The sequence below is a fragment of the Pseudomonas sp. UYEF17 genome (genome assembly GCF_040546125.1).
Taxonomy (GTDB): Bacteria; Pseudomonadota; Gammaproteobacteria; order Pseudomonadales; family Pseudomonadaceae; genus Aquipseudomonas; species Aquipseudomonas putida_Z.
Genome location: NZ_JBEPNE010000003.1, coordinates 395,841 through 496,946, shown reverse-complemented (window position 1 = coordinate 496,946; position 101,106 = coordinate 395,841). Strand labels below are relative to the sequence as shown.

General features: G+C 62.9%; 98 protein-coding genes and 2 pseudogenes (1 of these 100 cut by a window edge). 54 read left to right on the top strand and 46 right to left on the bottom strand.

Translation table 11 applies throughout. The annotated features are described in order from the left end of the window. Positions 1-459: 459 nt before the first annotated feature. The 6 genes from recC (at position 460) to yfiB (ending at position 12,245) form a co-directional block, all read left to right on the top strand. Complete coding sequence (recC, locus tag ABIB24_RS07640) at positions 460-3,942, top strand: exodeoxyribonuclease V subunit gamma (protein WP_137162432.1); 3,483 nt, start codon at positions 460-462, stop codon at positions 3,940-3,942. Next, positions 3,939-7,616 (top strand): exodeoxyribonuclease V subunit beta, encoded by a 3,678-nt coding sequence (gene recB / locus ABIB24_RS07635; RefSeq protein WP_025340670.1) that lies wholly within the window; start codon positions 3,939-3,941, stop codon positions 7,614-7,616. Before recC ends, recB begins: the two co-directional genes overlap by 4 nt. Further along, positions 7,613-9,688 (top strand): exodeoxyribonuclease V subunit alpha, encoded by a 2,076-nt coding sequence (gene recD / locus ABIB24_RS07630; protein ID WP_025340669.1) that lies wholly within the window; start codon positions 7,613-7,615, stop codon positions 9,686-9,688. Before recB ends, recD begins: the two co-directional genes overlap by 4 nt. Positions 9,689-9,914: 226 nt before the next feature. After that, complete coding sequence (gene yfiR, locus ABIB24_RS07625) at positions 9,915-10,481, top strand: regulatory sequestration protein YfiR (protein WP_025340668.1); 567 nt, start codon at positions 9,915-9,917, stop codon at positions 10,479-10,481. Continuing rightward, positions 10,478-11,749: a diguanylate cyclase DgcN/YfiN gene (gene dgcN / locus ABIB24_RS07620; protein WP_354316271.1), complete on the top strand. Its 1,272-nt coding sequence runs from the start codon at positions 10,478-10,480 to the stop codon at positions 11,747-11,749. Before yfiR ends, dgcN begins: the two co-directional genes overlap by 4 nt. Positions 11,750-11,753: 4 nt before the next feature. Then, a complete protein-coding gene (yfiB, locus tag ABIB24_RS07615) occupies positions 11,754-12,245 on the top strand; it encodes an outer membrane lipoprotein YfiB (RefSeq protein ID WP_075046399.1) in 492 nt (163 codons plus the stop codon). Between the two features lie 280 nt (positions 12,246-12,525). Here the strand turns inward: yfiB and ABIB24_RS07610 are convergent. Further along, positions 12,526-12,663, bottom strand: a pseudogene (locus ABIB24_RS07610) (LysR family transcriptional regulator); the annotation flags it as partial. Between the two features lie 343 nt (positions 12,664-13,006). Here ABIB24_RS07610 and ABIB24_RS07605 point away from each other — a divergent pair. From ABIB24_RS07605 to ABIB24_RS07585, 5 genes are all read left to right on the top strand, one after another. Next, positions 13,007-14,056, top strand: coding sequence for a tyrosine-type recombinase/integrase (locus ABIB24_RS07605; RefSeq protein ID WP_354316274.1), 1,050 nt, complete (start codon positions 13,007-13,009; stop codon positions 14,054-14,056). Positions 14,057-14,694: 638 nt separating this feature from the next. Continuing rightward, positions 14,695-15,105 (top strand): hypothetical protein, encoded by a 411-nt coding sequence (locus ABIB24_RS07600; protein ID WP_354316269.1) that lies wholly within the window; start codon positions 14,695-14,697, stop codon positions 15,103-15,105. 293 nt (positions 15,106-15,398) lie between these two features. Continuing rightward, positions 15,399-15,620 (top strand): hypothetical protein, encoded by a 222-nt coding sequence (locus ABIB24_RS07595; RefSeq protein WP_354316268.1) that lies wholly within the window; start codon positions 15,399-15,401, stop codon positions 15,618-15,620. Positions 15,621-15,623: 3 nt separating this feature from the next. After that, positions 15,624-16,100 carry a hypothetical protein gene (locus ABIB24_RS07590; protein WP_354316267.1) on the top strand — a complete coding sequence of 159 codons (477 nt, stop codon included), beginning with the start codon at positions 15,624-15,626 and terminating at the stop codon, positions 16,098-16,100. Positions 16,101-16,700: 600 nt separating this feature from the next. Further along, complete coding sequence (locus ABIB24_RS07585) at positions 16,701-17,375, top strand: hypothetical protein (protein WP_354316266.1); 675 nt, start codon at positions 16,701-16,703, stop codon at positions 17,373-17,375. A gap of 520 nt (positions 17,376-17,895) precedes the next feature. On the opposite strand, the gene ABIB24_RS07580 is transcribed toward ABIB24_RS07585, so the two are convergent. Next, positions 17,896-18,318 (bottom strand): hypothetical protein, encoded by a 423-nt coding sequence (locus ABIB24_RS07580; protein ID WP_132842615.1) that lies wholly within the window; start codon positions 18,316-18,318, stop codon positions 17,896-17,898. 218 nt (positions 18,319-18,536) lie between these two features. Between ABIB24_RS07580 and ABIB24_RS07575 the strand changes: the two genes are divergently transcribed. Both ABIB24_RS07575 and ABIB24_RS07570 read left to right on the top strand, forming a co-directional pair. After that, positions 18,537-19,109: a recombinase family protein gene (locus tag ABIB24_RS07575; protein WP_354316265.1), complete on the top strand. Its 573-nt coding sequence runs from the start codon at positions 18,537-18,539 to the stop codon at positions 19,107-19,109. 328 nt (positions 19,110-19,437) lie between these two features. Next, a complete protein-coding gene (locus ABIB24_RS07570; protein ID WP_354316264.1) occupies positions 19,438-19,641 on the top strand; it encodes a hypothetical protein in 204 nt (67 codons plus the stop codon). Positions 19,642-19,741: 100 nt separating this feature from the next. Here ABIB24_RS07570 and ABIB24_RS07565 read toward each other — a convergent pair whose 3' ends face one another. The 3 genes from ABIB24_RS07565 to ABIB24_RS07555 form a co-directional block, all read right to left on the bottom strand. Further along, positions 19,742-20,839 (bottom strand): DUF4062 domain-containing protein, encoded by a 1,098-nt coding sequence (locus ABIB24_RS07565; protein ID WP_354316263.1) that lies wholly within the window; start codon positions 20,837-20,839, stop codon positions 19,742-19,744. Between the two features lie 80 nt (positions 20,840-20,919). Further along, a complete protein-coding gene (locus ABIB24_RS07560) occupies positions 20,920-21,756 on the bottom strand; it encodes an AbiJ-NTD4 domain-containing protein (RefSeq protein WP_354316262.1) in 837 nt (278 codons plus the stop codon). A 271-nt stretch (positions 21,757-22,027) separates the two neighbouring features. Continuing rightward, positions 22,028-22,978, bottom strand: a complete 951-nt coding sequence (locus tag ABIB24_RS07555; RefSeq protein WP_354316261.1) for a LysR family transcriptional regulator — start codon at positions 22,976-22,978, stop codon at positions 22,028-22,030. Between the two features lie 132 nt (positions 22,979-23,110). Here ABIB24_RS07555 and ABIB24_RS07550 point away from each other — a divergent pair, with 132 nt between their 5' ends. The 3 genes from ABIB24_RS07550 to ABIB24_RS07540 all read left to right on the top strand — a co-directional run bounded on the left by ABIB24_RS07550 (position 23,111) and on the right by ABIB24_RS07540 (position 26,492). Then, on the top strand, positions 23,111-24,637 hold the full coding sequence (locus tag ABIB24_RS07550; protein WP_354316260.1) for a CoA-acylating methylmalonate-semialdehyde dehydrogenase: 1,527 nt from the start codon (positions 23,111-23,113) through the stop codon (positions 24,635-24,637). 28 nt (positions 24,638-24,665) lie between these two features. Beyond that, positions 24,666-25,553 (top strand): 3-hydroxyisobutyrate dehydrogenase, encoded by an 888-nt coding sequence (gene mmsB, locus ABIB24_RS07545; protein WP_025340663.1) that lies wholly within the window; start codon positions 24,666-24,668, stop codon positions 25,551-25,553. 216 nt (positions 25,554-25,769) lie between these two features. Beyond that, entirely contained in the window at positions 25,770-26,492 is a 723-nt protein-coding gene (locus tag ABIB24_RS07540; RefSeq protein WP_274079090.1) for a CatB-related O-acetyltransferase, read from the top strand. A gap of 150 nt (positions 26,493-26,642) precedes the next feature. Here ABIB24_RS07540 and ABIB24_RS07535 read toward each other — a convergent pair whose 3' ends face one another. Continuing rightward, positions 26,643-26,987: a cupin domain-containing protein gene (locus ABIB24_RS07535; protein ID WP_003258412.1), complete on the bottom strand. Its 345-nt coding sequence runs from the start codon at positions 26,985-26,987 to the stop codon at positions 26,643-26,645. Positions 26,988-27,083: 96 nt separating this feature from the next. Further along, a complete protein-coding gene (gene dmeF, locus ABIB24_RS07530; protein WP_137162424.1) occupies positions 27,084-28,025 on the bottom strand; it encodes a CDF family Co(II)/Ni(II) efflux transporter DmeF in 942 nt (313 codons plus the stop codon). Positions 28,026-28,095: 70 nt separating this feature from the next. Between dmeF and ABIB24_RS07525 the strand changes: the two genes are divergently transcribed. Then, on the top strand, positions 28,096-28,371 hold the full coding sequence (locus ABIB24_RS07525; RefSeq protein ID WP_003258414.1) for a metal/formaldehyde-sensitive transcriptional repressor: 276 nt from the start codon (positions 28,096-28,098) through the stop codon (positions 28,369-28,371). 123 nt (positions 28,372-28,494) lie between these two features. Here ABIB24_RS07525 and ABIB24_RS07520 read toward each other — a convergent pair whose 3' ends face one another. From ABIB24_RS07520 to ABIB24_RS07490, 7 genes are all read right to left on the bottom strand, one after another. After that, entirely contained in the window at positions 28,495-29,427 is a 933-nt protein-coding gene (locus ABIB24_RS07520; RefSeq protein WP_137162423.1) for a phosphatidate cytidylyltransferase, read from the bottom strand. Between the two features lies 1 nt (position 29,428). Next, entirely contained in the window at positions 29,429-30,052 is a 624-nt protein-coding gene (locus tag ABIB24_RS07515; protein WP_025340660.1) for a lysophospholipid acyltransferase family protein, read from the bottom strand. A 10-nt stretch (positions 30,053-30,062) separates the two neighbouring features. Continuing rightward, positions 30,063-30,494 carry a hypothetical protein gene (locus ABIB24_RS07510; RefSeq protein ID WP_137162422.1) on the bottom strand — a complete coding sequence of 144 codons (432 nt, stop codon included), beginning with the start codon at positions 30,492-30,494 and terminating at the stop codon, positions 30,063-30,065. Then, a complete protein-coding gene (locus ABIB24_RS07505) occupies positions 30,491-31,939 on the bottom strand; it encodes a dual specificity protein phosphatase family protein (protein WP_354316259.1) in 1,449 nt (482 codons plus the stop codon). The genes ABIB24_RS07510 and ABIB24_RS07505 overlap by 4 nt, the downstream gene beginning before the upstream one ends. After that, on the bottom strand, positions 31,940-33,694 hold the full coding sequence (locus tag ABIB24_RS07500; protein WP_289514454.1) for a bifunctional alpha/beta hydrolase/class I SAM-dependent methyltransferase: 1,755 nt from the start codon (positions 33,692-33,694) through the stop codon (positions 31,940-31,942). Between the two features lie 30 nt (positions 33,695-33,724). After that, positions 33,725-34,330 (bottom strand): CDP-alcohol phosphatidyltransferase family protein, encoded by a 606-nt coding sequence (locus tag ABIB24_RS07495; protein ID WP_354316257.1) that lies wholly within the window; start codon positions 34,328-34,330, stop codon positions 33,725-33,727. Between the two features lie 249 nt (positions 34,331-34,579). Next, a complete protein-coding gene (locus ABIB24_RS07490) occupies positions 34,580-35,461 on the bottom strand; it encodes a LysR substrate-binding domain-containing protein (protein ID WP_274079094.1) in 882 nt (293 codons plus the stop codon). 77 nt (positions 35,462-35,538) lie between these two features. Between ABIB24_RS07490 and ABIB24_RS07485 the strand changes: the two genes are divergently transcribed. Beyond that, complete coding sequence (locus tag ABIB24_RS07485; RefSeq protein WP_137162419.1) at positions 35,539-36,303, top strand: sulfite exporter TauE/SafE family protein; 765 nt, start codon at positions 35,539-35,541, stop codon at positions 36,301-36,303. Here the strand turns inward: ABIB24_RS07485 and ABIB24_RS07480 are convergent. Further along, positions 36,293-36,607, bottom strand: coding sequence for a putative quinol monooxygenase (locus ABIB24_RS07480; RefSeq protein WP_003258316.1), 315 nt, complete (start codon positions 36,605-36,607; stop codon positions 36,293-36,295). The genes ABIB24_RS07485 and ABIB24_RS07480 overlap by 11 nt on opposite strands. Before the next feature lie 154 nt (positions 36,608-36,761). Between ABIB24_RS07480 and mdaB the strand changes: the two genes are divergently transcribed. The 3 genes from mdaB (at position 36,762) to ggt (ending at position 40,217) form a co-directional block, all read left to right on the top strand. Continuing rightward, the gene (gene mdaB, locus ABIB24_RS07475) at positions 36,762-37,352 is read left to right on the top strand and encodes an NADPH:quinone oxidoreductase MdaB (RefSeq protein WP_274079095.1); all 591 of its coding nucleotides are present in this window, start codon (positions 36,762-36,764) and stop codon (positions 37,350-37,352) included. A 183-nt stretch (positions 37,353-37,535) separates the two neighbouring features. Further along, entirely contained in the window at positions 37,536-38,432 is an 897-nt protein-coding gene (locus tag ABIB24_RS07470; RefSeq protein ID WP_061303631.1) for a LysR family transcriptional regulator, read from the top strand. Between the two features lie 117 nt (positions 38,433-38,549). Further along, the gene (gene ggt / locus ABIB24_RS07465) at positions 38,550-40,217 is read left to right on the top strand and encodes a gamma-glutamyltransferase (protein ID WP_025340650.1); all 1,668 of its coding nucleotides are present in this window, start codon (positions 38,550-38,552) and stop codon (positions 40,215-40,217) included. A 130-nt stretch (positions 40,218-40,347) separates the two neighbouring features. On the opposite strand, the gene ABIB24_RS26805 is transcribed toward ggt, so the two are convergent. The 3 genes and pseudogenes from ABIB24_RS26805 to ypfJ form a co-directional block, all read right to left on the bottom strand. Continuing rightward, positions 40,348-41,211, bottom strand: coding sequence for a methyl-accepting chemotaxis protein (locus ABIB24_RS26805; RefSeq protein ID WP_414058112.1), 864 nt, complete (start codon positions 41,209-41,211; stop codon positions 40,348-40,350). Further along, a pseudogene (locus ABIB24_RS26800) lies at positions 41,203-42,132 on the bottom strand (methyl-accepting chemotaxis protein); the annotation flags it as partial. The pseudogene ABIB24_RS26800 and the gene ABIB24_RS26805, both read right to left, overlap by 9 nt. A 469-nt stretch (positions 42,133-42,601) precedes the next feature. Continuing rightward, a complete protein-coding gene (gene ypfJ, locus ABIB24_RS07455) occupies positions 42,602-43,489 on the bottom strand; it encodes a KPN_02809 family neutral zinc metallopeptidase (protein ID WP_025340648.1) in 888 nt (295 codons plus the stop codon). A gap of 226 nt (positions 43,490-43,715) precedes the next feature. Between ypfJ and pcaH the strand changes: the two genes are divergently transcribed. Next, entirely contained in the window at positions 43,716-44,435 is a 720-nt protein-coding gene (gene pcaH, locus ABIB24_RS07450) for a protocatechuate 3,4-dioxygenase subunit beta (RefSeq protein WP_003251597.1), read from the top strand. A gap of 10 nt (positions 44,436-44,445) precedes the next feature. Beyond that, the gene (gene pcaG, locus ABIB24_RS07445; protein WP_015271805.1) at positions 44,446-45,051 is read left to right on the top strand and encodes a protocatechuate 3,4-dioxygenase subunit alpha; all 606 of its coding nucleotides are present in this window, start codon (positions 44,446-44,448) and stop codon (positions 45,049-45,051) included. Between the two features lie 43 nt (positions 45,052-45,094). On the opposite strand, the gene trmA is transcribed toward pcaG, so the two are convergent. The 3 genes from trmA to ABIB24_RS07430 form a co-directional block, all read right to left on the bottom strand. Then, the gene (gene trmA / locus ABIB24_RS07440; protein WP_354316254.1) at positions 45,095-46,180 is read right to left on the bottom strand and encodes a tRNA (uridine(54)-C5)-methyltransferase TrmA; all 1,086 of its coding nucleotides are present in this window, start codon (positions 46,178-46,180) and stop codon (positions 45,095-45,097) included. After that, positions 46,177-47,472 (bottom strand): NCS2 family permease, encoded by a 1,296-nt coding sequence (locus tag ABIB24_RS07435; RefSeq protein WP_015271803.1) that lies wholly within the window; start codon positions 47,470-47,472, stop codon positions 46,177-46,179. The genes trmA and ABIB24_RS07435 overlap by 4 nt, the downstream gene beginning before the upstream one ends. Before the next feature lie 280 nt (positions 47,473-47,752). After that, a complete protein-coding gene (locus ABIB24_RS07430) occupies positions 47,753-48,973 on the bottom strand; it encodes an MFS transporter (protein ID WP_137162414.1) in 1,221 nt (406 codons plus the stop codon). A gap of 344 nt (positions 48,974-49,317) precedes the next feature. Between ABIB24_RS07430 and ABIB24_RS07425 the strand changes: the two genes are divergently transcribed. The 3 genes from ABIB24_RS07425 to ABIB24_RS07415 are packed head-to-tail and all read left to right on the top strand — an operon-like array spanning position 49,318 to position 51,930. Next, positions 49,318-50,754, top strand: a complete 1,437-nt coding sequence (locus ABIB24_RS07425; RefSeq protein ID WP_025340645.1) for a cytochrome ubiquinol oxidase subunit I — start codon at positions 49,318-49,320, stop codon at positions 50,752-50,754. A 3-nt stretch (positions 50,755-50,757) separates the two neighbouring features. Beyond that, complete coding sequence (gene cydB, locus ABIB24_RS07420) at positions 50,758-51,765, top strand: cytochrome d ubiquinol oxidase subunit II (RefSeq protein WP_025340644.1); 1,008 nt, start codon at positions 50,758-50,760, stop codon at positions 51,763-51,765. A gap of 9 nt (positions 51,766-51,774) precedes the next feature. Then, the gene (locus ABIB24_RS07415; protein WP_008094148.1) at positions 51,775-51,930 is read left to right on the top strand and encodes a DUF2474 domain-containing protein; all 156 of its coding nucleotides are present in this window, start codon (positions 51,775-51,777) and stop codon (positions 51,928-51,930) included. Positions 51,931-52,061: 131 nt separating this feature from the next. Here the strand turns inward: ABIB24_RS07415 and ABIB24_RS07410 are convergent, their stop codons facing one another. Together ABIB24_RS07410 and ABIB24_RS07405 are read right to left on the bottom strand one after the other, a co-directional pair. Next, on the bottom strand, positions 52,062-53,186 hold the full coding sequence (locus ABIB24_RS07410) for a methyltransferase (protein WP_137162413.1): 1,125 nt from the start codon (positions 53,184-53,186) through the stop codon (positions 52,062-52,064). A 96-nt stretch (positions 53,187-53,282) separates the two neighbouring features. After that, the gene (locus ABIB24_RS07405) at positions 53,283-53,990 is read right to left on the bottom strand and encodes an autoinducer binding domain-containing protein (RefSeq protein ID WP_137162412.1); all 708 of its coding nucleotides are present in this window, start codon (positions 53,988-53,990) and stop codon (positions 53,283-53,285) included. A 212-nt stretch (positions 53,991-54,202) separates the two neighbouring features. On the opposite strand from ABIB24_RS07405, the gene ABIB24_RS07400 reads away from it, so the two are divergent. After that, entirely contained in the window at positions 54,203-54,979 is a 777-nt protein-coding gene (locus tag ABIB24_RS07400; RefSeq protein WP_286100569.1) for a ferredoxin--NADP reductase, read from the top strand. Between the two features lie 135 nt (positions 54,980-55,114). On the opposite strand, the gene mscL is transcribed toward ABIB24_RS07400, so the two are convergent. Further along, on the bottom strand, positions 55,115-55,534 hold the full coding sequence (gene mscL, locus ABIB24_RS07395) for a large-conductance mechanosensitive channel protein MscL (RefSeq protein ID WP_013974214.1): 420 nt from the start codon (positions 55,532-55,534) through the stop codon (positions 55,115-55,117). 177 nt (positions 55,535-55,711) lie between these two features. On the opposite strand from mscL, the gene radA reads away from it, so the two are divergent. Continuing rightward, complete coding sequence (gene radA, locus ABIB24_RS07390; RefSeq protein ID WP_003251626.1) at positions 55,712-57,082, top strand: DNA repair protein RadA; 1,371 nt, start codon at positions 55,712-55,714, stop codon at positions 57,080-57,082. 175 nt (positions 57,083-57,257) lie between these two features. On the opposite strand, the gene ABIB24_RS07385 is transcribed toward radA, so the two are convergent. Next, entirely contained in the window at positions 57,258-58,775 is a 1,518-nt protein-coding gene (locus ABIB24_RS07385) for a nucleobase:cation symporter-2 family protein (protein WP_025340639.1), read from the bottom strand. A gap of 263 nt (positions 58,776-59,038) precedes the next feature. Then, positions 59,039-59,401 carry a PilZ domain-containing protein gene (locus ABIB24_RS07380; RefSeq protein ID WP_137162409.1) on the bottom strand — a complete coding sequence of 121 codons (363 nt, stop codon included), beginning with the start codon at positions 59,399-59,401 and terminating at the stop codon, positions 59,039-59,041. Between the two features lie 178 nt (positions 59,402-59,579). On the opposite strand from ABIB24_RS07380, the gene ABIB24_RS07375 reads away from it, so the two are divergent. The 3 genes from ABIB24_RS07375 (at position 59,580) to yjiA (ending at position 63,020) form a co-directional block, all read left to right on the top strand. Further along, entirely contained in the window at positions 59,580-61,646 is a 2,067-nt protein-coding gene (locus ABIB24_RS07375; RefSeq protein ID WP_024087740.1) for a carbon starvation CstA family protein, read from the top strand. A gap of 13 nt (positions 61,647-61,659) precedes the next feature. Further along, positions 61,660-61,857: a YbdD/YjiX family protein gene (locus ABIB24_RS07370; protein ID WP_013974210.1), complete on the top strand. Its 198-nt coding sequence runs from the start codon at positions 61,660-61,662 to the stop codon at positions 61,855-61,857. A gap of 185 nt (positions 61,858-62,042) precedes the next feature. Beyond that, on the top strand, positions 62,043-63,020 hold the full coding sequence (gene yjiA / locus ABIB24_RS07365) for a GTPase (protein ID WP_015271793.1): 978 nt from the start codon (positions 62,043-62,045) through the stop codon (positions 63,018-63,020). Here the strand turns inward: yjiA and ABIB24_RS07360 are convergent. Beyond that, a complete protein-coding gene (locus ABIB24_RS07360; protein ID WP_274079100.1) occupies positions 62,980-64,467 on the bottom strand; it encodes a methylenetetrahydrofolate reductase C-terminal domain-containing protein in 1,488 nt (495 codons plus the stop codon). The genes yjiA and ABIB24_RS07360 overlap by 41 nt on opposite strands. Positions 64,468-64,781: 314 nt before the next feature. Between ABIB24_RS07360 and metE the strand changes: the two genes are divergently transcribed. Further along, positions 64,782-67,073, top strand: a complete 2,292-nt coding sequence (gene metE, locus ABIB24_RS07355) for a 5-methyltetrahydropteroyltriglutamate--homocysteine S-methyltransferase (RefSeq protein ID WP_274079101.1) — start codon at positions 64,782-64,784, stop codon at positions 67,071-67,073. A 136-nt stretch (positions 67,074-67,209) separates the two neighbouring features. On the opposite strand, the gene ABIB24_RS07350 is transcribed toward metE, so the two are convergent. Beyond that, complete coding sequence (locus ABIB24_RS07350; RefSeq protein WP_274079102.1) at positions 67,210-68,388, bottom strand: acetyl-CoA C-acetyltransferase; 1,179 nt, start codon at positions 68,386-68,388, stop codon at positions 67,210-67,212. 176 nt (positions 68,389-68,564) lie between these two features. Here ABIB24_RS07350 and ABIB24_RS07345 point away from each other — a divergent pair, with 176 nt between their 5' ends. Further along, positions 68,565-68,831, top strand: coding sequence for a PepSY domain-containing protein (locus ABIB24_RS07345; RefSeq protein ID WP_003260712.1), 267 nt, complete (start codon positions 68,565-68,567; stop codon positions 68,829-68,831). Beyond that, entirely contained in the window at positions 68,828-69,361 is a 534-nt protein-coding gene (locus tag ABIB24_RS07340) for a cytochrome b/b6 domain-containing protein (RefSeq protein WP_023661197.1), read from the top strand. The genes ABIB24_RS07345 and ABIB24_RS07340 overlap by 4 nt, the downstream gene beginning before the upstream one ends. A gap of 118 nt (positions 69,362-69,479) precedes the next feature. On the opposite strand, the gene ABIB24_RS07335 is transcribed toward ABIB24_RS07340, so the two are convergent. The 4 genes from ABIB24_RS07335 to ABIB24_RS07320 are packed head-to-tail and all read right to left on the bottom strand — an operon-like array spanning position 69,480 to position 73,614. Further along, positions 69,480-70,589: an agmatine deiminase family protein gene (locus tag ABIB24_RS07335; protein WP_274079103.1), complete on the bottom strand. Its 1,110-nt coding sequence runs from the start codon at positions 70,587-70,589 to the stop codon at positions 69,480-69,482. A gap of 3 nt (positions 70,590-70,592) precedes the next feature. Continuing rightward, entirely contained in the window at positions 70,593-71,678 is a 1,086-nt protein-coding gene (locus tag ABIB24_RS07330) for an extracellular solute-binding protein (RefSeq protein ID WP_137162405.1), read from the bottom strand. Positions 71,679-71,680: 2 nt separating this feature from the next. Beyond that, positions 71,681-72,577, bottom strand: a complete 897-nt coding sequence (gene aguB / locus ABIB24_RS07325; RefSeq protein ID WP_137162404.1) for an N-carbamoylputrescine amidase — start codon at positions 72,575-72,577, stop codon at positions 71,681-71,683. Further along, on the bottom strand, positions 72,574-73,614 hold the full coding sequence (locus ABIB24_RS07320) for an agmatine deiminase family protein (RefSeq protein WP_137162403.1): 1,041 nt from the start codon (positions 73,612-73,614) through the stop codon (positions 72,574-72,576). The genes aguB and ABIB24_RS07320 overlap by 4 nt, the downstream gene beginning before the upstream one ends. 135 nt (positions 73,615-73,749) lie before the next feature. On the opposite strand from ABIB24_RS07320, the gene ABIB24_RS07315 reads away from it, so the two are divergent. The 3 genes from ABIB24_RS07315 (at position 73,750) to ABIB24_RS07305 (ending at position 77,149) form a co-directional block, all read left to right on the top strand. Continuing rightward, positions 73,750-74,610, top strand: coding sequence for a LysR substrate-binding domain-containing protein (locus tag ABIB24_RS07315; protein WP_075046364.1), 861 nt, complete (start codon positions 73,750-73,752; stop codon positions 74,608-74,610). A gap of 251 nt (positions 74,611-74,861) precedes the next feature. Further along, positions 74,862-76,073: an enoyl-ACP reductase FabV gene (gene fabV / locus ABIB24_RS07310; RefSeq protein WP_274079104.1), complete on the top strand. Its 1,212-nt coding sequence runs from the start codon at positions 74,862-74,864 to the stop codon at positions 76,071-76,073. A gap of 167 nt (positions 76,074-76,240) precedes the next feature. Further along, positions 76,241-77,149 (top strand): alpha/beta hydrolase family protein, encoded by a 909-nt coding sequence (locus tag ABIB24_RS07305; protein WP_274079105.1) that lies wholly within the window; start codon positions 76,241-76,243, stop codon positions 77,147-77,149. Positions 77,150-77,273: 124 nt separating this feature from the next. Here ABIB24_RS07305 and ABIB24_RS07300 read toward each other — a convergent pair whose 3' ends face one another. The 4 genes from ABIB24_RS07300 to ABIB24_RS07285 are packed head-to-tail and all read right to left on the bottom strand — an operon-like array spanning position 77,274 to position 79,245. Beyond that, complete coding sequence (locus ABIB24_RS07300) at positions 77,274-77,615, bottom strand: HopJ type III effector protein (protein WP_274079106.1); 342 nt, start codon at positions 77,613-77,615, stop codon at positions 77,274-77,276. Then, positions 77,608-77,904 carry a DUF1244 domain-containing protein gene (locus ABIB24_RS07295; protein WP_003260708.1) on the bottom strand — a complete coding sequence of 99 codons (297 nt, stop codon included), beginning with the start codon at positions 77,902-77,904 and terminating at the stop codon, positions 77,608-77,610. The genes ABIB24_RS07300 and ABIB24_RS07295 overlap by 8 nt, the downstream gene beginning before the upstream one ends. 9 nt (positions 77,905-77,913) lie before the next feature. Further along, positions 77,914-78,651: a dihydromonapterin reductase gene (gene folM / locus ABIB24_RS07290; protein WP_274079107.1), complete on the bottom strand. Its 738-nt coding sequence runs from the start codon at positions 78,649-78,651 to the stop codon at positions 77,914-77,916. A gap of 33 nt (positions 78,652-78,684) precedes the next feature. Continuing rightward, entirely contained in the window at positions 78,685-79,245 is a 561-nt protein-coding gene (locus ABIB24_RS07285) for a putative antibiotic biosynthesis monooxygenase (RefSeq protein ID WP_015271784.1), read from the bottom strand. Positions 79,246-79,444: 199 nt separating this feature from the next. Between ABIB24_RS07285 and ABIB24_RS07280 the strand changes: the two genes are divergently transcribed. Next, positions 79,445-80,380 (top strand): MerR family transcriptional regulator, encoded by a 936-nt coding sequence (locus ABIB24_RS07280; protein WP_274079108.1) that lies wholly within the window; start codon positions 79,445-79,447, stop codon positions 80,378-80,380. Here the strand turns inward: ABIB24_RS07280 and ABIB24_RS07275 are convergent. Beyond that, positions 80,365-80,982, bottom strand: coding sequence for a hypothetical protein (locus tag ABIB24_RS07275; protein ID WP_075046358.1), 618 nt, complete (start codon positions 80,980-80,982; stop codon positions 80,365-80,367). The two genes, ABIB24_RS07280 and ABIB24_RS07275, sit on opposite strands and share 16 nt — an antisense overlap. Before the next feature lie 56 nt (positions 80,983-81,038). Continuing rightward, complete coding sequence (locus ABIB24_RS07270) at positions 81,039-81,467, bottom strand: PAS domain S-box protein (RefSeq protein WP_054572763.1); 429 nt, start codon at positions 81,465-81,467, stop codon at positions 81,039-81,041. 128 nt (positions 81,468-81,595) lie between these two features. On the opposite strand from ABIB24_RS07270, the gene ABIB24_RS07265 reads away from it, so the two are divergent. Then, the gene (locus ABIB24_RS07265; protein WP_025340620.1) at positions 81,596-82,051 is read left to right on the top strand and encodes a flavodoxin; all 456 of its coding nucleotides are present in this window, start codon (positions 81,596-81,598) and stop codon (positions 82,049-82,051) included. 147 nt (positions 82,052-82,198) lie between these two features. Here ABIB24_RS07265 and ABIB24_RS07260 read toward each other — a convergent pair whose 3' ends face one another. Then, positions 82,199-83,080: a LysR family transcriptional regulator gene (locus ABIB24_RS07260; RefSeq protein ID WP_137162398.1), complete on the bottom strand. Its 882-nt coding sequence runs from the start codon at positions 83,078-83,080 to the stop codon at positions 82,199-82,201. A gap of 96 nt (positions 83,081-83,176) precedes the next feature. On the opposite strand from ABIB24_RS07260, the gene ABIB24_RS07255 reads away from it, so the two are divergent. The 4 genes from ABIB24_RS07255 (at position 83,177) to ABIB24_RS07240 (ending at position 86,456) form a co-directional block, all read left to right on the top strand. Beyond that, the gene (locus ABIB24_RS07255) at positions 83,177-83,563 is read left to right on the top strand and encodes a CidA/LrgA family protein (RefSeq protein WP_075046354.1); all 387 of its coding nucleotides are present in this window, start codon (positions 83,177-83,179) and stop codon (positions 83,561-83,563) included. Beyond that, on the top strand, positions 83,553-84,239 hold the full coding sequence (locus ABIB24_RS07250) for an LrgB family protein (RefSeq protein ID WP_024087732.1): 687 nt from the start codon (positions 83,553-83,555) through the stop codon (positions 84,237-84,239). Before ABIB24_RS07255 ends, ABIB24_RS07250 begins: the two co-directional genes overlap by 11 nt. A gap of 176 nt (positions 84,240-84,415) precedes the next feature. Continuing rightward, positions 84,416-85,321 carry an alpha/beta fold hydrolase gene (locus ABIB24_RS07245; RefSeq protein ID WP_085593034.1) on the top strand — a complete coding sequence of 302 codons (906 nt, stop codon included), beginning with the start codon at positions 84,416-84,418 and terminating at the stop codon, positions 85,319-85,321. Positions 85,322-85,541: 220 nt separating this feature from the next. After that, positions 85,542-86,456, top strand: coding sequence for an SDR family oxidoreductase (locus tag ABIB24_RS07240; RefSeq protein ID WP_085664438.1), 915 nt, complete (start codon positions 85,542-85,544; stop codon positions 86,454-86,456). A gap of 353 nt (positions 86,457-86,809) precedes the next feature. Here the strand turns inward: ABIB24_RS07240 and ABIB24_RS07235 are convergent, their stop codons facing one another. Continuing rightward, a complete protein-coding gene (locus ABIB24_RS07235; RefSeq protein ID WP_025340615.1) occupies positions 86,810-87,592 on the bottom strand; it encodes an IclR family transcriptional regulator in 783 nt (260 codons plus the stop codon). Positions 87,593-87,766: 174 nt separating this feature from the next. On the opposite strand from ABIB24_RS07235, the gene hmgA reads away from it, so the two are divergent. The 3 genes from hmgA to maiA are packed head-to-tail and all read left to right on the top strand — an operon-like array spanning position 87,767 to position 91,009. Further along, positions 87,767-89,068, top strand: coding sequence for a homogentisate 1,2-dioxygenase (gene hmgA / locus ABIB24_RS07230; protein WP_274079109.1), 1,302 nt, complete (start codon positions 87,767-87,769; stop codon positions 89,066-89,068). 3 nt (positions 89,069-89,071) lie between these two features. Further along, positions 89,072-90,364, top strand: coding sequence for a fumarylacetoacetase (gene fahA, locus ABIB24_RS07225; protein WP_274079110.1), 1,293 nt, complete (start codon positions 89,072-89,074; stop codon positions 90,362-90,364). A 12-nt stretch (positions 90,365-90,376) separates the two neighbouring features. Next, positions 90,377-91,009 (top strand): maleylacetoacetate isomerase, encoded by a 633-nt coding sequence (gene maiA / locus ABIB24_RS07220; RefSeq protein WP_274079111.1) that lies wholly within the window; start codon positions 90,377-90,379, stop codon positions 91,007-91,009. Here maiA and ABIB24_RS07215 read toward each other — a convergent pair. Next, complete coding sequence (locus ABIB24_RS07215) at positions 91,003-91,809, bottom strand: SirB1 family protein (protein WP_137162395.1); 807 nt, start codon at positions 91,807-91,809, stop codon at positions 91,003-91,005. The two genes, maiA and ABIB24_RS07215, sit on opposite strands and share 7 nt — an antisense overlap. A 124-nt stretch (positions 91,810-91,933) precedes the next feature. Between ABIB24_RS07215 and ABIB24_RS07210 the strand changes: the two genes are divergently transcribed. Continuing rightward, positions 91,934-92,953 (top strand): Leu/Phe/Val dehydrogenase, encoded by a 1,020-nt coding sequence (locus ABIB24_RS07210; protein WP_274079112.1) that lies wholly within the window; start codon positions 91,934-91,936, stop codon positions 92,951-92,953. Positions 92,954-93,227: 274 nt separating this feature from the next. Here ABIB24_RS07210 and ABIB24_RS07205 read toward each other — a convergent pair whose 3' ends face one another. The 3 genes from ABIB24_RS07205 to ABIB24_RS07195 all read right to left on the bottom strand — a co-directional run bounded on the left by ABIB24_RS07205 (position 93,228) and on the right by ABIB24_RS07195 (position 94,263). Beyond that, positions 93,228-93,491, bottom strand: a complete 264-nt coding sequence (locus tag ABIB24_RS07205) for a YebG family protein (protein ID WP_003260692.1) — start codon at positions 93,489-93,491, stop codon at positions 93,228-93,230. 109 nt (positions 93,492-93,600) lie between these two features. Further along, complete coding sequence (locus ABIB24_RS07200) at positions 93,601-93,864, bottom strand: DUF3077 domain-containing protein (RefSeq protein WP_019473937.1); 264 nt, start codon at positions 93,862-93,864, stop codon at positions 93,601-93,603. A gap of 156 nt (positions 93,865-94,020) precedes the next feature. Continuing rightward, entirely contained in the window at positions 94,021-94,263 is a 243-nt protein-coding gene (locus ABIB24_RS07195; protein WP_274079113.1) for a hypothetical protein, read from the bottom strand. 449 nt (positions 94,264-94,712) lie between these two features. On the opposite strand from ABIB24_RS07195, the gene ABIB24_RS07190 reads away from it, so the two are divergent. Next, a complete protein-coding gene (locus tag ABIB24_RS07190) occupies positions 94,713-95,183 on the top strand; it encodes a phosphate-starvation-inducible protein PsiE (RefSeq protein WP_025340608.1) in 471 nt (156 codons plus the stop codon). A 3-nt stretch (positions 95,184-95,186) separates the two neighbouring features. On the opposite strand, the gene ABIB24_RS07185 is transcribed toward ABIB24_RS07190, so the two are convergent. Together ABIB24_RS07185 and ABIB24_RS07180 are read right to left on the bottom strand one after the other, a co-directional pair. Then, positions 95,187-95,477, bottom strand: coding sequence for a DUF3509 domain-containing protein (locus tag ABIB24_RS07185; protein WP_025340607.1), 291 nt, complete (start codon positions 95,475-95,477; stop codon positions 95,187-95,189). 120 nt (positions 95,478-95,597) lie between these two features. Then, a complete protein-coding gene (locus ABIB24_RS07180; RefSeq protein WP_170032556.1) occupies positions 95,598-95,945 on the bottom strand; it encodes an HPF/RaiA family ribosome-associated protein in 348 nt (115 codons plus the stop codon). A 232-nt stretch (positions 95,946-96,177) separates the two neighbouring features. On the opposite strand from ABIB24_RS07180, the gene ABIB24_RS07175 reads away from it, so the two are divergent. The 6 genes from ABIB24_RS07175 to ABIB24_RS07150 form a co-directional block, all read left to right on the top strand. Continuing rightward, positions 96,178-96,483 carry a DUF3649 domain-containing protein gene (locus tag ABIB24_RS07175; protein ID WP_274079114.1) on the top strand — a complete coding sequence of 102 codons (306 nt, stop codon included), beginning with the start codon at positions 96,178-96,180 and terminating at the stop codon, positions 96,481-96,483. After that, the gene (locus ABIB24_RS07170; RefSeq protein ID WP_274079115.1) at positions 96,480-98,057 is read left to right on the top strand and encodes a PepSY-associated TM helix domain-containing protein; all 1,578 of its coding nucleotides are present in this window, start codon (positions 96,480-96,482) and stop codon (positions 98,055-98,057) included. The genes ABIB24_RS07175 and ABIB24_RS07170 overlap by 4 nt, the downstream gene beginning before the upstream one ends. Beyond that, on the top strand, positions 98,057-98,383 hold the full coding sequence (locus ABIB24_RS07165) for a DUF3325 domain-containing protein (protein ID WP_075046307.1): 327 nt from the start codon (positions 98,057-98,059) through the stop codon (positions 98,381-98,383). The genes ABIB24_RS07170 and ABIB24_RS07165 overlap by 1 nt, the downstream gene beginning before the upstream one ends. A gap of 4 nt (positions 98,384-98,387) precedes the next feature. Beyond that, positions 98,388-98,963, top strand: a complete 576-nt coding sequence (locus tag ABIB24_RS07160; protein WP_274079116.1) for an RNA polymerase sigma factor — start codon at positions 98,388-98,390, stop codon at positions 98,961-98,963. Continuing rightward, on the top strand, positions 98,960-99,943 hold the full coding sequence (locus ABIB24_RS07155) for a FecR family protein (RefSeq protein WP_274079117.1): 984 nt from the start codon (positions 98,960-98,962) through the stop codon (positions 99,941-99,943). Before ABIB24_RS07160 ends, ABIB24_RS07155 begins: the two co-directional genes overlap by 4 nt. A gap of 218 nt (positions 99,944-100,161) precedes the next feature. Further along, positions 100,162-101,106, top strand: the 5' end (the start) of a protein-coding gene (locus tag ABIB24_RS07150; RefSeq protein WP_354316250.1) for a TonB-dependent siderophore receptor. Its footprint extends 1,443 nt past the window's final position; 945 of the gene's 2,388 nt are visible here — the first part of the coding sequence; the start codon lies at positions 100,162-100,164; the stop codon falls past the right edge of the window.

Here is a 101,106-nt window from a genome sequence, read left to right as displayed (position 1 = left end):
CAGCAGTGAAACGATGCATCGCCGATGGTAGTGTGGGGTTTCCCCATGTGAGAGTAGGTCATCGTCAAGATTCATTTCGCAAAACCCCTATCTGCGCATGCAGGTAGGGGTTTTGTCTTTCTGGCCCTATAAAATTCAGGCCTCACTCAAATCCCCCGACCCTACCTTGTGCGAATCCCCCGGCCTTGTGCGATCCCTGTAGGAGCGGCCTTGTGTCGCGATCGGGCGCGCAGCGGCCGTAAAGCCTGTATCCCGGGTCTCACAGGTAAACCGCGGCGCCTGGATTGCGGCCGCTGCGCGCCCGATCGCGACACAAGGCCGCTCCTACAAAGGTCGCGCAGGCCCGCTGTTATGTTGCCTCCCACAATTCAGACGGTTAATGGCACTACGCCATACTCTCCGTATGGTACCTACGTGATATCGTTTCCCTCATCCCCAGCGCCAGCCAGAGACCTCCCGATGCCCAATACCACTCACCTCCAACCCGGCTTCATGATCGTTCACGGCAACCGCCTCGACGACCTGCGCAGCCTGGTGGTGAGCTGGATGCGTCGCTACCCCTTGGCACCTCTGGAAAACGAAATCGCCCTGGTGCAAAGCAATGGCATCGCCCAATGGCTCAAACTTGCCCTTGCCGAAGACCCTCAGGACGATGACCAGGGTGGTTGCGGTATCGCCGCCGCCATCGACGTGCAACTGCCAGGCAGCTTCATGTGGCAGCTGTACCGCAGCGTGCTGGGCCGTGACGAAATTCCCGAAGTCTCCCTGCTCGACAAGGCACCGCTGACCTGGCGTCTGATGCGTCTGCTCCCGGCCTTGATCGAACGCCCGCATTTCGAGCCGTTGCGACGCTTCCTCACCGACGACAGCGACCTGCGCAAGCGCTATCAGCTCGCCGAGCGCCTGGCCGACCTGTTCGACCAGTATCAGGTTTACCGCGCCGACTGGCTCAAGGACTGGGCCGCTGGCGAGCACATCCTCAACACCGCTCGCGGTGAGCGCAAGGCGCTGCCCCCGGGCAACCGCTGGCAGGCCGAGTTGTGGCGTGCATTGCTGGAGGATGTTGGCGAGCAGGGCATGGCGCAGAGCCGTGCCGGCGTACATCAACGCTTCATCGAACGTATCAACAGCCTGGAGCAGGCACCTGCCGGTCTGCCGGCCCGGGTGATCGTATTCGGTATCTCCTCGCTGCCAGCCCAGGCCCTCGAGGCACTGGCCGGCCTGGCACGCTTCAGCCAGGTGCTGCTGTGCGTGCACAACCCCTGCCGCCACCACTGGGCCGATATCGTTGCCGACAAGGACCTGCTGCGCCACCAGTACAAGCGCCAGCAACGCAAGCAGGGCATGCCCTTGCAACTGGACGACCAGTCGCTGCACCAGCATGCCCACCCTTTGCTGGCCGCCTGGGGCAAACAAGGCCGCGACTACATCAACCTGCTCGACAGCTACGATGACCCCGGCAGTTACCAGGGCGTGTTCAGCGACGGTCGCATCGACCTGTTCAGTGACGGCTCGCCCACCACGCTGCTCAACCAGTTGCAGGACGACATCCTCGAACTGCGTCCGCTCGCAGAAACCCGCGAGCAGTGGCATCCAGTCGACCCGGCGAAGGACCGCTCGATCCGCTTCCACATCGCCCACAGCCCGCAACGTGAAGTGGAGATCCTCCACGATCAGTTACTGGCCCGGTTCAGCGCCGACCCAACCCTGCGCCCACGTGACGTAATCGTCATGCTGCCGGCCATCGATACCTACGCGCCGCATATTCGCGCCGTTTTCGGCCAGTTGCAGCGCAACGATCCGCGCTACATCCCGTTCACCCTGACCGACCAGGGCCAGCGTGGCCGCGAACCCTTGCTGATTGCCCTCGAACACCTGCTCAAGCTACCGGACAGCCGCTTCGCGGTCAGCGAAGTGCTCGACCTGCTGGATGTGCCGGCAGTCCGCGCCCGTTTCGGCATACGCGAAAACGACCTGCCCACGCTGCACCGCTGGATCGAGGGGGCTGGCATCCGCTGGGGCCTCAATGCCGAGCAGCGGGCCAGCCTGGGCTTGCCCGCCGGGCTGGAACAGAACAGCTGGCGGTTCGGCCTGCGGCGCATGCTGCTGGGTTATGCCGTAGGCGTGGGTGAGGCCTGTGACGGCATCGAACCCTACGATGAAATCGGTGGCCTGGATGCGGCACTGATCGGCCCGCTGGTCGCCTTGCTGGACGCCCTCGAAGTGGCCGGCCAGGCCCTGTCCGAGCCTGCCACTGTCAGCCAGTGGGGCGAGCGTCTGCATGCCTTGCTGCAAGTGTTTTTCCTGGCCGAGGGCGAGCACGACGAGTTCCTGCTGATGCAGTTGCAGGATCTGCGTGATAGCTGGCTTGAAGTGTGCGAGGCCGTCGGCCTGCAAGACCCATTGCCGCTGACCGTAGTGCGCGAAGCCTGGCTGTCGGGCCTCGACCAGGGCAAGTTGTCCCAGCGCTTCCTCGCCGGCTCGGTGAACTTCTGTACCCTCATGCCGATGCGCGCCATCCCGTTCCGGGTGGTCTGCCTGCTGGGCATGAACGATGGCGATTACCCCCGCGCTCAGCAGCCGCTGGACTTCGACCTGATGGCCAGCGACTACCGCCCCGGTGACCGCTCGCGCCGTGAGGATGACCGCTACCTGCTGCTCGAAGCATTGTTGTCGGCCCGCGACCAACTGTATGTCAGCTGGGTCGGGCGGAGCATCCGCGACAACAGCGAACGCCCGGCCTCGGTACTGATCGGCCAGTTGCGCGATCACCTTGCAGCCGGCTGGCAGCTGGCAGGCGCGGAGCAGGGGCAGCCAGCAGAACCGGGCGAGCAACTGCTGCACGCACTGACCCAGGAGCACCCGCTGCAACCGTTCAGCCCACGCTACTTCCAGAAGGGCAGCCCGCTGTTCAGCTTTGCCCACGAATGGCAGGTGTTGCACCAGCAGGGCCAGGAGGACCAGCAGTGCGACCCCGGCCTGCCGCCATACCATGACGATGAGGCCTTGAGCCTGACCCAGCTGAATGACTTCCTGCGCCACCCGGTGCGGCACTTCTTCAGCCAGCGTCTGAAAGTCTACTTCGAAGCGCTGGAAGCACCGACCCCGGACGAGGAACCCTTCGTCCTCGATACCCTGCAACGGTACGGCGCCAGTGAAAGCCTGCTGGGTGCAGCACTGGCCGAGCCGGACAATGCCGAACAGGCCCTGCAGGCCCAGGCCCGGCGCTTGCAGGCCTGTGGCGTGCTGCCACTGGCCGGCTTCGGCGAACTGCTGCAGCGCGAGCTGATCGAGCCCCTGCCAGACCTGCTGCAACGCCACCGCCAGCTATTGCAACGCTGGCCGCAGCTGGTCGAGGGGGCATTGCCAGTGCATTTCGAGCACGGCCAGCATCGTCTCGAAGGCTGGCTGGGGCGGCTGTTCCAGGCGGATGACCAGAGCCTGCTCAGCATCACCACCGTACCCAACACCATCAGTGCCGGGCGTAACGCCCTCAAGTGGCACCGCCTGATCGCGCCCTGGGTCACGCACCTGGCGGCCTGCGCGGCGGGCTACCCCTATAACAGCGCGCTGGTAGCCAGCGACCTGACCCTGCTGCTTGCGCCACTGCCGCAAGCGCAGGCGGCGCAATTGCTGGGCGACCTGCTGGTAGCCCGTCAGGCGGCGATGAATGCGCCGTTGCCGGTCGCTGCCAAGACCGCGTTCGCCTGGCTGGCCCAGGACGATAGCGACAAAGCCCTGGCTGCTGCTGCCCGCGCCTACGAAGGCGACGAGCGCACCAGCTTCGGCGAGCGCAGTGAAAGCATCGCCCTGGCCCGGCAGTTCCGCGACTTTGCCGCGCTCACCGCTGATGAAACCTTCGAAGGCTGGTGCGAAGCCTTGTACCGCCCATTGTTCAACGCCCCGTGGCAGACCCTGGGCAACCCGGAGAAAGGCGCATGACCCAGGACCGTCCCCTGGCACTGAGTTTCCCCCTGCACGGTAGCCAGCTGATCGAGGCCAGCGCCGGCACGGGCAAGACCTTCACCATTTCGGCGCTGTACCTGCGCCTGATCCTCGGTCACGGTGGCGAGCAGGGCTTCGACCGCGAGCTGCTACCACCGCAGATACTCGTGGTGACCTTCACCGACGCCGCCACCAAAGAGCTGCGCGAACGTATCCGCGCCCGCCTGGCCGAAGCTGCGCGGTTCTTCCGTGGCGAGCTGGATGCGGCCGACCCGCTGCTGCACCAGCTGCGTGACGACTACCCGGAAGAAACCTGGCCACGCTGTGCCGGGCGCCTGGAAATCGCCGTGCAGTGGATGGACGAGGCAGCGGTATCGACCATCCACGGCTGGTGCCAGCGCATGCTGCGCGAACATGCCTTCGACAGCGGCAGCCTGTTTACCCAGACCCTGGAAACCGACCACAGCGAACTGCTGGGCCAGGTCATGCGCGACTACTGGCGGCGCTTCTGCTACGGCATGCAAGGCGACGCGCTGGCCTGGGTGCGTGGCCACTGGGGCAGCCCCGACGCCTTGCTGCCGCGGATCCGCCCACTGTTCGGTCGCGTGCGCGCCCAGCACGACGGGCCCGAGCCGGCGGCACTGATCCAGGCATCGCTGCAGCAGCGTGGCGAGCAGTTGGCCCGGCTAAAGGCGCCTTGGGCGCAATGGGCCGAGGAGTTGCGCCAGATCTGCCGTGATGCACTGGCCGCCAAACAAGTCGATGGCCGCAAGATGCAGGCCCGTTACTTCGAGCCCTGGTTCGATAAGCTCTGCGCCTGGGCCGCAGCCGAACAACTGGTGGAGCTCGACCTGGGCACCGGCTTTACCCGCCTGACCCCGGCGGGCATGGCCGAAGCCTGGAAGGGCGAGCCACCCGAGCACCCGGCCCTCAATGCCATGCAGAGCTTGCAGCAACAGCTCCAAGCCCTGGACAGCCCGGATGCCCCATTGCTCGAGCATGCCGCCAACTGGGTATCGGCACGCTTCGAAGTGGAGAAGCGTCGGCGTGCGGAAATGGGCTTCGACGACATGCTCCTGCGCCTGCAGCACGCCCTTGCCAGCGAGGCCGGCGAGCGCTTGGCCAGCCTGATCCGCGAACAGTTCCCGGTGGCGTTGATCGACGAGTTCCAGGACACCGACCCGGTGCAGTACGGCATCTTCGAGCGCATCTACCAGATCAGCGAAAACCGCGCCGAAACCGGCCTGTTCATGATCGGCGACCCCAAGCAGGCGATCTATGCCTTCCGTGGCGCCGACATCTACACCTACCTCGCCGCCCGCCGTGCCACGAGTGGTCGCCTGCACAGCCTGGACACCAACTACCGCTCCAGCAAGGCTATGGTCGCGGCGGTCAACCAGGTGTTCCTGCAGGCCGAGGCGCGTGAGGCAGGGCGTGGCGCATTCCTGTTCCGCGAGGCCGATGACAACCCGCTGCCGTTCATCGAGGTCCGCGCCAAAGGCCGTGGCGAGCAGCTGTTGATCGACGGTGAAGCCTGCGCAGCCCTTCAATGCTGGCATCTGGAAAGCGAAGAGCCGGTCTCCGGCAGCGTTTACCGGCAGCAGCTGGCCGCCAGTTGCGCCAGCCATATCGTCGCCTTGCTCAATGGCGGCCAGCAAGGCACGGCTGGTTTCCAGAATGCCGAGGGCGAACTGCGCCCGTGCCTCCCATCGGACATCGCCATCCTGGTGCGCGATGGCCATGAAGCGCAGATGGTCCGCGCCGAGCTTGCCGCGCGCGAGGTGCGTAGTGTGTACCTGTCCGACAAGGACTCGGTATTCGCCGCCCAGGAAGCCCACGACCTGTTGGCCTGGCTAAAGGCCTGCGCCGAACCCGACTCGGAGCGCCTGCTCAAGGCCGCTCTGGCCAGCCTTACCCTCGATCTGTCGCTGGCTGCGCTGGACCGCCTGAACCAGGACGAGCGGGTCTGGGAAGACTGGGTCATGCGTTTTCGCCGTTACCGCGACACCTGGCAGCGCCAGGGCGTGTTGCCGATGCTGCGGCACCTGCTGCATGACTTCCAGCTGCCGCGCACGCTGATCCGCCGCAGCGATGGCGAGCGGGTGCTGACCAACCTGCTGCACCTGGCCGAGCTGTTGCAACAGGCTGCCGGCGAACTGGACGGCGAACAGGCGCTGATCCGCCACCTGGCCGAGCACCTGGCCAGTTCCGGCCAGGCTGGTGAAGAGCAGATCCTGCGCCTGGAGAGTGACGAGCAGTTGGTGAAAGTGGTGACCATCCACAAATCCAAGGGCCTGGAATACCCCTTGGTCTACCTGCCGTTCATCTGCACCAGCAAACCAGTGGACGGCAGCCGCCTGCCGCTGGCCTGGCATGATAGCCAGGGCAACGCCCATCTCACCCTCACACCAGACCAGGAACAGATCGAGCGCGCCGACGACGAGCGCCTGGCCGAAGACCTGCGCCTGCTCTATGTGGCCCTGACCCGCGCCCAGCATGCCTGCTGGCTGGGTGTCGCCGACCTCAAGCGGGGCAACCAGAAGAGCTCGCAACTGCACCGCTCGGCGTTCGGCTACCTGCTGGGTGGCGGCCTCGCCCTGCCGGGCTCGCAGCAGCTGACGGACTGGTTGCAGGCCTTGGCCAAGACCTGCCCGCACATCTCTTGCCCGAGCCTGCCGCCGGCAGATGAGCAGGTGTATCGCATGCCGCACGCAGAGCATGAGCTGCTACCTGCCCGCAAACCGCGCCGCGCAGCGGGCGCCGAGCATTGGTGGATTGCCTCGTACAGTGCCCTGCGCGTCGGCGACCAGACCCTCGGTGCCGACAGTTCGCAGGCCCAGCAGTTACTGGATGATGAAGTGGTCGATACCCAGGTGCTGCGCGAGGTCCCGGCCGACAGTGGCGATATTCACCGCTTCCCGCGCGGGCCCAACCCGGGCACCTTCCTGCATGGCTTGCTGGAATGGGTTGGCCGCGAGGGCTTCAGCCAGGTCAGCGGCAATGCACGGCTGATCGAGCGAACCGTTGGCCAGCGCTGCAACCGTCGTGACTGGACCGGCTGGATCCCCACCCTGACGCACTGGCTGCAGCGCCTGCTGGGCGAAGCGCTGCCGTTGCCGGGCAACGACCTCGGTGTGACGCTCGGGCAGCTGCGCCACTACCAGATCGAAATGGAGTTCTGGTTCGCCAGCCACCAGGTCGATGCCGAACAACTCGACCGCCTGGTGGCACGCCACACCCACCCCGGCCTGGCACGCCCGGCGGCGCAGCCGACCGTGCTCAATGGCATGTTCAAAGGTTTCATCGACCTGGCCTTCGAGCTGGACGGGCGTTACTACGTGACCGACTACAAATCCAACTGGCTGGGCCCGGATATCCAGGCCTACGATGCCCTTGCCATGGAAAAGGCCATCCTCGAGCATCGCTACGACCTGCAGTACGTGCTGTACCTGCTGGCCCTGCATCGCCAGTTGCGCGCCCGCCTGCCTGACTACGACTACGACCGCCATGTCGGTGGCGCCCTGTTCATCTTCCTGCGAGGTGCCAGCAGCAGCGGCCACGGCGTTTACCACGCCAAGCCACCGCGTGAGCTGATCGAAAGCCTCGATGCGCTGTTCCGTGGTGAGCATCCGCCCGTACAGCAGGACCTGTTTGCCGGAGCCGTGATATGAGCCGAAGCCTCGTCGACCTGTTGCCCACTCCGCTGCACGCCGAGCACCTGCTCGCACTGGCGCCGCAGCATGACAGCGGTGACCTGCTGCAACTGCTCGACCGCTGGGTAGAGCGGGGCTGGCTGCGTGCCCTGGACCGTGCGTTCGTATCGTTCCTTGAGGAACGAGCCCCCGGTAGCGACCCCCTGCTGTTGCTGGCCGCCGCCCTGGCCAGCCACCAACTGGGCCACGGCCATGTCTGCCTCGACCTGCAGCAAACACTGGCCGAGCCCGATTTCGCCCTGTCCTTGCCGCCTGAAGGCGACGCCTTGACCGGCCCCTTGCTGCTGCCCTCGCAGTTGCTGGCCAACCTCGACCTGCACGCCTGGCGCCAGCGCATTACCGCCAGCCCGCTGGTGGCCGCCGGGGATACCCCGGGCCAGCAAGCGCGGCCTCTGGTCCTCAGCGGCGAGCGTTTGTACTTGCGCCGTTACTGGAGTTACGAGCGGCGCATCGACCATACTCTTCGCCAGCGCCTGACCCAGGCCGAAGCGCCTCCGGCCGACCTGCCTGGCCGTCTGGCGCAACTGTTCGACGGTGGCGCGCCGGCAGGCCAGGTGGACTGGCAGAAGCTCGCCTGCGCCCTGGCCACCCGCGCAGGCTTCAGCATCATCACCGGCGGCCCCGGCACGGGTAAGACGACTACCGTGGTGCGCCTGCTGGCCTTGCTGCAGGCGCCGGCGGTAGAGCAGGGCAGGCCATTGCGCATTCGCCTGGCCGCGCCGACCGGCAAGGCGGCCGCGCGCCTGACCGAATCCATTGGCCAACAGGTCGAGCGCCTGCAGGTCAGCGCCGAGGTGCGCGGGCAGATCCCCACCGAGGTCAGCACCGTGCACCGCCTGCTCGGCAGCCGCCCCGGTTCGCGGCACTTCCGTCACCATGCCGGCAACCCGCTGCCGTTGGACGTGCTGGTGGTCGACGAAGCGTCGATGATCGACCTTGAGATGATGGCCAACCTGCTCGATGCCCTGCCGCCACGGGCACGTCTGGTACTGCTGGGCGACAAGGACCAGCTGGCCTCGGTCGAAGCCGGTGCGGTACTGGGTGACCTATGCCGAGATGCCGAGGAGGGCTGTTACTCGCCGGCGACCGAGGCATGGCTGGAGCAGACCGGCGGCGAGTCGCTGGCGGGCAGCGGCCTCAAGGCCGGCGATGAGCAACGCAACCCGTTGGCCCAGCAGGTGGTGATGCTGCGCTTCTCGCGGCGTTTCGGCGAAGGTAGCGGCATTGGCCAGCTGGCCCGGCTGGTCAACCGCCAGGACGCCCATGCGGCGCGCAACCTGCTGGCCGCGCCGCCGCCCGATGTGTACAGCCTGGCCCTGAAGCACGAACAGGACCGCGCCTTCGACCGCCTGTTGCTCGACGGCCTGAACCGCGGCAGCGACGGCCCGCAGGGTTATCGCAGCTACCTGCGCACCCTTGGCCGCTTCCGCCCGGCACTCGATACCGCCGTTGACGACCCCGCGTGGGAGCAATGGGCGGGCAAGGTGCTGCACAGCTTCGAGGACTTCCAGTTGCTGTGCGCGGTACGCCGCGGCGCCTGGGGTGTCGAAGGCCTCAACGAGCGGGTGGCGCGGGTACTGCACAATGCCGGGCTGATCGACAGCCAGCAGCCTTGGTACGAAGGGCGCCCGGTGCTGGTAACCCGCAACGATTACGGCCTGGGCCTGATGAACGGTGACATCGGCATTGCCCTGCGCCTGCCGGACGAGCGCGGCGAACCCCTGTTGCGCGTGGCCTTCCCGCGTAACGACGGCAGCGGCGGTGTGCGCTTCGTCCTGCCCAGCCGGCTGAACGAAGTGGAAACGGTATTCGCCATGACCGTGCACAAGTCCCAGGGCTCGGAGTTCAGCCACACCGCGCTGGTGCTACCGGATGCGCTCAACCCGGTGCTGACCAAGGAGCTGGTATACACCGGCATCACCCGCGCCAAGCACTGCTTCAGCCTGGTCGAGCCCCGCCAGGGTATTTTCGAAGAGGCGGTGGCGCGCAAGGTACGGCGAATTTCCGGGTTGATGCTGGAGCAAGTCTGACACCGGACGCAGTCCTCTGTAGGAGCGGCCTTGTGTCGCGAAAGGGCCGCAAAGCGGCCCCCGGATCTCAGCAGCGCAGCAGATATCGAGGGGCTGCTATGCAGCCCTTTCGCGACACAAGGCCGCTCCTACAGGGAACGTAAATGCCTCCGCGCCTTTCATACAGGCATGCGGCCATGTGCTATCGTTGCGCCGATATTGGAAAGGACCTTAAGAGATTTCCCACATGAAAGTGGCCGCAAGGCGAGTGACGAGCTGTGCGCTTTCGCTATTGCTGGCCGCCCTGTTCCTTTCCGCAGGCCCGGCCCGGGCAGACCCCGCCATAACTGCCGCCCAGGCGCAGCAACGTGCCAAGGCCGTCACCCAGGTGGTGCTGGGCATCTTCAGCTACGCCCGCTGGCCCGTCGAACCCTCGCCCTTGCGCCTGTGCCTGGTCGGCCCGACCGAATACGCCGATGACCTGATCAAAGGCCATGTGCAGGAGTCCGGCCGACCGCTGCAAGTGCGGCGGCTACTGGCAGACGATAGCCAGGTCGCCCAGGCCTGCGACGCCATCTACATCGGCAAACTCGACCAGGGCCAGCGCGACCGGCTGTTCGAGCGCGTCAGTGGCCACCCGGTGCTGAGCATCAGCGAGGCGGACGACCCGTGCACGGTCGGCAGCCTGTTCTGCTTGCGGGTCAGCGACCAGCAGGTAGCCTTTGAAGTCAACCTGGACTCGGTGGCACGCTCCGGCGTGCGCATTCACCCCAGCGTGCTGCAATTGTCGCGGCGCCGGGCGGTGCAACCATGAAGCCAACCCGCAAGCGCGGCGTGCGCCCGACCCTGCGCTCGGTGCTGGGCCGTGGCCATCTCAGCGTCGCCTTGCTCGCCGTGGGCCTGGCCGGCATATCCCTGACCCTGCTGGGCGTGCTCGCCCTGCGTGTCTACGCCAACGACAACCTGCACCTGATCGCCCGCTCGATCAGCTACACCGTGGAAGCGGCGGTGGTGTTTGACGACAGCGCTGCGGCCAATGAATCGCTGGCGCTGATTGCCAGTGCCGAGGAAGTGGCCGAAGCCAGGGTCTTCAACAACGAAGGCGAGCAGCTGGCGCATTGGCAGCGCAGCGATACCGGCGTGCTCGCGCGGCTGAAGGCGCAGGTGGCCACCGCCTTGCTGGATGAGCCGATCAACCTGCCGATCACGCACCAGCAACAGCAGGTCGGGCGCATCGAGCTGGTTGGCCAGGGGCGAAGCCTGTTGTTGTTCCTGTTCAGCGGGCTGGCCGGCATCCTGTTCTGCACGGTGCTCAGCGCCCTGGCTGCCCAATACCTGTCGCGGCGTCTGCTCAGCGATATCGTCCGCCCGCTGCGTGGCCTGGCCAGTGTTGCCCACGCCGCCCGCCGCGAGCGCAGTTTCGACCGGCGCGTGCCGGAAGCGCCGATTGCCGAGCTCAACGAACTGGGCAATGACTTCAACGCCCTGCTGGATGAGCTGGAGGTATGGCACAGCCACCTGCAGAGCGAAAACCAGACCCTGGCGCACCAGGCCAGCCACGACAGCCTGACCGGCCTGCCCAACCGCGCCTTCTTCGAGGGGCGCTTGAGCCGCAGCGTGCGCAATGCAGAACGGCAGCAAGATCACCTGGCGCTGCTGTTTCTCGACAGCGACCACTTCAAGCAGATCAACGACACCCTCGGCCATGCGGTGGGCGACGAAGTGCTGATCAGCGTGGCCGACCGCGTGCGTGCCCAACTGCGCGAGCACGACCTGGTGGCGCGCCTGGGAGGCGATGAGTTCGCCGTGCTGCTGACGCCTTTGCATTCGCGCCAGGACGCCGAGCACATTGCCGAGAAGATCGTTGCCAGCATGAAGTTGCCGGTACAGCTGGACAGTGGCCGCAGTATCGCCACCTCGTTGAGTGTCGGTATTGCCTATTACCCGGATGACGGTGCTGACCCCGCCAGTCTTCTGAATGCCGCCGATGCGGCGATGTACCAGGCCAAGCGCAAACGCCGTGGTCATTGGCAAGTGGCGCAGACGGAACGGTCCGCCAGCGAAATCAAGAACAGGAGTTGAACCCGTGATACAGGCTTTGCGTTTCCCCCTTTGGGCCTTGTTGCTCGCCGTGCTGGCGCTGACCGGCTGCCAGAGCGCTCCGCCCAAAGGCCTGACCGCCGAGCAGATTGCCGTGCTCAAGCGTGAAGGCTTTACCCCGACCGACGAAGGCTGGGCCTACGATTTGTCCGGCAAGGTGCTGTTCGGCAGCGACCTGGATAGCCTCAACAGCCAGAGCCAGGCGATTGTCGAACGCATTGGCAAGGCGCTGCTCGGCGTTGGCATCCAGGGCGTGCGGGTGGATGGGCATGCCGACTCATCCGGCAAGGCGGCGTATAACCAGCAGCTGTCCGAGCGCCGCGCGCAGAGCGTGGCCAGGGCGCTGGTCGGGGTAGGCATGCCGGCGCAGAACATCCAGTCCCGCGGGCTGGGCAGCAGCCAGCCGGTGGCGAACAACCGCACCAGCGCCGGGCGTACCGAGAACCGCCGTGTGTCCATCGTGGTGGCTTCCTACTGACCACAGCCTACGGGCTATCAGATATCCCTGTGGGAGCGGGTTCACCCGCGAACACCGGCGAAGCCGGTGCCATGCACCGAGTTGTCTGCTTCGCGGGTAAACCCGCTCCCACATTATCTGTGTTACCCCTGGGGTTTCAGCGCAGATGCACAAATTGCCGGGGCTGCTCTGCAGCCCTTTCGCGACACAAGGCCGCTCCTACAGGTACAGCGACAACCTCGAGATCAACGCTGCACCCGTGGGAGCTGGCTTGCCGGCGATGGGCTGCAACGCAGCCCCCTTATTCCTGAGCAAACCGCATCTCTCGGGTCTCACCCATCAACAGCGGCGCATTCGCCTCCGTCACCCCGCGAATGTAATCCCAGAGCAGGGTAATCCGCTTCAACTTGCGCAAATCCTCCCGGCAATACATCCAGAACGACAAAGAGGGAAAGGGTTAACCCAATGATTACAAGGGCTTAACCACCATGAACACGGTCCAAGAGGAGCACCCTGTCACAAGTGCTGTCACAAACCGCACGCTTGTCTTGAGGCCAACGTGCCGGTTGGCGAGTCCGTACCACTACCGACGACACGGAATCTACTACCTACGCCTTCGCGTGACCGGCAGCGTGAACAGGTCGGTGTCTGTCTCTCTGAAGACAACTGATCGCAGATGGGCAATGCAAGCATCTGGACGTCTCACGGCATCGCTTCAATCGTTCCACTTGGATCGTCCTGACGCTTCATGGAACGAGTTGCGGGAGCATCTGTTGCAATTGGTGAGCAGTACGCTGGTGTCTGCTGACGACGGCCATCCACTCCGTCACTGGGGAGACTTGTACCGGAACGTGGCTATTGACTCGATGCCGGTATTCGCACCGCATGGTGAGGTGATGAGTACGGCAACAGAGCCAGCGGCAACCCCTATGCCCTTCGATGTGCTCTCCCAGCTTTACATGGCTGATCGGGCTGGGGACCAGAAACCGACGACCTTGAAGGAGACGACTCTTTGTCACAAGGTCATCTCTGAGCATTTGAACGGGTTGGATTTGAGACACCACACGAGGGCAGACCTCGTGGATTTCCGAGAGCGTTTGTCAGAAGGTCGGATGCCTTCGACTGTGAACAAGCTGATCGTGAAGCTTTCGGCAGTCTTTACTTGGGCCGTCGAGAACGGTCATCTGAGCAAGACCTACGACAAGAAGCTGAAGCTGACAAAGGGGGTTGCATCGACCCGTAAGGCGTTCTCCCAACCGCAGGTGCGCAAGCTAATGGACTATGCGAACGGCCTTCCAGAAGCGTCATGGAAACGATGGTTACTCTGCCTGGGAATTATCACTGGCGGGCGGCTGAAGGAGATATGCCAGTTGACCACGGGCGACGTTGTGACAACGGAGTCTGGCCTTGTTGCAATTCACATCAACGAGGCAGGTGAGGGGAAGTCAATCAAGAACAAGCAGAGCGAGCGACTGGTGCCGCTTACTGACGGTGCCTATGGTTTCGACTTAGCAGCGTTCCTAAGGTACGTCGATGTTATCCGCCGCAGTGGGAGCAAATCGCTAGCCCAGATTGGTTACAGGCCGTCGGGTGAGTGGGTCAACCAGCACGCTATCCCTGCCGCTTTGGGAGATACGTATGAACGCGGCTTAGTATTTCACTCATTGCGGCATTCTCTGGCTTCATTGATGCAAGCGAAGGGGGTTCCTGTCACTCACGCTCAGGCTGTAATGGGTCATGCTTCAGGAACGATCACCTTTGATACCTATGGGGCTGGGGTTCCTGTGGAAGTCATTGAGAAGATGTTGAAGGTGGTGTTGTGTCCAAGCTGATCTGGAATATCTCTTGGTAAAAAAGTTGGTGGAAAGTGCAAGAACATATGTAACAGGTATTGACAAATGAGAATTATTCGCGTATAATGGTGGCATTGGTAGAGGACACAGCCAACACTTTCGGGTGTTAGACCAATTGGGGTCGTCCACCTGTCTTCTCGTACCAACGCGATTCCTCGCCACGTTACCTCAACGTGGTTTGTGACTGAATTGTAATCATGCGATTCCTTCATGGTTGTAACCGGTCGCAGTTACTGATGACCCTCGATCTTCAGTAGTACTTATTCTTCTGAATTTGCTCTCATCCACTAAAACAAATGGGTGGGAGCATTCTTTTGCTTCAAAGAATATCTGTTCACATTATCACTTAAACAACTCAATAAACCATCATTGCCTATAGGAGGTAAAATGAAGAATCACCGTGTCTGCTGCATCTGTAATAAGTCCCTTATTAATCGTCGTCGCGACTCTACGACCTGTTCAAGCTCTTGCCGTGGAAAGCTGTTCCGTAGCAATAAGACAAAAACAGTTCTGGTCAAATTCCGAGTACCCAACGATATCTACACTGACATAGCCATTAATGCGTTCATCGCAAAGCAAGGTATTGATCAATACCTGACTGGTCTGGTGATGACCGCATGAGCAACTACTTCAAGATTAATCGACCCTCTAACCTTGTCGTTGGTGTAATCGCATCGTCCTACACACCATCTGATACGAAGCACATCAAGTTTGTCATGGCAAGCGACAAAGCACTTGATGCCTATTACAAGTGGTGCGAATTGAACCCTAGCCGTTGTCCTGACGTTGGGGAACTGATGACGAAATCACCATACTTCAAAGATCAGGTGTGCAATGGTAAGGTTGGATTAGTTGCACCAATCAATATTCGCATTAGAGAAGTACACAACTCACGTTCGATAGACCGTGAGGCAGAAGTTAGAACATGGATTGGAAAGAATCCAGACGCTGATATCCATGACATTGATGCTGCGTTATGTACAGGCGCTGTCGCCGCTCGCGCCTACCTGAGCAAGTACAATCCGTAACGATAGAATAAGGCTTTCGGAGGCTTAAAAGTGGTTACCTGCACAGATGTATTGGTTGCCAGTTTTAAGCCTCTACAGCCCTTGATTCACGCGGTGTCAATGTGCGAAAACTGGCATGTCACTGACATATTTTAGAAGGAACCAACAATGACTAATAAAGAGATTTACCAGCATATGAAATATTACAAGTCGATGAGAGCGGCAGCAGTCTGCACTGGCAACAGGAGTGAACATCAACGGTGCTCGGATATCCTAGAACTATTGTCTGAATACCTAGTAGGGGGTGCAGCACGATGAACGTTGATGTATTTACTAAAGGACTTCAGCGAGCTGCACTTGCCAATCGTAAACAACGACAAGTAAAGCGGCAAGATGCAAATGCTGTTACCAATGAGCCAGTGTTAACTAAACATACGCCAGTACTTGCAGATGCTTCGACGTTTGACCTAGAGCATTACAGGGTTGAGCTTATTAACAAAGCAATTGCACACATTAACAACAAACAAAGGAAATGAAAAATGACAGAGAAAGTTAAGATAACTGGGGTTCCTCCGCAGTGGGATGAATCTGAGTATGAACGTAGGGTAGCCGATTGGGTTAGGGTGTATCGCGGTACAGAACAATCCATGGAACTGGTCAGTGCAAGTCTCGGACACGAGTTCCTTCAAGCTGTGATTGACAAAGCGAATCAGGGTTACACAATCGCACCAAGCAAACGTCTGAATCACGGCGAGTTGCACCATTCGACGTACATGGTCAAACCGTTGGGGATGCAGGAAGAAGACATTGCCAATATTCGGGCAGAGCAGAAAGCAAAGTACATTGCCCACCTGCAAGCTGAACATACGCGGTATCAAGACCTACTCAGGCAGCAACTCATTCAGGCTGCTGAAGAGAAAGAGCGTAAGGCAGCAGAAGCCGCTAAAGCGAAGCAACTGGCATCCATCGAAAAAGAGGTTCAATCTTGCTACAAACCTTTGGTCATTCCTGAATAACCACCAACTCGACCTAGGGTCAGTAACAATGAAATTAACAGGACGCTCCACATTGTCTAACCGCAGTGTGGAGCTTTTTTGTGCCTCAAGAAAAGTGGCAACGAGTCGATAAACGTTGAGGATTGTTCTGTGGGTTGCTTAGCACATTCAACGTTCGCACTGAAATATCGTCATTTTAAACAGATGCGACGTTTATTCTTATTTGTTGAGAGATAATATTGGTAGTACGGCAGGAAGGCGCCAACGGCTTGATTCTGAGCGTTTTCTCTGCTTGGACAGTAAGGGTAGCTGGTAGAGGTCATCGTTGCTCAAATCGAAGCTAGCGAGCTTACAGAGGCTTGATGTGTGGTAGATAAAAATAGATTTTATCTAAATAAGAATAGCTTGCATTTTCGTCCGCTTTCGTGTATAATCCGCAACCTCAATCCAGTACGCCACGGTGCAACGCACCCATCTCCACACGACCACGTTCGTAAGACGAATTGTGCATCGTAGGGGGTTTTGTCGTGCCTGCGATTTGAGAAGTTACACCACCACACATGGCACCACCGAGAGGAATGCCTATGAATTGAACTGAAATTAAAGAAGGATAGATGAATAATGACTGCAAAGAACGTAAAGGTTTGTGCTGTATGCGGTGACGGGTTTACCGCTCAACGAAGCACAGCAAAGTATTGTGGGCAACTGTGCAAGGATCGCTTTACCAATGGGGCGCGTAAACTACGTAAGGCTGAGTGCTCACGACCTAGGCGCAAGCGTGGTAACACTGCCCGTTGCGAGCACAATGCAATCGCTCCTCTGCTAAGAGTTAGCAACCAACATATTGAAGTCATCTGTGATACAGGTGAAAATGGCAATGGCTTTCAAAAGCTTTTACGTCAACCTTACCCTGAGTGGTTTGATGACTACGTTATGGGTGCTTGTTATGTATCCATGATTGAGGATCAAGGTCGGCTTGATATCAGTCCTAGTGATGTTCGAAGAATTTGCAAACTGGATGAAATTTCAGTGGAAGGGGTTCAGTCGCTGATCTGGAATCACGCGATTAATCCTGTCGGTGAGCGTCAAGCTCAACGACTGGTCAAGGTCGCATTGATTGCACTTGACGGGATCGGGATGTACTTGGATCGAAACCCAGCACTCAAGGTAAAGCTCGTCACGCTGTCACAATCCGTAAGCGAATTCGACCGTGAGTCTGCTGAGATTGATCGTCAATTCTTTGCCGAATGGGAAGAGATCAAAGCCAGAAAGGCACAGTTAGCGAGTCAGATTTGACGTCGGATATAGATAGGGAACCTGTCGACAGATTGGTGGCCGTGCTGTTGTCTTATCTGGAGATCGTCCAGATGGTATGTGTAGGCTTCAGGGTGAAACCCTGAAATGGTACTTTGAGAAATTGAAAGAGAGAGGATGGGTAAACCATCCAAAACTAGAGATTGCTATTCTTGGCTCAAGCCAAGGAAACTAATACTCCGTACTGAGTACGAAAGCAGGTCAAAAGCCTTGGTGGACTGATTGTCCCCCTCCTGAAGAGCATTCGCCTTCGGCTCACCTGCGATCACTGGATGTATGAGAGTAATGATGCTCTGATTGTCAATCAGTGATCGCCAAGGAAACCGCAGGTTGACGCTCTTGAGGATTGATCCTCGATAGACATTCTTCAGCGTCAACGCTGAATAAATAACCCTAGATCATTCGAAGGTGAGGGAGAGAGGAACGAACCCACAAACACCGTGTCATCATCCTCACCGTCGAACGGCGTGAACTTCCACCCCATGCGCGTGCAAGGAATTCGTCAGTAAGACGATGGGCGAATGTCCAGCATTGGTTGGAATGCAATGCGGAAAGTTTGGCGTTCACCAACCTCAATCCATGTAGCCACCTCTCTTTTGTATTGGCTGTTTCCTGAGCAAGGACCCACCCCTTGCGGGTCGGAGCCAACACCAACGAGTCTTCTACCGGGCTTTACATGGAAGGTTGCTTTCTCGTTGTTATCCAGCCTTGCCACCAGCTTTCCGTCGATGAAGACGCCAAAGAAGCAGTGACCGGCTTGTATCGCACTTTCACGTACCACAGTCACAGCTGCGTCCTTGCCGTGATCCTCGGTTTGCAGTGTCAGCAAGCGATTGCCTGGAGCAGGTACAGCCTCCCCAACCGTTGGTGGTGCAGCACAGCCACTCAACATTGCGATAGCTGCGGCGGTAATCAGTGGTCGCATTAGTTTCGTCCTTGTTATCGTGAAGGCACAAAGCTATCACTCCCCTACGGACGCTCCAAGCGCTTCTGCCCTACTCATGCGCTCTTGGTGTCAACAATCGCTCGTTTTACGATACCAGACGGAATAGCCGAATATTGGTGTCATAAAATGTGCTTTCAAATTGGTGACACCACTGATAAGATGACACCATATTTTATGCGCATAGCAGGAAGCCAACAATGTCACGCACCTTCGTTTACGCCCGTGTCTCCACAACTGATCAAACCACTGACAACCAAGTGCTTGAGGTGAGAGGCGCAGGCTTCCAAGTGGAGCCACACCGCGTGATCGCTGAGACAATCAGCGGGTCCACTCAGGCAACCGACCGCCCTGGCTTCCAAAAGCTTCTGGAGCGTATGGAAAGAGGTGATGTGTTGATCGTCACCAAGCTTGACCGTCTTGGTCGTAATGCAATGGATGTTCGCACCACTGTTGAGAAGCTGGACTCCACAGGTATCAAGGTGCACTGTCTTGCTTTAGGTGGCGTAGACCTCACTAGCGCAGCAGGTAAGATGACCATGCAAGTGCTGAGTGCAGTGGCAGAGTTTGAACGTGACCTGTTGATCGAGCGCACCCATGCAGGTATCAACCGTGCGAAGTCCGAAGGTAAGAAGCTGGGGCGCCCCGAGGCGACAGGAACAACCAAGGATGTACAGACAGCCCGGTCTGAGGGTATGAGCCAATCGCAAGTGGCTGAACACCTGAATATTAGTCTCGCTACCGTCAAACGGCACTGGAACAAGACCGCATAAAAGTTAGCCCCATACAGAGTCGCATAGGCTCACACCGTGGGGTTGTGTAGACATTCACACAATCGCCTCGCTATGGCACCTGTACGGTGCTGTGGCGGGGCGTTCTTGTTTGTGTCGCCGCCACTCGGTCATTCGCCTATCGGATTTGCTGTTTTTGCCGCATCCGGGGTGCTTCTGAACGAGCAGGGTGTTAAGCACGGTCACTAACCCACAGGGATTTCCATTAACTCTTCATCCCTAGACGGTGTGAATCCTGAACCTGTTTTCAGGGGGTGAGTTTGTGGCAAATGGAGTACGCTAGTGTGAGCCTTCTCACTGAGCACTATCCATGGACAAAGCCACTACCACAGCAGAAGCACTTGAACTTCTTCATCTCAACCAGATAGCCATACGTGCAGCCATTGAGGAAGTCAGTACATGGATTCGCCAGCGAGGGTCAACCAACGTTCATGACAACGTGATGGTTGCCCTACAGACGCTCGATATCAACGCCGGGGCCATAGGCTCAGCGATTGAGCAGTTACGGGAATGAATGTTCAGGCAGCTCCATACGTTGACCTTCCACTCAATTGAGAAAGGTCATGCTCAATGAAGTCAGGGTGAACAATGAATGAGTCAGGCGTCAACCTTTGTTAGCTGGTAGCCCCTTCAACCTCATTGCAAGCGGAAACCTCCGAGGCTGCATCCGCCTCGTCACCACTTTCGAAGTAGCCCTTCGGTATGGCTCGCTGCTTGAGTAACACACTACTCCCATGCTGAGTCAGCTTCCATTTCGATATGTCACTATGATACTCAGTGTAGCCGAGAGCTTTGAACTGAAGTTTTATTGTTTGCTCATTCCGCCAATAGATAATGAAGTTCCTGAAACCTTCATGACCTTTCAATTCCTCATCACTTTTCATTTGGCTGCTATCGAGGTAGTCGGATTCTATAGTCTTATTAAGTCCCTCGTGATACTCATGGTCACTTATACCGTCAAGCATAAGCGCACCTATGTCTTCAAAGATGAAGCTCCATGGAATCCTAATGGTGCGAGTGAAAGTCCAGACTTCTCCATCCCCATCCGAGGCGTCAAAATCAAAGGTTACAGGGAATTCCTCATCCCCCTGAGCCAATTCGCTCACCCCGTCTGGAACCTCCGATAGTGACTTATTAAGCTGCTCCTTCAGGTCATCTATTATCTTGCGCAAGCGGAGCACCTCTTCAGCAGAAAGAGAAGCAGCTGCCTTGTCCGCACGAACCCAACCTGGCATCGGATGAGTCTTTATCAGCCTGACCAAGCTACGGCTTACTACCGAGCCAAGCTCTGCTGAAGTCTCCCAATACTTGCACATTTTCTTCTGAGCTAAAGTACGGAACTTTTCTAGCAAGACTTTGGAATCTGGATTGGTTTCAGTTTTTGCCGCAGTAATATTTGCTGGCGTCTTGTGAAGGAATGCAATAATTGGCTTGCCAGTTTCCAATGCATACCGGTATTCCTGCTCCGTATAGCTGATGCCATGCGGGCCGATTGATCCATAGCGGCCGCCGACAATGATGATGTAATAATCACACTCATCAATCACCCGCTTTATTAGACTCCATTGATCTTCATCTGTTGCGGGAAATAGCTCCATTCCCGCTGGTATGCAGTCCAGTTCAAGCAGTGCTTGTATTACCTCATGCCTCTCTTCGCGAAGGTCTTCATACGTTGAGCTTACAAAGACTTGATGACGACGCTCTATACTCATGCTTCACTATTCCATGTATATGACGCTAGATGATTTTAATGGCAGAGTGCCGGCGGAGTGGGAGGGATGCGCCCCCCTATTCAGTCCTCAATACTATCAATGGCGAAGTTTATGAAAGCAGAGCAGCAGATGAGCATGAATCGGGCATCCGCTTTGGTTGGGGTTACAGTATTATCTAAAATAGCGTGCCTAATACCCCCGGCATCACTCGTATACCCGTAGAGCGTCATGAATGCTGACTTCAAACTTGCGTGGAGATTGTGATTCTCCTCTAGTATTTTAAGTGCTTGACCCAGTGTGGCCTTATCATTCCCTACTACTTTCTTAGCGAAAGACTCTACAGCGCTAATGCTTTCCTTGATCGAGTTTCGATAGTCAGGATTTTCCCTATCTGTTAGCAAGTTTAAAGCTGTTTGGATATGGGTTCTTACGCCGGAGTAACGATCCGGGCTGAGGAGAGCTGATTCAATTTCTGATATTTCATCACTGGAGGTGATGGGTGTTAACCTCTCGGACACAAAGCGGTACGCAGAGTTCTCGCGCTCCAATACTTCATTGAATGAAGTTGTAAGACGCTTTCTTTCCTCTTCCGGGGCGGACGTTACAATGAATTCCACGAAGCTATATAGGCGATGCCAGTCTAGTTTAAAGAAACTTTCGCGTAATACTTTTTTAAATTCTGTCCACCTGTAAGGGATGGTATCAAGAGGGGCTTTGTAGAATTCTGAGTATATTTGCGTGGCAAACCAGCTTAGATTTGATCCTGCTACCTTGTCATGACCAGCAGGATGCCTGAATCTCCCAAATCTTAGTGAAATAACAACGTTCCACAAGGAATTCTTAAGGTCGCGATCAATGCTGTCAACTTGAGCTACTTTGATCGCTGGAGCCAACCCCATACGCTGTGAAAAATCCATTGTCACCATCGCACCTCATCTCTGCCTGTCGTAGCCAACGGCGGCTTGATCCATGCTCGTAGTGTACACGGTGGCTGATTGCCAATGGCCACTAGGTTGATCATCCATGCATACGGCAACTCTAGGGTGATGGTGCACAGCCGGTCACCGAGGAGGGGACGGCCATGGACTGGCTCAACCTCTGTCACAAATGCTGTCACAACCTCTGTCACAAACCGTTGTCATTGCACCCTAGCGGTGGGTAGGATGAGCAACCCTTACTCCTTGTCGATCACTGGTCTGCAAACCGCATCTCCCGGGTCTCACCCATCAACAGCGGCGCATTCGCCTCCGTCACCCCGCGAATGTAATCCCAGAGCAGGGTAATCCGCTTCAACTTGCGCAAATCCTCCCGGCAATACATCCAGAACTGCCGCGTCACCTCGATCTCCTCCGGCAACACCGTCACCAGCCGCGGGTCCTGCGCCGCCAGGAAGCACGGCAAGATCGCCAGCCCACGCCCCTGTAACGCTGCCGTGTACTGCGCAATCACGCTGGTACTGCGCAAATGCGCGCTGGCGCTGGGGATCAGGTTGGCCAAGTACAGCAGCTCCGAACTGAACGCCAGGTCGTCCACGTAGCTGATGAACGGGTGCCTGGCCAGGTCCGCGATCTGGTTGATCGGTGCATGGCTGTCCAGGTAGCCCTGGGTCGCATACAGCCGCAAGCGGTAGTCGCACAGCTTGCAGCACACATAAGGCCCATGCTCCGGCCGCTCCAGGGCGATGACGATGTCCGCCTCGCGCTTGGACAGGCTGATGAAGTGCGGCAGCGGCAGGATATCCACCGAAATCGCCGGGTAGGCATCGACGAAGTGGCTTAGCTGCGGGGTGACGAAGAAGCTGCCGAAGCCTTCGGTGCAGCCCATGCGCACATGCCCCGACAACGCCACGCCCGACCCGGACACCTGCTCGCAGGCCATGTGCAGCGTGCTCTCGATCGACTCGGCATAGCCCAGCAGGCGCTGGCCCTCGGCGGTGAGGACAAAGCCGTTGGTCCGGGATTTCTCGAACAGCAAGGTGCCCAGCGCCCCCTCCAGCGAGCTGATGCGCCGCGACACAGTGGTGTAGTCCACGCTCAGGCGTTTGGCGGCGCTGCTGGCCTTGCGCGTACGCGCCACTTCAAGGAAGAACTTCAGGTCGTCCCAGTTGAGCGCGCTCAGGGATGTGAGGTCTTTTTGCATGATGATCCGGTTTTTTTGTGCGTTCTTGTTGGATGTTTGCACATCTATACTCGAAACAAGCCTCAGGACGCCACCTCGCGTTTGCCCGGCAATGGCGATCTCGTCCCGACAATAATTCCAAGGAGAACGCAGATGAACGCACCGCAATCCCCTAACCAGACCAAAATCGAGCAGGTCAAGCTGCTGATCGACGGCCAATGGGTCGAGTCCAAGACCACCGAATGGCGCGACATCGTCAACCCGGCCACCCAAGAGGTGCTGGCGCGCGTACCGTTCGCCACCGTCGAAGAAGTCGACGCGGCCGTGGCCGCTGCCCAACGTGCCTTCCAGACCTGGCGTAACACGCCGATCGGCGCGCGCATGCGCATCATGCTCAAGCTGCAGGCGCTGATCCGCGAAAACACCAAACGCATTGCCCAAGTCCTCAGTGCCGAGCAGGGCAAGACCCTGGCCGACGCCGAAGGCGATATCTTCCGCGGCCTGGAAGTGGTCGAGCACGCCGCCTCCATCGGCACCCTGCAGATGGGCGAATTCGCCGAGAACGTTGCCGGCGGCGTCGATACCTACACCCTGCGCCAGCCGATCGGCGTGTGCGCCGGCATCACCCCGTTCAACTTCCCGGCGATGATCCCGCTGTGGATGTTCCCCATGGCCATCGTCTGCGGCAACACCTTCGTACTCAAGCCGTCCGAGCAAGACCCGCTGTCGACCATGCTGCTGGTCGAACTGGCGCTGGAAGCCGGCATACCGGCTGGCGTGCTCAACGTGGTGCACGGCGGCAAGCAAGTGGTGGATGCCATTTGCACCCACCAGGACATAAAGGCGATTTCCTTCGTCGGCTCCACCGAAGTGGGCACCCACGTGTACAACCTGGGCAGCCAGCACGGCAAGCGCGTGCAGTCGATGATGGGCGCCAAGAACCACGCCGTGGTGCTGCCCGATGCCAACCGCACGCAAACCGTCAACGCCCTGGTCGGTGCCGCCTTCGGTGCAGCAGGCCAACGCTGCATGGCCACCTCGGTGGCGGTGTTGGTGGGCAAGGCCCGCGAATGGCTGCCGGATATCAAGGACGCGGCCAGCAAGCTCAAGGTCAATGCCGGTTGCGAGCCAGGCACCGATGTCGGCCCGGTGGTTTCCAAGCGCGCCAAGGAGCGTGTGCTGGGCCTGATCGAAAGTGGCATCAAGGAAGGCGCCAAGCTGGAACTCGACGGCCGTGACGTCACGGTGCCGGGCTACGAGCAAGGCAACTTCATCGGCCCGACCCTGTTTTCGGGCGTGAAGACCGACATGCAGGTTTACACCCAGGAAATCTTCGGCCCGGTGCTGGTGACCCTGGAAGTCGATACCCTCGACGAGGCCATCGCCCTGGTCAACGCCAACCCGTTCGGCAACGGCACCGGCCTGTTCACCCAGAGCGGCGCGGCAGCGCGCAAGTTCCAGAGCGAAATCGACATCGGCCAGGTCGGCATCAACATCCCGATCCCGGTCCCGGTACCGTTCTTCAGCTTCACCGGTTCGCGTGGCTCCAAGCTCGGCGACCTCGGCCCGTACGGCAAGCAAGTGGTGCAGTTCTACACTCAGACCAAGACCGTCACCGCCCGCTGGTTCGATGATGACAGCGTCAACGACGGTGTGAACACCACCATCAGCCTGCGCTAAGCCATCAGCCTGCGCTAAGGAGAGAGTCATGCGTATCGCATTCATCGGGCTCGGCAACATGGGCGCACCCATGGCCCGCAACCTGATCAAGGCCGGGCACCAACTGAACCTGTTCGACCTGAACAAGGCCGTGCTGGCCGAGCTGGCAGAACTGGGCGGGCAGATCAGCCCTTCGCCAAAGGACGCGGCGGCCAACAGCGAGCTGGTGATCACCATGCTGCCGGCTGCTGCCCATGTGCGCAGCGTGTACCTGAACGAAGACGGCGTGCTGGCCGGCATTCGCCCCGGCACGCCGACCGTGGATTGCAGCACCATCGACCCGCAGACTGCGCGTGATGTGTCCAAGGCCGCAGCGGCCAAGGGCGTGGACATGGGCGATGCGCCGGTGTCCGGCGGCACCGGCGGCGCGGCGGCAGGCACCCTGACCTTCATGGTCGGCGCCAGCACCGAGCTGTTTGCCACCCTCAAGCCGGTACTGGAGCAGATGGGCCGCAACATCGTGCACTGCGGTGAAGTCGGCACAGGGCAGATCGCCAAGATCTGCAACAACCTGCTGCTGGGCATCTCGATGATCGGCGTGTCCGAGGCCATGGCCCTGGGCAATGCGCTGGGCATCGACACCAAAGTGCTGGCCGGCATCATCAACAGTTCGACCGGGCGTTGCTGGAGCTCGGACACCTACAACCCATGGCCGGGCATCATCGAAACCGCGCCGGCATCGCGTGGCTATACCGGAGGCTTTGGCGCCGAGCTGATGCTCAAGGACCTGGGGCTGGCCACCGAGGCTGCACGCCAGGCGCATCAACCGGTGATCTTGGGGGCCGTGGCCCAGCAGCTGTACCAGGCCATGAGCCTGCGCGGCGAGGGTGGCAAGGACTTCTCGGCGATCGTCGAGGGTTACCGCAAGAAAGATTGACGAGCGAGGACTTCATCGCGGGCCAGGCGGCCTTCCCTCTGTAACTGCGCACCAGAGGGAAGGGCGTCTGATCCGCGATTTTTTTTTGCCGGCGGGCGGCCAGATTTATTCCACGTATTGTGATGGGTTTACTGACATCTGCACAGGCAACAAGCATCTTCAACCTAAGATGTCAATTTGCTATAGTTTCCAGATAGGGAAACCCGAGCCATCTTCATGTTCAAGATAATAGAGTCAATCAAAACCGCTCGTTACAAGCGAATAGTCAGGTCTCACGGGGGTAAGATTGCTGCCGGGCCATCAACATTCAGTAAATATGCCCGTGCTGATCTAGAGGAATATGTTCAGCTGGGCCATATAAAAATCCGATCTTCCCAAGTTGGGATTGGTGCTTACACCTATATTAGAAGTGGTACCCATCTTTCATTTGTATCTTCCATAGGTCGATTTTGCTCCATTGGCTCCGATTGTGTCCTTGGTCAGGAAAAACACACACACCCATCCTCCTGGGTAAGTACCCATCCATTTCAGTATGAAGATGGAGGAAATCTGGAGTACCGAGCTGATGAAGCGCTTGCCCAGATAGGTCACGACGTATGGATTGGCGCCGGAGCCACTGTCCTTGCAGGCGTGAAGGTCGGGACCGGAGCCATCATCGCGACCCAGGCTTTGGTGTCGCGTGATGTGCCGCCGTATGCGATCGTGGGTGGGAATCCGGCAAAAGTCATCAAGTATCGACATGCTGAAGACATCATTGCCAGGCTCATGGACAGCGAGTGGTGGGATTTGGATACCGCTACCTTGAAAGAGTTGAATCTGGCAGACCCGGAAAGTTTCCTGAGGGCTATCGAAGATCGTACCTCGCGAAACAAAGTCAACTACAGAGTCGTTTGTCTTTCTCGGAAGGGTGTGAAACCTTTGAAGAGTGACCACTCCTAGTCGAGGGCGATGCGCCGAAAGCCACTGTTATACTTGCAGCAGGATATTTTATTCGACCCGCGGCCCCTTTGATCATCATGCTTGAACCTGAGCGGCGTCATGTGGGACTTTTTGCGCATCCCACATGACCAGGCAAAGTCCGCTTATGAATCAAGCAAAGACAAAGTACTTGCGCACGGTCTCGACCACTTCCCAGGTACCTTTCATCCCCGGTTCGATCACGAACACATCACCCGCTTTCAGGTGCTTCGGCTCTTCGCCTTCCGGGGTGATGATGCAGTAGCCATCGAGGAAGTGGCAGAACTCCCACTTCTCGTAGTTGACCTCGAACTTGCCCGGGGTGCAGATCCAGGTGCCCATGATCTTGCTGCCGTCGGCCGACAGATAGGCGTTGAGGTTGACGGTGTGCGGATCGCCGCCGATGCGCTTCCACTTGGTGGCGTCCACGACCGGCGTCGGGCAGGTTTCGCGCAGGACGGTGATGAAATCGGACATGGCACAACTCCTGGTGACTGGCTGAATGACTCGTCACCATAGGGCCATCGGCCGAGCCGCAGTTGCCTGGGCTCGACGTCCAGCTGTCTGGTCGCGCTATGTCAGGCGGTTGACCTCGACGGTGATGTGCGCCAGTTCCTCGTGTACGCCCAAGGCCTGGCGCACGCTGTCGGCGCTGAGTTCGGCCCGGGCGGCCAGGCCGAGAATGCAGGCGTACTGGTCCTTGCCCACGCGCCACACGTGCAGGTCGGTGATACTGGCCGGCACCGGCAGCTGCGCGACCACCGCGCGGATTTCTTCCACTACCGGCGCGTCCATCTCCGCATCCAGCAGCACCCGCCCGGTATCGCGCAGCAGCCCGCGGGCCCACAGCGCCACCAGCAGCGCACCGACCAGGCCCGTGACCGGGTCGAGCCAGCCGGCGCCCCAGTACTTGCCGGCCAGCAGGGCGACGATAGCCAGCACCGAAGTCGCGGCGTCGGCCATCACATGCAGGTAGGCTGAGCGCAGGTTCAGGTCGTGGTGATGGTGGCCGTGGTCATGGTGATGGTCGTGGCCATGGTGGTGATGATCGTGATGGTGATGGTCGTCGCGCAGCAGCCAGGCGCAGATCAGGTTGACGGCCAGGCCCACGGCGGCGATGAAGATCGCCTCGTCATAATGGATCGGCCCCGGTGCCAGCAGGCGCTCCACCGACTGGAATGCCATCAGCCCGGCCACGCCCAGCAGCAGCAGGGCGCTGGAGTAGCCACCGAGAATCTCGATCTTCCAGGTGCCGAAGGCAAAGCGCCGGTCGCCGGCATAACGCCGCGCGGCGGCATAGGCCAGCAGCGACAGGCCCAGGGCCAGGGCGTGGGAGCTCATGTGCCAGCCGTCGGCCAGCAACGCCATGGAATTGAAGAACCAGCCCCCGGTAATTTCCGCCACCATCATCACCGCGGTCAGCCACACGGCCAGGCGCGTCTTGCGCTCGGCGCCCAGGTTGCTGGTATGGAACTGGTGGCTGTGCTGCCAGCGGTCTGAGGTTTGTGTCGCCATGGTTTATCATGCTCCCGGAACGTCGAGAAATATACTATACCCCAGTATACCTAGCATGGTGTGAAACCCAATGGCACATACCCTGAAGAGCAAGAAGCAGCTGCTGACCCGGGTGCGCAAGATCAAAGGCCAGGCCGCCGCCCTGGAGACAGCGCTGGAGCAGGACAAGGACTGCCTGGCGATACTGCAGCAGATCGCCGCCGTGCGCGGTGCGGTGAACGGGCTGATGGCCGAAGTGATGGAAGGGCATATCCGCGAACACCTGGTGGCGGACGGGCTGAGTGCCGAGGAGCGGCAGGACGAGGCGGACAAGGTGGCAACGTTGTTGCGGTCGTACCTCAAGTGAATTAGGTGGGTAGGCACGTCCCAGCAATTTGTGCACCACTGCTGGAGTCCGGGGGCCGCTCTGCGGCCCTTTCGCGACACAAGGCCGCTCCTACAGGGGCCCCTATACCCCCAGGGGGTATGATTACGCCCACCAGTACCGCACAAAGTGGAAGAACACCGGCGCGGCAAAGCACACCGAATCCATGCGGTCGAGCATGCCGCCGTGGCCTTCGATCATGTGCCCCCAGTCCTTCACCCCACGGTCGCGCTTGATCGCCGACATCACCAACCCGCCGAAGAAACCCATGGCGTTCACTGCCAACGCCATCAGCGCGGCCTGCCAGAAGCTGAACGGGGTGATCCAGCACAGCAGGGCGCCGATCAGGGTGGCCAGTGCCACGCCGCCGGCCAGGCCTTCGACGGTCTTGGATGGTGACAGGTTGGGCGCTACCTTGTGCTTGCCGAACAGCTTGCCGCACACGTACTGCAGCACGTCGCTGATCTGCACCACCAGGATCAGCCAGGCAATCAGCAGCAGGTTGCGGCCCTCGTAACCCGGGATGTCCAGGGTCATCAATGCCGGTACCGACGACACGCAGTACACCGCGATCATCAGCCCCCACTGCACCTTCGAGGCGCGCTCGAGAAAGCGCGTGGTGTCGCCGCCGAAGCTGGCCAGGATCGGCAGCAACAGGAACAGGTACACCGGGATGAAGATGCTGAACAACCCGTACCAGTCCATGGCGATCAGCACGTACTGCACCGGCAGCGCCACGTAGAACGCCGCCACCAGTGCCGGGTAGTCGCTGCGCCGGGTCGGGGTGAGCGTCATGAACTCGCGCAAGGCATAGAACGATACGCCGTAGAACAGCACGATCACGCCGTACTTGCCGAACAGGAAGGCGATGCCGATCACCAGTACCATCACCCACCAGGCGTTGATGCGGGCGTTGAGGTTGTCGATCACCGCGTGCGGTGCCGGGCCGGCGCGCCATTTGAGCAGGCGGCCGATCACGCTGGCGAGCAGCAGCAGGGCGCCGATGCCGGCGAACAGGGAAAGGGTGTTGTCGTCCATCTCAGGCATCCTTGGGGGCCAGGTTCAGCAGGGCCTGGCTGGCCCGCTCGAGAAAGGCTTGCTTGCTTTCATCCGCCTGCAGGTGCAGCGGCTCGCCAAAGCTCAATGTGCACAACAACGGCAACGGCAGGGCGCGACCCTTGGGCATCACCCGGTTGAGGTTGGCGATCCATACCGGCACCAGTTCGACTTCGGGGTTGGCTGCTGCCAGGTGGTACAGCCCGCTCCTGAACGGCATCAGCGGCTCGTCGCCGAGATTGCGAGTGCCCTCCGGGAAGAAGATCAGCGAGTCGCCCTGGGCCACGGCTTCGAGGATCGGCTGCAACGGGCTGCCCTGGCCGGCGCTGTGTTGCCGGTTGATCAGCACACCATTGAAGACCTTGCGGATGAGAAAGTCGCGAATGCCCGGCTTGGCCCAGTAGTCGGCGCCGGCTACCGGACGGGTACGCTTGCGCAGCGGTTGCGGCAGCGAGGCCCACAGCAGTACGAAGTCGCCATGGCTGCTGTGGTTGGCGAAATACAGGCGTTGCACCGGCAGCGGCGTGCAGCCCAGCCACAGGGCGCGGGCGCCGGTGATCAGGCGGGCGGCGGACGTGATGAGGTAGGCGGTCAGGTTGGCGAGCATGGATCGGTAGTCATCCCTTCAAAGGCAGTGTCAGCAGGGTAGCCAAGGCCAGCGACAGCTGCAGGCCCAGGCACACTGCCTGGCGGCGTAACAGGGCCAGCGCGGCCTGGCTGCGTGCAGGCCAGGCGCGGGAATCGGTGGCCTGCGGTTTGAGCTTCAGCTCGAACAGGGCGTGGTCCAGGGCCTGGGTGTCCGCCGCCAGGTCGCGGCTGGCGGCGAGGCGGGCGAACAGTTCGGCATCCAGGGCCACGCGAATGGCCCAGTACTTGTGCAGCACGCCTAGTACCAGCAGCGCAATGCACAGCAGGCTGGCCAGTGGTTGCAACTTTGCACCCAGCAAGGGCGCCAGGCCGTAGGCCAGGGCCAGCAGGGTGAGGCCGTCCGACAGGCGTTCCAGTTGTTTGCCACGGCCCAGCAGGCTGGCCACCACGTACAGCGTCATGGTTGTGTCCCTAGCTGTTGCAAGGCCTGGCGGTGTGCGCTGTGCAGGACCACGCCGGGGCGGGCCTTGCGGATCAGCGCCTCGGCTTGGCGAGCATCAGTGCAGCGGCCCGTGAGCACCAGCCAGGCGGCCACGGCGCTGGCACTGCGCGAATAGCCCAGGGCGCAACAGACCAGCACCGGGCCTTGGGAGCGCAGGCGTTCGATGGCGATGGCGGCCTGGTGCAGCAATGGGCTTTCCGGGGCGATCAGGTCCAGGGTAGGAAAACATGCGTAGCCAACGGCGGACGCGACCTGTGTAGGAGCGGCCTTGTGTCGCGAAAGGGCTGCGAAGCGGCCCCAGATTTTCAGCTTCGCAGCAGATATTGCTGGGGCCGCTTCGCAGCCCTTTCGCGACACAAGGCCGCTCCTACAATTGTCCGCGCTGTCCTGAACATGACACGGTAGCTCTGCGCACAAATCGACCACCGCAGCGAACTGCGCGCCACACCCAGGAATCCGCCCGAGGTAGACGCCATCACATACTTCATCGGCCTGCGGGTGCCGCCAGGTCCACAACCGCGAGTTGACCCACGCCCCCACCAGATAAGGCGCCAGCAGCCAGCTGGCTGCATTCGACAAGCGCCCATCGGCGCCTTTCTGAAACCCGCCCGCACCGAGCACGCCATAGTTCAGCGCCACCAAAGCCAGCGACACGGCCGGCCAGCTCAACCACAGCCAGGCGCCGCCCAACGCAACGGCAGGCACTGCGCACAGCAGCCCACCCACTGTATAGAACAACGCCAACCGCCAACGCTTGGCATCCCGCACAAGGCGCACCCGCTGCCAGGGCAGCTGCCCCCGATATGGCCACAACCAGACGCAGACGAACCCCGCCAATGCCCCGGTCGGCACGTCGATGAAATGGTGCTGCCAGGTGGTCAGCACCGACACCCCGATCAGTGCCATCCAGCCATGCATCAGCCAACGCCAGGGCTGGCGCTGCACGTGCCGGGCAAACATCGTCCAGATGATCACCAGCAGGGCAATATGCAGTGAAGGCGCCTGGTTGAACGGCTTGTCGAAGCCCATCAGCACATCGAACATCCAGCCGAACACCCCGCCCAGTTCCGGCCGCTCGAAGGTGAAGCGCAGCGGCCAGAGCAGGAAGCAGCTGACGCTGATCAGCTGCGCGGTGAGCAGCGCCAGCGCGTGCCGGTCCATTTCCTGGCGCGTGCGCGGCAGCAGGAAGGACAAACCGTAGAGCAGGTCGATCGACCAGTACGGGATGATCGTCCACGGCCACAACGGCATGCGGCTTTCCCAGCCGAACACCAGGCTGCCGACATCACTGCGCCCGGCCGTGTGGTTGTTCGCCAGCCCGTAGCTGAGGAAAAACAGCGGCCCCAGCAGCAGAAGCCAGAAAACGCCCCGGCGGATCAGCCCGGGCTCGCGTGATGGGCTCATTCAGCGCACCCGTTGTGCCAGGCTGACGCTGAAAATGCCCCATTCATCGATGCGCTGGGCCAGCTTGCGGAACCCCGCCGCCTCTACCAGCTGGTCCATTTCGGCCTGGCTGCGGCGGCGCATCACCCAGGCCTCGCCGCCGCGATGGCTGGTGAGGGCGCGGGCGATCATTTCCAGTTGCGGGTGCCACGGCTGGCCGGTGTAGACCAGGTAACCGCCATCTTCCAGCGCATCGGCCAGGCCGGCCAGCGAGTTGCCTACCAACTGGTTGCTGGCGAACAGTTCGTACAGGCCGGAGACCACGGCCAGAGTCGGTGGTTGTTCCAGGGTGGCCAGGCTCTGGCGGTCGAAGGCATCGCCCTGGACGAAGCGGGCGATGTCGGCCAGGCCCTTTTCGGTAATCAGTGCGCTGCCTTGCTGCACGTTCAGTTCGCTGTAGTCGCGCAGCAGGATCGAGTCCGGCAGTTGTTCGAGTTCCTGCAGGGCCTCGAGGATGTAGCGGCCATGACCGGCGGCGATATCGACGATGTGCACCGGCCGCTGCTGTTCGCGCAGGCGGGCGATGGCCAGGCGCAGCAGTTCCTCTACGTGCAGCTTGCGCTGGCGGATGCCGCGCCAGCCGATGGCGTCGAGGTAGTTCTGGTCGACCAGGCGGCCAAGTTTGCCTTTGCCGGTCGGCTGGTTGCGGTACACGTAGTCCAGGGTACTGCCCGAATCGAAACCGGTATCGAAACCCAGCTTCACACCTTCGGACAGCCCCTTGCCCAGGTGCAGCCCGGCGCGGGTGGCACGCCAGTAAAGGTCACGGGGCGAGTTGCGCGGCAGCGGTGCGGCCAGGCTTTCGGCCTCGGCGCAGGTGGCGCCGGTCTTGTCGGCATCGAGCAGTGACGGCAGGGCGGCGGGGCTGGCGAAGCAATGTTCGACGAACCGCTCGATACGCCGCAAGGCCTGGGCCCGATCACGCTCGCCAAGGGTGTCGTGAAAGAAGCCTGGCAGGATGTGCATTTCCTTGCGCGCACTGCCCAGGCGTTCGAAGAAGCGTTCCTGCGGCTGGCGTTCGACCACGAAGTCGGCACCGGACACCAACAGCTGGGTCGGCAGCTGGATGGCCTGGGCATCCGCCACCACCCGGTCGGCGGCTTCGTACAGGCCGAGCAGCATGGTTACCGAAATCGGCCGGCTGATCAGCGGGTCGGCCACATACGACATGACCCGTTCGGGGTCGTGGGTGAGCAGGCGAGGCTTGACGTAGCTGTTGACGAAGAAGTTGCCGCGCAGGGCCTTCAGCAGTTTCAGGCCGGGGCGGGCGAACGGCACGTACAGCTTTACCTTGAACGCTGGCGAGGCCAGCACCAGGCAGCGCACCTTCGGCGCGTAGTCGTGGGCCCAGGTGGCGACCAGCACGGCCCCGACGCTCTGCGCCAGCACCACCAGGTCCTGTTCGGCAATGCCATGGCGGGCCTGGATGTGCTCGATGAAGGTCTGCACGTCGCGCACGCTGGTGGCGAACCCCGGGCTGTCGCCGCGCGCGCCCGGCGACTGGCCGTGGCCACGGGCATCCCAGGCGAAGAAATCGTAGCCCGGCATGTCCAGCTCATCGGCCAGGTGGGCCATGCGCCCGCCGTGTTCGTGGCCGCGGTGGAACATCACCACGGCCCGGCGTGGTTGGTGTTGGTTACGGGTGGCAGGCCAGTGACGGTAGTGCAGCTCGACGCCGTCATGGGTGGAGAAGTGCAGCGCTTGCGCTTGGCGCATGGTCGACATCCTTTTACGACGGCAGTGGGCTCAGCGGGTTTCGGCCAGCCCCTGGCGAACCCGGTTGTAGAGGGTATAGAGCGAGAGTGCGAGGATGACCAGCAACAAGCCGTTGATCCAGGCGCCGTTCAGCACGCCGAAGGCGACGCCGGTACCCAGCACGCCGAAGGCGAACGCCCGGTCGCTCTTGCCCATGGGGCCGTCGTAGCGCCGTGAGGCGCCGGCCAGCGGGCCCATGACACCGGCGTATTCGCTGAAGGTGGCGCTGAGCACCACGAGTACGACCAAGGTTGGCGATACACCCGCCAGCAGGGCGAAGGGCAGGTACAGCGCGGCATCGGCGATCACATCGCACAGTTCGTTGAGGTAGGCGCCGAGGGTGGATTGCTGGCCGAACTCCCGGGCGAGCATGCCGTCGACGGCGTTCAGTGCCATGCGCAGCAGCATCCAGACTGGAATCAGGATGAACAGCCAGGTGAGATGGGGCAGGGCGGCCAGCAGCAGGCCCAGCATGATCGACAGCAGGGCGGCGGCGACAGTGACCTGGTTGGCGGTGACACCGCGGTCGTAGAGACGCTGGACAGCAGGGCGGAGCATGGCCTGGAAGCGCGGTTTGAGCTGGTAGATCGATGCCACTGGAAAGTCCTTTTCGGTGGTGCGATGGGAGGATTGTGTGCGAGCGGCCGAAAAAATGCACTTACTGTGCACGCGATCGATGTAGGAGCGGCCTTGTGTCGCGAAAGGGCTGCGCAGCAGCCCCGGCAATTTCTGCTGCAACGCTGAAAATCTGGGGCCGCTTCGCGACCCTTTCGCGACGCAAGGCCGCTCCCACATCGACCGCATGGGCTTCAGATCATGCGCAGTGCAGGCAATATACTGATCGCGTCAGCGGGTGAGGGTGGTTACCAACCCTGCGGCATACCCCGGCAATGCCGCAAAATCGCGTGCACACACCAGCAACCGGCGATTGGCCCATGGTTCCGTCAGCGCCACCCAGTGCAACGGCAATACCCCTTGCCAACGTTTCACCGCAGCCAGCGGCACCACCCCCACCCCGGCCCCGCCCGCAACCATGCGGATCACGCCATCGAACCCTTCGGCACGCACTCGAACCCGCATGCGCCGCCCCTCGCGCAGTGCCTGCTCTTCCAGGTACAACGCCAGTGCACTGCCAGCCCCCAGGCCGACATAGCCATGGGCCAGGCTATCGATGAAGCTCGGCGCGACCTCGTTGGCCAGCGGGTGGCGCTGCGGCGTCACCAGGACCAACGGGTCTTCGCGAAACGGCCGGGTCTGCAGGTGCGCGCTGGGTGCGGCGGTCGAAACGATGCCCAGGTCTGCCATGCCCTGGGTAATCGACTGCACGATGCGCAGGCTCGGCAACTCCTGCACGTCCACGCTGACTCCAGGGTTTTCAGCCAGGTAGCCGGCCAGCAGCTCTGGCAGGTACTCCGTGAGTGCCGCCGTGTTGCACAGCAGGCGCACCTGGCCCTGCTGCCCTTGCGCGTACTGGCCCAGGTCGAACTGTAGGCGCTCGACCTGCTGCGATATCAGCCGGGCATGCTGCAGCAGTGCCTGGCCGGCCGGAGTTGCTTGTACGCCACGGCGGTTGCGTTCCAGCAAAGGGATGCCCAGCGATGCCTCCATGGCGCGGATGCGCGCACTGGCTGCTGCCAGCGACAGATGGCTGCGGCTGGCACCGGCGGTGATGTTGCCGCACTCCAGGGTGTGCTGGAACAGCCTGAGGTCGATCAGGTCGAAATGCATGTGGCTCTGTCCTGGCAAGAGTCTGGCTGAGTATATGGCAGATTTTCACCCCGGCCGGCGCACGCCATCATCGGCCCATGAATACCTTGCTCGCTTTCTACCAGAACATTGGCCCAGCGCTGTCGCTGCTGGTGGTACTGACCTTCCTGCTGGCCGGCGCGGTGAAGGGCGTGATCGGCCTCGGCCTGCCGACAATCGCCATGGGCCTGCTGGGCCTGGCTATGTCACCAGCGCAGGCTGCGGCATTGCTGATCGTGCCGTCGACCCTCACCAACCTGTGGCAGCTGGCCAGCGGTGGGCACCTGCGGGGTTTGCTGGCACGCCTGTGGCCGATGCTGGCGATGATCTTCGTCGGTACCTTGCTGGGCAGTGCCTGGCTGGGGATCAACAGCGGCCCTTGGGCCGCACATGCACTGGGCGCGGCCTTGATGGTGTATGCGCTGTACGGGCTGGTCGGCCCGGGCCTGCGCCTGGCACCGAGGCGGGAGCCTTGGCTGGCGCCGCTTTGCGGGCTGGTCACGGGCGTGGTCACGGCGGCGACCGGGGTATTCGTGATACCGGCTGTGCCCTACCTGCAGAGCCTGGGTTTGAGTCGGGATCAGATGATCCAGGCCCTGGGCCTGTCGTTCACGGTTTCGACCCTGGCCTTGGCCGTTGGCCTTGCCGGGCAGGATGCCCTGGGTGGCCAGGCACTGGGTGCTTCGCTGCTGATGCTGGCGCCGGCCTTGCTCGGCATGCTGGCCGGCCAGTGGCTGCGTCAGCGCATCAGCGCGCTGCTGTTCAAACGCTGCTTCTTCATCGGCCTGGCCGCACTCGGCGGCCATTTGCTGATCAGCGGTTAGCGCTTGATGCGCTGAGCATGTCGATCATCTGGATGTCGAAGTCGCGTTCCAGGTAGTCCATGCGTTTTTCGAAGAACGCTGTCATGTGCGGCAGGGCCGAATGCACATCCAGCGCGGCCTTGTCGGCCCAGACCTCGAAGAACACGAACAGGCTCGGGTCCTGCTTGTCGCGCAGCATGTGGTACTCGATGCAGCCCGGCTCCTGGCGGCTTGGCTCGACGTAGGCGCGGAACAGGGTTTCGAACGCTTCAGCCATTTCCGGGCGGGTCTTGGCTTTGAGGATGAAGGCGTACTGCTCACTCATGGGTCGCTACTCGTTGATGGGAGGTGATGCGATTCTAAGGCAATAATGTATTGTTCATTCGTGACTTCAGGTCAATTGTATTTTGCCTATGCATTACTGTATCCCGCGCCCGCGAGCCCCTAACCTGCCGGCCTGAATTTTCCGCGAGGCCCGCATGAAGAAGATCCTTTTGCTCAACGGTGGTAAACAGTTCGCTCACTCCGACGGTCGCCTCAACGCGACCTTGCACGAAGCGGCCATCGCTCACCTGGACCGGGCCGGTTTCGATGTGCGCCACACCTTCATCGACGGCGGCTACGACGCCCGGGAAGAGGTGGAGAAGTTCCTCTGGGCCGATGTGGTGATCTACCAGATGCCCGGTTGGTGGATGGGCGCGCCATGGACCGTTAAAAAGTACATCGACGAGGTGTTCACCGCCGGCCACGGCAGCCTGTATGCCAACGACGGCCGTACCCGTGCGGACCACTCGCAGAAGTACGGCAGTGGTGGCCTGGTGCACGGCAAGCAGTACATGCTTTCGCTGACCTGGAATGCACCGCAGCAGGCATTCGACGACCCGAGCGATTTCTTCGAGGGCAAGGGGGTGGACGCGGTGTACTTCCCGTTCCACAAGGCCAACCAGTTCCTCGGCATGACCGGGCTGCCGACTTTCCTGGCAGTGGATGTGATGAAGCGGCCGGATGTGCCGGCTGCTTTGGCGGCCTATGAGGCGCATCTGGACAAGGTGTTCGGCAAGGCACAGTAAGGTTTTCTCTGTGCCGGCCTCTTCGCGGGCTTGCCCGCTCCCACAGGTACTCCACAGTCCTTGAAATCTGTGTGATCCCTGTGGGAGCGGGCAAGCCCGCGAAGAGGCCAGCACAGGCACCGCTGGACTTGGCCTCGACAAGCGGCTATCTAATCCCTGCAGAGACCAACCACAGGCGCAGATGTGAAAACCCGATCCGAAGAACTCCAGGTATTCGTCACCGTCATCGACTGCGGCTCGATTTCCGCTGCTGCCGAGCAGATGGGCCAGACTCCGTCCGCCGTCAGCCGTACCCTCTCGCGCCTTGAGGGCAAGCTGGGTACCACGCTGGTCAACCGCACCACTCGGCGCATGGACCTGACCGAGGAGGGCCGCTTCTTCCTCGAACGCGCGCGGCTGATCCTGGAGCAGATGGACGAGATGGAAGAGCGCCTGTCGATGAACCGCCAGACCCCCACCGGGCGCCTGCGCATCAACGCCGCCGCGCCGTTCATGCTGCACGCCATCCTGCCGTGGATCGGCGAGTTCCGCCGCCAATACCCTGGCATCGAACTGGAACTCAATACCGACGACCTGATCATCGACCTGCTGGAGCAGAGCACCGATGTGGCGATCCGCATCGGTGAACTGGCCGACTCCAGCCTGCACGCGCGCAGCCTGGGATGCAGCCCGGTACAGGTGCTGGCCAGCCCGGCCTACCTCGAGCAGCACGGCACGCCGCAGCGGGTCGAGGACCTGGCCAACCACTGCCTGCTTGGCTTCAGCCAGCCCGAATCGCTCAACCACTGGCCACTGCGCCATGCCCAGGGTGACCGCTGGAGCATCCGCCCGGCGCTGATCGCCTCCAGCGGCGAGACCTTGCGCCAACTGGCGCTGGCCGGCGAGGGCATCGTCAGCCTGTCGCACTTCATGACCCACGAGGACATCCGCACCGGGCGCCTGCAAGTGCTGCTGAGCGAAGCCAACAACGGCTACCGCCAGCCGATCCATGCGGTGTACTACCGCAACACCCAGCTGGCGCTGCGTATCCAGTGCTTCCTCGATTTCATCCAGCGCAAGTTGGCGATGTACGCCAGCTGAGTTGCCTGAACGCGACAGATCCTGTCCACAGGCGGCGAAACTTCCTGCGGTTGATTGCACAGTCGAAGCGCTTCGGCCTTACTGACTGCTCAACAAAAACAACACCAAGGAAGTGTCATGCGTATTGCTCCGTTCCAGTACCTGGCTCTCGCAGCCGCGATCCTGAGCTGTTCCTCGGTTCATGCCGCCAACCTTGAGGGCGGCGCGGTGGCCGCGCCCGATCAATATGGTGCACAGGTGGCCGCCGACATCCTCAAGAAAGGCGGCAACGCGGTGGATGCGGCAGTGGCCACGGCTTTCACCCTGGCGGTGACTTATCCCGAGGCCGGCAACATCGGCGGTGGCGGGTTCATGACCCTGTTCGTCGACGGCAAACCCTACTTCCTCGACTACCGCGAAGTCGCGCCCCAGGCCGCCACGCGCAACATGTACCTGGACGAAAAGGGTGAGGTCATCGAGAACCTCAGCCTGGTCGGGGCACGCGCTGCTGGCGTACCGGGCACGGTGATGGGGTTGTGGGAGGCGCACCAGAAGTTCGGCAAGCTGCCCTGGAGCGAGCTGCTGACCCCAGCCATCGGCTATGCGAAAAACGGCTTCAAGGTGGCCGCAAAGCAGTACCAGTACCGCAACGATGCCCAGGGCATGTTCAAGACCGCGACCAATTTCAACGACTACTTCGGCAACATGAAGGTCGGCGAGCTGTTCAAGCAACCGGAAATGGCCCAGACCCTGGAACGCATCGCCGACAAGGGCGTGAGCGAGTTCTACCAGGGCAAGACCGCCGACCTGCTGGTGGCGCAGATGCAGGCCGACAAGGGCCTGATCACCAAACAGGACCTCAAGGACTACAAGGCCGTTTGGCGTGAGCCGATGGCTGTGAGCTGGCGTGGCAACGTGGTGTATACCGCGCCACCGCCAAGCTCCGGTGGCGTCGCCCTGGCCCAGCTGCTGGGCATCAAGGAAAACCGCGCGGCGGACTTCAAGGGTGTGGCGCACAACTCGGCGCAGTACATACACCTGTTGGCCGAGATCGAGAAGCGTGTGTTCGCCGACCGCGCCGATTACCTTGGCGACCCGGCCTTCACCAAAGTGCCAGTGGATCAGCTGGTGGCCAAGGATTACCTGGCCAAGCGCGCCGCGCAGGTCAACCCGAAGGCCATTTCCGACACCGACAAGGTCAAGCCGGGCCTGGAGCCGCACCAGACCACGCACTTCTCGATCGTCGACAAGCAGGGCAATGCGGTCAGCAACACCTACACCCTCAACCTCGACTACGGCAGTGGTGTGGTGGTGAAAGGCGCCGGCTTCCTGCTCAACGACGAGATGGACGATTTCAGCGCCAAGCCGGGTGCGGCGAACGCCTTTGGTGTGGTTGGCGGCGATGCCAATGCCATCGCCCCGGGCAAGCGCATGCTGTCGTCCATGAGCCCCAGCCTGATGACCCGTGATGGCAAGGTCGAGCTGGTCATCGGTACCCCGGGTGGCTCGCGGATCTTCACCTCGATCTTCCAGGTGATGAACAACCTGTACGACTACGACATGCCGCTGGACAAGGCGGTGGCGGCGCAGCGCGTGCACCATCAGTTGCTGCCCAAGGACACCATCTACTTCGACAGCTATGCGCCGCTGACCGGGCCGGTGGCTGATGAACTGAAGAAGATGGGCTATGTGCTGGAGGACCAGGGCTGGGAAATGGGGGATATCCAGGCGATCCGGGTTGATGGGACGAAGCTGGAGACCGCTTCGGATCCGCGTGGGCGTGGTGTAGGGATGATCGTCAAGTAATACCTGTTCCATCGCTGGGAGGGCTTTACCCTCCTTTCGCGACACAAGGCCGCTCCTACAGGAGATCGCGGTCCCTTGTAGGAGCGGCCTTGTGTCGCGATGGGCCGCAAAGCGGCCCCAGATTCCAGGATCAGACGCGGAACTGGCTGACCAACGTCTGCAACTGCCCACCCAACCGCGCCAGCTCCACGCTGGACGCCGCCGTCTCGTCACTGGCCGCCGCCGTCTGCTCCGACACATCGCGCACATTCAGGATGCTGCGGCTGATCTCCTCCGCCACCGCACTCTGCTGTTCCGCCGCTGCGGCAATCTGCTGGTTCATCGACTGGATGCTCGACACCGTACTGGTGATGCTCTCCAGCGAAGCCCCGGCCTTGCGCGCCAGCTCGACGCTGCTGTCGGTCAGGGTACGGCTGCCTTGCATGGCCGTAGCCACTTGCTGGGTCCCATGCTGCAGGCTGGCGATCAGCTCTTCGATCTCTTCGGTGGATTTCTGCGTGCGCTGGGCCAGGCCGCGCACTTCATCGGCAACCACGGCAAAACCACGGCCGGCCTCGCCGGCACGCGCCGCCTCGATCGCTGCGTTAAGTGCAAGCAGGTTGGTCTGTTCGGCCACCGACTTGATCACGTCCATCACGCTGCCGATCTTCTGGCTTTCCTGCTGCAGCAAGTTCATGGCTTCGGTGGAGCGGTGCATGTCCTCGGCCAGGCGTTCGATCTGGCCAATTGCTTCGCCCACCACGCGGTCGCCGGCACGGGCTTCGTCATCGGCACCGGTGGCGGCATGCGAGGCCTGTTCGGCATTGCGCGCCACTTCCTGAACGGTAGCGGCCATTTCGTGCATGGCGGTGGCCACCTGGTCGGTCTCGACCTTCTGGCTGTTGGCGCCGGCGCTGGTCTGCTCGGTCACCGCCGACAATTCCTCGGCAGCGCTGGCGATCTGGGTGACGCCGTCGCGGATGCCGCTGATCAGCTCGCGCAAAGTGGTGCCCATGCGGGCGATGCCTTGTTGCAGCACGCCCAGTTCGTCGCGGCGGGTGACGCGCAGGTGCTGGGTAAGGTCGCCGCTGGCGATCTTTTCCACTGCCACCATGGTGTCGCGCAGCGGGCGGGTGATCTGCCGGGTGATCAGCACTGCCGCCAGCACGCCGACCAGCAGCGCCAGCAGCGTGGCAATGGCCTGCAGGCTGCGAGCCTGGGTGCTTTCGATGTCGCGGCGCTGCAGCTGGATCTGGTACAGAGCGTCGCTGCGCTTGACGATGTCGGCGCCCTGCACGGTCATTTCGGCGCGCGCAGTGGTGATGTTGGCGACCGCATCGCGGAACTGGCGCACGGCGTCACGGTAGGCCAGCACCGAGCCTTCGAACTGTTGCAGGCGTGTGTCTTCGGCCGGCAGCTGGCGCTTGAGATTGTCGATTTCGGCCAGGGCGGCGTCCAGCTGGCGCAGGGCGGCCTGCTCGTTGGCAGCGCTGTTTTCGGCAATGTAGCCGCGTACGTCGATGCGCACCTGCAGCAGTTGCTGGCGGGCCTTGCTGACCAGCTGGTACTGGGCCAGGCGCACGCTGTCGGCTTCGGGGCGCGCCATGACTTCCTGGCTGAGGGCGTCCATGGCCTGGTCGGCGCGGCTGGCTGAACCGTCCATGGCCGTGCGCGCGGTGCGGGTGGCGTCGTAGCCCTGGCGCATCTTGTTCAGCGACACCTTGTAGGCGCTGATGGTCTCGCCCAGTTCACCCAGCAGCTTGATGTTTTCCGGGCTCTTGAAGGTGCTGGCCAGGTAGGCCTGCTGCTTGCTGAAGGCGTCCAGCTTGGTCTGGGTGTTGGCGGCGGCGGCATCGTCGCCGTTGGCGATCATGTACTGCAGGCGGGCAATGCGCAGGTCGGTCAGGTCCTTGTTGAGCTGGCCGATATCACCCATCCAGTTGCTGCGGTCGATCAGGCTGCCCAGGCTGGTCCAGCCGGTCAGGGCCAGCAGGCCGGTGAGGATCAGTACCAGGCCGAAGCCCAGGCCGAGTTTGAGGTTGACGCTGATGTTGGCGAACCAGCTGTTCATGCACGCTCTCCAGAAGTTGTTTTCGCTCGCTTGATCTTCGATCGCCAGGCGTTGTTGTTCTGGATGCCCGCTGATTCGTGCAGGGGTTATCGGCAGTGATGGAGGAAGCTGAAACGCTTTTTCAGCAGATTTGTAACTGGCTTGATTGGGGCTGCTCTGCAGCCCTTCGCGGGCATGCCCGCTCCCACAGGGATAGCGCCAACTTCAAGGGCAGCGATTTACCTGTGGGAGCGGGCGTGCCCGCGAAGCAGGCGACGCGGTGGATGGCACCGGCTTTGCCGGTGTTCGCGGCTAAAGCCGCTCCTACAGGGATCGCGTCGGTTTTGGAAGCTATTCAAAGGTTGCGCGCGCTGAAGGTATCGCAGCGGTTCACTTCGCCCTCGGCAAACCCGGCCTTGAACCAGCGCACCCGCTGCGCCGAGGTGCCGTGGGTGAACGAGTCTGGTACCACGCGCCCGCGGCCTTGCTGCTGCAGGCGGTCATCGCCAATGGCATTGGCCGCGTTCAGTGCCTCTTCGACGTCGCCCGGTTCCAGCCAGTTCAGGCGCTTCTGCGCCTGGTAGGCCCATACCCCGGCCAGGCAGTCGGCCTGCAGCTCCTGGCGCACCAGCAGGCCATTGTCGCCTTCCATGCGCTGGCCACTACGACGCGCGGCATCGACCTTGGCCGACACGCCCAGCAGGGTCTGTACGTGATGGCCGATTTCGTGGGCGATCACGTAGGCCTGGGCAAAGTCGCCGGCTGCTGCGAAGCGGGTTTCCATTTCGCGGAAGAACGACATGTCCAGGTAGACCCGTTGGTCTGCCGGGCAGTAGAACGGCCCCACCGCCGCCGAGGCAAAGCCACAGGCCGAATTGACCTGGCCGCTGAACAGCACCAGCTTGGGGTCGCGGTACTGCTTGCCGCCCTCGGCGAACAGGGCTTTCCAGGTGTCTTCGGTGTCGCCCAGGATCGAGGCGACGAACTCGGCCTGCTGGTCGTTGGCCGGCGGGGCCTTGCCGCCCGCGCTGCTGGGTGCCTGCTGTTGTTGCTGCTCCATCTGGCCGGCGAGCTGGCCAAGAATCTGCAACGGGTCCTGGCCGGTGAGCCAGCCGATGCCGACAATCAGCAGCACCGCACCAAGCCCCAGCCCCTTGCCGCCGCCGAAACGCATGCCGCCGCCACCACCTTCGCCTCGGGCATCGACCACATTGTCGCTGCGTCGGCCTTTTCGCCAATCCATGAATGCTCTCCGGAGCGTGAAACAAGAAGACAAAGATTAGTCCACGACGGCGACGAGTGTCAGGCCAAGGTGCTTATGCATAACCAAATGGTTATGTTTGATGTGGCTGATTTCAATATTCATTGCACGCTACCTGCCTGAAACTGCATGTGGGAGCGGGCTTGCCCGCGACAGGGTTTCAAAGAACCCCCCGCGCATTTCCATAATTCCAAGAGAGGAAACCGGCATGCCCGCCCAGGACAACAGCCGCTTCGTGATCCGTGATCGCAACTGGCACCCGAAAGCCCTTACGCCTGACTACAAGACGTCCATTGCCCGCTCGCCGCGCCAGGCACTGGTCAGCATCCCGCAGTCGATCAGCGAAACCACCGGCCCGGACTTTTCCCACCTGGGCTTCGGCGCCCATGACCATGACCTGCTGCTGAACTTCAACAACGGCGGCTTGCCGATCGGCGAGCGCATCATCGTCGCCGGCCGTGTCGTCGACCAGTACGGCAAGCCTGTGCCGAATACCCTGGTGGAAATGTGGCAGGCCAATGCCGGCGGCCGCTACCGTCACAAGAACGACCGCTACCTGGCGCCGCTGGACCCGAACTTCGGTGGCGTCGGCCGTTGCCTGACCGACCGTGATGGCTACTACAGCTTCCGCACCATCAAGCCGGGCCCGTACCCATGGCGCAACGGCCCGAACGACTGGCGCCCGGCGCACATCCACTTCGCCATCAGCGGCCCGTCGATCGCCACCAAGCTGATCACCCAGCTGTACTTCGAGGGTGACCCGCTGATCCCGATGTGCCCGATCGTCAAGTCGATCGCCAACCCGCAAGCCGTGCAGCAGTTGATCGCCAAGCTCGACATGAGCAACGCCAACCCGATGGACTGCCTGGCCTACCGCTTCGACATCGTGCTGCGCGGCCAGCGCAAGACCCACTTCGAAAACTGCTGAGGACCCCGCCATGCCAATCGAACTGCTGCCGGAAACCCCTTCGCAGACCGCCGGCCCCTACGTGCACATCGGCCTGGCCCTGGAAGCGGCCGGCAACCCGACCCGCGACCAGGAAATCTGGAACCGCCTGGCCAAGCCGGACGCGCCGGGCGAGCACATCCTGCTGATCGGCCAGGTGTATGACGGTAACGGCCACCTGGTGCGCGATTCGTTCCTGGAAGTGTGGCAAGCCGATGCCAACGGCGAGTACCAGGATGCCTACAATCTGGAAAACGCTTTCAACAGCTTCGGCCGCACCGCCACCACCTTCGATGCCGGTGAGTGGACCCTGCACACGGTCAAGCCGGGTGTGGTGAACAACGCTGCGGGCGTGCCGATGGCGCCGCACATCAACATCAGCCTGTTTGCCCGGGGGATCAACATCCACCTGCACACGCGGCTGTATTTCGATGACGAGGCCGAGGCCAATGCCAAGTGCCCGGTGCTCAACCTGATCGAGCAGCCGCAGCGGCGCGAGACCCTGGTGGCCAAGCGTTGCGAGGTGGACGGGAAGACGGCGTATCGCTTCGATATCCGTATTCAGGGGGAAGGGGAGACGGTGTTCTTCGACTTCTGAGTCGGGCCTCGGGGGCTGCAAAGCAGCCCCGGCGATCTGAAGGTCAGCGCCGAACCAGCAAAACCCCACTCTCCATATGGTGGGTATACGGGAACTGGTCAAATAACGCACACCGCTCGATGCGGTGGGTGTCCTGCAACTGGGCAATGTTCGCCGCCAGCGTCTCCGGGTTGCACGAGATGTACAGGATCCGCTCGAAACGCCGGGTCAGCTCGCAGGTATCCGGGTCCATCCCCGCCCGCGGCGGGTCGACGAACACCGTACCGAACTCGTAGCTCTTCAGGTCGATGCCTTCCAGCCGGCGGAACGGCCGTACCTCATTCAGTGCCTGGGTCAGCTCTTCTGCCGACAGGCGCACCAGCCGCACGTTATCCACAGCGTTCTCGTCGAGGTTGCTCAGCGCGGCATTGACCGAGGTCTTGCTGATTTCCGTGGCCAGCACCTGGCGCACGCGGGTGGCCAGCGGCAGGGTGAAGTTGCCGTTGCCGCAGTACAGCTCCAGCAGGTCGTCGTCGCGCTCGCCGATGGCCTCGAAGGCCCAGCTCAGCATCTTCTGGTTCACCGCGCCGTTGGGCTGGGTGAACGCGCCTTCCGGCTGGCGGTAGCTGAACACACGGCCAGCGACGTCGAGTTTTTCCACCGCGTAGTCACGGCCGATGACCAGGCGCTTGCCCTTGGAGCGGCCGATGATGCTCACGCCCAGGTCTTCGGCCAGCTGCCGTGCGGCCGTTTCCCACGCCGCGTCCAACGGGCGGTGGTAGCACAGGGTGACCATGGCATCGCCGGCCAGGGTGGTGAGGAACTCCACCTGGAACAGGCGGTTGCCCAGTTCCTCGCTGGCCTGCCAGGCCGCCTTCAGGCGTGGCATCAGTGCATTGATGCGCTGGCTGGCGATGGGGAAATCGTCGATCAGGATCGCCTTGTGCTTCTCGCCCGGGGCGAACATGGCGTAGTGGCGCTGGCCATCCTCGCGCCACAGGCGGAATTCGGCGCGCAGGCGGTAATGCTCGCGTGGCGAGTCGAAAACAGCCGGCTCCGGCGCGCCGAACGGCGCCAGCAGCTCGCGCAGCCGGGCCACCTTGGCGTCCAGCTGGGTGGTGTAGGAGGAGGGGTCGAAAGCAGCACTCATGCGTTGAACCAGCCCAGCTTGATGACGAACAGGATGGAAAGGATCACCAGGGCCGGGTTCAGGTCGCGGTGGCGGCCGGAGATCAGCTTGACGGCGGTCCAGGAAATGAAGCCGAAGGCGATGCCGTTGGCGATCGAGTAGGTCAGCGGCATGGCCAGGGCGGTCACTACCACCGGTGCGGCTTCGGTGACGTCGTCCCAGTTTATTTCTGCCAGGCCCGAGGCCATCAGCACCGCGACGAACAGCAGCGCCGGGGCGGTGGCGAAGGCCGGCACGCTACCGGCCAGCGGGGCGAAGAACAGCGCCAGCAGGAACAGCACGGCGACCACGATGGCGGTCAGGCCGGTGCGGCCACCGGCGCTCACGCCGGCGGCGGATTCGATGTAGCTGGTGGTGGTCGAGGTGCCCAGCAGGGAGCCGGCCATGGCTGCGGTACTGTCGGCGATCAGGGCACGGCCCATCTTCGGCATGTGGCCGTCCTTGCCCATCAGCCCGGCGCGCTTGGCCACGCCGATCAGGGTGCCGGAGTTGTCGAACAGGTCGACGAACAGGAAGGCGAAGATCACGCTGACCAGGCCCACGTCCAGCGCGCCGGCGATGTCCAGCTGCAGGAAGGTCGGGGCCAGCGATGGCGGCATCGAGACCACGCCGCCGAAGGGCGTCACGCCCATCAGGATCGAGGCGATGGTGACGGCGAGAATGCCGATCAGCACGGCGCCGCGCACTTTCAGCGACTCGAGGCCGACGATCAGGAAGAAGCCCAGGGTGGCGAGGATCGGTGCCGGCTGCTTGAGGTCGCCCAGGCCCACCAGGGTGGCTGGGTTATCGACGACGATGCCTGCGTTATGCAGGGCGATCAATGCCAGGAACAGGCCGATACCCGCGGCAATGGCCGAACGCAGCGGCAGCGGGATGCTGTTCACGATCCATTCGCGGATGCGGAAGATCGACAGCAGGAAGAACATCACCGCCGACAGGAACACCGCACCCAGTGCCACCTGCCAGGTGTGGCCCATGTGCAGGACCACGGTGTAGGTGAAGAACGCGTTCAGGCCCATGCCCGGCGCCAGGGCGATCGGGTAGTTGGCGATCAGGCCCATGGTCACCGAGCCGATGGCCGCGGCCAGGCAGGTGGCGACGAAGATCGCGCCCTTGTCCATGCCGGTCTCGCCGAGGATGCTCGGGTTGACGAACAGGATGTAGGCCATGGCCAGGAAGGTGGTGACGCCCGCGAGAATCTCGGTGCGCACATTGGTGTTGTGTGCTTTTAGTTGAAACAGCCTTTCCAGCATGCCCGCTCCCCAAGGCGCCCCCGGCGCCATGAATGTATCGACCCCATCAGCAAAGCACAGACCGTACCGGTTGCCGTGGTTTTGTGTGGGGCGGAAAAAAGCCGCGCATCATACCAGCATGCTTGGCGGGGGCCTATGGCCGTTGGGGAATGGTAATTTTTTCCCTGTGCCGGCCTATTCGCGGGTGAACCCGCTCCCACAGGTACTCCACCAGATCTGAAGGCAGCGCGGTCCTTGTGGGAGCGGGTTTACCCGCGAAAGGGCCGGTATAGGCTACAGATCAACCATTATGCAACCGGTCCCGCTTGGCCAGTGTCGGGAACAGCTTTATCCACACCCCGGTCACCACCAAAGTGCCCACCCCACCCAGCACCACCGCCGGCACTGTGCCAAACCAGTGCGCGGTCACCCCCGATTCGAACTCGCCGAGCTGATTCGAGGCACCAATGAACAAGCCGTTCACCGCGCTCACCCGCCCGCGCATTTCATCCGGCGTCTCCAGCTGCACGAAGGCGCCGCGGATAACCATGCTGATCATGTCTGCCGCGCCCAGCACCACCAGCACTGCCAGCGAGAACCAGAACGAGGTCGACAGGCCGAAGGCGATGGTCGCCACGCCGAACACGCCCACTGCCGTGAACATGGTCCGCCCCACGTTGCGCTCGAACGGGAAGCGCGCCAGCCACAGCGACATCAGCAACGCCCCCACCGCCGGCGCCGAGCGCAGCAGGCCGAGGCCCAGCGGGCCGGTCAGCAGGATGTCCTTGGCGAACACCGGCAGCAGCGCGGTGGCCCCGCCCAGCAGTACGGCGAACAGGTCCAGCGAGATGGCGCCGAGGATGTCGGGCCGGCTGCGAATGAAGCGGATGCCGGCCAGCAGCGATTCGATGCTGGCGCGCCCGCGCTGGGCCACTTGGCCGCGCGCCTGCAGGCTCAGGGTCAGCATACAGGCGATGGCGTACAGGGCCACGGTGGGGCCGTATACCCAGATGCTGCCGAAGGCATACAGGAAACCGCCCACCGCCGGCGCCACAATGGTTGCCGACTGGGTGGCCGAGGCCGAAGCCGCCACCGCGCGTGGGAACAGCCCGGCCGGTACCACGTTGGGCAGCAGCGCCTGGGTCGCCGGCATTTCGAACGAACGCGTGGCACCGAGCAGGAAGGCGAGGGCGAAGATCAGCTCGCGGGTGACGTTGTCGGTGGCACTGCCCAGCGCCAGTGCCAGGGCTATCAGCCCCTGCAGGCTCTGGCACAGCGCAGCGACCTTGCGCCGGTCATAGCGGTCGGCGACATGCCCGGTGTGGAGCATGAACAGCACCCGTGGGGCGAACTCGACCAGGCCGACCAGGCCCAGGTCCAGCACATTGCCGGTCAATTGGTAGAGGTGCCAGCCAATGGCCACGGTGAGCATCTGGAAGCCGCTGGCGGTGAACACGCGGGCCAGCCAGAAGGCCAGGAAAGGGCGGTGGTGACGCAACAACTGCGGTGCGGAATCGGACATCGGAAACCAGGGGCCTCGGCGCAGTAGAGGGGTGCGCAGCGTATCATCTGTTTGTAACAAACGGTTACTGTTTGCCGGGGTCGGCACTTTTTCACGCGTCATGAAAGGGGGTGGGGCAACCGGTCACGCGGCAATCAACCACACGGCCCGGCGGGCCATTCAGGACTATGCTTCCTAGCAATCGTTGATCTGGGTCAATCGTTCCAGATGTAACGATCGGGCCCTTGGGCCGAAATCCCTGCGATCGAACAGAACAATTCCAACGCGCCGCACTCGACTACCGTGGGGGCAGTGGGCGACGGGGCCAGCGGCCCGGACGCCGGATTATCTGAAGAGGAAGCACCATGTTCGGAATAGAGGCCTTAGAGCTCGCCCGAATGCAGTTTGCCTTTACCGTGTCGTTCCATATCCTGTTCCCGGCCATCACCATTGGCCTGGCGAGCTACCTGGCAGTCCTCGAAGGCCTCTGGCTGCGGACCAACAACCAGGTCTACCGTGACCTTTATCACTTCTGGTCGAAAATCTTCGCCGTCAACTTCGGCATGGGGGTGGTTTCCGGCCTGGTCATGGCCTACCAGTTCGGTACCAACTGGAGCCGCTTCTCCGACTTCGCCGGCGCCATTACCGGTCCGCTGCTCACCTACGAGGTGCTGACCGCGTTCTTCCTCGAGGCTGGCTTCCTGGGGGTCATGCTGTTTGGCTGGAACCGCGTCGGCCGTGGACTGCACTTCTTCTCCACGGTGATGGTGGCGCTCGGCACCCTGGTCTCGACCTTCTGGATCCTTGCCTCCAACAGTTGGATGCAGACCCCGCAAGGCCACGAGATCATCGATGGCCGGGTGGTGCCGGTGGACTGGCTGGCGGTGGTATTCAACCCCTCGTTCCCCTACCGCCTGATGCACATGGCCACGGCCGCATTCGTTGCCACCGCGTTCTTCGTCGGTGCCTCGGCGGCCTGGCACCTGCTGCGCGGGCGTGACAACCCGGCGGTGCGCAAGATGCTGTCGATGGCCATGTGGATGGCGCTGATCGTCGCCCCGATCCAGGCGGTGATCGGTGACTTCCATGGCCTCAACACGCTCAAGCACCAGCCGGTGAAAATCGCCGCGATCGAAGGCCACTGGGAGAACGTGCCCGGTGAGCCGACCCCGCTGATCTTGTTCGGCATTCCCGACATGCAGGCCGAAACCACCCGCTTCAAGCTCGAGATCCCGGCGCTCGGCAGCCTGATCCTGACCCACAGCCTGGACAAGCAGGTGCCGGCGATGAAGGAGTTCCCGCCCGAAGACCGGCCCAACTCGACCATCGTCTTCTGGTCGTTCCGGATCATGGTCGGGCTGGGCTTCCTGATGATCTTCGTCGGCCTGTGGAGCCTCTGGCTGCGCAAGCGCGGCACGCTCTACACCTCGCGGCCGTTCCTGTACCTGGCCCTGTGGATGGGACCTTCCGGGCTGATCGCGCTGCTGGCCGGCTGGTTCACCACCGAAATCGGCCGCCAGCCCTGGGTGGTGTATGGCCTGATGCGCACGGCAGACGGTGTGTCCAACCACAGTTACGCCCAGCTCGGCTTCACCCTGGTGGCCTTCGTGGTGGTGTACTTCGCCCTGTTCGGCACTGGCCTTGGCTACATGATGCGCCTGGTGCGCAAAGGGCCGCAGACCGGTGAGGGTGACGAGCACAAACCTGGTGGCCCTGGCACCAAACGCACGCCGGCGCGGCCGCTGTCCGCCGCCGATGATGGCCGAGAGGCCAACTCCGCCAGCCTGAGCAAGGGGAACTGAGCCATGGGTATCGACCTTTCGCTGATCTGGGCCGTGATCATCATCTTCGGCGTCATGATGTACGTGGTGATGGATGGTTTCGACCTGGGGATCGGCATGCTCTTCCCGTTCGTCAAGGGCGAGCAGGACCGAGATGTGATGATGAACACCGTCGCCCCCGTGTGGGACGGTAACGAGACCTGGCTGGTGCTGGGCGGTGCCGGGCTGTTCGGGGCGTTCCCGATGGCTTACTCGGTAGTGCTGGAGGCCCTTTACCTGCCATTGATCCTGATGCTGATCGGCCTGATCTTCCGCGGCGTGGCCTTCGAGTTCCGCTTCAAGGCCAAGGCCGACAAGCGCCACATCTGGGACAAGGCGTTCATCTGGGGTTCGTTGATCGCCACTTTCTTCCAGGGCGTGGCGCTGGGTGCCTTCCTCGAAGGCTTCAAGGTGGTCGACCGGCATTTCGCCGGTGGCACCCTTGACTGGCTGACCCCGTTCAGCCTGTTCTGTGGCCTGGGGCTGATCGTTGCCTACACCCTGCTGGGCTGCACCTGGCTGATCATGAAGACCGAAGGGTCGCTGCAGCAGAAGATGCACGACATCGCCCGGCCGCTGGCGCTGGTGCTGCTGGTAGTGATCGGCATCGTCAGCCTGTGGACACCGATCGCCTACCCGCAGATCGCCGACCGCTGGTTCAGCATGCCTAACCTGGTCTGGTTCATGCCGGTGCCGATCCTGGTGCTGGTGACCTTCTACGGGTTGCTCAAGGCGGTGGCGCGCAATGCGCACTACACGCCGTTCCTGCTGACGTTGGTGCTGATCTTCCTCGGTTACAGCGGCCTGGGCATCAGCCTGTGGCCGAACATCATCCCGCCGTCGATCTCGATCTGGGATGCCGCGGCACCACCGCAGAGCCAGGGCTTCATGCTGGTGGGCACACTGTTCATCCTGCCGTTCATCCTCATGTATACCTTCTGGAGCTACTACGTGTTCCGCGGCAAGGTGACCCATGAAGACGGCTATCACTAGGAGGGCTGCATGATGACCGGCAAGCATGGCTTGGACGAGAAGAAACCCCTGTGGCAGCGCCTGGGCTGGCTGCTGCTGATCTGGGCGATGAGCGTGGCGGCCCTGGGCGTGGCGGCCTACGTGATGCGCCTGTTCATGGGGGCTGCGGGGCTGACCACCCATTGAACCAATGGGGGCGCTTTGCGCCCCTTTCGCGACACAAGGCCGCTCCTACAGGGACCGCGATCATTCAGATTGTCGCGTCTCCCTGTAGGAGCGGCCTTGTGTCGCGATGGGCTGCAAAGCAGCCCCCAAGCCTATTTACGGGCTTTAAGGATGACGAACTTGGGCGTTGCCGCCACCTGCTCCACCCCTCGGAACAACCGCGCCAGCTTGCTGTGATAGCCCAGGTGCCGGTTACCCACGATATACAGCGCCCCACCCACCACCAACGCCTCACGCGCCTGCTGGAACATGCGCCAGGCGAGGAAATCGCCCACCACCTGCTGCTGGTGGAACGGCGGATTGCACAGCACCACGTCCAGCGATTGCTTCTCTACCCCCGCCAACCCATCGGCTGCCTCGAACACCGCCGGGCGCTCGCCCAGCGCGGCCTGCCAATTCTCCCGCGCCGATTGCACCGCCATGTACGACTCGTCGACCAGGGTGTATTGGGCATCCGGGTTGGCCAGGGCGCTGGCGATCGCCAGCACGCCGTTGCCACAGCCCAGGTCCGCCACCCGCGCGCGGCCCAGTTCGCGGGGCAGGTGCGGCAGGAACGCCCGCGTGCCGATATCCAGCCCCTCACGGCAGAACACGTTGGCGTGGTTCAGCAGCTCCAGCGCCGGCGCGTCGAGGCGGTAGCGGCTAGGGTAGGGCGAGCGGGCGACCGGCCGATCGGCCACCGTCGCGGTCAGCAAGCGGGCCTTTTTCTGTGCCAGCGAGGCTTGCACCGGGCCGATGTACTTCTCCATCAGGTCACCGGCCGCCCGTGGCAGGTGCTTGATCATCGCCCCGGCAATCACCTGCGCACCGGGCGCCAGGTGGCCTTGCAGGCGGATCAGTTGTTCTTCGAGCAGGGCCAGGGTCTTGGGCACGCGCACCAGTACTCGGTCGAACGGGCCTTGCCAGTGTTCGCTGGCCGGCACGAACGGCACACTGTCAAATGGCAGGCCGTTGCGTGCCAAGTTCTTTTCCAGGGCCAGGTGCGCCAGGTGTGAATCGCCACTGCTGACTACCTGCAGCTTGCCCGCCAGGCTGGCGGCCAGGGCGCCGAAGCTGTCATTGAGCACCAGTACCCGGCAGTCGGCCCCTGGAGCCTGTTCGTGCAGCTGCGCAAGCAGGTACTCGTCGGCGGCATCGAAAGCCTGCAGCGGGTCGTTGGCCTGTTCCGGCTGGCGGATCAGGTCGAGTTCGGCGTATGGGGTGGTCAACAGGGGCATGGCGTCTGGCTCGGGTACGAAACTGCCCGTTGCGGTTCGCCCCGGGCTTTGCCGGGCGATTCTACAGGGCTTTGCCCAAGGTCGCAGGTTTGAAGGTCAGATCCAGCCACGCAGGGCGGCGATGGCGATGGCGGCGGCCTTGTTGGCGGCGTTGGTCTTGGTGATGACACTGCGGATATGGAAGTTTATCGTGCTTTGCGACAGTGACAGGATGCAGGCAACGTCGGCGGCGGTCTTGCCGGCGGCCGACCATTTCAGCACTTCCAGTTCCCGATCGCTCAACTTCGGCTGCGGCGGGCATAGTGCAGTGAGGTGATGTGCGCTGATCACCTCATGCAGTTTGTGACTCAGCCACTGCACACTGCCGGCCTTTCTGTAGAGTTCGACAATACTGATGGGCTTGGTGGACCTGGCCACGCTTATCTGGCTTTCGTTGTGCTGCTGGTCGTGCAATGACTGCGTCCAGCCATGGCGCAAACCGCTCTGGCAGGCAGCTTCACGAAATTGCGGAGCCTCGCGATACAGGTCATCGGTCCATAGCACAGGCATGGTGGATTTGTGGCTCAAATCGGCAGCCGGGTCCTGCTTGTACAGGTCTTCGCGCTGGTAGCGCTCGATCCATTCACTGGGGTAGTTGCTGTACAGGAACAGGTGGGGTGTTTGCGTAGCGATCTGGATGCGAATGTTCAGCCCCACGTACTCCATGCCCAGATCCTGCGCCATATGCACGGCCATGCCGAACAACTTCTGTGGGCAGCGTTCGGCGTCGAACGCACAAAGATACTCGGTTTTCCAGTGGCGCATCTGAAATACTCCTTGTGCCTCAGGTCCAGTCCGTTTGGGTGCCCGCATGATTGTAGGAAAAGACCTACCAATGTGCTGAGATTTTTTTGTTATAGCGGTCAGGATACGATGCGACTTCGGCAGGATCGCCGCAGATGAGGCCCTACAAAGCAGTGGTTTTTATCCGCGCCACTTTGCGCGACACTGTGCGCACGCCAAACCTGGAGCCCGATATGACCGCTAGCGCCGAAAAGTTCACCCGCCAGACCCTGCTCGATGTTCAGCCACTCACGCCGAACCTCTTCAGCCTGCGGGTTACGCGCGATGCGGGGTTCCGCTTCCGTTCCGGCCAGTTTGCCCGCCTTGGCGTGACCAAGGCCGATGGCAGCGTGGTGTGGCGCGCCTATTCCATGGTCAGCGCGCCGCATGACGAGCACCTCGACTTCTTCTCCATCGTGGTGCCAGGCGGGGAATTCACCAGCGAGCTGAGCCGACTGGGGGCAGGCGATACCCTGCTGATCGACCGCCAGGCCTTCGGCTTCCTTACCCTCGACCGCTTCGTTGGTGGCCGCGACCTGTGGTTGCTGGCGACCGGTACTGGCATTGCGCCGTTCATGTCGATCCTGCAGGACTTCGAGGCCTGGGAGCGTTTCGACAACATCAAGCTGGTGTACTCGGTGCGCGAAGCGAAAGAGCTGGCCTATGTGGATGAGATCGCTGGGCTGGAGCAGCGCGATTACCTGGCCGAATTCGCCGGCAAGTTGCAGTTCATTCCGGTGGTGACCCGTGAACCGCACCCGGGGGCGTTGAACCAGCGTATTACCACGCTGATCGAGAATGGCGGGCTGGAGAAGGCGGCGGGGCTGGAGCTGTCGCCGGAACATTCGCGGGTGATGCTGTGTGGCAACCCGGAGATGATTGATGAAACGCGCAAGGTACTGAAGGCGCGCGACCTGCAATTGAGCCTGAGCAAGCGGCCGGGGCAGGTGGCTGTGGAGAATTACTGGTAAGGCCGTTGGGGCCGCTTTGCGGCCCATCGCGACACAAGGCCGCTCCTACAGGAACCGCTATTTCCTGGGAGATGCAAAAACCTTGTAGGAGCGGCCTTGTGTCGCGACAGGGCTGCAAAGCAGCCCCTGGCAATCTCAAGGCAAGCGGTTCTGATTCTGCGCCTTGAGCAAGTCGCGGATCTCGGTCAGCAAGGTCTCTTCTGCAGTCGGCACAGGCGGTGCAGTCGGCGCCACGGCCTCTTCACGCTTGAGCTGGTTGATCGCCTTCACCCCCATGAAGATGGCAAAGGCCACGATCACGAAGTCGATCACGGTCTGGATGAACTTGCCATACGCCAGCACTACCGCCGGAACGTCACCTTCGGCAGCTTTCAGGGTAATTGCCAGGTCGCTGAAGTCCACGCCACCGATCAACAGGCCCAGTGGCGGCATGACCACGTCACCGACGAAAGACGAGACGATCTTGCCGAAGGCAGCGCCGATGATGATACCGACCGCCATGTCGACGACATTGCCTTTGACCGCGAAGGCCTTGAATTCACTGATCATGCCCATGTTTGGTTCCTTGTAACAAAAGGTAAGGTTTACGCAGTGTAAGCCACTCAAACGCTTCATGCGTTGTGCTCAGGGCCACAGACTGCTGTTAGAACGAATAGTTTTGTCGCATCCCGAGGCGTTCGAGGCACGTCCGGCTCGGCTATCATGGCGGTTTTTTTCCAGGAGACCCCAGCCATGGCCAAGGCCAAGCGCTTGTATGGCTGCACCGAGTGCGGTGCGACCTTCCCCAAATGGGCCGGCCAGTGTGGCGAATGCGGCGCCTGGAACACCTTGGTCGAGACCATGATCGAAAGCGGCGGCGCCGCTGCGCCCAGTAGCGGCCGTGCCGGCTGGACCGGGCAGCAGGCGCAGATCAAGACCCTGGCTGAAGTCAGCGTCGAGGAAATCCCGCGCTTCACCACCAGCAGTACCGAACTGGACCGCGTGCTGGGCGGTGGCCTGGTGGATGGCTCGGTGGTGTTGATCGGTGGTGACCCCGGCATCGGCAAGTCGACCATCCTGCTGCAGACCTTGTGCAACATTGCCGTGGGCATGCCGGCGCTGTATGTCACCGGCGAGGAGTCGCAGCAGCAGGTGGCCATGCGCTCCCGGCGCCTGGGCCTGCCCCAGGACCAGCTCAAGGTCATGACCGAAACCTGCATCGAGACCATCATCGCCACGGCCCGTGTCGAGAAACCGCGGGTCATGGTGATCGACTCGATCCAGACCATTTTCACCGAGCAGCTGCAATCGGCACCCGGCGGCGTGGCCCAGGTGCGCGAAAGCACGGCGTTGCTGGTGCGCTACGCCAAGCAGAGCGGCACGGCGATCTTCCTGGTCGGCCACGTGACCAAGGAAGGCTCGCTGGCCGGCCCGCGGGTACTCGAGCACATGGTCGACACTGTGTTGTATTTCGAGGGCGAGTCCGATGGCCGCCTGCGCCTGCTGCGGGCGGTGAAGAACCGTTTTGGCGCGGTCAACGAGCTGGGTGTGTTCGGCATGACCGACCGCGGCCTGAAGGAGGTGTCCAACCCCTCGGCGATCTTCCTCAACCGCACCCAGGAGGAAGTACCGGGCAGCGTGGTGATGGCGACCTGGGAGGGTACCCGGCCGATGCTGGTGGAGGTGCAGGCGCTGGTCGACGACAGCCACCTGGCCAACCCGCGCCGGGTGACCCTGGGCCTGGACCAGAACCGCCTGGCCATGTTGCTGGCAGTGCTGCACCGCCACGGCGGTATTCCCACCCATGACCAGGATGTGTTCCTCAACGTGGTGGGCGGGGTGAAGGTGCTGGAAACCGCCTCGGACCTGGCGTTGCTGGCGGCGGTGATGTCCAGCCTGCGCAACCGGCCCCTGGCCCATGGCCTGCTGGTGTTTGGCGAGATCGGCCTGTCGGGCGAGGTGCGGCCGGTGCCCAGTGGCCAGGAGCGTTTGAAGGAAGCCGCCAAGCATGGTTTCAAGCGGGCCATCGTGCCCAAGGGCAATGCGCCGAAAGAGGCTCCGGCAGGGTTGCAGGTGATTGCCGTTACCCGGCTGGAGCAGGCCCTGGATGCGCTGTTTGAATAATTCGTGGCCTGTACCGGCCTCTTCGCGGGTAAACCCGCTCCCACAGGTACCGCATCAGCTTCAGGATTGCGCAAACCCTGTGGGAGCGGGTTTACCCGCGAAAGGGCCGGCACAGGCAAAATGAAAAAGGGGCCGACGATGCGCGTCGGCCCCCACCTCACCGCTCAGTCAGCAGTCAATGCTCGGCAACCGCACTGCGCCTGACCGTTTCATTGCCATGCTCGTCCAGTTCCAGCATCGGCACTTCATTACCCTCGGCATCGAACAGCTTGCCATCCTTGAAGTAGTCGCCATCACGCAGCGCTGAAATGTCCGAGTACTGGATGGTGCGCTCGTACGCGGCGGCAAACACCGACTGCTGGTCCGAGTTGCCGGCGGTGAAGTGGTTGAAGATCAGGTTCAGCAGGATGGCCATGATCGCCGCCGAGCTGATGCCCGAGTGGAAGATGGTCTCGAACCAGTTCGGGAAGTGGTGGTAGAAGGTCGGTGCGGCAATCGGGATCATGCCGAAGCCCAGCGAGGCAGCGACGATGATCAGGTTGACGTTGTTCTTGTAGCTGACCTTGGACAGGGTGCGGATACCGCTGGCCGCCACGGTGCCGAACAGCACGATGCCCGCGCCACCCAGTACCGGAGTAGGGACTGCGGCAATCACCCGGCCCATGATCGGCAGCAGGCCGAGCACCACCAGGATCACGCCACCTGTGGCCACCACGTAGCGGCTCTTGACCCCGGTCACGGCTACCAGGCCGACGTTCTGGGCGAACGCGCTCTGGGTGAACGAGCCGAAGATCGGCGCCAGGATGCTCGAGGCCATGTCGGCGCGCAGGCCGTTGCCCAGGCGCTTGGAGTCGACCTTGGTGTCGATGATCTCACCCACGGCGAGGATGTCGGCCGAGGTTTCCACCAGGGTCACCATGATCACGATGCACATCGACAGGATCGCGGCGATGTGGAATTCCGGCATGCCGAAATGGAACGGCGTGGGGAAGGCGAGCATCGGGCCTTCGGTGACCTTGCTGAAGTCGGCCATGCCCAGCGCCCAGGCGATCAGGGTACCGACCACCATGGCCAGCAGGATCGACAGGCGCGAGATCGCCGCGCTGCCCAGCTTGCTCAGCAGCAGCACGATGGCGAAGGTCAGGGCTGCCAGGCCGATGTTGGCCACGCTGCCGAATTCCGGTGAGGCGCTGTTGCCACCCATCACCCAGCGAGCGGCCACGGGCATCAGGGTCAGGCCGATGGTGGTGATGACGATGCCGGTTACCAGCGGCGGGAAGAACTTGGTGATGCGCGAGAACACCGGGGTGATCAGAAAACCGATCAGCGAGGCTGCCATGACCGCGCCGAGCACGCCTGGCAGGCCACCGCCGCCCTCGCTACTGAGGATTGCACCCATGGTTGCCACACCGGCGAACGACACGCCCTGCACCAGCGGCAACTGGCAGCCGAAGAACGGCAGGCCGAGGGTTTGCAGCAGGGTGGCCAGGCCACCGGCAAACAACGAAGCGGCAATCAGCATGCCGATTTCGGCACCGTTCAGGCCCGCGGCCTGCCCCAGGATCAGGGGTACCGCGACGATCCCCCCGTACATGGTCAGCACATGCTGCAGACCATAGGCCAGGTTGGCACCAAGGCCGAGGTTTTCATCCTCGGGGCGCTTGGCGGGAGACGTGCTAGGGGACGTAGTCATGGAGCAGGCTCTCTGTTTATTGTTGTGGTGCTACTGTAGACACTTCCTACAAATGATTGCCACAAGAATTGTATACAATATTTTGATCGGAGCGCGCACAAGAGCGCCCGCAAGGTGTGCGAGAACCCAATGCAGAAGGCGTACCAACTCGTCAGAGGCTGTGCTAGAGGGGTGTGTACAAAACGCTGCTACCCAGGCTTAAAGCTGTCTGGGTAGACAGGAAACACAAGGTGGGGAAGCCATTAGCTAGCTAAGAGATTTCATTATTCGATGAGTTCGCGCAGCTCACGCATCATTTCGGTGCTGTCGGCCACGTTCAATTCCACAAGACGGTGCAGATGAGTCATCGACTCGACGTCGATGTACAGGCAGATGAAGCCCAGGCGGTCTGGTTCCTCATGGCGCAGTTCAACCTGCATCTGTACCCGTGCATCGGGGGCCAGGTGAATGATGGCATCGAAATCCTGGGTCAGGTCGGCATCCCAATTTGCCGGGCGTTCGATCAGCAAACCTTTGAGTGAAAGGTCCAGCAGCTTGGCAGGCCAGCGTTTCACGCCCTGGCGCAGTTCGGTTGGGGCGTCAAAGTCGATGCGCTGGAAACGGCGGCGTTCGTCGTGATCGCTCATGGGGTAGATCCTCGCATAGGTCCTCAGGTGACATCCTGACTATAGTTAGAGTGGTATGTACATCAGGTACCGCAATCTGGCCGCAGAGGCTCTAGACCAAAGCAAGTGTGGCAATGCGCGATGACACGCCCTAGACTCGATGGGCGGTCTTTTCCAATCCACCAGCTGGAAGCAAACCATGAACAACAATAATAGCCTGCTACGCCACATTCCGTGGCTGGCGCTGGCAGTCATAGGAGCCTGTGCGCTGGGTGTGGTTGCCCTGCGTCGCGGCGAGGCGATCAATGCCTTGTGGATCGTGGTCGCGGCAGTGGCCATCTACCTGGTCGCCTATCGCTACTACAGCCTGTTCATCGCCACCAAGGTGATGCAACTCGACCCACGCCGTGCCACCCCGGCGGTGCTCAACAACGACGGCCTGGACTACGTCCCGACCAACAAACACATCCTCTTCGGTCACCACTTCGCCGCCATCGCTGGCGCAGGGCCCTTGGTCGGCCCGGTACTCGCCGCGCAGATGGGCTACCTGCCCGGCACGCTGTGGCTGATAGCCGGCGTGGTGCTGGCCGGTGCGGTGCAGGACTTCATGGTCCTGTTCCTGTCCACCCGCCGCAACGGCCGTTCGCTGGGCGACATGGTGCGCGAGGAGATGGGCCGCATCCCGGGCACCATCGCCCTGTTCGGCTGCTTCCTGATCATGATCATCATCCTCGCGGTGCTGGCGCTGATCGTGGTCAAGGCCCTGGCCGAAAGCCCGTGGGGCATGTTCACGGTGATGGCGACCATCCCGATCGCGATGTTCATGGGCATCTACATGCGCTACATCCGCCCGGGCCATATCGGAGAGATCTCGGTCATCGGCGTGGTGCTGCTGCTGGCTTCGATCTGGCTGGGGGGCCAGATTGCCGCAGACCCGACCTGGGGCCCGGCGTTCACCTTCACCGGCGTGCAGATCACCTGGATGCTGGTGGGCTATGGCTTCGTCGCCGCGGTACTGCCGGTATGGCTGGTACTGGCGCCACGTGACTACCTGTCGACCTTCCTCAAGATCGGCACCATCGTCGGCCTGGCCATCGGTATCCTGATCATCGCGCCCGAGCTGAAGATGCCGGCGCTGACCCAGTTCACCGACGGCACCGGCCCGGTGTGGAAGGGCACCCTGTTCCCGTTCCTGTTCATCACCATTGCCTGTGGCGCGGTGTCCGGCTTCCACGCGTTGATCTCCTCGGGGACCACGCCGAAGCTGCTGGACAACGAAACCAACGCCCGCTACATCGGCTACGGCGGCATGCTGATGGAATCGTTCGTTGCCATCATGGCCATGGTCGCCGCCTCGGTGATCGAGCCAGGCGTGTACTTCGCCATGAACAGCCCGGCCGCAGTGGTCGGTGCAGACGTGGCGTCGGTTGCGCAAACGGTGAGCAGCTGGGGCTTCCTGATCACCCCTGAGCAGCTCGAGGCCACCGCCCGCGACATTGGCGAGCACACCGTGCTGGCCCGTGCCGGTGGTGCGCCGACGCTGGCCGTAGGTATCGCGCAGATCCTGCACCAGGTGCTGCCGGGTGAAAACACCATGGCCTTCTGGTACCACTTCGCGATCCTGTTCGAGGCGCTGTTCATCCTCACCGCGGTAGACGCCGGCACCCGTGCCGGGCGCTTCATGCTGCAGGACCTGCTGGGCAGCTTCGTGCCAGCGCTCAAGCGCACCGAATCGTGGACTGCCAACCTGATCGGTACTGCCGGCTGCGTGGCCCTGTGGGGCTACCTGCTGTACCAGGGCGTGATCGACCCGCTGGGTGGCATCAACACCCTGTGGCCGCTGTTCGGTATCTCCAACCAGATGCTGGCCGGTATCGCCCTGATGCTCGGCACCGTGGTGCTGATCAAGATGAAGCGTCAGCGCTACGTCTGGGTCACCCTGCTGCCGGCCGTGTGGCTGCTGATCTGCACCACCACCGCAGGCCTGATCAAGCTGTTCGACCCGAACCCGGCAGTCGGCTTCCTGGCCCTGGCCAAGAAGTACAGCACCGCGCTGGATGCCGGCCAGGTACTGGCCCCGGCCAAGGACATCGGGCAGATGCAGCACGTGATCTTCAACGCCTACACCAACGCCGGCCTGACCGTGCTGTTCCTGGTGGTGGTGTTCAGCGTGCTGTTCTTCGCTGTCAAGGTCGGTTTCGCCGCCCTCGGCCGCAAGGAGCGCACCGACAAGGAAACCCCGTTCCAGGCCCTGCCTGACGCTTGAGAGGACTGCTGCGATGTTCAACGACCTGGGTCGACTGGGTAAGTACCTGGGGCAGGCAGCCCGCCTGATGGTCGGCATGCCCGACTACGACAACTACGTCGAGCACATGCAGACCAAGCACCCGGACAAGCCGGTCATGACGTACGAGGAGTTCTTCCGCGAACGCCAGGAAGCGCGTTATGGCGGCAAGTCCGGGCCCAAGTGCTGCTAAGTCCAGGCTAGCGCGGTACTGTGTAGGAGCGGCCTTGTGTCGCGATCGGGCCGCAACGCGGCCCCGGCAATTTTGGCTGCGAAGCTGAAAATCCGGGGCCGCGTTGCGGCCCGATCGCGACACAAGGCCGCTCCTACAGGGATCGCGCTCCCCCCGTCCATTTCACTGCACAGGAGATATTCTGCGTGCAGACGCCTATTCCCGTAACCGTACTCACTGGCTTCCTCGGTGCCGGCAAGACCACCTTGCTCAAGCACATGCTCAAGGCCGAGCACGGCCTGAAGATCGCCGTGATCGAAAACGAATTCAGCGAGGCCGGCATCGACAGCCAGCTGCTGGGCGACGAGCCGGTGCAGGTGATGACCCTGGCCAATGGCTGCGTGTGCTGCAGCATCCATGGCGACCTGACCCGCGCCTTGTACCTGCTGCTCGAACGCCTGGATGCCGGCGAGATCGCCTTCGACCGCCTGGTAATCGAATGCACCGGCCTGGCCGACCCGGCGCCAGTGGCACAGACCTTCTTCATCGACGAAGAGCTGCGTGAGCGCTACATCCTCGACGGCATCATCACCCTGGTCGATGCCGCCCACGCCGAGCTGCACCTGACCCAGACCATCGCCCAGGCCCAGGTCGGCTTTGCCGATCGCCTGCTGCTGAGCAAGACCGACCTGGTCGAGCCCGCTGCGGTCGAGGCCCTGCGCGAGCGCCTGGCCCGCATCAATGGCCGCGCTGCGATCCGCGTGGTCGAGCATGGTCGCATCGACCTGGCCGAGCTGCTGGATGTGCGTGGTTTCAACCTCAACCCCGATCTGGGCGCGAACCTGAAGCCAGCGCTACGCCCGCTGCTCAAGCCCGCTACCCCGGACCGGATCTCCACCTTGGTGCTGCGCACGGAAAGCGCGCTGGACATCGACCGCCTCAGCGACTTCATGAACGAACTGCTGGAAACCCACGGCAAGCAGTTGCTGCGCTACAAGGGCGTGCTGAACATTGCCGGTGAAGCGCGCAAGCTGGTGTTCCAGGGTGTGCTCAAGCTCTATGGTTTCGACTGGGACGCCGAATGGGCCGAGGGGGAAACCCGCGAGAGCGTGATGGTGTTCATTGCAGACGAACTGCCCGAAGCTACGATTCGGGCTGGGTTCGAGGCGCTGGCTGCGGGCTGAGCTGACGCGGCGTCTGGGCCTGGAACCACTGCGGCCATGAGCTGCGGTGGCGTGTCTCGAGCTCGATGCACGGGATCAGGCGCTCGGTCAGCAGCGCCGTCTGCCGCACCGCCTTGGCGGTGCGGTACTTGACGCTGTGGATGCACTCGCGGTCGCCGAACTCGCAGCGGTTCAGCGCGGTGCCGCCGCAGGGGCCGTTGGCCAGGCCCTTGGGGCAGGTTTCCGGGCAGATGTACAGGGTGTCTTCCAGGCGGCAGCGGCCGCAGGTGTCGCAGCCTACCAGCGGGTGCTTCACCGCGTGTTCCACCTTGTGCAGCACCTGCGCGCCAAGGCGGGTAGCCCACATCGGCTGGCGCACAGCCCAGCCAAATGCCTTGCTCAGGCCATTGCGGCGGCTGAACAGCAGCGAATGCATGCCGTGCATCAGGTGATAGCGCGCTTTCTCCTTGAACGAGGCATCGACCCGTGACTCGCCCTGGCGCCAGCTTGCCTGTGGCGGATGGAAGCTGACTGCCGGCAGGCCGGGCATCTGCCAGCTGGCCTGCCAGGCCGGCGCCCATTGTTCCAGTGTGTGAATTTGCGCCTGCCAATGCTCGATGCGTGCCTCCAGGGCCAGCAGTTGCTTGAGTTCGTGAACCCCCGACAGATGCACGCCGGCGTAGCCCATCAGCTTCACGCCAATGATCTGCAAGGCCAGGCGGTCGACGCTGCGCGCCTGGGCAAAGGCCTTGGACTGCGCCGCTTCCGCTTCCAGCATGTCGCGCATGGACGGCGTGACGGTCACGCCGGCCACGTGCTCGAGCATCGTCGCGCGCCCGTGGGTGAGGCTCATCAGGCAGGCCAGCATCGGCCTGGGCGCGACCTGGCGGTTCATCCAGTGCATGGCTTCCTGGTGTTTGCCGGCATCGAAACCCAGTTGCAGGGTGAGGAAGTCGGCGCCCGCCGCCAGTTTTTTCTCGGCCTTGAAGTATTGGGCGCCGCCTTCTTCCTCGCAGTACTTGAACGGGTTGAGCGCCGCGCCAAGCAGCCAGTGCGGGCAGGCCTGGCGGGCGATCTGCAGGGCTGCGACCGATTCCAGGTAGCGCACCGGGCGCTGGCCGGGCTGGTGGCCCGGCAGTCGGTCGCCGGTGAGCAGCAACAGCTGGTTGAGGCCGGCGGCATCCATGCGTTGCAGTTGGGCGAGCAGGTGGTGGCGTTCGCGGTCCTTGCCGGAGAAGTGCGGCAGGGCGGGTACCCGGTTGCTGAACGAGGCGAGGGCGTCCAGTGGCGACATGTCCAGCGGGCTGCCGACGCGGTCGCCGATGGCCACGGTCATCGGCCAGCCGCACAGGTGCGCACGGGCCAGGATCGCGTCCATGGCGGCGAAGCGTTCGGCGGAGGGCTTGGGGACGAACTCCATGACGCAGACGAAGGTGTTTTCGCGCAGCGCGGTTTTCAGCAGGCTCATGGGGCCGGGTACCTGGTTTGGTCTGGGTGGCATTGTGCGGCAGAAGGCGGGTGGGGTCATGTCCGGATGCGCAGGGTGGTGCTCTGAATGAGACATCGGGTTTGCCTGTGCCAGCCCTTTCGCGGCTAAAGCCGCTCCCACAGGGTGGCGCGGTACCTGTAGGAGCGGCTTTAGCCGCGAAAGGGCCGGTACAGGCAGCACAACAACATGAACATGAGAAAACCTTGATTTCATCTCAAATTTAATGAGTTTGTCTCAAGATGGCGCCTCCCGGAAAATCCCCTCATTCATTTATGCATGCTGAGGGACAAGACATGGCACTGGCACACAACCTGGGCTTTCCACGTATCGGCCGCGACCGCGAGCTGAAAAAGGCCCAGGAAGCCTTCTGGAAAGGTGAACTCGACGAAGCCGGCCTGCGCACCGTCGGCCGCGAGCTGCGTGCCCGCCACTGGCAGGTGCAGAAAGACGCCGGCATCGAACTGCTGCCGGTCGGCGACTTCGCCTGGTACGACCAGGTGCTGACCCACTCGCTGACCTTCGGCGTGATCCCGCAGCGCTTTCGCAGCCACGACGCTGCCAGGCCCACCCTGCAGACCCTGTTCGCCATGGCGCGTGGCGCTGTGGGTGACAGCTGCTGTGGCGGCGCGCACGCCCAGGAAATGACCAAGTGGTTCGACACCAACTACCACTACCTGGTCCCCGAATTCACCGCCGACCAGCAGTTCGCCCTGAGCTGGGAGCAGCTGTTCGAAGAAGTGGCAGAAGCCCAGGCCCTGGGCCACGCGGTCAAGCCGGTGGTTATCGGCCCGCTGACCTACCTTTGGCTGGGCAAGGCCAAGGGTGGCGATTTCGACAAGCTGGAGCTGCTCGATCGCCTGCTGCCGCTGTATGACCAGATCCTCAACCGCCTGGCTGCCCAAGGCGTGGAATGGGTGCAGATCGATGAGCCGATCCTGGCCCTGGACCTGCCTCAGGACTGGAAGAATGCCTACGAGCGGGTCTACAACATCCTTCAGCGGGCGCCACTGAAGAAGCTGATCGCCACCTACTTCGGCGGCCTGGAAGACAACCTGGGCCTGGCCGCCAACCTGCCGGTCGATGGCCTGCACATCGACCTGGTACGTGCGCCCGAGCAGTACCCGACCATCCTCGACCGCCTGCCGGCCTACAAGGTGCTGTCGCTGGGCCTGGTCAACGGCCGCAACGTCTGGCGCTGCGACCTGGAAAAGGCGCTGGAGGTGCTGCGCCATGCCCATGAGCGCCTGGGTGAGCGGCTGTGGGTGGCGCCTTCCTGCTCGCTGCTGCACAGCCCGGTGGACCTGGACCGTGAAGACCAGCTCGATGCCGAACTGCACAGCTGGCTGGCCTTCGCCGTGCAGAAATGCCAGGAAGTGGCGCTGCTGGCCAAGGCCATCAATGCCCCACAAGCCGACGACGTGGCCGCCGCATTGGCCCAGAGCCAGGCCGTGCAGGCCAGCCGCGCCGCTTCGCCGCGTATTCACAAGCCGGCCGTGCAGGCCCGCCTGGCGGCCATCAAGCCCGCTGATAGCCAGCGTCAGTCGGCGTTTGCCCAACGTATCGCCAAGCAGCGTGCGGGGCTCGACCTGCCGGCGTTCCCGACCACCACCATCGGTTCGTTCCCGCAGACCTCGGCGATTCGCCTGGCACGCCAGGCCTACAGGCAGGGCAAGCTGACCGAGGCCGATTACGTCGAGGCCATGCACAGCGAGATCCGCCATGCGGTGAAAATCCAGGAGGACCTGGGCCTGGATGTGCTGGTGCACGGCGAGGCCGAGCGCAACGACATGGTCGAGTACTTCGCCGAGCAGATCGATGGCTATGTGTTCACCCGCTTCGGCTGGGTGCAGAGCTATGGTTCGCGCTGCGTGAAGCCTGCGGTGATCGTTGGCGACCTGAGCCGGCCGAAGGCCATGACCGTGGAATGGATAAAGTACGCCCAGGGCCTGACCAGCAAGGTGATGAAGGGCATGCTGACCGGCCCGGTGACCATGCTGATGTGGTCGTTCCCGCGTGAAGACGTGAGCCGCGAAGTGCAGGCGCGCCAGCTGGCGCTGGCGATCCGCGACGAAGTGGTCGACCTGGAAGCAGCGGGTATCAGGATCGTGCAGATCGACGAAGCGGCCTTCCGTGAAGGCCTGCCGCTGCGCCACGGCGCCTGGGCCCATTACCTGGAGTGGGCCACCGAGGCCTTCCGCCTGTGTGCCTCGGGGGTGCGTGACGAAACCCAGATCCACACCCACATGTGCTACAGCGAGTTCAACGACGTGATCGAGTCGATCGCGGCGATGGATGCCGATGTGATCACCATCGAGACCTCGCGGTCCGACATGGAGCTGCTGGCGGCTTTCGAACGGTTCGCCTACCCCAACGAGATCGGCCCGGGTGTGTATGACATTCACTCGCCACGGGTGCCGACCCGTGAGGAAATGGTCAAGCTGCTGCGCAAGGCTGCCCGGCGTATCCCGGCCGAGCGCCTGTGGGTCAACCCGGATTGCGGGCTGAAGACCCGTGGCTGGCCGGAGACCGAGGCAGCGCTGGTGAACATGGTCGCAGCTGCCCGCGAGCTGCGTGCCACTGCCTGATTTTTCGCTGCCTGTACCGGCCCTTTCGCGGGTAAACCCGCTCCCACAGGGTCCCCACTGGATTCAGCTTCAGTGGGGTCCCTGTGGGAGCGGGTTTACCCGCGAAAGGGTCAGGCCTGTTCAATTCAATCTGTGATCAACGCTCGATTGCCAAGGCCACGCCTTGCCCGCCACCAATGCACAGGGTTGCCAGGCCTTTTCTGGCGTCCCGCTTGATCATCTCGTGCAGCAGGGTCACCAGCACCCGGCACCCGGACGCACCAATCGGGTGGCCAAGGGCAATCGCCCCGCCATTCACGTTGACCCGCGCGGCATCCCATTCCAGCGCCTTGCCCACGGCCAGCGCCTGCGCGGCAAAGGCTTCGTTGGCTTCGATCAGGTCCAGCTCGGCCAATTGCCAGCCGGCCTTGTCCAGGCAGCGCTGGGTGGCCGAAACCGGGCCGATGCCCATGATCGCCGGGTCTACACCGGCACTGGCATAAGCCGCGATCCTGGCCAGCACCGGCAGGCCAAGGGTCTTGGCCTTGGCGGCGCTCATCAGCAGCACGGCGGCGGCGCCGTCATTCAGGCTCGAGGCGTTGCCGGCGGTGACGCTGCCATCCTTCTTGAACGCCGGGCGCAGTTTGCCCAGGGATTCGGCGGTGGTGTCCGGGCGTGGCTGCTCGTCCCGCGCGAACACCTTGGGTTCTCCCTTTTTCTGCGGCAGCACGATCGGGGTGATTTCATCATCGAAGCGGCCGGCCTCCATCGCCGCTACCGCCTTGCGCTGCGACTCGGCGGCAAAGGCATCCTGCTGCTCACGGCTGAGGCCGTACTGGTCCACCAGGTTTTCGGCAGTGATACCCATGTGGTAGTCGTTGAAGGCATCCCACAGGCCGTCGGTGATCATGCTGTCGATCAGCTGGCCATGGCCCATGCGCTGGCCGGTGCGGGCCGACGGTATCACGTAGGGGGCAAGGCTCATGTTCTCCTGGCCGCCGGCGATGACTACCTCGGCGTCACCGCAACGGATGGCCTGAGCGGCCAGGTGCAGTGCCTTCAGGCCCGAGCCGCAGACCTTGTTCAGGGTCATTGCCGGTACGCTGAAGGGCAGGCCGGCCTTGATCGCGGCCTGGCGTGCCGGGTTCTGTCCGGCACCGGCGGTAAGCACCTGGCCGAGGATGACTTCGTCGACCTGCTCCGGGGCCAGCCCGGTCTGTTCCAGCAGGCGCTTGATCACGGCGGCACCCAGGTCTACTGCAGGCACAGTGGCCAAGGCGCCCTGGAAGCTGCCGATGGCGGTGCGGGTTGCGGCGACGATGACCACGTCGTTCATGTTGTTGTTCTCCGTGCGATGGGCGTAATGCCTCAAGCATCGGTGGCTTTGGCTCATTTGTTAAGTTTGTTTTTCTTTGCGATTGATGTGTAAAGCAAATGAATGAGCGCGAAGCGACCTGCGGAACTATGCTCAGGGATGCGCTATTACACTCATCTGGATGGGAGCACATGTCCATGCGTACATTGATCGCCATGACCCTCCTGATCGGCAGCAGCGCTGCATTCGCCGCCACCGAATGCACCACCGCTGACAAAAGCACCTGGCAGGATCAGGAAAAATTCCAGGCGCAGCTCAAGGAGCAGGGCTACAAGATCAACAAGTTCAAGGTCACCAAGGGTAACTGCTACGAGATCTACGGTTTCGACAAGGATGGCAAGAAGGTCGAGATCTACCATGACCCAGTGACGGGCAAGGCAGTCAAGACCGAGTACCACGATTGAACAGCGACGGCACGGTACAGCTGTGGGACCCCCTGCTGCGGCTGTGCCACTGGTCGATCGCCGTGGTGTTCTTCGCCAACTACTTCTTCAACGAAGAGGGTGAAGACTGGCACCAGTGGCTGGGCTATTACGCACTGGCCGTTGTGGTGGTGCGTGTGGTCTGGGGCTTTGTCGGGCCACGCAGCGCGCGCTGGGCCGATTTCTGGCCATCCCCGGCAAGCCTGGTCGGACATGCCCGTGCGCTGCTGCATGGGGGGCTTGACCATCATATGGGGCATTCGCCGATTGGCGCCCTGGTGATGGTGCTGATGCTGACTTGCATCGCCGGCCTGGGCCTTACCGGGTGGGCGTCGCAGGAGGTGGACGCGCTGTTTGGTGTCGACTGGCCGATGGACCTGCACAGCTGGCTGGCCAACGCGCTGCTGGTGCTGGTTTGCGTGCATGTGCTGGCGGCCATCTACGAGAGCGTGCGCATGCGGGAAAACCTGCCGTGGTCGATGATCACGGGGCGCCGTCGGCACCGCGATTGACTGTGGCGGCCTCTTCGCGGGCTTGCCCGCTCCCACAGGAACTGCACAAATCTTGAGTCTTGTGGAGTGCCTGTGGGAGCGGGCAAGCCCGCGAAGAGGCCAGCACAGGCAACACCTGCTACACCGCCGGGCACTGATGGGTCACACAGTGAATCCCCCCGCCCCCCGCAGCAATGGCATCGATATCCAGCTGCACGATATCCCGCCCCGGATACAACGCCGCCAGCAGCCCCCGCGCTTTCTCGTCCGCCGCCCCATCGCCAAACTGTGGCGCAATGATCGCGCCATTGATCACGAAGTAGTTGATGTACCCAGCGGCAAAGTCATCATTGCCTTTGCTGAACCTGTTGCGCCGCCCGTGCAGCGGCGGCGACACGACGTGCACCTGCAACCTGCGGCCCTCGGCATCGGTGGCCCGCTTGAGGATCTCCAGGTGCTTGCGCGTCACGGCGTAGTCATACGAGTCCGGGTCGTTATCCAGGTTGGCAATCACCACCCCCGGCCTGACGAAGCGGGCATAGAAGTCCACGTGCCCGTCGGTGATGTCCTGGCCGGCGATGCCCGGTAGCCAGATGATCTTGCTCAGCCCCAGCCGTTCCTTCAGCTCCGCCTCGACCTCGGCCTTGCTCCAGCCCTTGTTGCGGTTGGCGTTGACCCAGCTGCTCTCGGTCATGATGCCCGTGCCGTGGCCGTCCACCTCTATGGCGCCGCCTTCACCCACCAGGTCGCTGCGCTGGTAGCGGGCGCCGGCCAGCGTGGTCACGCGCCTGGCCAGTTGGGCATCGTTGCGGTGACGTTGCTTGTTGCCCCAGCCATTGAAGTTGAAGTCCACCGCCGCCAGGGCTCCGTCATCATCGACGACGAAGTTGGCGCCGATGTCGCGCATCCAGATGTCGTCCAGCTCGCACTCGACGAAACTTGTGCGCTGGCTGGCACAGTGCTGCTCGGCCAGCTCGCGCTCGCTGGCCCGGCAGAACACCGTCACTGGCTGATAGCGCGCAATGGCCTGGGCGATGCGACCGAGGGCGGCCTGCACATCGGCGGTGAAGTCCTCCCAGATCGCATCCTGGGCGCCGAAGGCGATGAATGCGCGTTGCTGCGGCTCGCCTTCGTCCGGCATGAACCAGCGCCCCGGTTCTTCGGCGCGGGCCAGGCCCAGCGGCAGGCCGAGGCTGGCACCGAGGCCGGCGGCCAGCGAAAGTTGCAGGAAGGTTCTACGGCTTGGCATGGCTCAGTCCTGTGCAGTCTTGAAGCGGGTCCACACGCGCATGCGTGCACGCATGTCGGCCTGTGGGATATCGCGGCCCGGGATCAGCCGGGCATAGGTGGCTTGGTCGAGGTAGATATCGGGGTTGTCGCGCATGCGCGGGTCCACTGCCTGGCGTGCCTTGGCGCTGGCGGTAGGGTAACCGGTGAAGTTGCTGATGGCCGCCATGTTTGCCGGGCGCATGACGAAGTTGATGAAACGATAGGCGTATTCCGGGTGCTTGGCATCGGCCGGGATGGCCATGGTATCCATCCACACCGTGGTGCCTTGGCGCGGCACGCGGTACTGGAAGTCGAGATGCTTGCCCGCGGCGTCGGCGGTACGCTGCGCCTGGATCACGTCGCCACTGTAGCCCAGTGACAGGCACAGGTTCTCGTTGACCAGTTCGGTCACTGGTTGCGACTGGAACTTGCGCACGTACGGGCGAATCGCCTTGAGCAGTTCGCTGGCTGCGGCCAGGTCTTCGCGTTTGGCACTGCGTGGCTCGCGGCCGAGGTAGTTGAGGACCACTGCCAGCACTTCGTCGGGCGAGTCGATGACCGAAATACCGCAGTCGGCGAATCTGGCGGCCAGCTCCGGCTTGAACAGCAGGTCGAGGTTGTCCAGCGGTGCATCGGGCATGCGCTGGCGGACTTTGTCGGCATTCACCGTCAGGCCGATGGTGCCCCAGGTGTAGGGCACGGTCGCCTGGCTGGCCTTGGGGTACCGGGCGTGCAGCTGACGCAGCCCGGGCTCGATGTCGTCCAGGGCCTCCAGGCGGCTGTGATCCAGTGGCTGCAGGCTGCCGGCGCGCATCAGGCGCTCGGCGACGGTATCACCGGGGAAGACCAGGTCGTAGCCACTGCGCCCGGACATCAGCTTGGCCTCGAGCACTTCGCTGCCATCCATCACGTCGTAGATCACCTGGATGCCGGTTTCGGCCGTGAACTGCTTGAGAGTGTCCTCGGCAAAATAGTCGGCCCAGTTGTAAAGGCGCAGCACGGGCTGCTCGGCCTGAACCTGGCAGGCGCAGACGGCCAGCGCCAAGGCGGCCAGAACGTGGCGTTTCATGCTCATGCCCTCAGGGTGTGTGGGTGGGTGCCGTCCAGGGTCAGCAGCCGTGCGTACATCTCCGGGCGGCGATCGCGGTAGATGCCCCAGCTCAGGCGGTCTTCCCGCATGCCGGCCAGATCCAGGTCGTGCAGCCAGATGCCACTGCTGTCGCGGTCGGCTTCGGCGAGCATGGCGCCCTTGTGGTCGCAGATGAACGACGAGCCATAGAAGCGCATGGCCAACGATGCGTCGCTGGCTGCGACTTCTTCGCCCACGCGATTGGCCGCCACCACCGGCAACAGGTTGGCGGCGGCGTGGCCGCGCATGGCCACCTGCCAGTGGTCGCGCGAGTCCAGTTCGGCACAGCCGGGCTCGGAGCCGATGGCGGTGGGGAACAGCAGCACTTCGGCGCCCATCAGTGCCAGGCAGCGGGCGGTCTCGGGGAACCACTGGTCCCAGCAGATGCCGATGCCCAGGCGGCCGAAGGCGGTGTCCCAGACCTTGAAGCCGGTATCGCCGGGGCTGAAGTATTCCTTCTCCTGGTAGCCGATGGCGTTGGGGATGTGGGTCTTGCGGTAGACGCCAAGCAGGCGGCCATCGGCATCGGCCACGGTCAACGAGTTGAAGAAGGCATTGCCGGCGCGCTCGTACCAGCTCAGCGGCAGCACCACGCCCAGCTCGCCGGCCAGTGCGGCGAAGCGCTGCAGGATCGGGCTGGCGGGGTAGGGCTGGGCGAGGGCCTGGTGCTTGTGGTCCTGTTCGATGCAGAAGTACGGGGTGGCGAACAGCTCCTGCAGCAGGATCACCTGGGCCCCCTTGGCGGCAGCCTGGCGAACCAGTTGTTCGGCGCGGTCGAGGTTGCCAGGCAGGTCCCAGCTGCATGGCATCTGGGTGGTGGCGATGCGTAGCAGACTCATGGCTGCACCTCGGGTTGTTGCTGGGTGATGCAATGAATGCCGCCACCGCCATGGGCGATGTGGTCGATGCGCACCGGTACGATCTCCCGGCCCGGGAACGCGTGGGCCAGTTGCGCGGCGGCTTCCTGGTCGGCGGCGATGCCATAGGCCGGCATGATGATCGCGCCGTTGGCGATGTAGAAGTTGGTGTACGACGCGCAGAATACCTCGGCGTCCTGGTCGACGGCGGCGCTGGCTTCATACAGGTCGAGCAACTCGAAATGCCGGCCTTGCGCGTCGGTGGCCAGTTCCAGGGCACGGCGGTTTTCCCGCACGACTTCGGCGTACACCGAATGCTGGTCATGGGTGGCGTCGACCAGCAGCACGCCAGGGCGGGCGAAGGCGCATACACCGTCGACGTGGCCGTCGGTCATGTCGCCGGTGATGTATTGTGGGTCGCCCGGTAGCCAGATGGTCTTGCGGATGCCCAGGTAACGGGCAAAGCAGGCCTCGAACTCGGCCTTGCTCACGCCAGGGTTGCGGTTGGGGTTGAGCAGCACCGACTCGGTGGTGATCAGGGTGCCTTCGCCGTCCACATGAATCGCCCCGCCTTCGTTGCACAGCGCCGTGCTGAAGCCATCCAGGCCCAAGTGGTCGAGGATGCGCCGGCCGAGGCTGCGGTCCTGGCCGTGTTGCGACTTGCCTCCCCAGGCGTTGAAGCGCCAGCTCAGGCCGGCCAGGCCATGCTGTGGGTGGCAGACGAAGCTAGGGCCGCTGTCCCGGCACCAGCTGTCGTCCACGGCCATTTCGACCAGTTCGATATTGGCGCCGCAGAGGGCACGTGCGCTTTGCCAGGCCGAAGGGTCGACCACCATCTTCACCGGCTCGAAACGGGCGATGGCTGCCGCGACCCGGGCGTAGTCCTGCTGTACGTCGGCCAGGCGCACGTGCCAGCCGCTTTCCCACAGGGCCTGGTTGTGTGGCCAGACCATCCAGGTGGCAGCGTGGCGGGCCCATTCGGCGGGCATGCGCCAGCCGCTGTCGAGGGACAGGTGCATAGAGAACTCCGATCAATTAAGGATTTTTATCAACGAAGCCCGCTGTCGCGGGTGTTGATGTCCATGCTATGGCTAGGCTTGGCCTGCGACAAACGATAGATTTAGCGCACATCTGATCAGCAGGGCTTATCAATCATGCTCAAACACTGGCCACCCCTGAATGCCCTGCGCGGCTTCGAAGCCGCTGCGCGGCTGGGCAGCTTCCACAAGGCCGCCGAAGCGCTGAACCTGACCCAGTCGGCCATCAGCCAGCAGATTCGCAGCCTGGAAACCTACCTGGAGCAGCCGCTGTTCCACCGCAGTGGCCGCAGCGTGAGCCTGACCGACGCCGGGCACGACCTGCTCAGCACCACGCAGTCGCTGCTGCAGCACCTGGCGGTGGGCATTCGCCGGCTCGACCAGTACCGCAAGCCCAACCAACTGGTGGTCAACACCAGCCCGGCATTTGCCAGGCACTGGCTGCTGCCGCGGCTGGCCGACTTTCATCAGCGCTGCCCGGATGTCGACTTGTGGCTGTTCACCAGTTTCGAGGTGCCGGACATGGCGACCGAGACCATCGACCTGGCCATCCGCGACGACCTCAGTGCCCAGGCCGAGTGCAGCTTCAACGTGCTGCACCAGGACCAGCTGTACCCGGCCTGCCACCCGGCGTTGCTGCAAACGCCGATGTCGCGGCGCACCACCTTGCATGGCGAGCGCGAAATGGACTGGAGCCACTGGCAGCTGGAGGGTGGCGAGGATGTGGGGCAGCAGGGCAAGGGGCTGAACTTTTCCGACCCCGGGCTGCTGCTGGATGCGGCGAGCGAGGGGTTGGGGGTGGCCCTGGTCAGCCAGTTGCTGGCGCGGCGGGCGGTGGAGGAGGGGCGTTTGCAGGCTTTGTCGGCGCAGCGCGTGCGTGGGCCGGCGTGGGCGTGCCTGGTGCATCGGGATAGCCAGGATGATCCGCTGGCCCGGCAGTTCCTGGAATGGCTGAAAGAGGCTCTCTTGTCAGATTGATGTTGCCTGCACAGGCCCTATCGCCGGCAAGCCAGCTCCCACAGGTCCCTCACAGGGCTCAAGTTTTGCGCCGTCTTTGTGGGAGCTGGCTTGCCGGCGATAGGGCCGGTACAGGTAATCCACCGTTTTGCATCCCCAAGATCACCCCGTAATATGTGTCGGATAACCTGCGGGGGTAGTCTCACCCTCTGATCAACCGGAATCGCCCATGGCGGCGCTTCCCCCGGCATAAACCTGACGAGGTACAGACATTGGCCATCATTCATCCTAAGGTCCGCGGTTTCATCTGCACCACGACTCACCCGAAGGGCTGCGAGCTCAACGTCCGTGACCAGATCGAAGCCACCCGCAAGCTGGGCGTGCGCGAGGATGGCCCGAAGAAGGTCCTGGTCATCGGTGCTTCCAGCGGCTACGGCCTGGCAGCCCGCATCACCGCGGCGTTCGGCTTCAAGGCCGACACCCTGGGCGTGTTCTTCGAAAAGCCAGGCACCGAGACCAAGGCCGGCACCGCTGGCTGGTACAACGCTGCAGCCTTCGACAAGTTCGCCAAGGCCGAAGGCCTGTACAGCAAGTCGATCAATGGTGACGCTTTCTCCGACGAAGCCCGTGCCAAGGTCATCGAACTGATCAAGAACGAAATGGGTGGCAAGGTCGACCTGGTCATCTACTCGCTGGCCTCGCCAGTGCGCAAGCTGCCGCAGACCGGTGAACTGGTGCGTTCGGCCCTGAAGCCGATCGGCCAGCCGTACAAGTCGACCGCCATCGACACCAACAAGGACACCATCATCGAGGCCAGCATCGAGCCGGCTACCGAGCAGGAAATCGCCGACACCGTCACCGTCATGGGTGGCCAGGACTGGCAGCTGTGGATCGACGCCCTGTCTGGCGCCAACGTGCTGGCCGAAGGCGCCCGCACCGTGGCCTTCAGCTACATCGGCAGCGACATCACCTGGCCGATCTACTGGCACGGTGCGCTGGGTCAGGCCAAGCAGGACCTGGACGAAACCGCCCTGCGCCTGGACAAGAAGCTGGCCGGTGAAGTCAAGGGCGGCGCCAACGTGGCGGTGCTGAAGTCGGTGGTTACCCAGGCCAGCTCGGCCATCCCGGTGATGCCGCTGTACCTGTCCATGGTGTTCAAGATCATGCAGGAGAAGGGTGTTCACGAAGGCACCCAGGACCAGCTGGACCGCATGTATCGCGACCGCATGTACCGTGCCGACGGCGCGCCGGCCGAGGTCGACGAGAAGGGCCGCCTGCGCCTGGACGACTGGGAACTGCGTGATGACGTGCAGGACGCCTGCAAGGCGCTGTGGCCACAGGTGACCACCGAGAACCTGTTCGAGCTGACCGACTATGCCGGCTACAAGAAGCAGTTCCTCAACCTGTTCGGCTTCGAGCGCGCTGACGTCAACTACGACGAAGACGTGGCTACCGATGTGAAGTTCGACTGCGTCGAGCTGTAATCGCTGCCGGCCTGTACCGGCCTCTTCGCGGGCTTGCCCGCTCCCACAGGGATCTCACCACGCCTGAAGGCAGTGGGGAACCTGTGGGAGCGGGCAAGCCCGCGAAAGGGCCGGTACAGCCCAGGAATTTTTTGCTAGCTTTGGCGCACAACAACAGGGAATGTGCCATGAGCAGCCTCACCCAACCCGCCACTGCCTTTCGCCACACCGCAGCCGACGGCTACAGCCTCGGCGGCTTCCGCTGGCGCCACGCCCGACCTGACCCCCAGCGCCCGCTGGTGATCATCAACGCTGCCACCTCGGTACGCTGCCGCTACTACTCGCGTTTCGCCGACTACCTGTTCGCCCAAGGTTGCGATGTGCTGACCTACGACTACCGTGGCATCGGCGAATCCCGCCCGGCCTCGCTGCGTGGCTTCCAGGCATCCTGGAGCGACTGGGGCCGGCTGGATTTCGAAGCCATGCTGGTGCATGCCGCAGAACATTTCCCCGGCCAGCCGGTGGACGTGGTGGGGCACAGTTTTGGCGGCTGCGCAGTGGGGCTGGCACCGTCGGCGAGCAAGGTTCGCCGGGTGGTGATGGTTGGTGCGCAATTCGCCTATTGGCGCGATTACGCGGCTGACCAGCGTTGGCAACTGTTCGGCAAGTGGCATGTGGTAATGCCGCTGCTCACCCGGGTGTTCGGTTACTTTCCCGGCAAGCGCCTGGGTTGGCTGGAGGACACGCCATCCGGCGTGGTGCACGACTGGACCACCCGTACCCCGCGCTATGAGCACCGACCCAGCGGGCGTGCACTGGAGGCACTACCGTTCGCCCAGGTGCGGGCGGCGACGCTGGCCATCAGCCTGACCGATGACCCCTTTGGTACCGTGGCGGCGACCGAGCGTTTGCTGGGTTATCTGCAGGGCGCCGAGCGCCAGCACCTGCGCATTGCGCCTGTGGATATCTCGGTCGATGAAATTGGCCATTTCGCGTTCTTCCATGACCGCTTTCGCGAAAGTTTGTGGCCGGTGGCCTTGCAGTGGTTGCAGCAGGGTGGGTTGGCGGGTGAGGTCCCAGGAAGGATCATGGGTTGATGCTGTCTGCACCGGCCTCATCGCCGGCAAGCCAGCTCCCACAGGGGGATGATCAGTTTGAAGGCAGCGGGTACCTGTGGGAGCTGGCTTGCCGGCGAAAGGGCCGCGGAGCGGCCCCAAAATCTCAAGCCTTGCGCGCAAGCGGCAGCTCGGCAAACTTGACGCCCGCCAGCCCATGCTTGATCAGCGCACGGATATTGCCATGGTCGCTGCCCTCGGGCGTGGCCACCACGTCACGGTAGTGCTCGCCAAAGGCCAGCAGCGCTTCCTGGTCGCTCAGCCCTTCCAGCAGCGCCAGGCCGAGGGTCTTGCACGAACCTTCGTTCTGCCCGGCCGCATTCTCCACGCCGCCATTGTCGAAGGCCTGTGGCTGGTAGCTGTAGTTGTCGGCAATGAACGCCAGGGTGTTGGCAAACACGTGTTGGCCGCTGGCCAGGCTGGCGCGCAGGGTGTTCAGGTCAGTCACGGGGTTTTCCTTTTTCGAACGCCGCTTGTTGGTCGGCGCTGGCTTCTTTCTGGTATTGGGCTTTCCACTCGGCGTAAGGCATGCCGTACACCGCTTCGCGGGCGTCATCCAGGCTCAGGTCGAGCTGGCGCTCGTCAGCCGCGGCCTTGTACCACTTGGACAGGCAGTTGCGGCAGAAGCCGGACAGGTTCATCAGGTCGATGTTCTGCACATCGGTGCGCTTCTGCAGGTGTTCGACCAGGCGCCGGAACGCGGCGGCCTCGAGTTCGAGCTGTTGCTGTGGGGTCATGGGCTTCTCTCAGGTCATGCGGTTCTTCAGGTGGCGGCCACCGTTGATGACCACCTGGCTGCCGGTGCTGTACTGGCTGGCGAGCAGGTACTTGACCGTCTCGATCAGCGGGCCGGCGCCGGGTTCGAACTCCAGCAGGGCCTTTTTCAGGGTCTGCTGGCGGTAGGTTTCGTCGCCCCCTTCCTTGAGGATCAGCAGCCCCGGCAGGATACCGTTCACATGCACCTTGGGCGCATATTTTTCGGCGAACGACAGCACCATGTTCTGCAATGCGGCCTTGGTCGCGGCGTAGCCGATATGGCTTTTGCTGCCGCGTGAAGAGGTTTCGTCGCAAATGTGGATGATGTCGGCCTTTTCCACCTTGGCCAGCAGGTCGCCCAGGGCCAGGTTGAGGTGGTAGGGCGCTTCGACGTGCAGGCGGAACATGGTCTCGAGGTTGTCGAGGCCATCGTCGAGCCACAGCGAGGCGTTGTGGATGATCGCGCGCAGGCCGTCGTAACGGTTGTGCAGATAGTCGATCAGGGCCTGGCGGTCGGCCGCCTGGCACAGGTCGGCCTGGAACTGCACGATGTTCGGGTGGGCCGCCTGTGGCTGGACGCTGCGGCTGGCACTGACCACCGTATGGCCGGCCTGTGCCAGTTCAAGGGCCAGGGCCAGCCCGACGCGCTGGCTGGCTCCGGTAACGAGAATGGGGCTGTTCATGTTCGGGGCGGTCAACTTGTCTGTCCTTTGGTTGCCGCCCAGCATACCCGAACTGTCTACCGCGTGTACGGCCTGGCCTCAGCGGCTGCGCAGGGCGCCAGCGGGGGCCGGGGATGCATGCAGCCAGCCGGCCAGCAGGCGGGTGGAAAGGGGGATGAACAGGTAGACCATCACCGGCGTCAGGCCCAGGGTGCTGAGCAGTACCCGGGGCACCAGGTCCAGTGCTGCCAGCCAGTGGCCGAACACCAGGTTGAACACCAGCGAGACCGGGAAGAAGGCAAGCCAAATGGCTACGGCCTGCTTCCAGCGTGGCGGTTTTTGCACCATATTGGTGCCAAACCAGTCGTCGATGCCGCTTACGCGCGCCTCTTTGGGGCGTTCGAACAAGCCGTTGCCGCGCTGCAACCAGGCCCGGCGCGAGGCGGAATGCTCCCAGGCATGCAGGGTCGGCTCGTCGCTGAAACGGAATATGATCTGGAATTCGTCGCTGTCGCGGGGTGGCGCCAGGATGCCCGAGCCAAGGTAGCCGGGGAAGTCGGTGGCCAGCTGTTCGCCTTCATGCAGCCAGGCCAGCAGGTCCTGGTAGCGGCCATGGGCGGCGCGGCGCGACACCATCAGGGTGACGGGTGGGGTAGACATCGTGTATCTCCTGGCAACGGGGCTGGCGGGTAGCCGGCCCCTTTGGCTGTGTCGCCCGGGGTGGTGGGCGACGCAGGCGTGCATGCAAGAATCGGGCGCGGATTATCGCCCATGTGCGATCTTCGGCAACTGTCAGCCGGCAAACGGTTGCCGTAGTAGACTAGGTGTTCAACATGGGCACACAGGGTACCCCTTGCAGATGAACGAACAGGGACTGAACCCGGTAATCGATGCGAGCCTCGCGCAGCAGGACCTGTTTCCGATCCGTGAGGTTTCCCGCCTGACCGGCGTCAATGCCGTGACCTTGCGCGCCTGGGAGCGCCGCCATGGGCTGATCCAGCCAACCCGCACCGACAGTGGTCACCGCCTGTACTCCCAGGCCGACATCGATGAGATCCGCCGCATCCTTGGCTGGCTGGAGCGCGGCGTGGCGGTAAGCAAGGTCGCCAGCATCCTCGCCCGCGACCATGCCCTTGCCGGGCAGGCAGGTGGCGCGACGGGCGCCTGGGTGCGCTGGCAGCAGCAGATTCGCCAGGCGCTGCAACGTTTTGACCTGGCCAGCCTGGACCGCCTGTTCGACGAAGTGTTTGCCGCCTGCACACTGGACCAGGTATTCAGCGAAGTGTTCATGCCGGTGTGGCATGACCTGGCGGTCGGGCAGGGCGGCTACGGGCAGGCCAGCGAGTGGCTGTTCCTTGATCAGTTCCTGCGTGGTCGGGTGTTCGCCCGCTTGCAACTTGCCCGTGTACCGCGCAGCCGCATGGTGCTGCTGGCGCCGTTGCCGGGGCAGTGCCACGAACTGGAGTTGCTGGTGACCAGCCTGATCCTGGGCAGTGATGAAGTTGGCGTGACACCACTGGCGAGCGGGCAGCCGCTGGCAGAACTGGCACTGGTCTGCGAGCGCCTCAAGCCGGATGCCCTGGTGCTGTTCTCCCACCAGCCGCCCACGGCGGAACTCACCCGGCGCCTGACACGCCTGGTGGCAGGGCTGGAATGCCCGTTGTTACTGGCGGGTGAAGCGGCGGAACTGGCACAGGACAGCCTGGCTGGCAGCCCTATCGCCTGCCTGGGCGCGCAGGGTAGCGTGATGCGCCAGCGTTTGCGGCAGTTTCTGGCCGGTCAGTTCGATACCTGAGTGTGTAGCTCGGGGTGGGCCCGGCGATGGGCCTGGAGGATGTAGTCGCGCAGGCGTTCGATCTCTTCGGCCGGGCTCTGGCTGAGGTCGTAGGCGGCCAGGTCCGGGCCGATGCGCCGGCCCAGCACGCCATGCAGTTCGATGGGGGGGATGCCGCCAGGGGCAAAGCGCAGTTCGAAGCGGGCTGGTGCCGCTGGCAGGCCACGGACTTCCAGCAATGTACCCTTGAACGAAATATCGCGAACCCACAGGCCGCTTTCCTGCCCATGGCCATCGAGCAGCGCGCTCGGCTGCTCCATCGACAGGCGCCAGGGGCGCAGCATGGGCCCGTCTTCGTAGATTTCCGGTGAGCCCAGTTGCAGGTGCAGGGCATGGAACTCGTCTTCCACCAGTTGCAGCGGGAAGCTGATCTGCTGGTTGTTGAACTGGGCCTGCAGGGTTACCTGCTCGTTGGCCACCAAGCGGGTGAGCAAGCTCTGGATGCGGCGGTCGCCATTGACCAGCAGGCTCGACATGGGGTCGGCCAGGTTCAACTGCGGCGAATGCTGCATGTTCTGTATGAAATCCAGCTCGTCCTGGGTCAGGAGCGCTTCTGCTTGCATGATCGAACTCGATGGCGATTTCTTCAACGGGATTGACCGTGCGTGGCGTACTTGGTTCAGGTGCGTTCGTCGGGTTTCGGACGAACGCGCAGTTGCGCCAGTTCCCGCTCCAGTTCGACCTGGCGGGTAACGTCTTTCTGGATACCGATGAAGTAGGTGCGCTGTTCTGCGTCGTGCCTTACCGGGGTGATCGACAGTTCGTTCCAGAAAGCGCTGCCATCCTTGCGGTAGTTGCGCAGCACTTCGCGGCACGGTCGGCCTTCGGCCAGGGCCTTGCGGATGCGGGCGCGGCCAAGCTGGTCGCGGTCGTCGGCCTGCAGGAAGCGGCAATCCTGGTAGAGGATTTCGTCACGGCTGTAGCCGGTCAGGCGTTCGAAGGCCGCGTTCACGTAGATGAGGATGGTGTCGTCGCCTTCCTGTTCGGCGACCACGATGCCGTCATTGGACGCATCGACCATGGATTGCAGTAGTTGCGCGTTGATCATGTTCGGGCCATTGAATAAACAAGGGTGCGAAGCAGGGCTGAGGAGGGTGACTTTGGTAGAGGCGGCCTTTTGCCAGCGCCGGATGCTAGTATCCTACGTTTTCACTCAGTTTCGGAATCCTCTACCCGATGAAAGTCGCCATTATTTCCGGATCGGTCTACGGCACCGCCGAAGAAGTCGCCCGTCACGCTGAATCGCTGCTCAAGGCTGCGGGCCTGGAGGCCTGGCATGCGGCGCGCGCCACCTTGCAGGACCTTGAAGGTTTCGCCCCCGACGCCTTGCTGGCCGTGACCTCGACCACTGGCATGGGCGAACTGCCGGACAACCTCATGCCGTTGTACAGCAGCATTCGCGATACCCTGCCTGCGGCCTGGCGTGGCCTGCCGGGAGCGGTGATTGCGCTGGGTGACAGCAGTTATGGCGATACCTATTGCGGGGGTGGCGAGCAGATGCGCGAACTGTTTGCCGAACTGGGCGTGCGCGAAGTGCAGCCGATGCTGCGCCTGGATGCCAGCGAGACGGTGACTCCGGAGGCGGATGCAGAGCCTTGGTTGGCTGAGCTTGTTCAAGCACTGAAGGCCTGACTCGAGGCTTCACGCGAGCCCTTGTAGGAGCGGCCTTGTGTCGCGAAAGGGCTGCGCAGCAGCCCCAGGATTCGGCAGCGCAGCAGATATTGCTGGGGCTGCTTTGCAGCCCTTTCGCGACACAAGGCCGCTCCTACAGGGATCGCGTCAGCCGTGGAGCTCGCTCACCAACGCCAACCACGCCTGCGCCGCCCGTGACAGATACGCCCCGCGCCGCCAGATGAACGCGATATCCCAACGCAAATCCTCCGGCGAGCGCAGCGGCAAGCGCACCACACCGGGGCGCTCCAGCGCTTTCGCCACCACACGGGGCAGCAGCACCACGCCCTGGCCCGCCGCCGCCAGCGCCGCGAGGAAGTCCGCCTGGCCACTGCGCCCGCCTTCCTTGGGGGTAAAACCCTGCTGCTGGCACGCCTTCAGCAACCGGTCATTGAGCACGAAACTGCGCTGGTAAAGCAGGAACGGGGTATCGGCCAGCTGCTGCAGGTCCACCCCGTCCTGGCCCGCCAGCTCGTGGCCGGCAGGCAACAGGGCATCCAGTGGTTCGTTGCAGAACGGCTGGTAGTCGAACGCCTCGTCACTGGGCGTCAGGCTGCCACCCAGTTCCAGTTCGCCACTCTTGACTGCCTGTTCGATGCTGCGGCTGCCGCCTTCGAGCAACTGGACCGCGATGTTCGGGTGACGCCGCCGATACTCGGCGAACAAGCCGGCGAACAGCGCGTCGCTGCCCAGCATCGGCAAGCCCAGGCGCAGTTCACCACGGCCCATCTGGCTGAGGTCGTCCAGTTCACTGAGCAGCGCCTGACGTTGGCGCAACAAGGCTTCGCCACGCTCCAGCACGATGCGCCCGGCAGCGGTCAGGTGCAGCTGCGAGGCCTGGCGCTCCAGCAGCGGCTGGCCCACATCTTGCTCCAGCTGGGCCACCTGTTTGCTCACCGCCGACTGGCTGATGTGCAGGGTTTGCGCCGCCTGGGTAAAACCGCCGCGGTGGACCACTTCGATAAAGCTGCGCAGCTGTTTGAATTCCATGATCGCAATTCCATTCTGGAATGGCGTTAAGTCTAACAATTCGCTTCTGGCCTAGGCAGCCAAATCTTAAAATGAGGGCCTGTCGAGGAACCCCCCATGAAACCCGCGTTATTGAAAAAAGCCCTGCGCCTGCTCGTCGAGCTGGCGATCCTCTGTGCCTTGTTCCTGTTCGGTGGCCAGCTTGCCACCTGGCTGGGCTGGCCGATTCCTGGCGGTGTGATGGGCCTGGCATTGCTGCTGTTGCTGTTTGCCTCGGGTGTGCTCAAGCCAGCCATGCTGCAACTGGGCGCCGGCTGGCTGATGGCTGAGATGCTGCTGTTCTTCATCCCGGCGCTGATGAGCCTGCTCGATTACGGCGCCCTGATTCGTGACGAGGGCTGGCGCATCCTGCTGGTGATCGCCGTGAGCACCCTGATGGTAATGGTGGTGACCGCCTTGACCGTGGAACTGGTGTGCCGCTGGAGCTTGCGCCATGAGCCTTGAACCCATGCCGCTGTTCTGGCTGGCCCTGACCTTGCTGGCGTACCTGGGCAGCCGCTGGTTGTACCGGCGTAGCGGGCGCTACCTGCTGTCGCCGCTGATCCTGGTGCCGGTACTGTTGCTGGCGGTGGCCGTGCCGCTGCACACCGCCTATGCCGAGTACGCCCGCAACACCCACTGGCTGATGAGCGTGCTTGGCCCGGTGACCGTGGCCTTCGCGGTGCCGATCTGGCAACAACGGGCCATGCTGGCGCGCCACTGGCCGGCACTGATGGTGGGCATGGTCGCCGGCAGCAGCGCTTCGATCGCCAGTTCCTGGGGGTTGGCTCATATGTTGGCGCTGGACAGCGCGACCAGCCTGTCGCTGGTGCCGCGTTCGATCACCACGCCCTTTGCCATGCCATTGGCCCATGACCTGGGTGGCGTACCGGAGCTGACGGCGGTGTTCGTGATGTTCACCGGCGTGCTGGGCGCCATGTTCGGCGGCGTGCTGCTGCGTTGGTTGCCGTTGCGCACGCCGCTGGCGCGGGGCGCGCTGTTCGGCGTCGGTGCCCATGGTGCCGGGGTCAGCCGGGCGCAGGAGGTAGGCCGCGAGGAAGGCTCGGTGGCCGGCCTGGTCATGGTCCTGACCGGGTTGTTGAACCTGTTCGCGGCACCGCTGCTGGCCATGCTGCTCTGACCGTTCGTGCCACTGACTCGCCAAGTCATCAAGCTGGCTGGCAACGCAAGTTCCAGCCGATGGGCTGCTGGCTAGACTCTGCCTCGACATAGAGAGCACATGTAAGTGCCGAGGTGACATGCAATGACCGCAGCCTTGCTCTATTCCACCAACAACACTTCACCGGGACCGTTCTGATGCCCATGGCCGAAATTCCATTGTGCGTCTGGCGTACCCGGGGACAGAGTTTCAGCTTCCGGGGCCAGAGCATCCGCTACTGGACCGCAGGGCAAGGAGAGCCCCTGCTTCTGTTGCACGGCTTCCCCACTGCCAGCTGGGATTGGCGCTACCTGTGGGGGCCATTGGCCCAGCGCTTCCGGTTGATCGCCTGCGACATGCTCGGATTTGGTGATTCGGCCAAACCGGTCGATCACCTGTACAGCCTGATGGAGCAGGCCGACCTGCAGCAGGCCTTGCTCGCCGAGCTGAAGGTCGACCAGCCCGTGCATCTGCTGGCCCATGACTACGGCGGCAGTGTGGCGCAGGAACTGCTGGCGCGGCATCATGAACAGCGCGCCAACATCGCCAGCTGTGTGTTCCTCAACAGCGGGCTGTTCCCCGAAAGCTGCCGCATGCTGTTGATCCAGAAGTTGCTGCTCAGCCGTCTGGGCTGGCTGGTAGGGCGTTCGTTCGGGCGTGACGACCTGGTGCGCAGCGTGATCCAGGTCTACGGCTCTTGTACCCAACCCAGTGAAAGCGTACTGGATGACTTCTGGAGTTTGATCGCCGCCAACCGTGGCACGCGCATCCTGCACAAACTGGTGGGGTACATGCCGGAGCGCAGGTTGCACCGCGAACGCTGGGTTGGCGCGATGCAGCACGAAGGCGTGCCGCTGCGCTTGATCAATGGCGTGGTCGACCCGCTGTCCGGCGCGCACATGGTGGAGCGCTACCGGCAACTGGTGCCGGAGCCGGACACCGTGCAGTTGCAGGGCATCGGGCATTACCCGCATACCGAAGCGCCAGTGCAGGTGCTGCGCCATTACCTGGCCTTTCGTGAACAACCGCTGAGCTGTTTCCAGCAGAAAGTGGCGTGGTCCTGACAGGGCCTCATCGCCGGCAAGCCGGCTCCCACAGGTACAGCGCAGGCCTGGAGGCCGGCGCGGTTGGTGTGGGAGCTGGCTTGCCGGCGATGGGCCGCACAACGGCCCCATAACCATCGTGCTGCGTTATTGCCAGGCATTCAGCCTGCGTGAGCTTGATTGTCCGCCCGCCGCTGGCGGCGGACACTCGGCTGACCTGAACCTGCCTGGAGCCATGAGCATGAGCGAGCCTGTCCGTCTGCAAGATCGCGTGGTGATCGTCACCGGAGCCGGGGGCGGCCTGGGCCGCGCCCATGCGCTGCTGTTCGCTGCGCGTGGTGCTCGGGTGGTGGTCAACGACCTCGGCGGCTCCACCCACGGTGAAGGTGCCAGCGCCTCCGCCGCCGACCAGGTGGTAGCGGAGATCCGCGCCGCTGGTGGCAGTGCCATTGCCAACCATGACTCGGTCAGCCACGGCGCGCGTATTGTCGAGCAGGCCCTGGACAGCTTCGGCCGGGTCGATGTGCTGGTGAACAATGCCGGCATCCTGCGTGACAAGACCTTCCACAAGATGGAAGACAGCGACTGGGAGCAGGTGTATCAGGTGCATGTCGAGGGGGCTTACAAGGTCACCCGCGCCGCCTGGCCGCACCTGCGCGAGCAGAACTGGGGGCGGGTAATCTTCACCGCTTCCACGTCCGGCATCTACGGCAACTTCGGCCAGGCCAACTACGGCATGGCCAAGCTGGGCCTGTATGGGCTGACTCGTACCCTGGCGATCGAAGGGCGCAAGCACGGCATCCTGGTCAACGCCATCGCCCCCACCGGTGGTACCCGCATGACCGAAGGGTTGATCCCGCCCCAGGTATTCGAGCGGCTCAAGCCAGAGCTGGTCAGCCCGCTGGTGGTGTACCTGGGCAGCGAGCAGTGCCAGGGCAGTGGTGAGCTGTTCGAAGTGGGCGGCGGCTGGGTGGGCAAGGTACGGTGGGAGCGTAGCCTGGGGGTAGGCTTCGATCCGCGGGAAGGCTTTACCCCGGAGCAGGTGGCGGAGAACTGGGCACGGATTGGCGACTTCGACGGGGCAGTGCACCCACAGGACAGCTTGCAGGCGTTGCAGCAGATGATGGCGAACTTGCAGAAGTATCCGCTGGGCTGAGCTTTGTACTACCTGTGCTGGCCTCTTCGCGGGCTTGCCCGCTCCCACAGGGATATCACTGCCCTCAGGCTTGGTGATATCCCTGTGGGAGCGGGCAAGCCCGCGAAGAGGCCAGCACAGGCGACGGAAATTTTCAGGGCAAATAAAAAAGGCCGCTGCAAGCCGCAGCGGCCAATCGAGACGTCAGATCAAGGAGCTTCAAAATCTACGTCGGTGAACCTCGCAGGCCTGAAAGGCGGGGGGGAGAGCCCTTCATGCCGGCCAGTGAGTTAAGAATAAGCGCCTGATCCTGTAGGAAAAATAGCCGCTTATGACATTCACCTTTACGTATCGGGCAATAGTGCCGCAAGCGCTCAGCCGGCGGGCGAATAGCCCATGCGCCAGCTGGTTTCCCGCGCTGCCGCCAGCAGCCGTTGCGCCGCCGGGCCATGCTCGTCGGCATGGAAGATCGACGTCGGCCCGACCACGGTCATCACCGCGGCGACCTGCCCCATGGCATTGAACACCGGGGCCGACAGCGCATCCACGCCCGGCATCAACAGCCCATGCACATGGTGCAGGCCACGTTCACGAATGCCCGCCAGTACCGCCTGGTAGTCGGCGGCGCTGTGCTGCAGGGCGGCCAGTTCCCTGTCACGCAACTCCACGGTCTCGCGCTCGGGCAGGTAGGCGGCGAATACCAGCCCGGTGGACGACGTGAGCAGCGGCAGTACCGAGCCGATCTGCGTTACCACGGTGACCGCGCGTACCGCCGGCTCGATGCTCACCACTGTCGCGCCCTGGTTGCCCCATACGGCAACGAAGCAGCTCTCGTTCAGTTCATCGCGCAGCTGCGACAACGGCAGCGCGGCAATCTTCAGCACATCGATGCTGCCCAGCGCCGCCAGCCCCACCCGCAGTGCCTCGCGCCCCAGGCCGTAATGGTTGGTGGCCGCATCCTGCTCGGCAAAACCGCTGGCGATCAATGCCTGCAGGTAACGGTGCACCTTGCTCGCCGGCATCTGCACATGTTCCGCGAGGCGCGACAGGGAGGTAGACGGGGAGAGCTCGGCAAGGGCCTTGAGGATGTCGGTGCCGACCTCTGCCGAGCGGACTTTCTGCTTGCCGTTGTCGGCGGGGGAGCTGGCTTTGGCCATGGACATCTTCTTCCGGATTCGTCGAGTCGCGCCTTTATAGCTTGACGCATTGCCCGTAGCAAATTACGTTATTCGTAATCTGATTACGATAAAAACAATGCAGACGCGCTGCCACCCCGCCCTGGGCCAGCAGCCAGCTGCCAGCAACGGCTCGGCCAGAGCCCGGAGGCATCGATGAATCGCGATACGTCACCCGACCTTCACTACCTCAGCGGTTTCGGCAACGAGTTTGCCAGCGAAGCGCTGCCAGGGGCCTTGCCGGTCGGGCAGAACTCGCCGCAGAAGGCGCCCTATGGGCTGTATGCCGAGCTGCTCTCGGGCACGGCGTTCACCATGACCCGCAGCGAGCTGCGCCGCACCTGGCTGTATCGTATTCGTCCGTCTGCCTTGCACCCGCGTTTCGAGCGCCTGGCGCGTCAGCCGCTGACCGGCCCGCTGGGGGCCATCACCCCCAACCGCCTGCGCTGGAACCCCCAGCCGATCCCCGTCGAACCGACCGATTTCATCGAGGGCTGGCTGCCCATGGTGGCCAACGCCGCTGCGGAAAAACCGGCCGGCGTGAGCATCTACATCTACCGCGCCAACCGGTCGATGGAGCGGGTGTTCTTCAACTCCGACGGTGAACTGCTGCTGGTGCCGCAACAGGGCCGCCTGCGCATTGCCACCGAACTGGGGGTGATGGAAGTCGAGCCGCTGGAAATCGCGGTAATCCCGCGTGGCATGAAGTTCCGCGTCGAACTGCTCGACGGCGAGGCCCGCGGCTACATCGCCGAAAACCACGGCGCGCCGCTGCGCATCCCGGATCTGGGCCCGATCGGCAGCAACGGCCTGGCCAACCCGCGCGACTTCCTCACCCCGGTGGCGCACTACGAAGAGGCCGATGGCCCGGTGCAGCTGGTGCAGAAGTTCCTGGGCGAACATTGGGCCTGCGAACTGCAGCACTCGCCACTGGACGTGGTCGCCTGGCACGGCAGCAACGTGCCGTACAAGTACGACCTGCGCCGCTTCAACACCATCGGTACGGTCAGCTTCGACCACCCGGATCCATCGATCTTCACCGTACTTACCTCGCCGACCAGCGTGCATGGCCTGGCCAACATGGACTTCGTGATCTTCCCGCCACGCTGGATGGTGGCCGAGAACACCTTCCGTCCACCATGGTTCCACCGCAACCTGATGAATGAGTTCATGGGCCTGATCAACGGTGCCTACGACGCCAAGGCCGAGGGCTTCCTGCCGGGCGGTGCCTCGCTGCACGGAGTGATGAGTGCTCACGGCCCCGACGCCGAAACCTGCGAAAAGGCTATTGCCGCCGACCTGGCGCCGCACAAGATCGACAACACCATGGCCTTCATGTTCGAGACCAGCCAGGTGCTGCGCCCGAGCCTGCAAGCCCTTGAATGCCCGCAGTTGCAGGCCGACTACGATAGTTGCTGGGCCACCTTGCCGAGCACCTTCAACCCGAACCGGAGATAACCCATGAACCAGACCGCCATTGCCCGTAGCTGGGTCGAGCATGCCAACGGGCACAGCGACTTCCCGCTGCAGAACCTGCCGTTGGGCATCTTCAGCCGGCCGGGTGAAGCCAAGCGCTGTGGCGTGGCCATCGGCGACGCGATCCTCGACCTGGAGGCGGTGCTGGCCGCCGGCCTGTTCGACGGTGCCGCCAAGGCCGCTGTCGAGGCCACCCGTGGTGGGGCCTTGAACGCATTCTTCGCCCTCGGCCGCAGTGCCCGCGTCGCCCTGCGCGAGCGCCTGCTGGTGCTGCTGGGCGAACACAGCGAACACCAGTCGGCACTGCAGGCCGCCCTGTACCCGGCCAGCGCATGCCAGCTGCATGTCCCGGCGCAGATCGGTGACTACACCGACTTCTACGTGGGCATCGAGCACGCCAAGAACGTCGGCAAGCTGTTCCGCCCCGACAACCCGCTGCTGCCCAACTACAAGTACGTGCCGATCGGTTATCACGGCCGCGCCTCGACCATCCGCCCGTCCGGCACTGATGTGCGCCGGCCCAAGGGCCAGACCCTGCCGGCCGGGCACACCGAGCCAAGCTTCGGCCCCTGCGCGCGCCTGGACTACGAGCTGGAGCTGGGTATCTGGATCGGCCAGGGCAACGACATGGGCCAGGCGATCCCGGTAGGCGATGCCGCCGAGCACGTGGCCGGCCTGTGCCTGCTCAACGACTGGTCGGCGCGCGATATCCAGGCCTGGGAATACCAGCCGCTGGGGCCGTTCCTGTCCAAGAGCTTCATCACCACCATCTCGCCCTGGGTGGTTACCGCCGAAGCGCTGGAGCCGTTCCGTTGTGCCCAGCCGGCACGCCCGGAAGGCGACCCGCAGCCACTGTCGTACTTGCTGGACAAGCGCGACCAGGCCGCCGGTGCATTCGATATCGAGCTCGAGGTACTGCTGCTGACCGAGCGCATGCGTGAGCAGGGCCTTGCCCCGCACCGCCTGACCCTGAGCAACACCCGCAGCATGTACTGGACCGTGGCGCAGCTGGTCGCGCACCACAGCGTCAACGGCTGCCAGCTGCAACCGGGCGACCTGTTCGGTTCGGGCACGCTGTCGGGCGCCACGCCAGGTTCGTTCGGCAGCCTGCTGGAGATCACTGAAGGCGGCAAGCACCCGGTGGAACTGGCCAGTGGCGAGGTGCGCAAGTTCCTCGAAGACGGCGACGAGATCATCCTGCGTGCCCGCTGCGTGCGTGATGGCGTGGCCAGCATTGGTTTCGGCGAATGCCGCGGCACGGTCATCGCGGCCAACTGAGGAGGCGCGGGCATGGAGCTGTACACCTATTACCGTTCCACCTCGTCCTACCGGGTGCGCATTGCCCTGGCACTGAAGGGGCTGGCCTACCAGTCCCTGCCGGTCAACCTGTTGCAGGGTGAGCAGCGCGGTGCGGACTATGTCGCGGTCAACCCGCAGGGCCGTGTGCCGGCCTTGCGCACCGATGGCGGTGAGCTGCTGGTGCAGTCGCCGGCGATCATCGAGTACCTGGAGGAGGTTTATCCACAGCCCGCCCTGCTGCCTGCTGCGGCCGAGGCGCGCGCCAAGGTACGGGGCGTGGCGGCGATCATCGGCTGCGACATCCACCCGCTGCACAACGTCAGCGTGCTCAACCGGCTGCGCCAGGCTGGCCAGGACGAAAGCCAGGTCAACCAGTGGATCGGCCACTGGATCAGCCAGGGGCTGGCGGCAGTGGAGCAGCTGATAGGCGATCACGGCTTCTGCTTCGGTGATGAGCCGGGCCTGGCGGATGTCTACCTGATCCCGCAGTTGTACGCGGCCGAACGCTTCAACATCGACCTCGACAGCTTCCCGCGCATCCTGCGGGTTGCCGCCCTGGCGGCGGGGCACCCGGCGTTTGCCCAGGCCCATCCCGCCCGGCAGCCGGACAGCCCCGCTCAGTGAATGGAACGGTTCGCCGCCGGAAGCTTGCCGATACGCTCGGACAGTTTCAGGCGCTGGACCGGGTCCTCCGTCAGCAGTAACGCATGCTCCAGGTCGAAGCGCTCGGCCTGCGGGCAATCCAGGTGCTGGTAGAGCGAGGCGCGGGTCACATAGTCGCTGACCTGCACCGGGCCCAGTTGCATGACCCGCTCGGCATCGATCAGCGCCGCCAGGTGATCGTCGTTGCTGATGTGCAACTGGCGCAGGTTGCGTGACAGGCGTTGCAGCATCTGCAGCGGGCTGGCACTGCGCATGTGCTCGGCGGTCAGCGCTACATGCGGGCCAAACTGGCGAGCCAGCAGCTCACGGCAATCGTTGGGGTACAGGCGGCGGCCACCACAGGGGTCGAGCAGGTGATCCGCACCTGGCACACGCAGCAGGAAATGGCCAGGGAAGCCTACGCCCTCAAGGGGGATGGACAGGCGCCGGGCCAGTTCCAGGGCGAGGATGGCCAGGGTCAGCGGTTGGCCACGGCGGCGCTGCAGCACCTTGTCCATCATCGCGGCATGCGGGCGCAGCGGGTGGTATTCATCCTGCTGGAAGCCCAGGGCATTGAGTTGGCGCAGCAGTGGCTGGGCCAGTTCGCACAGCGGCAGCATCGGCAGGTTGGCGCTGATCTCACGCTGCAGGTCATGCAGCTTGGCAAGGCTGGCCGCGGGCTCGACGCTGCGGTCGTGCTCGGCGGCAATCCATAATGCGGCTTCCAGCAGGGCGACGGGCTCGCGTTCCAGGCAGGCCAGGCAGGCTTGACGTGGCTTCATGGGGCTTCTCCACACACGCTTGAGTATTAGCCGCGGCGCGCGGTTTCGTCCAGTGGTCCGGCGGCGGCGCCAGCCCAAGGGCCATGCCTATACTGGAAGGAGCACCTCGTAGGGGAGCCTGTCGATGTTCGCGCTGATGCAAAGCACCCGTACCCAGTCGCTGCACTTGTTCACCCACCCGCCCACCGGCCTGAAGGCCGTGGTGGCTATTCACAGCGAGCAGTTGGGCCCGGCCATGGGCGGTTGCCGCTACCTGCCTTATGCCGATGATGAAAGCGCCATGACCGACGCCATTCGCCTGGCCCAGGGCATGAGCTACAAGGCGGCGCTGGCCGGCCTGCCACTGGGGGGCGGCAAGGCGGTGATCATGCGCAATCCGCATGTGGAAAACCGTGCCGCGCTGTTCGAGGCCTTTGGCCGCTTCATCGACACCTTGCAAGGGCGCTTCATCATCGCCGTGGACAGCGGCACCTCGACCCTGGACATGGACTGCATTGCCCAGAGCACACCCCATGTGACCAGCACCACGGCCTCGGGTGACCCCTCACCGCATGCGGCTATGGGGGTGTTCGCTGGCATCCGGGCCACTACCTCGTTTCGGCTGGGTAGCGACGATTTGAAAGGCTTACGGGTGGCGGTGCAAGGGCTGGGCAATGTCGGTTATGCACTAGCGGAGCAATTGCATGCGGTGGGCGCAGAACTGTTGGTCAGCGACCTGGACCCGGGACGCGTGCGGCTGGCGATGGATCAGTTCGATGCCAAGCCGGTGACCAATGATGCATTGATCAGCACCCCTTGCGACATCTTTGCCCCTTGCGGCGTGGGCCCTGTGTTGAACGGGCAGAGCGTGATGCAGTTGCGTTGCGCGGCAGTGGCGGGGGCGGCGAACAACCAGCTGACCACTTTGCAGGTAGCCGACCAGCTGGAGTCGCGCGGGATACTGTATGCGCCCGATTACGTGATCAATGCCGGTGGGTTGATCTACGTTGCACTTACCCATCGTGGCGAAGACCTGGGCACCATCACTGCGCACCTGGCGCTGATACCTGCAAGGCTGACCGAAGTGTTTGGCCATGCACAGGCAGAGAAGCGCTCGCCGGCGCGGGTGGCGCAGATGTTGGCAGAGCGGTTGCTCTACGGCTGAGGGGCGATACCGGTTTTGCTGGCCTCTTCGCGGGCATGCCCGCTCCCACAGGAATACCTCCGGCCCAGCGCTTGTGCCGTACCTGAAGCAGCAACTGTTCCACCCCAAACCTTGAAAGCTCCGCGGTCCCTGTGGGAGCGGGTTCACCCGCGAACACGGGCGTAGCCCGTGCCATCCACCGCGTCGCCTGTTTCGCGGGTAAACCCGCTCCCACAGGGATAGCGCCCGAGCCCAGCGCTTGTGCCGTACCTGCCGAAGCGGCCAGTGCAGGCAATTACTCGGCCGCTGGCGCTTCGAGCAACTCGGCCAGCGCATCCGGCTGGCTCTTGAACGCCCGGGCGAACACATCGCGGTTCTTGGCCATGTAGATACCGGCTTCCTCGACCTGTTTCTCGCTCAGCGAGGGCACTGCCTTGTGCAGTACTTCGGCCAGGCGCTCGGCCAGTTCGAGCATCTTGTCGTGACGGTCTGCTTCGGCCTTATCCATGAACAAGCGCTCCGGGTCGCGGCTGCTGCGGTACACCACTTCGACGGCCATTCATCACCTCTATGCCTTTTGCTGGTTGCGTTTCGATTTACTGTATCTATATACAGTAATGGCAATGTGATTGCTTCGCAAGCAGAAATTGTAGCGTGGTGCAGAGGGCTTACTGCTTCATGCCCAACTCAGCATCATCCATCAGCGCCTTGGCCATCGCGCTCAAGTAGTGCGCAGCCCAGATCATCATCGGTTTCTCGTCCATCAGGCCGGTGATGGTCAGTTCGCGTACATAGCCCATCAATTCTGAGGACTGCTCGCGGGCATCGCGGCAGGGGATGCCGGGCTCGATGCGGAACAGTGGGTGGGTGCCGTTTTCGCCCTGGTAGAAGGTGGTTTTGCCGACGGTGAACTGGGTGTCTTCTGTGGTCATTGTTGAATCCCCTGAAAGTTCTCGACTGCTTGCTCTGGCCCTTTCGCGGGCACGCCCGCTCCCACAGGTACTGTACAAGTCTTGAGTACTGAGAAGATCCTGTGGGAGCGGGCGTGCCCGCGAAGAGGCCAGAACAGGCAACACATTGCTTAGGCCCTAGTGCAAAGTCCTGGGCCCAGTGGGCATCTGCACCTGAATCAATGCCGACTCCAGCAAAGCCCGCAGCGTCTCCAGTTCATGCATCGACGTCATCATCAAAACCGACGCCGGCGACTTGGGCTGCAGCAGCATGGCCTGATGCACAACGGTCGCAGCGCACAGCGCATAGTCCGTAGCCTGGATCAGGGTGTCTTCAAGGGAATGGGGTGTGTGGGGTGGGTCGGGGACTACTTTCAGCATGATTAAGGCCTGTTCAAAGTTGGGGCCACCGCCTCCTGCTGTCAAACAGGAAGGCGGCAGCTGTGCATGGGTTGACAGACCGGTGAACAGAACCAAAAGCCGGCGCACACGAGGTGCCCCATGACAGCTGCCATAAAGGCAAAGCCATGTGGTTAGTTCAGGGCGGCCTGTCAAAGCCGGTCGCTGTTTGGCAGCGACGATCCGAGACTAGTGCTCATCCCCGAACACCACAATGGCAGGGAGTATCTTTGGGAAATGCCCTACAAGGAAGGGGTTAAATCTGATTTTTCCCCAGCGCATGGTCGTGTTTCTGGCAACTTGCCACGCCTCAAGGTGCCTTGCGGCAATCGGTCGCCTTCCAAGGCAGGGGCCTGGCCTTTTAACTGCATGGCACAAGCGTCACGCCGGTGACGCATCATCCTTCAAGACGTATCGGGGAATGGAACATCGTGAACATCAAATGGGCAGAAAAGCTGCGCAAGGGCCTGCACGGCTCGGCCGACTCGCTGGGCAACCTGTGCGTCGAGGCATTCCATTACCTGGCGCTGTTCGGCATTGGCGCGATCACCGCCTATGCGGCAGTGATGACGTTCCTGGACATGCTCGGCAAGGGCGGGGTCAGTGTCGATGACATCCTGCTGCTGTTCATCTACCTGGAGCTGGGGGCGATGGTCGGTATCTACTTCAAGACCAACCACATGCCGATCCGCTTCCTGCTGTACGTGGCCATCACCGCGCTGACCCGCCTGCTGATCGGCGACGTCTCGCACCACAAGGCGCCGGACGTAGGGCTGTTGTACGTGTGCGGTGGCATCCTGTTGCTGGCGTTCGCGATCCTGGTGGTGCGCTACGCCTCGTACCGCTACCCCTCGACCAAGGTGCTGGATGCCAACGGCAAGGAAGTGGAGGAGGGCAAGTAGCCCTCAGTTGGCGATGAAGTGGCGCGGCTCGTGGCGGGCGTCACGGGTCAGCGCGGCCAGCACCTGCAGAGGGTTCTGGCTGTGTTCGATGGCCAGGCCCAGGCGGATGCTGTCGATTACCCGCTGCAGGCGTACCGGGTCATTGCGCTGGGCCTGGGTGATGAGGCGCTTCGCGACCACGCCAGCGTCGTCGGACAGGGTCAGCATGATGCTGCCGTCGAGGTTTGCAATGCTCAGGTTGACCCGGTATTCGGGGGCGAATGCAGCACTGATTCGTTCGAATGGGTTGTTCATGGTCATGCTTCTGCGGTGAATGAGTGCAGAAGTTGACCGGGGAAATTACCTGTTGGTTCAGCGCCATCGATCGATACAAACGAAAACGCCCGGCATCAGGCCGGGCGTTTGCATTGCCGATCAGGCGTCCGGGTCATTCAGTTCCAGGGCTCCGCGCTTGCTGCGCAGCTTGCCGTAGAAGTGTTCCAGCGCGTGGTTGAGCTTGGTGGCGGCACCATCGACCGCCTGGTCCAGCGAAGTGGCGGTGTGGGTCACGGAAATCGGCTGGTGGCCTTTGGGGCGAGCCTCCATCTGGCAGCGTTTGTCATGCGGTCCGGGCTTGGCGCCGTTCTCGTCGCGCAGGTGAACCTCGATGCGGGTGAGGTCGTCTTCGTAACGTTCCAGCGAGTTCTGCAGTGTGCTGCGGACCCACTGGTCGAGCCGGGCGTTGCCTTCGAAATGGTTGCTGCTGTTGACCTGGATTTGCATGATTCAATCCTTATTCAGCTTGCTCGCATGGAGACGCGCCTAGGCCTTTGAGACCCTTGGAATTTCTGCGCCTCTTGACTCTAAGGTCAGGCAACGGCGAAACGAATTCAAGCCCTTTTTGAAAATAAATTTCTTGTTGCATTCAAGGCAGCAGGCGGCTCATCGCTCGGCCTTTGCTTATGAGAATTGAAATCATTATTATTGCAGGCCCGAAAACGCCCGGGCCTTCGCCATGACGCGCAAAACTGCCGGTCTCTCGCTCAACTATCGCCTGGCCGTAACTTCACGCAGCCTGGCCGCGCTGCTGGGCGGCTACCTGCTGGCGTCCGTGGCCAGCGTCTGCATTACCCTGCTAGCGCCGCTGCCACAGGTTGATGCCACGCTCACAGGCCTGCTGCTGTCATTCGTCTTCTACCTGCTGGCGTTCATCTGGTGCTTCGCCTGCCGCAGCGCTTTGCGCGCCTGGCTGGGCGTGCTGGCGCCAAGCATGCTGCTGGGTGTGATCAGCGGGTTGGCCTACTGGATGAAAACCCCATGAAAGAAGGCTTCCGCCAAGCCATGGCCTGGCTGCACACCTGGACCGGCCTGATCTTCGGCTGGCTGTTGTTTGCCATCTTCCTCACCGGCACGCTGTCGTATTTCAAGGAAGAAATCACCCACTGGTCGCAGCCAGAAGTGCGCAGCCATGATCTGGACCCGACCCATAGCCTGGAGATAGCCCAGCAGTACCTGCAGGACAACGCCGGGCATTCGGGCACCTGGCTGATCCGCATGCCCAACGCACGCGAGGCTGCCTTGAGCGTGGGTTATCGCGACCCCAATGGCGGGCCACGCGGCTTCGTCACCAGGACCCTCGATACCCAGACCGGCCAGCCGGTGGAGGCACGCGACAGTCGCGGTGGCGAGTTCTTCTACCGCTTTCACTTCCAGCTGCAGATGCCATACCCCTTCGGCCGCTGGCTGTCGACGTTCTGCGCCTTCATCATGCTGTTGGGGCTGGTCACCGGCATCATCACCCACAAGAAGATCTTCAAGGAGTTCTTCACCTTCCGACCTGGCAAGGGCCAGCGCTCCTGGCTGGACGGGCACAACGCCATTGGCGTGCTGGTGCTGCCGTTCCACCTGATGATCAGCTACAGCAGCCTGGTGCTGTTCATGTACATGGTGATGCCGGCAGGCATCATGGCCAGCTACGGCAATGACACCGGCAAGTACTTCAACGACCTGTTCGGCCGTAACGATGCGCCCAAGGCGGCCCATGTGGCCGCGCCGCTGGTACCGTTGCCGAGCCTGTACGCCAAGGTGCAGGACCTGCAACCAGGCGCGCGTATCGGCCGTATCCAGGTGGAAAATGCCGGCGACAGCAATGCCCGCGTTACCTTCACCCAGTCCGCGGCCGACCATGTGGCCTATCGGCGTAGCGCCAACTGGACCTTCGATGGCGCCAGCGGTGCGCTGTTGAGCCAGGGCAAGCCGGAGAGCGGGGCGATGATGACCGCCTTCAGCTTTGCCGGTCTGCACATGGGCAATTTCGCCGGGCCCTGGCTGCGCTGGCTGTACTTCTTCTTTGGCGTGGCCGGTACCGCGGTAATCGGCACCGGGCTGGTGATGTGGCTGGGCAAGCGTCAGCTCAAGCATGCCAGGAGCGAACGCCTGCCGGGCGAACTGCGCCTGGTCGAGGTGCTCAATATCGCCAGCATGAGCGGCCTGTTGCTGGCCGTGGCGGGCTTCTTCTGGGCCAACCGCCTGATCCCGATGGGTGTCGAAGGCCGGGCCGATTGGGAGGTCAACGCCTTCTTCACCGCCTGGGGCCTATCGCTGGTGCACGCCGTGCTGCGCAGTGGGCGGCGGGCATGGGGCGAGCAACTGGCACTGGGCGCGCTGGCCTTCGCCTTGCTGCCGCTGCTCAACGGCCTGACCACCGGCCAGGGCCTGAACCATTCGCTGCCGGCAGGTGACTGGGCGATGGCCGGCTTCGACCTGACAGCGCTGGGCTCCGGCCTGTTCCTGGCCTGGCTGGCCGGCAAGATGTTGCACAGCCCGAAACCTGTGGCCAAGCGGGCCCTGCGTGCAGCAAAGAAGCCGAGCGCTGAAACGGCGGAGGCGAGCTGATGCTGGGTAATGCACTGATCGCTTACGCCGGCTTCGCTGCCCTGTGCCTGGCCATGGAGAAGCACTTCGTCGACCTGCTCGGGCGCAAGCCGCGCCCCGGGCAATTGGGCCTGTTGCGAAGTGCCGGCTGGCTGTTGCTGGTGCTGTCACTGGTGCTCAGCGTGCACCTGCGGGGCTGGGCCCATGGCCTGGTGGAGTGGACTGCAGTGATGATGGCCGGGGTGACCCTGTGGGTGTTCGGCCTGCCATACCAGCCCCGCCTGTTGCTGGGCCTGGCCGCCGCCAGCGTGGTGCTGGGCCCGTTGCTGGCCGTGTTCGCCGAGTGATCAGGTGAGCGAGCCGGGCGACATGATCGAGGCGGGTGCCGAAAGCGGCGGCGGGCGTGCGCGCTTCGTCCAGGTGTTCCAGGCCCAGCGGGCCCGCATGGAGGCCCTGGTGAGCCGCCGGGTCGGCTGCCGGGCCACGGCATCGGACCTGGTCCAGGAACTGTTCCTGCGCTTCTGGCGTCGCCCCGAGGTCAAGGTCGAGGCGCTGGACACCTATCTGCTGCGTTGCGCCGGCAACCTGGCCATCGACCACCTGCGCAGCGAAGGCTGCCGCGAGCGCGTGGCCGAAGCTGTGCTGCCGCTGGATGAGGCGGCCATGGCCCAGGCCCCGGAACAGGCTGTGGAGATCGATCACGACTTGCAGCGCATCGACGCTGCCTTGCGCGCCTTGCCCGAGCGCACCCGGCAGATCTTCCTGCTCAACCGTATCCACGGCTGCAAGTACGGCGAGATCGCCAAGGCCATGCAACTGTCCCAGAGTGCTGTGGAAAAGCATATGATGCGCGCCCTCGAAGCGTGCAAGGCGAGTGTTGCCGAGCCCGCGTCCACCCCACGCCGGCCAGGGAGTGCCCGTCGATGAGCCGTTTACCGCCGATCACCGAGGCGCAGTCCCGGGCTGCACTGCAATGGCTCAGCCGCATCAACGAGCAGCCTGCGCAAGCCGAGGGCACGGCGTTCAAGCGCTGGCTGCTGGCCGACCCTGGGCACCGTGAGGCCTACGCCCAGGCCCAGGCGCTGTGGCAGAACAGCGCCGCCCCGGCGGCGCGCCTGGCCGCTGAAGAACAGGCAAGCCTGCAACGTTACCTGGATGCGATGGCCAGGCCACCGGCCAGGCAACCCTGGCGGCAGCGGGTCGCGGCGCTGGCGGTGGCTGCGTGCCTGGTGCTGGCCGTGGGCGTTGCCGGTGGTTGGCACCCGGGCCTGTGGCTTCAGGACCTGCAGGCCGACTACAGCAGTGCTGGTCAAGTTAGCCAGGTGACCTTGGCCGACCAGTCGCAGGTGACGCTGGATGCGGGGAGCGCGATTGCAGTCGATTTTGTGCAGGGCGAGCGCCGCGTGCGGTTGTTGCATGGTGCGGCGTTCTTCCAGGTCACGCATACCGGCGCGCCGTTCGTGGTGGAAGCTGCCGGCGGCGAGGTGCGCGTGCTTGGCACTCAGTTCGAAGTGCGCGAGCAGGGCGAGGGCGCCCAGGTCACGGTACGCAGCGGGCGCGTGGCGGTGAGCCCGGCACCGGGCGCCGCAGCGCGTGAACTGACGGCCAACCAGCAGGCGGCTTACGCTGCCGGCCGAGTCGGCGACACCCTGACGGTGGACAGCGACAACCGCCTGGCCTGGCGCCAGGGCTGGCTGAATTACTACCAGGTGCCGCTGGCGCAAGTGGTCGAGGACCTGGGGCGTTATTACCCGGGGCGCATCCTGCTGCTTGATGGTGAACTGGGGCAGCGCAAGGTCAGTGGCAGTTTCCCCGTGGCCGAGCCGTTGCTGGCGCTGGATTCGCTAGGGAAGGTGATGGGCTTTTCGCGGCAGACAGTGCTGGGGCGGTTGACCCTGATCCGGTAGTCGCCTGTGCGGGCCTCTTCGCGGGTGAACCCGCTCCCACAGGAAGGGCGCAAGTTTCAAATCCTGTGCAGTACCTGTGGGAGCGGGTTCACCCGCGAAGAGGCCGGCACAGGCAAAAATATTTTCAGATAGCGGGTGAGGTAACAGGACGTGGCATCCGTGTAATGAGTGGAAGTGCGATTCATTCGCAGTCATATCCCTCTCACAGGTCAGCGTCCATGAAGTTCACCCCGCGTTGCGTCCCTCTCTGGCTCGGCCTTTCCGCGCTCCCGGCATTCGCTGTCGCCCCCCTGGCCTGTGCCGCCGAGCAGCAGCAGGCGTACACCTTCGCCCAGCCAGCGCAACCCCTTGCCCAGGCACTTGGCGCCTTCAGCCGCACCACCGGCCAGAGCGTGGTCTACACCCTGGAACTGCCAGGCGTGCAGGCGCCGGCGCTGAACGGCAGGTTCAGCGCCGAACAGGCCCTGCAACAGCTGCTGGGCTCTAACGGGCTGGCCTGGCGCCGCGTCGATGCACGCACGCTCACCCTCGAAGCAGTGGACACCTCCGGCGCCCTCAACCTGCAGGCCATCACCGTGACCTCGCAACTGGACGACTACAGCTACCAGCCCCCGGCTACCGCCTCGATCATGCGCGGGCAGGGCCCTAGCCAGGACATCCCCCAAGCCATCAACGTGGTGCCGGCCCAGGTCATCCGTGACCAGGCCCCGCGCAACCTCGATGACGCCCTGGCCAATGTCAGCGGCATCACCCAGGGCAACAATTTCGGTGGCACCTCCGACACGGTGATGAAGCGCGGCTTCGGCGACAACCGCGACGGCTCGATCATGCGCGATGGCATGCCCATCGTGCAGGGCCGCAGCCTCAACGCCAGCACCGAGCGGGTCGAAGTGCTCAAGGGCCCGGCCTCGCTGCTGTACGGTATCCAGGACCCGGGCGGGGTCATCAACGTGGTCAGCAAGCGCCCGCAACTCGAGCAGTACAACGCCCTGACCGTGCGCGGGTCGACCTACGGCAGCGGTAAGAACGGCAGCGGTGGCGGGTTCGACAGCACCGGCGCGCTGGGCGACAGCAACTTCGCCTATCGGCTGATCGTCGACCAAGATGAGGACTACTGGCGCAACTACGGCGTGCACCGCGAATCGCTGGTAGCGCCGTCGCTG

Coding starts and splice junctions, on each gene's coding strand:
- recC (WP_137162432.1), top strand. CDS start 460: ATGCCCAATACCACTCACCTCCAACCCGGCTTCATGATCGTTCACGGC.
- recB (WP_025340670.1), top strand. CDS start 3,939: ATGACCCAGGACCGTCCCCTGGCACTGAGTTTCCCCCTGCACGGTAGC.
- recD (WP_025340669.1), top strand. CDS start 7,613: ATGAGCCGAAGCCTCGTCGACCTGTTGCCCACTCCGCTGCACGCCGAG.
- yfiR (WP_025340668.1), top strand. CDS start 9,915: ATGAAAGTGGCCGCAAGGCGAGTGACGAGCTGTGCGCTTTCGCTATTG.
- dgcN (WP_354316271.1), top strand. CDS start 10,478: ATGAAGCCAACCCGCAAGCGCGGCGTGCGCCCGACCCTGCGCTCGGTG.
- ABIB24_RS07600 (WP_354316269.1), top strand. CDS start 14,695: ATGAGCAACTACTTCAAGATTAATCGACCCTCTAACCTTGTCGTTGGT.
- ABIB24_RS07595 (WP_354316268.1), top strand. CDS start 15,399: ATGAACGTTGATGTATTTACTAAAGGACTTCAGCGAGCTGCACTTGCC.
- ABIB24_RS07590 (WP_354316267.1), top strand. CDS start 15,624: ATGACAGAGAAAGTTAAGATAACTGGGGTTCCTCCGCAGTGGGATGAA.
- ABIB24_RS07585 (WP_354316266.1), top strand. CDS start 16,701: ATGACTGCAAAGAACGTAAAGGTTTGTGCTGTATGCGGTGACGGGTTT.
- ABIB24_RS07580 (WP_132842615.1), bottom strand. CDS start 18,318: ATGCGACCACTGATTACCGCCGCAGCTATCGCAATGTTGAGTGGCTGT.
- ABIB24_RS07575 (WP_354316265.1), top strand. CDS start 18,537: ATGTCACGCACCTTCGTTTACGCCCGTGTCTCCACAACTGATCAAACC.
- ABIB24_RS07570 (WP_354316264.1), top strand. CDS start 19,438: ATGGACAAAGCCACTACCACAGCAGAAGCACTTGAACTTCTTCATCTC.
- ABIB24_RS07565 (WP_354316263.1), bottom strand. CDS start 20,839: ATGAGTATAGAGCGTCGTCATCAAGTCTTTGTAAGCTCAACGTATGAA.
- ABIB24_RS07560 (WP_354316262.1), bottom strand. CDS start 21,756: ATGGATTTTTCACAGCGTATGGGGTTGGCTCCAGCGATCAAAGTAGCT.
- ABIB24_RS07555 (WP_354316261.1), bottom strand. CDS start 22,978: ATGCAAAAAGACCTCACATCCCTGAGCGCGCTCAACTGGGACGACCTG.
- ABIB24_RS07550 (WP_354316260.1), top strand. CDS start 23,111: ATGAACGCACCGCAATCCCCTAACCAGACCAAAATCGAGCAGGTCAAG.
- mmsB (WP_025340663.1), top strand. CDS start 24,666: ATGCGTATCGCATTCATCGGGCTCGGCAACATGGGCGCACCCATGGCC.
- ABIB24_RS07540 (WP_274079090.1), top strand. CDS start 25,770: ATGTTCAAGATAATAGAGTCAATCAAAACCGCTCGTTACAAGCGAATA.
- ABIB24_RS07535 (WP_003258412.1), bottom strand. CDS start 26,987: ATGTCCGATTTCATCACCGTCCTGCGCGAAACCTGCCCGACGCCGGTC.
- dmeF (WP_137162424.1), bottom strand. CDS start 28,025: ATGGCGACACAAACCTCAGACCGCTGGCAGCACAGCCACCAGTTCCAT.
- ABIB24_RS07525 (WP_003258414.1), top strand. CDS start 28,096: ATGGCACATACCCTGAAGAGCAAGAAGCAGCTGCTGACCCGGGTGCGC.
- ABIB24_RS07520 (WP_137162423.1), bottom strand. CDS start 29,427: ATGGACGACAACACCCTTTCCCTGTTCGCCGGCATCGGCGCCCTGCTG.
- ABIB24_RS07515 (WP_025340660.1), bottom strand. CDS start 30,052: ATGCTCGCCAACCTGACCGCCTACCTCATCACGTCCGCCGCCCGCCTG.
- ABIB24_RS07510 (WP_137162422.1), bottom strand. CDS start 30,494: ATGACGCTGTACGTGGTGGCCAGCCTGCTGGGCCGTGGCAAACAACTG.
- ABIB24_RS07505 (WP_354316259.1), bottom strand. CDS start 31,939: ATGAGCCCATCACGCGAGCCCGGGCTGATCCGCCGGGGCGTTTTCTGG.
- ABIB24_RS07500 (WP_289514454.1), bottom strand. CDS start 33,694: ATGCGCCAAGCGCAAGCGCTGCACTTCTCCACCCATGACGGCGTCGAG.
- ABIB24_RS07490 (WP_274079094.1), bottom strand. CDS start 35,461: ATGCATTTCGACCTGATCGACCTCAGGCTGTTCCAGCACACCCTGGAG.
- ABIB24_RS07485 (WP_137162419.1), top strand. CDS start 35,539: ATGAATACCTTGCTCGCTTTCTACCAGAACATTGGCCCAGCGCTGTCG.
- ABIB24_RS07480 (WP_003258316.1), bottom strand. CDS start 36,607: ATGAGTGAGCAGTACGCCTTCATCCTCAAAGCCAAGACCCGCCCGGAA.
- mdaB (WP_274079095.1), top strand. CDS start 36,762: ATGAAGAAGATCCTTTTGCTCAACGGTGGTAAACAGTTCGCTCACTCC.
- ggt (WP_025340650.1), top strand. CDS start 38,550: ATGCGTATTGCTCCGTTCCAGTACCTGGCTCTCGCAGCCGCGATCCTG.
- ABIB24_RS26805 (WP_414058112.1), bottom strand. CDS start 41,211: ATGGGCACCACTTTGCGCGAGCTGATCAGCGGCATCCGCGACGGCGTC.
- ypfJ (WP_025340648.1), bottom strand. CDS start 43,489: ATGGATTGGCGAAAAGGCCGACGCAGCGACAATGTGGTCGATGCCCGA.
- pcaH (WP_003251597.1), top strand. CDS start 43,716: ATGCCCGCCCAGGACAACAGCCGCTTCGTGATCCGTGATCGCAACTGG.
- pcaG (WP_015271805.1), top strand. CDS start 44,446: ATGCCAATCGAACTGCTGCCGGAAACCCCTTCGCAGACCGCCGGCCCC.
- trmA (WP_354316254.1), bottom strand. CDS start 46,180: ATGAGTGCTGCTTTCGACCCCTCCTCCTACACCACCCAGCTGGACGCC.
- ABIB24_RS07435 (WP_015271803.1), bottom strand. CDS start 47,472: ATGCTGGAAAGGCTGTTTCAACTAAAAGCACACAACACCAATGTGCGC.
- ABIB24_RS07430 (WP_137162414.1), bottom strand. CDS start 48,973: ATGTCCGATTCCGCACCGCAGTTGTTGCGTCACCACCGCCCTTTCCTG.
- ABIB24_RS07425 (WP_025340645.1), top strand. CDS start 49,318: ATGTTCGGAATAGAGGCCTTAGAGCTCGCCCGAATGCAGTTTGCCTTT.
- cydB (WP_025340644.1), top strand. CDS start 50,758: ATGGGTATCGACCTTTCGCTGATCTGGGCCGTGATCATCATCTTCGGC.
- ABIB24_RS07415 (WP_008094148.1), top strand. CDS start 51,775: ATGATGACCGGCAAGCATGGCTTGGACGAGAAGAAACCCCTGTGGCAG.
- ABIB24_RS07410 (WP_137162413.1), bottom strand. CDS start 53,186: ATGCCCCTGTTGACCACCCCATACGCCGAACTCGACCTGATCCGCCAG.
- ABIB24_RS07405 (WP_137162412.1), bottom strand. CDS start 53,990: ATGCGCCACTGGAAAACCGAGTATCTTTGTGCGTTCGACGCCGAACGC.
- ABIB24_RS07400 (WP_286100569.1), top strand. CDS start 54,203: ATGACCGCTAGCGCCGAAAAGTTCACCCGCCAGACCCTGCTCGATGTT.
- mscL (WP_013974214.1), bottom strand. CDS start 55,534: ATGGGCATGATCAGTGAATTCAAGGCCTTCGCGGTCAAAGGCAATGTC.
- radA (WP_003251626.1), top strand. CDS start 55,712: ATGGCCAAGGCCAAGCGCTTGTATGGCTGCACCGAGTGCGGTGCGACC.
- ABIB24_RS07385 (WP_025340639.1), bottom strand. CDS start 58,775: ATGACTACGTCCCCTAGCACGTCTCCCGCCAAGCGCCCCGAGGATGAA.
- ABIB24_RS07380 (WP_137162409.1), bottom strand. CDS start 59,401: ATGAGCGATCACGACGAACGCCGCCGTTTCCAGCGCATCGACTTTGAC.
- ABIB24_RS07375 (WP_024087740.1), top strand. CDS start 59,580: ATGAACAACAATAATAGCCTGCTACGCCACATTCCGTGGCTGGCGCTG.
- ABIB24_RS07370 (WP_013974210.1), top strand. CDS start 61,660: ATGTTCAACGACCTGGGTCGACTGGGTAAGTACCTGGGGCAGGCAGCC.
- ABIB24_RS07360 (WP_274079100.1), bottom strand. CDS start 64,467: ATGAGCCTGCTGAAAACCGCGCTGCGCGAAAACACCTTCGTCTGCGTC.
- metE (WP_274079101.1), top strand. CDS start 64,782: ATGGCACTGGCACACAACCTGGGCTTTCCACGTATCGGCCGCGACCGC.
- ABIB24_RS07350 (WP_274079102.1), bottom strand. CDS start 68,388: ATGAACGACGTGGTCATCGTCGCCGCAACCCGCACCGCCATCGGCAGC.
- ABIB24_RS07345 (WP_003260712.1), top strand. CDS start 68,565: ATGCGTACATTGATCGCCATGACCCTCCTGATCGGCAGCAGCGCTGCA.
- ABIB24_RS07335 (WP_274079103.1), bottom strand. CDS start 70,589: ATGCCAAGCCGTAGAACCTTCCTGCAACTTTCGCTGGCCGCCGGCCTC.
- ABIB24_RS07330 (WP_137162405.1), bottom strand. CDS start 71,678: ATGAAACGCCACGTTCTGGCCGCCTTGGCGCTGGCCGTCTGCGCCTGC.
- aguB (WP_137162404.1), bottom strand. CDS start 72,577: ATGAGTCTGCTACGCATCGCCACCACCCAGATGCCATGCAGCTGGGAC.
- ABIB24_RS07320 (WP_137162403.1), bottom strand. CDS start 73,614: ATGCACCTGTCCCTCGACAGCGGCTGGCGCATGCCCGCCGAATGGGCC.
- ABIB24_RS07315 (WP_075046364.1), top strand. CDS start 73,750: ATGCTCAAACACTGGCCACCCCTGAATGCCCTGCGCGGCTTCGAAGCC.
- ABIB24_RS07305 (WP_274079105.1), top strand. CDS start 76,241: ATGAGCAGCCTCACCCAACCCGCCACTGCCTTTCGCCACACCGCAGCC.
- ABIB24_RS07295 (WP_003260708.1), bottom strand. CDS start 77,904: ATGACCCCACAGCAACAGCTCGAACTCGAGGCCGCCGCGTTCCGGCGC.
- folM (WP_274079107.1), bottom strand. CDS start 78,651: ATGCTGGGCGGCAACCAAAGGACAGACAAGTTGACCGCCCCGAACATG.
- ABIB24_RS07285 (WP_015271784.1), bottom strand. CDS start 79,245: ATGTCTACCCCACCCGTCACCCTGATGGTGTCGCGCCGCGCCGCCCAT.
- ABIB24_RS07280 (WP_274079108.1), top strand. CDS start 79,445: ATGAACGAACAGGGACTGAACCCGGTAATCGATGCGAGCCTCGCGCAG.
- ABIB24_RS07275 (WP_075046358.1), bottom strand. CDS start 80,982: ATGCAAGCAGAAGCGCTCCTGACCCAGGACGAGCTGGATTTCATACAG.
- ABIB24_RS07270 (WP_054572763.1), bottom strand. CDS start 81,467: ATGATCAACGCGCAACTACTGCAATCCATGGTCGATGCGTCCAATGAC.
- ABIB24_RS07265 (WP_025340620.1), top strand. CDS start 81,596: ATGAAAGTCGCCATTATTTCCGGATCGGTCTACGGCACCGCCGAAGAA.
- ABIB24_RS07260 (WP_137162398.1), bottom strand. CDS start 83,080: ATGGAATTCAAACAGCTGCGCAGCTTTATCGAAGTGGTCCACCGCGGC.
- ABIB24_RS07255 (WP_075046354.1), top strand. CDS start 83,177: ATGAAACCCGCGTTATTGAAAAAAGCCCTGCGCCTGCTCGTCGAGCTG.
- ABIB24_RS07250 (WP_024087732.1), top strand. CDS start 83,553: ATGAGCCTTGAACCCATGCCGCTGTTCTGGCTGGCCCTGACCTTGCTG.
- ABIB24_RS07245 (WP_085593034.1), top strand. CDS start 84,416: ATGCCCATGGCCGAAATTCCATTGTGCGTCTGGCGTACCCGGGGACAG.
- ABIB24_RS07240 (WP_085664438.1), top strand. CDS start 85,542: ATGAGCGAGCCTGTCCGTCTGCAAGATCGCGTGGTGATCGTCACCGGA.
- ABIB24_RS07235 (WP_025340615.1), bottom strand. CDS start 87,592: ATGGCCAAAGCCAGCTCCCCCGCCGACAACGGCAAGCAGAAAGTCCGC.
- hmgA (WP_274079109.1), top strand. CDS start 87,767: ATGAATCGCGATACGTCACCCGACCTTCACTACCTCAGCGGTTTCGGC.
- fahA (WP_274079110.1), top strand. CDS start 89,072: ATGAACCAGACCGCCATTGCCCGTAGCTGGGTCGAGCATGCCAACGGG.
- maiA (WP_274079111.1), top strand. CDS start 90,377: ATGGAGCTGTACACCTATTACCGTTCCACCTCGTCCTACCGGGTGCGC.
- ABIB24_RS07215 (WP_137162395.1), bottom strand. CDS start 91,809: ATGAAGCCACGTCAAGCCTGCCTGGCCTGCCTGGAACGCGAGCCCGTC.
- ABIB24_RS07210 (WP_274079112.1), top strand. CDS start 91,934: ATGTTCGCGCTGATGCAAAGCACCCGTACCCAGTCGCTGCACTTGTTC.
- ABIB24_RS07205 (WP_003260692.1), bottom strand. CDS start 93,491: ATGGCCGTCGAAGTGGTGTACCGCAGCAGCCGCGACCCGGAGCGCTTG.
- ABIB24_RS07200 (WP_019473937.1), bottom strand. CDS start 93,864: ATGACCACAGAAGACACCCAGTTCACCGTCGGCAAAACCACCTTCTAC.
- ABIB24_RS07195 (WP_274079113.1), bottom strand. CDS start 94,263: ATGCTGAAAGTAGTCCCCGACCCACCCCACACACCCCATTCCCTTGAA.
- ABIB24_RS07185 (WP_025340607.1), bottom strand. CDS start 95,477: ATGAACAACCCATTCGAACGAATCAGTGCTGCATTCGCCCCCGAATAC.
- ABIB24_RS07180 (WP_170032556.1), bottom strand. CDS start 95,945: ATGCAAATCCAGGTCAACAGCAGCAACCATTTCGAAGGCAACGCCCGG.
- ABIB24_RS07175 (WP_274079114.1), top strand. CDS start 96,178: ATGACGCGCAAAACTGCCGGTCTCTCGCTCAACTATCGCCTGGCCGTA.
- ABIB24_RS07170 (WP_274079115.1), top strand. CDS start 96,480: ATGAAAGAAGGCTTCCGCCAAGCCATGGCCTGGCTGCACACCTGGACC.
- ABIB24_RS07165 (WP_075046307.1), top strand. CDS start 98,057: ATGCTGGGTAATGCACTGATCGCTTACGCCGGCTTCGCTGCCCTGTGC.
- ABIB24_RS07155 (WP_274079117.1), top strand. CDS start 98,960: ATGAGCCGTTTACCGCCGATCACCGAGGCGCAGTCCCGGGCTGCACTG.